Origin of the sequence: Kribbella sp. NPDC051587 (assembly GCF_044453945.1) — a bacterium.
In the GTDB taxonomy this organism is placed as follows: domain Bacteria; phylum Actinomycetota; class Actinomycetes; order Propionibacteriales; family Kribbellaceae; genus Kribbella.
Genome location: NZ_JBITDE010000020.1, coordinates 1 through 107754 on the forward strand (window position 1 = coordinate 1; position 107754 = coordinate 107754).

General features: G+C 67.9%; 87 protein-coding genes. 37 read left to right on the forward strand and 50 right to left on the reverse strand.

The window, feature by feature from the left end:
* Nucleotides 1-1262 precede the first annotated feature (1262 nt).
* A complete protein-coding gene (locus tag ACIA49_RS39770) occupies nucleotides 1263-2078 on the reverse strand; it encodes a helix-turn-helix transcriptional regulator (RefSeq protein WP_396383533.1) in 816 nt (271 codons plus the stop codon).
* A 98-nt stretch (nucleotides 2079-2176) separates the two neighbouring features.
* On the opposite strand from ACIA49_RS39770, the gene ACIA49_RS39775 reads away from it, so the two are divergent.
* Complete coding sequence (locus ACIA49_RS39775; RefSeq protein WP_396383534.1) at nucleotides 2177-2950, forward strand: SDR family NAD(P)-dependent oxidoreductase; 774 nt, start codon at nucleotides 2177-2179, stop codon at nucleotides 2948-2950.
* On the opposite strand, the gene ACIA49_RS39780 is transcribed toward ACIA49_RS39775, so the two are convergent.
* On the reverse strand, nucleotides 2941-3564 hold the full coding sequence (locus ACIA49_RS39780; protein ID WP_396383535.1) for a TetR/AcrR family transcriptional regulator: 624 nt from the start codon (nucleotides 3562-3564) through the stop codon (nucleotides 2941-2943). The two genes, ACIA49_RS39775 and ACIA49_RS39780, sit on opposite strands and share 10 nt — an antisense overlap.
* A gap of 107 nt (nucleotides 3565-3671) precedes the next feature.
* Here ACIA49_RS39780 and ACIA49_RS39785 point away from each other — a divergent pair, with 107 nt between their 5' ends.
* Nucleotides 3672-4994, forward strand: coding sequence for an MFS transporter (locus ACIA49_RS39785; RefSeq protein WP_396383536.1), 1323 nt, complete (start codon nucleotides 3672-3674; stop codon nucleotides 4992-4994).
* Between the two features lie 21 nt (nucleotides 4995-5015).
* On the opposite strand, the gene ACIA49_RS39790 is transcribed toward ACIA49_RS39785, so the two are convergent.
* The 4 genes from ACIA49_RS39790 to ACIA49_RS39805 form a co-directional block, all read right to left on the reverse strand.
* Entirely contained in the window at nucleotides 5016-6365 is a 1350-nt protein-coding gene (locus ACIA49_RS39790; RefSeq protein ID WP_396383537.1) for an acetyl-CoA carboxylase biotin carboxylase subunit family protein, read from the reverse strand.
* On the reverse strand, nucleotides 6362-7576 hold the full coding sequence (locus ACIA49_RS39795) for an MFS transporter (protein WP_396383538.1): 1215 nt from the start codon (nucleotides 7574-7576) through the stop codon (nucleotides 6362-6364). The genes ACIA49_RS39790 and ACIA49_RS39795 overlap by 4 nt, the downstream gene beginning before the upstream one ends.
* On the reverse strand, nucleotides 7573-9543 hold the full coding sequence (locus ACIA49_RS39800; protein ID WP_396383539.1) for a PEP/pyruvate-binding domain-containing protein: 1971 nt from the start codon (nucleotides 9541-9543) through the stop codon (nucleotides 7573-7575). Before ACIA49_RS39800 ends, ACIA49_RS39795 begins: the two co-directional genes overlap by 4 nt.
* Nucleotides 9544-9623: 80 nt before the next feature.
* Nucleotides 9624-10202: a TetR/AcrR family transcriptional regulator gene (locus ACIA49_RS39805; RefSeq protein ID WP_396383540.1), complete on the reverse strand. Its 579-nt coding sequence runs from the start codon at nucleotides 10200-10202 to the stop codon at nucleotides 9624-9626.
* 93 nt (nucleotides 10203-10295) lie between these two features.
* Between ACIA49_RS39805 and ACIA49_RS39810 the strand changes: the two genes are divergently transcribed.
* The gene (locus tag ACIA49_RS39810; protein WP_396383541.1) at nucleotides 10296-10736 is read left to right on the forward strand and encodes an OsmC family protein; all 441 of its coding nucleotides are present in this window, start codon (nucleotides 10296-10298) and stop codon (nucleotides 10734-10736) included.
* A 32-nt stretch (nucleotides 10737-10768) separates the two neighbouring features.
* Nucleotides 10769-11584 (forward strand): alpha/beta fold hydrolase, encoded by an 816-nt coding sequence (locus ACIA49_RS39815; RefSeq protein ID WP_396383542.1) that lies wholly within the window; start codon nucleotides 10769-10771, stop codon nucleotides 11582-11584.
* A 58-nt stretch (nucleotides 11585-11642) separates the two neighbouring features.
* On the opposite strand, the gene ACIA49_RS39820 is transcribed toward ACIA49_RS39815, so the two are convergent.
* Nucleotides 11643-12818, reverse strand: coding sequence for an acyltransferase family protein (locus tag ACIA49_RS39820; RefSeq protein ID WP_396383543.1), 1176 nt, complete (start codon nucleotides 12816-12818; stop codon nucleotides 11643-11645).
* A gap of 396 nt (nucleotides 12819-13214) precedes the next feature.
* Here ACIA49_RS39820 and ACIA49_RS39825 point away from each other — a divergent pair, with 396 nt between their 5' ends.
* A complete protein-coding gene (locus ACIA49_RS39825) occupies nucleotides 13215-14288 on the forward strand; it encodes an acyltransferase family protein (protein WP_396383544.1) in 1074 nt (357 codons plus the stop codon).
* Here ACIA49_RS39825 and ACIA49_RS39830 read toward each other — a convergent pair.
* From ACIA49_RS39830 to ACIA49_RS39845, 4 genes are all read right to left on the reverse strand, one after another.
* Nucleotides 14233-14838 carry a hypothetical protein gene (locus tag ACIA49_RS39830; RefSeq protein ID WP_396383545.1) on the reverse strand — a complete coding sequence of 202 codons (606 nt, stop codon included), beginning with the start codon at nucleotides 14836-14838 and terminating at the stop codon, nucleotides 14233-14235. The genes ACIA49_RS39825 and ACIA49_RS39830 overlap by 56 nt on opposite strands.
* Before the next feature lie 19 nt (nucleotides 14839-14857).
* Nucleotides 14858-15388: a hypothetical protein gene (locus ACIA49_RS39835; RefSeq protein ID WP_396383546.1), complete on the reverse strand. Its 531-nt coding sequence runs from the start codon at nucleotides 15386-15388 to the stop codon at nucleotides 14858-14860.
* 174 nt (nucleotides 15389-15562) lie between these two features.
* The gene (bla, locus tag ACIA49_RS39840; RefSeq protein WP_396383547.1) at nucleotides 15563-16453 is read right to left on the reverse strand and encodes a class A beta-lactamase; all 891 of its coding nucleotides are present in this window, start codon (nucleotides 16451-16453) and stop codon (nucleotides 15563-15565) included.
* A gap of 34 nt (nucleotides 16454-16487) precedes the next feature.
* The gene (locus ACIA49_RS39845) at nucleotides 16488-17774 is read right to left on the reverse strand and encodes an epoxide hydrolase family protein (RefSeq protein WP_396383548.1); all 1287 of its coding nucleotides are present in this window, start codon (nucleotides 17772-17774) and stop codon (nucleotides 16488-16490) included.
* Between the two features lie 279 nt (nucleotides 17775-18053).
* On the opposite strand from ACIA49_RS39845, the gene ACIA49_RS39850 reads away from it, so the two are divergent.
* Genes ACIA49_RS39850 through ACIA49_RS39860 form a run of 3 tightly spaced genes read left to right on the forward strand, consistent with a single transcriptional unit; the run spans nucleotide 18054 to nucleotide 22035 of the window.
* Complete coding sequence (locus ACIA49_RS39850) at nucleotides 18054-20231, forward strand: discoidin domain-containing protein (RefSeq protein ID WP_396383549.1); 2178 nt, start codon at nucleotides 18054-18056, stop codon at nucleotides 20229-20231.
* 45 nt (nucleotides 20232-20276) lie between these two features.
* Complete coding sequence (locus ACIA49_RS39855) at nucleotides 20277-20945, forward strand: response regulator transcription factor (protein ID WP_396383550.1); 669 nt, start codon at nucleotides 20277-20279, stop codon at nucleotides 20943-20945.
* Nucleotides 20938-22035, forward strand: coding sequence for a sensor histidine kinase (locus tag ACIA49_RS39860; protein WP_396383551.1), 1098 nt, complete (start codon nucleotides 20938-20940; stop codon nucleotides 22033-22035). Before ACIA49_RS39855 ends, ACIA49_RS39860 begins: the two co-directional genes overlap by 8 nt.
* Here the strand turns inward: ACIA49_RS39860 and ACIA49_RS39865 are convergent.
* The 6 genes from ACIA49_RS39865 to ACIA49_RS39890 form a co-directional block, all read right to left on the reverse strand.
* Complete coding sequence (locus ACIA49_RS39865) at nucleotides 21983-22417, reverse strand: GNAT family N-acetyltransferase (RefSeq protein WP_396383552.1); 435 nt, start codon at nucleotides 22415-22417, stop codon at nucleotides 21983-21985. The two genes, ACIA49_RS39860 and ACIA49_RS39865, sit on opposite strands and share 53 nt — an antisense overlap.
* On the reverse strand, nucleotides 22414-23022 hold the full coding sequence (gene vanX / locus ACIA49_RS39870; RefSeq protein WP_396383553.1) for a D-Ala-D-Ala dipeptidase VanX: 609 nt from the start codon (nucleotides 23020-23022) through the stop codon (nucleotides 22414-22416). Before vanX ends, ACIA49_RS39865 begins: the two co-directional genes overlap by 4 nt.
* Nucleotides 23019-24020 (reverse strand): D-alanine--D-alanine ligase family protein, encoded by a 1002-nt coding sequence (locus ACIA49_RS39875; RefSeq protein ID WP_396383554.1) that lies wholly within the window; start codon nucleotides 24018-24020, stop codon nucleotides 23019-23021. Before ACIA49_RS39875 ends, vanX begins: the two co-directional genes overlap by 4 nt.
* Complete coding sequence (locus ACIA49_RS39880) at nucleotides 24017-24997, reverse strand: D-isomer specific 2-hydroxyacid dehydrogenase family protein (protein ID WP_396383555.1); 981 nt, start codon at nucleotides 24995-24997, stop codon at nucleotides 24017-24019. The genes ACIA49_RS39875 and ACIA49_RS39880 overlap by 4 nt, the downstream gene beginning before the upstream one ends.
* A gap of 114 nt (nucleotides 24998-25111) precedes the next feature.
* Complete coding sequence (locus ACIA49_RS39885) at nucleotides 25112-25552, reverse strand: hypothetical protein (RefSeq protein ID WP_396383556.1); 441 nt, start codon at nucleotides 25550-25552, stop codon at nucleotides 25112-25114.
* A 113-nt stretch (nucleotides 25553-25665) separates the two neighbouring features.
* Nucleotides 25666-28161 carry an ATP-binding protein gene (locus tag ACIA49_RS39890; RefSeq protein ID WP_396383557.1) on the reverse strand — a complete coding sequence of 832 codons (2496 nt, stop codon included), beginning with the start codon at nucleotides 28159-28161 and terminating at the stop codon, nucleotides 25666-25668.
* Nucleotides 28162-28302: 141 nt separating this feature from the next.
* Here ACIA49_RS39890 and ACIA49_RS39895 point away from each other — a divergent pair, with 141 nt between their 5' ends.
* From ACIA49_RS39895 to ACIA49_RS39910, 4 genes are all read left to right on the forward strand, one after another.
* Entirely contained in the window at nucleotides 28303-28932 is a 630-nt protein-coding gene (locus tag ACIA49_RS39895; RefSeq protein ID WP_396383558.1) for an RNA polymerase sigma factor, read from the forward strand.
* Complete coding sequence (locus ACIA49_RS39900) at nucleotides 28929-29789, forward strand: hypothetical protein (RefSeq protein WP_396383559.1); 861 nt, start codon at nucleotides 28929-28931, stop codon at nucleotides 29787-29789. Before ACIA49_RS39895 ends, ACIA49_RS39900 begins: the two co-directional genes overlap by 4 nt.
* Complete coding sequence (locus tag ACIA49_RS39905; protein WP_396383560.1) at nucleotides 29786-33028, forward strand: S8 family serine peptidase; 3243 nt, start codon at nucleotides 29786-29788, stop codon at nucleotides 33026-33028. Before ACIA49_RS39900 ends, ACIA49_RS39905 begins: the two co-directional genes overlap by 4 nt.
* A gap of 110 nt (nucleotides 33029-33138) precedes the next feature.
* A complete protein-coding gene (locus tag ACIA49_RS39910) occupies nucleotides 33139-33672 on the forward strand; it encodes an EF-hand domain-containing protein (protein ID WP_396383561.1) in 534 nt (177 codons plus the stop codon).
* 7 nt (nucleotides 33673-33679) lie between these two features.
* Here the strand turns inward: ACIA49_RS39910 and ACIA49_RS39915 are convergent, their stop codons facing one another.
* Nucleotides 33680-34363: a hypothetical protein gene (locus ACIA49_RS39915; protein ID WP_396383562.1), complete on the reverse strand. Its 684-nt coding sequence runs from the start codon at nucleotides 34361-34363 to the stop codon at nucleotides 33680-33682.
* A 237-nt stretch (nucleotides 34364-34600) separates the two neighbouring features.
* On the opposite strand from ACIA49_RS39915, the gene ACIA49_RS39920 reads away from it, so the two are divergent.
* Nucleotides 34601-35440: a hypothetical protein gene (locus tag ACIA49_RS39920; RefSeq protein ID WP_396383563.1), complete on the forward strand. Its 840-nt coding sequence runs from the start codon at nucleotides 34601-34603 to the stop codon at nucleotides 35438-35440.
* On the opposite strand, the gene ACIA49_RS39925 is transcribed toward ACIA49_RS39920, so the two are convergent.
* Nucleotides 35437-36135 (reverse strand): ArsR/SmtB family transcription factor, encoded by a 699-nt coding sequence (locus ACIA49_RS39925; protein ID WP_396383564.1) that lies wholly within the window; start codon nucleotides 36133-36135, stop codon nucleotides 35437-35439. The genes ACIA49_RS39920 and ACIA49_RS39925 overlap by 4 nt on opposite strands.
* A 65-nt stretch (nucleotides 36136-36200) precedes the next feature.
* Between ACIA49_RS39925 and ACIA49_RS39930 the strand changes: the two genes are divergently transcribed.
* On the forward strand, nucleotides 36201-36806 hold the full coding sequence (locus tag ACIA49_RS39930) for a flavin reductase family protein (RefSeq protein WP_396383565.1): 606 nt from the start codon (nucleotides 36201-36203) through the stop codon (nucleotides 36804-36806).
* A gap of 6 nt (nucleotides 36807-36812) precedes the next feature.
* On the opposite strand, the gene ACIA49_RS39935 is transcribed toward ACIA49_RS39930, so the two are convergent.
* A complete protein-coding gene (locus ACIA49_RS39935; RefSeq protein ID WP_396383566.1) occupies nucleotides 36813-37823 on the reverse strand; it encodes a YihY/virulence factor BrkB family protein in 1011 nt (336 codons plus the stop codon).
* A 94-nt stretch (nucleotides 37824-37917) separates the two neighbouring features.
* Between ACIA49_RS39935 and ACIA49_RS39940 the strand changes: the two genes are divergently transcribed.
* From ACIA49_RS39940 to ACIA49_RS39955, 4 genes are all read left to right on the forward strand, one after another.
* Nucleotides 37918-39288: a sulfatase gene (locus tag ACIA49_RS39940; protein WP_396383567.1), complete on the forward strand. Its 1371-nt coding sequence runs from the start codon at nucleotides 37918-37920 to the stop codon at nucleotides 39286-39288.
* 95 nt (nucleotides 39289-39383) lie between these two features.
* Nucleotides 39384-40445, forward strand: coding sequence for a LacI family DNA-binding transcriptional regulator (locus tag ACIA49_RS39945; RefSeq protein WP_396383568.1), 1062 nt, complete (start codon nucleotides 39384-39386; stop codon nucleotides 40443-40445).
* Between the two features lie 8 nt (nucleotides 40446-40453).
* Nucleotides 40454-43816 (forward strand): sugar-binding protein, encoded by a 3363-nt coding sequence (locus ACIA49_RS39950; RefSeq protein ID WP_396383569.1) that lies wholly within the window; start codon nucleotides 40454-40456, stop codon nucleotides 43814-43816.
* A gap of 189 nt (nucleotides 43817-44005) precedes the next feature.
* Nucleotides 44006-45763 carry a GH32 C-terminal domain-containing protein gene (locus tag ACIA49_RS39955; RefSeq protein WP_396383570.1) on the forward strand — a complete coding sequence of 586 codons (1758 nt, stop codon included), beginning with the start codon at nucleotides 44006-44008 and terminating at the stop codon, nucleotides 45761-45763.
* A gap of 6 nt (nucleotides 45764-45769) precedes the next feature.
* Here the strand turns inward: ACIA49_RS39955 and ACIA49_RS39960 are convergent, their stop codons facing one another.
* Together ACIA49_RS39960 and ACIA49_RS39965 are read right to left on the reverse strand one after the other, a co-directional pair.
* Nucleotides 45770-46369: a hypothetical protein gene (locus tag ACIA49_RS39960; RefSeq protein WP_396383571.1), complete on the reverse strand. Its 600-nt coding sequence runs from the start codon at nucleotides 46367-46369 to the stop codon at nucleotides 45770-45772.
* A gap of 51 nt (nucleotides 46370-46420) precedes the next feature.
* Nucleotides 46421-47017 (reverse strand): RNA polymerase sigma factor, encoded by a 597-nt coding sequence (locus tag ACIA49_RS39965; RefSeq protein WP_396383572.1) that lies wholly within the window; start codon nucleotides 47015-47017, stop codon nucleotides 46421-46423.
* On the opposite strand from ACIA49_RS39965, the gene ACIA49_RS39970 reads away from it, so the two are divergent.
* Nucleotides 47016-48371 (forward strand): serine/threonine-protein kinase, encoded by a 1356-nt coding sequence (locus tag ACIA49_RS39970; protein ID WP_396383573.1) that lies wholly within the window; start codon nucleotides 47016-47018, stop codon nucleotides 48369-48371. The two genes, ACIA49_RS39965 and ACIA49_RS39970, sit on opposite strands and share 2 nt — an antisense overlap.
* Here the strand turns inward: ACIA49_RS39970 and ACIA49_RS39975 are convergent.
* Nucleotides 48353-49525 (reverse strand): hypothetical protein, encoded by a 1173-nt coding sequence (locus ACIA49_RS39975; protein WP_396383574.1) that lies wholly within the window; start codon nucleotides 49523-49525, stop codon nucleotides 48353-48355. The genes ACIA49_RS39970 and ACIA49_RS39975 overlap by 19 nt on opposite strands.
* Before the next feature lie 108 nt (nucleotides 49526-49633).
* Here ACIA49_RS39975 and ACIA49_RS39980 point away from each other — a divergent pair, with 108 nt between their 5' ends.
* From ACIA49_RS39980 to ACIA49_RS39990, 3 genes are all read left to right on the forward strand, one after another.
* Nucleotides 49634-51064 (forward strand): alpha-amylase family protein, encoded by a 1431-nt coding sequence (locus ACIA49_RS39980; protein WP_396383575.1) that lies wholly within the window; start codon nucleotides 49634-49636, stop codon nucleotides 51062-51064.
* A gap of 36 nt (nucleotides 51065-51100) precedes the next feature.
* Nucleotides 51101-52276 carry a protein kinase gene (locus ACIA49_RS39985; protein WP_396383576.1) on the forward strand — a complete coding sequence of 392 codons (1176 nt, stop codon included), beginning with the start codon at nucleotides 51101-51103 and terminating at the stop codon, nucleotides 52274-52276.
* A gap of 84 nt (nucleotides 52277-52360) precedes the next feature.
* On the forward strand, nucleotides 52361-55888 hold the full coding sequence (locus ACIA49_RS39990) for a TIM-barrel domain-containing protein (RefSeq protein ID WP_396383577.1): 3528 nt from the start codon (nucleotides 52361-52363) through the stop codon (nucleotides 55886-55888).
* Nucleotides 55889-55895: 7 nt separating this feature from the next.
* Here the strand turns inward: ACIA49_RS39990 and ACIA49_RS39995 are convergent, their stop codons facing one another.
* From ACIA49_RS39995 to ACIA49_RS40005, 3 genes are all read right to left on the reverse strand, one after another.
* Nucleotides 55896-57467, reverse strand: a complete 1572-nt coding sequence (locus ACIA49_RS39995) for a mucoidy inhibitor MuiA family protein (protein WP_396383578.1) — start codon at nucleotides 57465-57467, stop codon at nucleotides 55896-55898.
* 49 nt (nucleotides 57468-57516) lie between these two features.
* Nucleotides 57517-60855, reverse strand: a complete 3339-nt coding sequence (locus ACIA49_RS40000) for a S8 family serine peptidase (RefSeq protein ID WP_396383579.1) — start codon at nucleotides 60853-60855, stop codon at nucleotides 57517-57519.
* A gap of 212 nt (nucleotides 60856-61067) precedes the next feature.
* Nucleotides 61068-62249, reverse strand: a complete 1182-nt coding sequence (locus ACIA49_RS40005; RefSeq protein WP_396383580.1) for a hypothetical protein — start codon at nucleotides 62247-62249, stop codon at nucleotides 61068-61070.
* 339 nt (nucleotides 62250-62588) lie between these two features.
* On the opposite strand from ACIA49_RS40005, the gene ACIA49_RS40010 reads away from it, so the two are divergent.
* Both ACIA49_RS40010 and ACIA49_RS40015 read left to right on the forward strand, forming a co-directional pair.
* A complete protein-coding gene (locus ACIA49_RS40010) occupies nucleotides 62589-64265 on the forward strand; it encodes an L-lactate permease (RefSeq protein WP_396383581.1) in 1677 nt (558 codons plus the stop codon).
* A 339-nt stretch (nucleotides 64266-64604) separates the two neighbouring features.
* Complete coding sequence (locus ACIA49_RS40015) at nucleotides 64605-66695, forward strand: DUF222 domain-containing protein (protein ID WP_396383582.1); 2091 nt, start codon at nucleotides 64605-64607, stop codon at nucleotides 66693-66695.
* A 369-nt stretch (nucleotides 66696-67064) separates the two neighbouring features.
* Here ACIA49_RS40015 and ACIA49_RS40020 read toward each other — a convergent pair whose 3' ends face one another.
* Nucleotides 67065-67964, reverse strand: coding sequence for an IS3 family transposase (locus ACIA49_RS40020; RefSeq protein WP_396383583.1), 900 nt, complete (start codon nucleotides 67962-67964; stop codon nucleotides 67065-67067).
* Nucleotides 67961-68272: a transposase gene (locus ACIA49_RS40025; protein WP_396383584.1), complete on the reverse strand. Its 312-nt coding sequence runs from the start codon at nucleotides 68270-68272 to the stop codon at nucleotides 67961-67963. Before ACIA49_RS40025 ends, ACIA49_RS40020 begins: the two co-directional genes overlap by 4 nt.
* 784 nt (nucleotides 68273-69056) lie before the next feature.
* On the opposite strand from ACIA49_RS40025, the gene ACIA49_RS40030 reads away from it, so the two are divergent.
* Together ACIA49_RS40030 and ACIA49_RS40035 are read left to right on the forward strand one after the other, a co-directional pair.
* Nucleotides 69057-69566 carry a hypothetical protein gene (locus ACIA49_RS40030; protein ID WP_396383585.1) on the forward strand — a complete coding sequence of 170 codons (510 nt, stop codon included), beginning with the start codon at nucleotides 69057-69059 and terminating at the stop codon, nucleotides 69564-69566.
* Between the two features lie 7 nt (nucleotides 69567-69573).
* Complete coding sequence (locus ACIA49_RS40035) at nucleotides 69574-70116, forward strand: RDD family protein (protein ID WP_396383586.1); 543 nt, start codon at nucleotides 69574-69576, stop codon at nucleotides 70114-70116.
* On the opposite strand, the gene ACIA49_RS40040 is transcribed toward ACIA49_RS40035, so the two are convergent.
* From ACIA49_RS40040 to ACIA49_RS40050, 3 genes are read right to left on the reverse strand one after another with little or no spacing between them, the layout of a single operon-like run.
* The gene (locus ACIA49_RS40040; RefSeq protein ID WP_396383619.1) at nucleotides 70009-70650 is read right to left on the reverse strand and encodes a response regulator; all 642 of its coding nucleotides are present in this window, start codon (nucleotides 70648-70650) and stop codon (nucleotides 70009-70011) included. The genes ACIA49_RS40035 and ACIA49_RS40040 overlap by 108 nt on opposite strands.
* Nucleotides 70647-71804, reverse strand: coding sequence for a sensor histidine kinase (locus ACIA49_RS40045; RefSeq protein ID WP_396383587.1), 1158 nt, complete (start codon nucleotides 71802-71804; stop codon nucleotides 70647-70649). The genes ACIA49_RS40040 and ACIA49_RS40045 overlap by 4 nt, the downstream gene beginning before the upstream one ends.
* 59 nt (nucleotides 71805-71863) lie before the next feature.
* On the reverse strand, nucleotides 71864-72118 hold the full coding sequence (locus ACIA49_RS40050; RefSeq protein WP_396383588.1) for a hypothetical protein: 255 nt from the start codon (nucleotides 72116-72118) through the stop codon (nucleotides 71864-71866).
* A 237-nt stretch (nucleotides 72119-72355) separates the two neighbouring features.
* On the opposite strand from ACIA49_RS40050, the gene ACIA49_RS40055 reads away from it, so the two are divergent.
* Complete coding sequence (locus ACIA49_RS40055; protein WP_396383589.1) at nucleotides 72356-74368, forward strand: LuxR C-terminal-related transcriptional regulator; 2013 nt, start codon at nucleotides 72356-72358, stop codon at nucleotides 74366-74368.
* Between the two features lie 5 nt (nucleotides 74369-74373).
* Here the strand turns inward: ACIA49_RS40055 and ACIA49_RS40060 are convergent, their stop codons facing one another.
* From ACIA49_RS40060 to ACIA49_RS40075, 4 genes are all read right to left on the reverse strand, one after another.
* Nucleotides 74374-75624 carry a nitric oxide synthase oxygenase gene (locus ACIA49_RS40060; RefSeq protein ID WP_396383590.1) on the reverse strand — a complete coding sequence of 417 codons (1251 nt, stop codon included), beginning with the start codon at nucleotides 75622-75624 and terminating at the stop codon, nucleotides 74374-74376.
* A 3-nt stretch (nucleotides 75625-75627) separates the two neighbouring features.
* Complete coding sequence (locus tag ACIA49_RS40065; RefSeq protein ID WP_396383591.1) at nucleotides 75628-76086, reverse strand: hypothetical protein; 459 nt, start codon at nucleotides 76084-76086, stop codon at nucleotides 75628-75630.
* Nucleotides 76034-77326, reverse strand: a complete 1293-nt coding sequence (locus ACIA49_RS40070) for a globin domain-containing protein (RefSeq protein WP_396383592.1) — start codon at nucleotides 77324-77326, stop codon at nucleotides 76034-76036. The genes ACIA49_RS40065 and ACIA49_RS40070 overlap by 53 nt, the downstream gene beginning before the upstream one ends.
* Before the next feature lie 250 nt (nucleotides 77327-77576).
* The gene (locus ACIA49_RS40075; RefSeq protein ID WP_396383593.1) at nucleotides 77577-78437 is read right to left on the reverse strand and encodes a LysR family transcriptional regulator; all 861 of its coding nucleotides are present in this window, start codon (nucleotides 78435-78437) and stop codon (nucleotides 77577-77579) included.
* Nucleotides 78438-78508: 71 nt separating this feature from the next.
* On the opposite strand from ACIA49_RS40075, the gene ACIA49_RS40080 reads away from it, so the two are divergent.
* On the forward strand, nucleotides 78509-79171 hold the full coding sequence (locus ACIA49_RS40080; protein WP_396383594.1) for a type 1 glutamine amidotransferase domain-containing protein: 663 nt from the start codon (nucleotides 78509-78511) through the stop codon (nucleotides 79169-79171).
* Between the two features lie 9 nt (nucleotides 79172-79180).
* On the opposite strand, the gene ACIA49_RS40085 is transcribed toward ACIA49_RS40080, so the two are convergent.
* Complete coding sequence (locus ACIA49_RS40085) at nucleotides 79181-80107, reverse strand: LysR family transcriptional regulator (protein WP_396383595.1); 927 nt, start codon at nucleotides 80105-80107, stop codon at nucleotides 79181-79183.
* 104 nt (nucleotides 80108-80211) lie between these two features.
* Between ACIA49_RS40085 and ACIA49_RS40090 the strand changes: the two genes are divergently transcribed.
* Nucleotides 80212-81210, forward strand: a complete 999-nt coding sequence (locus tag ACIA49_RS40090; RefSeq protein WP_396383596.1) for an NmrA family NAD(P)-binding protein — start codon at nucleotides 80212-80214, stop codon at nucleotides 81208-81210.
* Here the strand turns inward: ACIA49_RS40090 and ACIA49_RS40095 are convergent.
* A complete protein-coding gene (locus tag ACIA49_RS40095; RefSeq protein ID WP_396383597.1) occupies nucleotides 81165-81743 on the reverse strand; it encodes a LuxR C-terminal-related transcriptional regulator in 579 nt (192 codons plus the stop codon). The two genes, ACIA49_RS40090 and ACIA49_RS40095, sit on opposite strands and share 46 nt — an antisense overlap.
* An 88-nt stretch (nucleotides 81744-81831) precedes the next feature.
* Between ACIA49_RS40095 and ACIA49_RS40100 the strand changes: the two genes are divergently transcribed.
* The 4 genes from ACIA49_RS40100 to ACIA49_RS40115 all read left to right on the forward strand — a co-directional run bounded on the left by ACIA49_RS40100 (nucleotide 81832) and on the right by ACIA49_RS40115 (nucleotide 86758).
* The gene (locus ACIA49_RS40100) at nucleotides 81832-84990 is read left to right on the forward strand and encodes a bifunctional cytochrome P450/NADPH--P450 reductase (protein WP_396383598.1); all 3159 of its coding nucleotides are present in this window, start codon (nucleotides 81832-81834) and stop codon (nucleotides 84988-84990) included.
* Nucleotides 84991-85052: 62 nt separating this feature from the next.
* Nucleotides 85053-85478, forward strand: coding sequence for a MarR family winged helix-turn-helix transcriptional regulator (locus tag ACIA49_RS40105; protein ID WP_396383599.1), 426 nt, complete (start codon nucleotides 85053-85055; stop codon nucleotides 85476-85478).
* A 73-nt stretch (nucleotides 85479-85551) separates the two neighbouring features.
* On the forward strand, nucleotides 85552-85986 hold the full coding sequence (locus tag ACIA49_RS40110; RefSeq protein WP_396383600.1) for a hypothetical protein: 435 nt from the start codon (nucleotides 85552-85554) through the stop codon (nucleotides 85984-85986).
* Between the two features lie 10 nt (nucleotides 85987-85996).
* The gene (locus tag ACIA49_RS40115; protein WP_396383601.1) at nucleotides 85997-86758 is read left to right on the forward strand and encodes an isocitrate lyase/phosphoenolpyruvate mutase family protein; all 762 of its coding nucleotides are present in this window, start codon (nucleotides 85997-85999) and stop codon (nucleotides 86756-86758) included.
* Here the strand turns inward: ACIA49_RS40115 and ACIA49_RS40120 are convergent.
* From ACIA49_RS40120 to ACIA49_RS40130, 3 genes are all read right to left on the reverse strand, one after another.
* Nucleotides 86742-87107: a 5-carboxymethyl-2-hydroxymuconate Delta-isomerase gene (locus ACIA49_RS40120; protein WP_396383602.1), complete on the reverse strand. Its 366-nt coding sequence runs from the start codon at nucleotides 87105-87107 to the stop codon at nucleotides 86742-86744. The two genes, ACIA49_RS40115 and ACIA49_RS40120, sit on opposite strands and share 17 nt — an antisense overlap.
* Nucleotides 87108-87176: 69 nt before the next feature.
* Nucleotides 87177-87626, reverse strand: a complete 450-nt coding sequence (locus ACIA49_RS40125; protein ID WP_396383603.1) for a MarR family winged helix-turn-helix transcriptional regulator — start codon at nucleotides 87624-87626, stop codon at nucleotides 87177-87179.
* Between the two features lie 12 nt (nucleotides 87627-87638).
* Nucleotides 87639-88469, reverse strand: a complete 831-nt coding sequence (locus tag ACIA49_RS40130) for an alpha/beta fold hydrolase (protein ID WP_396383604.1) — start codon at nucleotides 88467-88469, stop codon at nucleotides 87639-87641.
* Between the two features lie 57 nt (nucleotides 88470-88526).
* On the opposite strand from ACIA49_RS40130, the gene ACIA49_RS40135 reads away from it, so the two are divergent.
* Nucleotides 88527-89333 carry an NAD-dependent epimerase/dehydratase family protein gene (locus tag ACIA49_RS40135; protein WP_396383605.1) on the forward strand — a complete coding sequence of 269 codons (807 nt, stop codon included), beginning with the start codon at nucleotides 88527-88529 and terminating at the stop codon, nucleotides 89331-89333.
* On the opposite strand, the gene ACIA49_RS40140 is transcribed toward ACIA49_RS40135, so the two are convergent.
* The 4 genes from ACIA49_RS40140 to ACIA49_RS40155 all read right to left on the reverse strand — a co-directional run bounded on the left by ACIA49_RS40140 (nucleotide 89300) and on the right by ACIA49_RS40155 (nucleotide 92972).
* Nucleotides 89300-90175, reverse strand: coding sequence for an NAD(P)H-binding protein (locus ACIA49_RS40140; protein ID WP_396383606.1), 876 nt, complete (start codon nucleotides 90173-90175; stop codon nucleotides 89300-89302). The genes ACIA49_RS40135 and ACIA49_RS40140 overlap by 34 nt on opposite strands.
* A gap of 62 nt (nucleotides 90176-90237) precedes the next feature.
* Entirely contained in the window at nucleotides 90238-90903 is a 666-nt protein-coding gene (locus ACIA49_RS40145) for a class F sortase (protein ID WP_396383607.1), read from the reverse strand.
* A gap of 1 nt (nucleotide 90904) precedes the next feature.
* Entirely contained in the window at nucleotides 90905-91867 is a 963-nt protein-coding gene (locus tag ACIA49_RS40150; RefSeq protein WP_396383608.1) for a hypothetical protein, read from the reverse strand.
* A gap of 166 nt (nucleotides 91868-92033) precedes the next feature.
* Nucleotides 92034-92972, reverse strand: coding sequence for a zinc metalloprotease (locus ACIA49_RS40155; RefSeq protein WP_396383609.1), 939 nt, complete (start codon nucleotides 92970-92972; stop codon nucleotides 92034-92036).
* A 254-nt stretch (nucleotides 92973-93226) separates the two neighbouring features.
* Between ACIA49_RS40155 and ACIA49_RS40160 the strand changes: the two genes are divergently transcribed.
* Entirely contained in the window at nucleotides 93227-94906 is a 1680-nt protein-coding gene (locus ACIA49_RS40160; protein WP_396383610.1) for a DUF885 domain-containing protein, read from the forward strand.
* 1 nt (nucleotide 94907) lies between these two features.
* Here the strand turns inward: ACIA49_RS40160 and ACIA49_RS40165 are convergent, their stop codons facing one another.
* Nucleotides 94908-95240 (reverse strand): hypothetical protein, encoded by a 333-nt coding sequence (locus tag ACIA49_RS40165; RefSeq protein WP_396383611.1) that lies wholly within the window; start codon nucleotides 95238-95240, stop codon nucleotides 94908-94910.
* Between the two features lie 62 nt (nucleotides 95241-95302).
* On the opposite strand from ACIA49_RS40165, the gene ACIA49_RS40170 reads away from it, so the two are divergent.
* Both ACIA49_RS40170 and ACIA49_RS40175 read left to right on the forward strand, forming a co-directional pair.
* Nucleotides 95303-95761, forward strand: a complete 459-nt coding sequence (locus tag ACIA49_RS40170; RefSeq protein WP_396383612.1) for a MarR family winged helix-turn-helix transcriptional regulator — start codon at nucleotides 95303-95305, stop codon at nucleotides 95759-95761.
* Between the two features lie 136 nt (nucleotides 95762-95897).
* Nucleotides 95898-99458, forward strand: a complete 3561-nt coding sequence (locus ACIA49_RS40175) for a choice-of-anchor D domain-containing protein (RefSeq protein ID WP_396383613.1) — start codon at nucleotides 95898-95900, stop codon at nucleotides 99456-99458.
* Here the strand turns inward: ACIA49_RS40175 and ACIA49_RS40180 are convergent.
* From ACIA49_RS40180 to ACIA49_RS40200, 5 genes are all read right to left on the reverse strand, one after another.
* Nucleotides 99455-100432, reverse strand: a complete 978-nt coding sequence (locus ACIA49_RS40180) for a TolB family protein (protein WP_396383614.1) — start codon at nucleotides 100430-100432, stop codon at nucleotides 99455-99457. The two genes, ACIA49_RS40175 and ACIA49_RS40180, sit on opposite strands and share 4 nt — an antisense overlap.
* Nucleotides 100429-101673: an MFS transporter gene (locus ACIA49_RS40185; protein WP_396383615.1), complete on the reverse strand. Its 1245-nt coding sequence runs from the start codon at nucleotides 101671-101673 to the stop codon at nucleotides 100429-100431. The genes ACIA49_RS40180 and ACIA49_RS40185 overlap by 4 nt, the downstream gene beginning before the upstream one ends.
* A gap of 3 nt (nucleotides 101674-101676) precedes the next feature.
* Complete coding sequence (locus ACIA49_RS40190) at nucleotides 101677-102528, reverse strand: alkaline phosphatase family protein (RefSeq protein WP_396383616.1); 852 nt, start codon at nucleotides 102526-102528, stop codon at nucleotides 101677-101679.
* 128 nt (nucleotides 102529-102656) lie between these two features.
* On the reverse strand, nucleotides 102657-104543 hold the full coding sequence (locus ACIA49_RS40195) for a glycoside hydrolase family 76 protein (RefSeq protein WP_396383617.1): 1887 nt from the start codon (nucleotides 104541-104543) through the stop codon (nucleotides 102657-102659).
* Nucleotides 104544-104639: 96 nt separating this feature from the next.
* On the reverse strand, nucleotides 104640-105560 hold the full coding sequence (locus ACIA49_RS40200; protein WP_396383618.1) for a hypothetical protein: 921 nt from the start codon (nucleotides 105558-105560) through the stop codon (nucleotides 104640-104642).
* Nucleotides 105561-107754 lie beyond the last annotated feature (2194 nt).

A 107754-nucleotide genomic window follows, 5' to 3' on the forward strand; every position in this document is an offset into this window, starting at 1 on the left:
AGCGACCTCTCGATCACCTCACGCTCCCGCACGTCCAACCGTTTCCCCGGCATCACTACCTCCAGTCATCACACCAGATCATGTGCAACAACCGGCTGAGGCCAAGGGGCCGCGGATGGTTGGTGGGTGCTCAAGGTGCCTCATGGTCATCGGCGCGGGACACAGGCTGCTTCGGTAGTCACGTGTTGGCGGAGGTGGGCTTGCTGGGGGCGCTATCGGTGAGTTTTCGTCGCCTGGACGCGAAAACTCACCCATAGCTCTAAGACTCCCGGGCATTGCGTACCCAAGCCACAGCCCGTCAGCCCCAGGCAACGTGCACTTCGGTCGCCGACCGCACCATCCCCCTCAGCCATCTACCTGCCGCGCCCGATGGTTTCAGTCGACCGCCGGAGGTGGTCGAGTTCCCCGCCAAGCCAGGTAGGCGACTCGGCCGGAGACATCGGCCTGTTGCTGAGCATGTCTGCGGCCGATCAAAGACAGGGTGGCTGAGCCGGGCGGTGGTTGAGGGGGATGGCGAGGCCGCGACCGGGTTCGCCCTGGCCTGTGGCTGACGGGTTGTGGTTGCGGCTCAGGAAAGGGGCTCTCAGCAACTGTCTGGATCCTCAGGCCACGGGGTGTGACCGAGCGGGTCGGGACGTCTCGTGGCGTGTCACCTGGAGGTTTAGCGACCGTCGGTGGTGGTTGAGTTGCGGGACTGCCAGGTAGGCGACTCGGCCGGGAATGTGTCCTGTGGCTTGGCATGTCTGCGGCCGACTAAAGACGGGTGGCTGGGCGAGGCGGTGGCTGAGGGGGATGGCGAGGCCGCGGCCCGGGTTAAGCCCTTGCCTGTGGCTGACGGGCTGTGGTTGCGGTCCGAGAAGGATGTCGCGATCGGGTTTACGTTGTCTGAGGTTGACGGCGGTGGTTGTGGTTTAAGGGAAGGGGGCTCTCGGCAACTGTCCGGATCCTCACGCGTGTGTAGCCGAGCAGGTCGGGACGTCTCGTGTGTGGTGTCGGGAGGTTTAGTCGAGTGTCGGTGGTGGTTGAGTCCCACCAGGCTAGGTAGGCGACTCGGCCGGGCGCGTGTCGTTGTGGCTGAGCATGTCTGCGGCCTATTGAAGACGGGGTGGCTGGGTGAGGGGGATGGCGAGGCCGCGACCGGGGTTCGCGCTTGCCTGTGGTTGGCGGGTTGTGGTTCGGGGAGGGCGTGTGAGCGGGTTCGCGTTGTGGTGTTGGGCGGGCGTCGCTCGGTAACTAGATGTGCGGAGGGCGGGGGAGGCTGGTTAGGTGTGGACGGTGGTTAGGTGGGTTAGTTTGGTGGCGTCTTCGGAGTTTGGTTGGGCGGTGTAGACCATGATGCGGAGGTCGTCGCCGGCTACTTGGAGGACGTCGCAGTCGAGGGTGATGGCGCCGGCTCGGGGGTGGTCGATGGTTTTGCGGGTGGCTTGGTGTTCGGCTACTGCGCCGGATTCCCAGAGGTGGCCGAAGCGGGTGGAGCGGCGGCGGAGTTCGTCGATGAGGGCGTGCAGGTTGGGGTCGTGGGGGTAGCGGGCGGCGGTACGGCGGAGGTCGGCTACCTGGAGTTGTTGGAGGAGGCCGAGGGATTCGGGGGTTTGGCGGATGCGGCCGGCGGTGCCGAGGAAGTTGCGCCAGGCGGCGTTGCGTTCGTTGCCGGTGCGCTCGCCCATCAGTTCGACGTACAGGGCGTTGGCGTGGAGCTCGGTCAGCATGGCGTCGAAGACGGCGACCGGGGTGTCGTTGAGGCGGTCCAGCATTCGTTGTACGCCTGGGGAAATGGACCTTGGGATGCGATCGGGTGTGGGCGTGGCCAGGCCGGCTAGTTGGTAGAGGTGGCTGCGCTCGTCGGTTGTCAGCTGCAAGGTGCGGGCGAGGGCCTCGACCACCTGGGCGGAGGGGTTGGCGGCTCGGCCTTGTTCCAGGCGGGTGAGGTAGTCGGCCGAGATTCCGGCCAGTTGGGCTAGTTCCTCGCGACGGAGGCCCGGCGTACGGCGGGCTCCGTTGCCGGGCAGGCCGACGTCGCTGGGCGTGACTGCTGCCCGCCAGTTCATGAGCGCCTCGCCGAGGCCTGTTCGCGCCATCGGTTCCAGTATGCACAAGGGGCGGACTGCCTGGCCCTGACAGTCCTAGGACGGAGAGGCGACTACCTGTCCGAGGATCGCGAGCGCACTGTGAAGACATGAACAAACTTGCTCTCGTCACCGGCGCTACCTCGGGTATCGGCGCCGCCTTCGCCGAACGCCTCGCGGCCGACGGCTACAACCTGATCCTGGTCGGCCGTCGGAAGGAGCGCCTCGACGAGTTCGCCGCCGCTCATCCGGAGGTGTCGGTCGCCAGTGTCGTCGCCGACCTGGCGACCGACGACGGCATCGCGACCGTAGCTGATCTGGCCGCCAGTGAGCCGTTGGATCTGCTCGTCAACAATGCCGGTGTCGCGCACTACATGCCTATGGCGGACCTGCCCGCCGACAAGGCGCGCGAGCTGCTGAGCGTGAAGGTACTCGCGCCGACCCTGATCACCCGCGCTGCCGTCGGCCCGATGCAGTCGCGGGGTGCCGGTGCGATCATCAACGTCGCCGGGATGATCGCGTTCAGTGGCCCGGCCGACAAGTCCTTGATGCCACGACGAGCGACGTACGCCGGTTCGCTGGCTCATCTGGTCGCGATGTCGCAGGCGCTGAGCGCGGAACTCGACGGCACGGGCGTGCAGGTGCAGGTGCTGTGCCCGGGCGTGGTCGCGACCGAGTTCCACACCCGGCAGGGGATGGACCTCAGCGCCATCCCGCGGATGACCGCCGCGGATGTGGTCACGGCCGGCCTCCGCGGACTCGAGCTGGGCGAGGTCGTCGCCGCCCCGGGCGTCGAGGACATGAGCCTGCTCGAGGACGTCTTCCGCGCAGACCTGGCCGCGTTCGGCGGACAGAGCACTGAGCTGGCGACCCGCTACCGCTGAGCGAGACCGCCCACCAGCAGGTCGACGATCTGCGTGGCCAACTCGTGCAGCTCGTCGACGGTCTGACCCGGGCGTGGACGGAACCAAGTGTCGACCGAGTTCAGGCTGCTGAGCAGGGTGCGAGTGGCCAGCGCGGAATCAACCGGACGCAAGGTTCCGTCCGCGATGCCTTCCTCCAGTACGCCGCGGAACAGCTGCTCGTGGTCCGCGCGCAACTGGTTCGCGGCGATCAGGGCCTCGCGCTGGCGGGCCTTCAGTGAGAAGGACATCTCGCCGCGCACGACCTGATGCACGACCTGGTGGTACGCCAGGTGCTGCATCAGGTTGTGCTCGTGCGCGACCGCCATCGCGCTCAGCCGGGTGAACCCGTCGGCGTCCCCGGTCGCGAACGGCTCGACATGGTTGCGGGCCCGGCGCATCGCCTCTTCGTAGACCGCGAGCAGCAGGTCGAACTTCGACCGGAAGTGGTAGTAGACGAGCCCCTTCGTCGCACCGACCAGGCGGGCGACGTCGTCGATCGTGGCCGCCACGAAACCGTCCGCCATGAAGGCCTCCGCGGCGGCGTCGAGGATCCGTTCCCGTGCCTGGGGAGCCTCGCCCGGATTCGCGCTCACGCTCATCTCCTCTGCCTTTGAGCCGTTGACACTACCGGACCCGCGTCCTAGCGTAATACTCAGTAGTATGTAGTGACTCAGATCACACGATGCTAGTGAGGCCGCCCATGAACGACGCCCCTGATCTGTTGCACGCGCCGGCCACGAAGAAGGCGATGGCCCGGCTGCTGCCGGTGCTCGGGATCGCCTACTTCATGTCGTACATCGACCGCACGAACATCGCCCTGGCCAAGACCGCGCTGGCGGCCGACGTCGGGATCAGCGTCGCGGCGTACGGGCTCGGGGCCGGGTTGTTCTTCCTCAGCTACGCGTTCCTGGAGGTGCCGAGCAACCTGATCATGTACCGGGTCGGCGCCCGGCTGTGGATCACCCGGATCGCGATCACCTGGGGTGCGATCTCGGCCGCGATGATGTTCGTCAGCAACGAGTGGTCGTTCTACCTGCTGCGGGTTCTGCTCGGTGCCGCGGAGGCCGGGCTGTTCCCGGCGATGATGTACATGGTCACGCTGTGGTTCGCCCAGCAGCATCGGGTCAAGGTCGTCGGCTTCATCTACTTCGCCCCGGCCGTCGCGATGATCATCGGCAACCCGCTGGGCGGCGCGCTGATGGAGCTGCACGGAGTCGGTGGGCTGCGCGGCTGGCAGTGGATGTTCCTGATTGAGGGTCTCATCACGATCGTGGCCGGCGTCCTGGTCTGGTTCCTGTTGCCGGGCAAACCGAGTGAGGCGAAATGGCTCACGCCGGCCGAGGCCGACGTACTGACCGAACGAGCGACGGCCGGTGGTGCCGCGGCACCAGAGCGGATCCGAGGCAACCTGGGAAAGGCCTTCAGTAATCCGGCGATCGTCGTCCTGGCGTTGATCTACTTCATCAACCAGACCATCGGTGGCGGCGTCGGCTTCAACTTCCCGGCGTTCCTGAAGTCGCTCGGGCTCGAGAGCTCGTTCGCGATCGGGCTGGTCGCCGGTGGCGGCGGCTTCGGGGCGCTGGCCGGCATCCTGCTCTTCCCCTGGTTGAAGAACCGGTACGGCCGAGAGGTCCCGATGATCGGGCTCTGCGCCTTCGGCGGCCTGCTGACGCTGATCGGCTTCATCGCCTCGCGTGATCCGGTCTGGAGCGTGGCGCTGATCTACATCAGCACGTTCTTCCAGATCGGCACGCTGCCGCTGTTCTGGTCGATCGCGATGTCGCGCCTGTCCGGCCTGCTGGCCGCCGCCGGCCTGGCGTTCATCAACATGGTCGGCATCGCCGGTGGCTTCGCCGGCCCGTACGTCTACGGCCTGATCGAGAGCGCCACCGGCAGCCTGATCACCCCGTACTACGTCCTGGCCGGTGCCTCCTGCGTCGGCGTCGCCCTGGTCGGCGTACTGGCCGTCATCATCCGCCGCGAGCGCCCTGCCGAAGCCCCGCTCGCCGAGGCAGTCCCATGAGGTGGCTACGGATCGCGATGGCTACCGCGCTAGGGCGGACTCCATGCCGTCGAGGATGGCGCGGCAGTCGCGGAGCAGGGTGGGGGCGTCGTTCGCGGTGAGGAGGAAGACGCCCAGCCAGTTCCGCGATCCACCGGACGGATCGAATGCAGGGACCTGGGTGTCGTTCGGCATCATGAATGCCGGCACGGGCTCGACGGTGCTGCCGGGGGAGAGCAGTGTGGACCAATCCACCTGGTCGGGGTTCCACAGCGGCTGCGTCTTCCACGGCGTACCGTCGGCGGCCGCGGGTACGACGGCGACGGAGGCGGCGGCGCGACCGCCTTCGACGAGCATGGCCGGCGGGTAGTCGACAGCCTCGCCGAGCTGCTCGCGGATCAGCATGCCGATCGGGTCGAGGTCGAACGCGATCTCGACCTGGCGGGTGGTGAGCAGGCCGCCGAACCGGGCGCCGACCTCGATGACCACCAGCTCACCGTCCGCCCGCAGCTTGAGCTCGGTGTGCGTCCCGCAGGTGTCCAGGCCGAGCGCGTCGACCGCGCGCCGGGAGACGTCCTCGATCCGTCGCTGCAGCTCGTCGGGGAGGACACAGGGCGACGTACTGGCGACCTCGATGTACGGCGGAACGGTCGGCAGCTTGGCGGTGATCGCCAACGGGTGGTAGATGCCCTTGGCAACGATACCTTCGACGCTCAGGTAGTCGCCGTACCCGTCCTCGTCGTACCAGCCCTCCGTCGTACCGTCCATGATCTCTTCGACCAGCCGGTCGCCGTCGGTGTTCTGCTCGAACAGTTCGTTCATGCCGACCTGGCCACCGCGTTCCAGCGCCTGCTCGATCTCCGCCCACGCATCGGCGACCTGATCCTGCGAGGTCAGCACGAGCTGCGCCACCGAACCCGCACCCCAGGCGGGCTTGAGCAGCAGCGGGGGAGTGAGCGCGGCCAGCGCACCGCGGAGGTCGGCGGCCGAATCGACCCGGCGGAAGCGGGGGATCGGCACACCGGCGGCCTGCCAGGCCTGCCGCATCAGCCGCTTGTCGCGCGCCACGCGGATACCGGGCCCGGCGCCGGCCAGGCCGAGCCGATCCGCGGCGTTGGCAACAGCCAGTACGGCGAACTCGGACAAGGTGAACAACGCGTCCGCACCGATGGACTCGGCGTGCGCGATGATCGCCTCGACCACCGGCTCGCCCGGCGTCAGCCCACCGGGGTGCACGGTGATCGACGTACAGCAGGGTTCCCAGATCGCCTTGGCTGCCTCGGGCAGCGGCGACAGTGCGAGCACGTGGAGCTCACCGCAGGCCGCGAGCCGCGGGAACGCGGTCTCCAGCGGTGCGCCACCCTTGACGTAGACGTACAGGATCTTCTTCACGCGAGGCTCTCCTTGGTGGCCGCGCGATCGCGGCTGCGAGTGACGAGGACGGCGAGGGCGACCATCGCGACCGTGACCGCAGCGGCGAGCGCGATCAGGAAGCCGGACATCGCCCCGCGGGCGAGGAAGCCGCCCATGATGAACACGACGAGTGCGCAGACGGCCCGGTCGGCGAGGGACTCGACCGACAGCAGGGTCGCGCGGCGGGCCGGTTCGGTGATGGCCTGGTTGACCAGCTTGCGCTGCACCGGGAACGCGAGTCCGGACGCCAGTGAGAACACGGCGAGGCACGCCATTGTCCCGACCAACCCCAGCGGGATGACCGAGGCCAGCGCGACCGCCATCAAGACAGTCAGCACCAGTACGACGCGGATCTGCCCGAACCGTGCCAGTACGGCGGATCGTGCCGCCCCGGCGACCTCGAAGACAGTCGTGGCAGCCATCAGCACGCCGAACCAGTGCAGCGGAAGGTGCTTCGATTCCAGGATCGGTTGGAAGAGATTCGCCTGCCCGATCCGCACGAGTGTGAACACGGCGATGCCCTGAGCCATCAGCAGCATCAGGCGCTTCGACCTCGCCAGCGAACGCAGCGCACCGGCCAACGTCGGGAAGACAGGCTCGATCTTCGAGTGCTCACTCGCCCCAGGCAGCGCCGGGAAGCCCAACGCGATCACGGCGGCGATCCCACAGGTCACCGCCGACAACACATACGCGGACGGACCCCACCAGGCGGTCAGGAAGCCGGCCGCCGGTAGACACGCGATCCGCCCGATCAGCGTCCACGCCCGCGCCGATCCTTCCGCCCCCTGGTACGACGTCACATTGCCGGTCCGATGTAGATACTCGTACAGGTACGCACTCCCTGCCCCGGAGAACAGCGAGTGGGCCAACGCGATCAGCAGGAACTGCGCGAGGAACCCGGCGAACGTCGGCGCCCAGACCGGGATCAGGTTGGCAGCCACGAGAATGATCGCGCCACCTTGTAAGCAACGCCGGTAGTCGAAGCGGTCCGCGATCATGCCGGTCGGGATGTCGAACAGGCAGAACGCCAGATAGAAGATGCTCTGGATGGAGAAGATCTCGGTGTCCGACAGTCCGGCGGACCGCTGGAACACGTAGAAGACCGGCAGCCACCACAGCAGCCCGGCGAACAGCTGGAACGCGTTGTAGCGACGAATGACCCGCGCCGCGTCGGGAGTCGGCGCCGTCACGCGGCGAGCTGGTAGGGACGGCACTGCAGCAACACGATCCGGTCACCGTCGACCAGCCACTCGACATCCACCGGCGCATCAACCGGTCCGTCAGGCCCAGCGAAATGGGCCTGCAGCAACCGTCCGATCAGCGCGAGCCGGCCCAGGGTCACCTTCGCCTGGTTGTCTACGTCGACCCCATCGGTGCCCAGGGCAACGGTTCGGCTGCCGCCCTCCATCGTATTGTAGAGGTGCTGCAGCGGATCGCCGGCACCCGAGACCACGTCGTCGACGGAGTTGCGAGCCAGGTTGAGCAGGACCGAACGGAAGTCCCGCCGGTCGAGCGGGTTCGTGGTGACCATGACGCCACCGAGCGCACCGTCGAGCTGTTGCTGGATGACGACACCCATAAAGCAGTCGGACAGCCCGATGCCGGCCTCGTCGCGGAGCAGCACGCCGCGCGTGGTGACGAGCGATGCCCAGACCCGCTGGATCGCGTGCACCACGTCCTCGATCGACTCGACCTCGGGGATCGACTCGTAGATCCCCGCCGCGGAGAAGCCGATCAGGTCCTCGGCGTTCGACGAGCTGCGGACCACGACGCGCCCGGCGCCGGTGAGATGCCGCAGTACGGCGTCCTCGATCAGCGTGCGCAGATCGGCGGGCAGCGGGGTGTCGCGGATCAAGGCACCGAGTTCACCGCACAACTCGTCGACCTCGCCGCCGAGGGCGAGCGCCATCTTCAGCTTGCCGATGGTCTGCTGGATCGCCGGTGACGACTCGAGGAACTGCTGCTGCAACGCGAACGGCAGCGCAACCCCGCGCGGCACGACCACGTGCTCCTTCATCATCCGCAGCGCGGCCTGGGACAGCTCGCCCTGGTCGATGCCGGTGGTCTCCAGATGCCGGGCCAGGTACTCGAGCAGGTGCGGCCGCGGCGGGCGCGGCGCCGCGTAGAACCCAAGCCAGTACGGCGATCCATCCCGCAGGACGGCGGTCAGCTCGCCGAGGTTCGCCGCCTTCGTACCGAATCGATGCGCGTCCGTGGACCGCAGTTCGTCCAGCGGAAGGATCTGAGCCGCAGCCAGGTCGGGCTTGCCGATGTCGACCTGCGTGATCGCCCAGGACGGGCCGGCGTCGATCGAGTCCGGACGGTCGATCCCGCGCACCGCGACCGCCGGAGCCGCGGCGTCCACGGTCACCTCGACCCAGGCGCCGTCCAGGTCGGCGAGGGAGGCCAGTGCGCCGATCTGAATGGCGTTCGGGATTCCCCAACCCGCCGCGAGCACGTTCGTGTGCGACAGGGGAGTGGTGTGCCGGGAGTTGATCAGCCCCGACACCCGCGGGATGTCATCCGGCATCCGGTCCATCACCAGGACGTCGTACCAGCGCACGGGCTCGTTCGTGGTGCGGTACGCGTTCTCGGAGGTGAACACGCGCAGCCGGCCGACCGTCGTACCGGGGTTGAGCGGCACGTACGGCGCGGTCGAGTACAGCTCGTGGGCCAGGATCCGCGGCACGTCGTCAGCGGGGAAGCTCTCCTGCAGGTGGTTGGCAGGCTTCAGCAGCACCGGAAGGGAATCTTCCACGAGAACGCGGACCGTCCGGTAGAACGCGTGCAGCAGGTCGGCGTTCATCGTGTCGACCTCGACGGTCTCCAGGCTGAAGAACTGACCGCCGTACTCCGGCCGGTTGTGCAGCGCGAGCGTGCCGAGCAGGAACCGCCGGTCGGCGGCCCGGTAGACCGAGTCGTTGAAGGCGTCGAGATTGCGGGCCAGCTCGGCCCGGGTCATCCCGAGGATCCGCTCGGCGACGTACTGGACGTGCAGCAGCCGGTCGGCGCCGTCGATGAGGTGGACGGTCGAGGTCTCCTGGTCGAGCACGAGCTTCACGTACGGATAGCCGGCGACCGTGGTGGCGAGACCTTCGAAGTCGGTCAGCGTCAGGTGGGCATGGGGCAGCGCAGGAATTGTGGGGGCGGTAGACACGAGAGATCACAGTAAGGTAAACGCCCGGACTGACGGTAGTTTTCGTGACGCTGTGTGGCCAGTTTCACCCGATGAAACGTTCAGTGCGGACTGACGACCGCAGTGATCGCTTTGGTCAGGCTGACCTCTACCCGGGCCGCGTCGTCCAGGTATCCGGCGACCAGGGCGCCGTCGCGCAGCATCATGATCTGGTCGGCCGCACTGTCGGCCTCCGCGCCGGCGGCGACGCCGAGGCGCTCGGCCAACGTGCGGAACGAGTCCTTCCACCACCGCCGCTGCTCGTCGACGAACTGGCGGACCGGGTGCGTCGCGTCCGGGTACTCGGCGCCGGCGTTGATGAACGGGCAGCCACGGAAGCCTGGCCGGCAGCTCGACGTCGCGAGGACGGCGATCACGCCACGCAAGGCCTCCTGGGCGTCCGGGGTGGCGGTCGCCTGGGTGATTCCGGCCCGTTCACCCGCGGCCATGCCGTGCAGGTAGGCCAGGACGAGGTCGTCCTTGGTGGGGAAATGCCGGTAGAAGGTCGCCTTCGTGGTGCCGACCCCGGAAATGATCCGGTCGGCGCTGATCGCCCGGATGCCCTCGGCGTAGAAGAGCTCGCTGGCGCAGTCGATCAGGCGCTCGCGCACCGGGCGGGCGGTGGTCTGGGTCTCGTTCATCGCGTCCACTATCCCATCCGATGCGGTTGACAGCTGCCAGAGTAACTAGTTAGTCTACCTGACATCAACCCCGCAGAACCCGAGGAGACTTCGATGCCCACACGGACCGCACGCACCGCTTGGAACGGCACCCTGCAGGAGGGTTCCGGGCAGGTCGAGCTGACCAGCTCCAAGGTCGGCACCTACGAGGTCTCGTTCCCCAAGCGCGCGGCCGATGAGGCCGGCGGGACCACCAGCCCCGAGGAGCTGATCGCAGCGGCGCACTCGTCCTGCTACGCGATGCAGTTCTCCGCCCTGATCGGCGAGGCCGGCGGCGTACCGCAGGCGCTCGACGTCAAGGCCGACGTCACGCTCGGCCCGGACCCGGCCGGCGGCTTCCGGCTCACCGGGATCACGCTGACCGTCCGCGGTGAGGTCGACGGCATCGACGCCGGCACCTTCGCCCAGCTGGCCGCCGACGCCAAAGCCGGCTGTCCGGTCAGCAAGGCCCTCACCGGTGTCGAGATCACCCTCGACGCGGCCCTCGAACAGTAACTCCCACTTCATTCCTGAAAGGTGTTGCCGAGATGTCCGTGAAGTCCACCATCACCCGTGCACTGACCGCCGGTGCCGCGCTCGCCGTGACCGCGGCGACGCTCCTGATCCCGTCGTCGTCCGCGACCGCGACCCAGGAGAGCTACTCGAACGGCCCGAAGCCGACGATCGTGCTGGTGCACGGCGCCTTCGCGGACGCCTCCAGTTGGAACGGCGAGATCGCCGAGCTCGAGCGCCGCGGCTACCCGGTGATCGCCCCGCCGAACCCGCTGCGCAGCGTCGCCACCGACGCGGCCTCGGTCCGCGCCCTGGTCCGCAGCGTCAAGGGCCCGGTCGTCCTGGTCGGCCACTCGTACGGCGGCCAGGTCATCACCCAGGTGAACGAGCCGAACGTGAAGGCCCTCGTCTACATCGCAGGATTCCTCCCGGCCCAGGGTGAGAGCGCCTTCGACCTGTCGAACAAGTTCCCCGGCAGCACTCTCGGCCCGACCCTGCAGCCGGTCCCGCTGGCTGACGGCGGCACCGACCTGTACGTCGAACAAGACCTGTTCTGGAAGCAGTTCGCCGCCGACGTCCCCCGCTCCCAGGCCCGCCTGATGGCCGCCACCCAGCGCCCCATCACCGACGCAGCCCTGAAGGACCCGTCCGGCGCCCCCGCCTGGGCCAAGATCCCGTCGTACTCCCTGATCCCGACGGCAGACAAGAACATCCCCCCGGCCGCCCAGGAGTTCATGGCCAAGCGCGCCAAGGCCCACACCGTGATCGTCAAGGGCGCCTCCCACGCCGTCCTCGTCTCCCAGCCCCACAAGGTGACCCAACTGATCATCGCCGCTGCCAACGCGCGCTGATCCACCCCGAACAGCCGGGCAGCCGGGGTGCCCCCAGCGTCCCGGCTGTCAGGTCAGCTCAGGACAGTTTGCGAGCGATGAAGCGTTTGCCCACGTTGATCATCGGCTTCTCCACCCAGAGGTAACACAGGTGCGCCATCAGGATCGACATCAGAGCAACCGGCAGCCACGGAATCGGGGTCTTCCCCAAGTGCGCGCCGAAGAGCAGGTAGATCCCGAGCACCGCTTCGTGCGCGAGCAGCTGCACCAGGTAGATCGAGTACGACCGCTCACCCAGGAAGACGAAGGGCCGGGTCGACAGCAGCCGCTGCGGGAACGCGTTGGCGAGCAACGCCGGCAACAGCAGGAACCCGACCAGTACGACGTACGGCGGGGTGATCGCGATGAAACCGGGGACGTTCCCGGCCAGGTGGTGCTTCTCGATGAACGCGCCCCACAGGTGCACGGTGCCGTGGATCGCGACGAACGCCGCCGCCGCCGCACAGGCCACCCAGGGCCGGGTCAGCGGCCGGAACAGCTGGTAGGTCTTGGGGTTGTGCATCAGGATCGCGACCAGGCAGCCGAGCAGGATCGAGAAGTAGTGCGCCGTCCAGCCGCGCGGGTCGCCGCCCATCGAGAGCGGCACCATCGCGAGCAGAACCGCCATCAGCACGAGGGTCAGGCCGACCCGGCCGCCGAACTTGGCCTTGCGCTGCACCAGGATCGCCGAGAATGCGAGCAGCGGCCAGAACAGGTAGAACTTCTGCTCGATCCCCAGTGACCAGGACTGCCCGTACGAGCCGCCGTGGCCGAACTCGTTGAAGAAGAACAGGTACAGCGGCAGTTCGGAGCCGGGCGGCCGGCTGGTCACGGTGCCGCTGAAGATCTGAGCGATCAGCGTGACGGCGAGCAGCACGAAGTACACCGGCAGGATGCGGAAGATCCGCCGGGCGTAGAACTTCTTGAACGAGATCCGCCCGTTGCGGTCCTCCTCGCGCAGCATCAGCGTGGTGATCAGGTAGCCCGAGATCACGAAGAAGATCTGGACGCCGATCCAGCCCTGGACCCAGTCCGGCCCCTGGTTGTGGAAGACCACGACCATCAGTGCGGCGATCGCGCGCAGCCCGTCGAGGGCCGGGAACCGCTTCAGGCTCAGGTACTCGGAGTGGCTCATCGGCTGCCTCGAGGTACCGGTGCGCTGCCCGGATCCGTCCAGCTCGCTTGCCGCGACGGCGGCCGTCGGCGTGGAAGACATTCTGGGCGTGCTCCTCTGCGTCGCAGTGATCGGTCGGACGCCGGCGCCGAGCGAAGTGTTCAGTCCGTTACACCCAGATACCGGCCGTCACTCTACCCGCCGAGGCGGTCAGGTGCCCAAACGTCCCTGGGTGAACGCATCGGTGATGCGGCCGTGAAACGACTCTGAAACGGCGGCGGCGGAGGCTCTGTGACGAGGGCCACGGGACTCAACCTTTCCGGCTGCTCACAGTCTCTTCTTCCTTGTCGTCCCTCGTCGTCGCCCGGACGGACCACGCCGCGGTCCGCCGGGTCGCACTTTCGAGGTACGTCGATCGCCCGGGTCAGACCACGGGATGACGTCGGCTGCCGTCCCGGGGCTGATGGCGTGAGGCCACGATCTTTCTACTTTGAGGACATGATGACGGAGCGGAGCCGCGTCGCCTGGGCGGATGTTGCCAAGGGCGTCTGTATCTTGCTGGTCGTGCTGTGGCACGTCCTGATGAAGCACTACCTACAGATCCACTGGCACATCGGCGGGCAGGTGAAAGGGGCCTGGGGCACCTTTGGGGAGCAGTTGCTGCCCTTGCGGATGCCCTTGTTCTTCGCGGTCTCCGGATACTTCGCCGTCCGCGCGGTGCGGCGGACCTGGCCCGAGGTGCTGCGCACCAAGGTCGCGAAGTTCTACTACCTCTATGTGCTGTGGCTGATCATCCACACCGCGATCCTTGCCTTCGTCCCCGACTTCGGCACCGAGAGCGCCGACGGCCCGTTGAAGTTCGTCGCGCAGTTGTTCATCACGCCGTCCAACCTCTGGTACCTCTACGCGCTCGCGCTCTACTTCGTCATCGCCCGGGCCACCCGCCGGGTGCCGCCGTGGGTGATGCTCGGACTGGCGTTCCTGCTGTCGGCCACCGCATCGGCCGGACTGGTCGCCGTACCGGGGGACCGGGCCGGCGTCTATCAGAACCTGGTCTTCTTCCTGGCCGGCCTCTACGGCAAGACAGTCATCGACAAGCTCGCTGCCGAGGCGAGCTGGCTGCGGCTGGCGATCATCGCCGTCCCGTACGCCGTTCTGCTGGGTGTGGTCGCCTTCTTCGACGCCAAGACCTGGTTCGGGCTGTGGCCGGTCGTCAGCGGTGTCGCGATCATCCTGGGGGTGACCGCGGCCGGTCTGGTGACGCGCTGGAGCGGACTGACCAACGCGCTGACGAGTGTCGGTCGCCGGACGCTGCCGATCTACGTGCTGCACATGCCGTTGCTGGCCTTGCTGCACGCGGCGTTGGTGAAGCCCTTGTCGACCGCGGGCTCGACGATCCAGGTGGTCGCTCAGATCGTCGAGCCCGTCGTGCTGACCGCGTTCCTGGCCTGGCTGTGCCTGTTCCTCTACAAGTACTTGCCCAAGGCCCTCTTCGAGCTGCCGTTCGGTCTCGGCATCAGCCGCAGTGCTGCGCCTTCTCATCGGCGGACATCCCCGCTGTCTTCGCGGTGATCTGACCGGCCGCGTCCTTCACGGGCGCGGTCGCGTCGAAGTCCTGGTACCAGATGTAGTGGTCGTAGTACTTGTCCGGGAAGTGCATCTCGTACTGCCCGTGCACCTTCTCCATCTCGGTACTGCGCTCGATCCAGCCCTTCTCGCCGGCCGGTACGTCGACGTTGCTGTCCTGGCCGAACGTGCTCGACGTCTCCCAGGTGTGCGAGTACGACGTCTCGATCGACACCTTGAACACCTCGGAGAAGCCGTACTCGGCCGACAGCGAGACACCGAAGCTGTTCGACTCACCGGTCGTCTCGGACCACTTGATGGTGCTGCGTTGCGGCGTACCGGTGCAGTTGTAGTAGGTGTCGCCGACCTGGTGGACGTCACCGCGGAACTTCTCCGGTGCGCCGGACGGGTGGAAGACACACGAGTCGGTGCCGTTGTTGCACTTGTCGAGCAGTTCGCGCCCGGTCGGTCCCTCGGCGAAGGCCGGGGCGGCGGTGAAGCTGGTGGCCGCGAGGACCGCGACTCCGGCCAGGGCGGTAAGGCGGTATTTCGGCATGACAGTTCTCCTCACGTGATCAGCTGAACCCGACCGACTTGGTCCGGTCGTCCATCATCGACCCCACCCACGCGGTGTTCTGGGTGAAGGGGCCGTCCCGGTCGCCGTTGAGATCGGGCTCGGGATAGAGCCAGATCTTGCAGTTGGCCCAGGGCTGGACGGAGCTGATCCGGTCGGCCCAGCCGTCGATGGTGTTGGTCTGGTAGTTGATGACGCCGTCCGAGCCGTCACACAGCCCGGCGCCGACCACCGTCCAGCTGGCACCGCCGTAATCGCGGTTGTCGAAGAATGTGCCTTGAATTACTTCACCGGATGCCTGAATTGATTTGTTCAGCGCTGCCCGGCCGGTGCGGTCCGGAACGGTGGCGGGTGCGGTGGTGACTTTTCCGTGGGTGGCGTCACTGATCGCCGCGGTAAATGTGCCGAAGCACTGGGTCTGCCCGGTCTGCAGGTTCTGCACACAGTGCTCGCCCGGCGGGGCCGCTGCCTGAGCGGGCGGAGCGACCACTCCGGCCAAGGCCAGAGTGGCGACTCCTGCAATTGCCCTCACGGTCATTTCCCTCATCTCCCGAAAGTTCGTTTGAATCGCTCGATGACGATTCAGGACACTAGCGAGAGCGTTCTCATGGCACAACAGCTGGCCGCGCTTATTGCAATTGCTTGATCACGCCTTGATGTCACTGAGATGTTGCGCAAAGGCGCATGAATTGCGCTGCGCCGGGAATTACCCGAGCGTTTTGACCGCCGCGGCGGCGGCTGCGGCGATCAGCGCGTCGTCGGTCGGGGCGTCCTTGACGTCCTTGGTGGACATGATCGCGAGCATGATCGGCGCGCGGTTCGGCGGCCAGATGACGGCGACGTCGTTACGGCCGCCGTAGTTCGCCGTACCGGTCTTGTCGCCGACCTTCCAGTCCTTCGGGACCCCGGCGCGGATCGTCTTGTCGCCGGTGGTGTTGCCCACGAGCCAGGCGTTCAGGATCGCCTGCTTGGCCGGCGGCAAGGCGCGGCCCAGCGTGAACTTCTGCAGGCTCGTCGCGAGCTGCCGCGGGGTGGTGGTGTCGCGGGTGTCGCCGGGCGTGTTCTCGTTGAGCGTCGGCTCGTTGCGGTTGACGCGAGAGACCCCGTCGCCGAGCTTGCGCAATGCGGTCTGCAGAGCGGCGGGACCGCCGAGCTCGGCGAGGATGAGGTTGGCTGCGGTGTTGTCGCTGAAGCGGATAGCCGCGTCGCACAGTTCGCGCAGCGTCATCCCGGTGTCGACGTGCTTCTCGGTGATCGGCGAGTAGGAGACGAGGTCGGCGGCCGTGTAGTGGATCAGCTTGTCGAGATCCTTGGCCTGCCTCAGTAATACGCCGCAGGCCAGCGACTTGAAGGTCGAGGCGAACGCGAACCGCTCGTTCGCCCGGTAGCTGACCGTACGGCGGCTGCCGGTGTCCAGCGCGTACACCCCGAGCCGCGCGGAGTACTGCTGTTCCAGTGCGCGGAACGTCTTCGCCTGGGTCACCGAGGCGGTGGTTGCCGTCGGCATCGAGACCTCGGGGGCGGCCACCGCCCCCGAGGAGCAAGCGGAACTGATCAGCAGGACAGCGGACACACCGGCAGTCAGAAGTCGTCGCATGCCACCAACCTAATCAATGGTTGGAAAGACCCCCTCAGCGGTAGGCGCGGAAGGCGGCGCGGACCTCGTTGGTGAACAGGGCCGGCTCTTCCCAGGCGGCGAAGTGACCGCCGCGGGCGGGCTGGTTGTAGTAGTTGAGCGTGGGGTAGGTCTTCTCGACCCAGCTGCGTGGGGCTTGCATGATCTCGCCGGGGAAGGCGCTGAAGCCGACCGGTACGCCGACCGGGGGCGGGACCGGGCCGGTGGCACGGGCTCGGGCGCTCTCCCAGTAGACCCGGGCCGCGGAGGCACCGGTACCGGTCAGCCAGTAGAGCGTGATGTTGTCGAGGATGTGGTCGCGGGTCAGGTTGCCCACGGGCCGGCCCTCGACGAAGGCCTGGGAGATCTTGTAGTAGCTGTCGGTGTCGTGATCGAGCATCCACGCGGCGAGCGCGACCGGTGAGTCGAGGAGCGCGTAGCCGATCGTCTGCGGGCGGGTGGTCTGCTCGATCCGGTAACCGTTGCCGGTGGCATTGAACTCGGCGACAGCGGCGGCAGCAGCACGCTCCTCGTCGGTGGTGGTCGGCCAGCCGACTCCGCTCAGCGCTGCACCGAGCAGGTTGACGTGGATGCCGAGCAGCCCAGTCGGCGCCTGCCGACCCAGGTTGTCGGTCACCGCCGAGCCGACGTCACCACCCTGAGCGACGTACTTGGTGTAGCCGAGCCGGTGCATGAGTTCGTTCCAGGCCTTCGCGGTGTGGCCCGGGTCCCAGCCGATCTCGGTCGGCTGGCTGGAGAATCCGTACCCAGGGATCGACGGCAGCACCAGGTGGAACGCGTCGGAGGCGCGACCGCCGTGCGCGGTCGGGTTCGTCAGTGGGCCGACGGTCTCCAGCAGCTCCACGAACGAGCCCGGCCAGCCGTGCGTCATGATCAACGGCAGCGCGTCCTTGTGCGGCGACCGCACGTGGACGAAGTGCACGTCCACGCCGTCGATCTCGGTCGTGAACTGCGGCAGCTTGTTGACCTTCGCCTCGAACCGCCGCCAGTCGTAGCGGCTCACCCAGTACTTCGCCAGCGCCTTCGTCGTGGCCAGTTGCACACCCTGAGAGCGGTCCGTGACCAGCTCTGCCGTCGGCCAGCTCACCGCAGCGACGCGTCGTCGCAGATCCAGCAGCTTCTGCTGCGGAACAGAGACCCGAAATGGACGGATCGCCGCGGACGTGGCTGGTGGTGCGGCGCTGGCCACCCCGTTGCTCAGCGCGGCCAAGCCGACTCCGGCCGCCAGCCCGCCCTGCAACGCACTCCGCCGCGAAGGCCCGACCCCATCCGTGAACTGCATCCGCTTCTCCCATCCGGCACATATCTGCTGTCACCAGCCACTCTCGCCGGACCGTGCACTGGTCGCCCCAGTGAAACCCACTGGTCTGAGCTAGCTGCGGAAGGTTCGGCGGTAGGCGATGGGGGAGACGCCGTTGGGTCTCACGGACCTGCTGGCGGAGGACAGCGGCAAGATCGTCCTTCGGATGTAGAGAATTTGCAGTACTGCGTCGAGCTATTGCGTTGAGTAGGTGCCTTCCTTAAGGTGTGCGAACCCCCGCCCAGAGGAAGGCATCGCCCCATGCCACTACGGATACACGCACGCCCGAAAACAGCCGGCTGGGCCGCGCTGGTCACGATCGCCGCCGGCCTCGTCGTACCTGCAGCGGCACACGCCCTACAGGCTGTCGGCGCCACGCTGCCGTTCACGATCGTGGAGGCCGAGAGTGCGGCCACGAACGGGAGCAAGATCGGCCCGAGCTACGCCCAGGGAACGCTGCCAGCCGAGGCTTCGGGCCGCCAGGCCGTGACGCTGAACGGCGGCCAGTACGTCGAGTTCACCGCCCCCGGTACGACGAACGCGATCAATGTCGCCTACTCGATTCCGGACGGCCGGACCGGGACCTTGGCTGTGTACGTCAACGGGCAGAAGCTGTCGCAGTCCCTCGCGGTGACGTCGAAGTACAGCTATGTGGACACCGGCTGGATCGTCGGCTCGCGGACGCACAAGCTCTACGACCACGCCCGGCTGCAGCTCGGGCAGACCGTCAACGCCGGCGCGAAGATCAAGCTGCAGGTGGACGGCGAGAACACCGCCGGTCCGTACACGATCGACGTCGTCGAGTTCGAGAATGTCGCCGGCGCCGCCGGCCAGCCTGGTGGCTCGATCTCGATCGTCGATCGCGGTGCGGACCCGAACGGGAACAACGACTCGACCGGTGCGATCCAGAGTGCGATCGACAGCGCCCGCGGTTCTGGTGGCACCGTGTGGATCCCGGCCGGCCGGTTCAAGGTCGGCGGCACGATCAACCCTGACGGCGTCACGCTGCGCGGCGCGGGCCGCTGGTACTCGACGCTGCTCAGCAGCCACCTGATCGACCGGCCGAACGGCGGCGGCAACGTCAAGCTGTACGACTTCGCCGTGATCGGCGAGGTGACCGAGCGCAACGACAACTCGCCGGACAACTTCGTCAACGGCAGCCTCGGCCCGAACTCGGTCGTCTCCGGGCTCTGGCTGCAGCACCTGAAGTGCGGGCTCTGGCTGACCGGCAACAACGACAACCTGATCGTCGAGAACACCCGCTTCTACGACATGACCGCCGACGGCCTGAACCTGAACGGTACGGCGTACAACGTGCAGGTACGGAACAACTTCCTGCGCAACCAGGGTGACGACGCGCTGGCGATGTGGTCGCTGCACGCGGCGAACCGGAACAGCACCTTCGCGAACAACACGATCGTCCAGCCCAACCTGGCCAACGGGATCGCGATCTACGGCGGGACCGATATCACCGTCCGGGACAACCTCGTCTCCGACACGAACGCCCTCGGCGGTGGGATCGCGATCTCGAACCAGAACTTCGCCTCGCCGTTCTTCCCGCTGGCCGGGACGATCACGGTCTCCGGCAACACGCTGATCCGCACCGGCGCGATGAACCCGAACTGGGGACAGAACCACCCGCACGGCGCGATCCGGGTGGACGCCTACGACAACCCGATCAACGCGTCGGTGCGACTGCTGAACAACCGGCTGGTGGCCAGCCCGTGGTCGGCGTACCAGTTCGTCGACGGCGGCGGCGCCGGGCGTGCGGTGCAGAACGTGACCGTGGACGGCGGCTCGATCGAAGGCGCCGGGACGTTCGCCTTCCAGGCCGAGACCACCGGATCGGCGACCGTCAGCAATGTCGTTGCCAGCGGCATCGGTCGGGCCGGCGTGTACAACTGCGCCTACCCGAGCGGCACGTTCGGTCTCAACCGTGGTTCCGGCAACAGTGGCTGGGACTCGACCTGGAGCGGTTGCACCTGGGTAGAGCCGGGCAGCGGCGGCAATCCGACCCCGCCGACCGGCAATCTCGCGGCCGGGCGCCCGGTCACGGCGACCACCGTCAACCAGACGTACGTCGCGACCAACAGCGTCGACGGGAACTCGGGTAGCTACTGGGAGAGCTCGAACAACGCTTGGCCGCAGTCGTTAACCGTCGATCTTGGCAGCAACCAGAACGTGAAGCGGCTGGCACTCAAGCTTCCGCCGACCTGGGGTTCGCGCAACCAGGCCATCGAGGTCCTCGGCAGCACCAACAACACGTCGTACAGCCAGCTCGCCGGTGCTGCCGGCCGCACCTTCGACCCCGGCTCCGGCAACACCGCGACGATCACGCTGCCGAACGTCGTCAACACCCGCTGGGTCCGGCTGACCTTCACCGGCAACACCGGCTGGCCGGCCGCCCAGCTCTCCGAGTACGAGGTGTACGCCTCCTGACAGATGGATACGTCCGCGATACCCCTCGCCTCGTAGCATCGGGGTATGCGGGTGCTGATCGTGGAGGACGAGCCGGACATGGCCGAGGCCATTCGGGACGGGCTGCGGCTGGAGGCGATCGCGGCCGACATCGCCGGTGACGGTGACACCGCGCTCGAACTCCTCAGTCTGCACACGTACGACATCGCCGTACTGGATCGGGACATCCCGGGGCCTTCGGGTGACGAGGTCGCGGCCAGCATTGTTGCTTCGGGCACCGGGATGCCGATTCTGATGCTGACTGCGGCCGACCGGCTGACGGACAAGGCGTCCGGGTTCGAGCTCGGCGCGGACGACTACCTGACCAAGCCGTTCGCCTTACAGGAGCTCGTCCTCCGGCTCCGGGCGCTCGACCGGCGGCGGGTACACAACCGGCCGCCGGTCTGGGAGATCGCCGGGCTGAAGCTGGATCCGTTCCGCCGCGAGGTTTACCGGGACGGCCGGTACGTCGCTCTCACGCGCAAGCAGTTCGCCGTACTGGAGGTGCTGGTCGCGGCCGGCGGTGGTGTGATCAGCGCCGAGGAGCTGCTGGCCAAGGCGTGGGACCAGAACGCCGACCCGTTCACGAATGCCGTCCGGATCACGGTCTCCACGCTGCGCAAGCGGCTCGGTGAGCCATGGATCATCGCGACGGTGCCCGGCGTCGGTTATCGCATCGGCACCGAGGATGAGTAGGCCGCCAGGGCTGAGCGTCCGCTGGAAACTCACCCTCAGCTACGCGGGCCTGGTCATGGTCGCCGGCCTGCTGCTGATTGCGGCCATCGCGCTGGCGTTCCGGCTGACCGCACCGGACGGTGTCGTGATCACCGTGCGGTACCCCTACTACGAGGGGATCGTACGACGGTTCCTGCCAGCAGCCTGCGTGACGCTGGTGCTCCTGCTGGTCTTCGGGCTCGTCGGCGGCTGGATCCTGGCCGGGCGGATGCTGGCGCCGGTGGCACAGATCACGCAGGCCACTCGGCTCGCCACGACCGGGTCGTTGTCCCACCGGATCGAGATGCCCGGCCGTCAGGACGAGTTCCGCGAGCTGGCCGACAGTTTCGACGCCATGCTCGCGCAGCTCGAGGCGCACGTCGCCGAGCAGCGCAGGTTCGCCGCGAACGCTTCCCACGAACTGCGCACCCCGCTGGCGATTACCCAGGCGATGCTGGATGTGGCGCGCAAGGATCCGGATCGCCCGACCGACGAGCTCGTCGACCGTCTGCACGCCGTCAACGCTCGCGCGATCGACCTCACCGAAGCGCTCCTGCTCCTCAGCCGCACCGAGCAGGGATCCTTCACACCGGAGGTCGTCGACCTGTCGCTGGTCGCCGAGGAATCCGCCGAGACCCTGCTGCCGCTCGCCGAGGAGCACGACGTCCTTCTGGAGACGTCCGGTGACCTGGCCTGCACCAGCGGATCTCGTGCGCTCCTGCTGCAGCTGACCACGAACCTGGTGCACAACGCGATCGTGCACAACCTCTCCGAGGGCGGCATCGTGCAGCTCGAGGTCGCCGACTGGCCGCAGGCCGTCCTCCTGACGGTCGAGAACACCGGCGAACCGATCAGCCCGGAGCTGCTCGCGACGCTCACCGAACCGTTCCAGCGGGGGAACGAACGCATCCGCAGCGATCACGGCGGCGTCGGCCTCGGCCTGGCGATCGTCAAGCGGATCACTCAGGTCCACGGTGGAACCCTCAGCCTGATGCCCCGCCCCGACGGCGGCCTCCGTGTCACTGTCGAGCTGCCTCGCGCCGAAACCACGACGACCGCCCGCTCTGGTTGACGTAGCCGCGGCGCTCGTAGAAGACGTGAGCCTCGGTACGGCGATCCGCGCTGCTCAGCTCGATCCGCAGACAACCGTGCTCCGCCGCGAACTCCTCGGCCGCGGCCATCAGCTGGCCTCCGATGCCCTGCCCCCGAGCCCGCGCGGAAACGACGAGCGCAACGACCCGTGCCCAGTTGCCCGTCCGTTCGAAGTACGGGCCGACGTGGATCGCGACCACACCGAGAACGTCGCCATCGGCGTCGGCTACGTAGGCAGCGCTCATCGGATCGACCTGCCAGGACCGGATGCGAGCCGCAACGCCGTCCTGATCCGAGTAGCCGAGCTGGCGGAGCAGCTCGCTGACGGCTGCGGCGTCGGCGGGCTCGGCGCTGCGGATCATGCGATCGGGAAGTCGAAGTAGCTGTCCGGGTAGGGCTCGTTCTTCAACGTGTAGTGCCACCATTCGTAGTCGTAGCGCTGGAAGCCGCTCGCGTCCATGATGCGTTCGAGCTGCTGCCGGTTGTGTGCCTCGGTCGTGGTGATGCCGACGGCTCCGTGATGGGAGATCGAGTCCATCAGGTCATGATCGCCGCCCATCGGGGCCAGTTCGCCGGTGTCCAGGTGGAAGAGCGTCAGGTCGACCGTGCTGCCACGGCTGTGTCCCGAGCGGGCAGATACGTAGCCCTGGTCGAACATCTCGGTGCGGTCGATGTTCGGGTAGTGACGCGACTTCGTGCGGTGGTCTTCCGGCTCGTTTGCCCAGCGCTGGAAGCGATTCACCGCACTCTGCGGTCGGTAGGCGTCCCAGATCAGCAGCCCGTAGCCGAGGGAGGCGGCCACCTCGCGCCCGTCCGTCAACGCCTCGGCCAGAGCCTTGGTGCCGACGATCCGGTTGGTGAGGTAGCCGTCGACCGGGCGGCCGGTGAAGTTGTCCCAGGTCGCGTACTTGGCGTCCCACCGGATCCCGGAGACGAACTCGTCCAGGTACACGAAGTCCGCCTTCATCGTCCCTCCAGCGCGAGCGCCACCGCCCGGTCGATCACGTCGCCGAGCGTCAGCCCCGCCGCCGCCATCATCCGCGGATACCGGCTGTACGACGTGAGGCCGGGCAACGTGTTGACCTCGTTCAGCACGACCGTGCCGTCCTCGGTGAGGAACATGTCCACCCGCGCCAGCCCACGGCAGCCCAGCGCCCGGTAGATCGCCATCGCGGTCTCCTGGACGAGCTTGCGCGCGTCGTCCGGGATCTGAGCGGGTACTACGGGCGTCGAGTTCTCGGAACCGTCCTCGGGCGAGTCCTCCTGGTGGATCCGGAAGAATCCGTGCGTCAGCGAGATGTGGTCGAGCTCGCCGGTGGTCAGTTCGCCCGCGTTCCCCAGGACGGCACAGCCGATCTCGCTGCCCACGACGCCGGCCTCGATCAGCACCTTGGCGTCGTACTGGCGGGCGGTGGCCAGTGCGGCGGGCAGTTCGTCGGGGCTGGTGACCTTGCTGACGCCGAAGGACGATCCCGAGCGAGCAGGCTTCACGAAGACCGGACTGGGGAGACGCTCGGGAAGCGTGTCCTCGGTCCAGAACGTCGGTACGGCGATCCCGGCGGCGCGCGCGACGGTGTAGGCGAGGGACTTGTCCATGCAGACGGCCGAGCTCTGGATGTCGCAGCCGACGTAGGGGAGTCCGGAGAGTTCGAGCAGTCCCTGGATCGCGCCGTCCTCGCCGTACTTCCCATGCAGGACAGGCAGGACGACGTCCACCCGGATGGTCTCGTGGCGGTCCTCATCCAGGATCAGCAACCCCGGCTTGCTGCGGTCCGGCGAAAGGATCGCCGGCCGGCCCGCGCCGAAGTACGGGCCGTCGCAGAGCTGCCAGGCGCCGCTCTCGGTGATACCGATCCAGATCGGGTCGTACTTGGCCGGATCGAGGTGCTTGGCGACCTCTTGTGCCGACTTGACCGAGACAGGGTGCTCCTCGCCGGCGCCCCCGAACAGAATGCCTAGCTTCATATCCACTCCCGCTTCCTCGACTCGTGCTTCAGACAGTTGATGATGGAGTTCTCGACCGTGTCGCTCAGGGCGTGGTCGGTGTAGTAAGCGGTGTGCGGGCTGACGATCACGTTCGGCAGCTTCTGCAACCGCAGCAAGAGATGACTCTCGATCGGCTTGTCCCGCCGATCGGCGTAGAAGATGCCTTCTTCGCCTTCCAGTACGTCGAGGGCCGCGCCGCCCAGCCGCCCGCTCTCCAGCGCCGGTACCAGCGCCTCGGTGTCGAGCAGTGCACCGCGTCCGGTGTTCACGACGACCGCGCCGTACCGGAGCTGCTCGATCCGCTCGCGATCGAGGAGATGGTGTGTCTCCGCGGTGAGCGGTGTGTGCAGGGTGATGACGTCGCTCACGCGGAACAGCTCGTCGAGCGGCACGTAGTCGGCCGACGTCTTCGGGCAGTTGTCGTAGGCAACGACCTGGCAACCGAAACCGCGCAGCCGGTCCAGCACCGCGGCGCCGATCCGGCCGGTACCGATCACGCCGACAACGAGGTCCCGCAGCTCGCGACCCCGGGCGGAGGTCAGCCGGTAGTCGTGCAGATCCGTACGGCGGATGGTGGCCTTCGCGTTGCGCAGGGCCATCAGCATCAGCATCACTGTGTAGTCGGCGACGCTGTCGGGGGAGTAGGCAACGTTCTGGACCGAGATGCCGATCGTGTCCGCGTACTCCACGTCGACGTGGTTGTAGCCGATGCTGCGGGTCGAGATATAGCTGACGCCGGCCCGGCCGAGCGCCAGCAGGGTCGGATTCGTGATCCGGGCCTTGTGGCCGACGCTGATGCACCGGCCGGAGACCAGGTCGATGGTGGCCTCGGTGACGGCAGCCGGGGTGGTTGTCACCACCACCCCGAAGCGGGCCGCCAGCTCCCGGAACAGGACAGCCTCGTCCGGTTCGCAGCCGTAGACCGTGATCGCCGGTCCTGGTTCGCTGTAGGTCATGCCCCACAGTCAAGAGATTCAGCGGTTGTCGCTGCGTATCCGGTTTTTCATATGCTCAGGAAAGGAGAACGGCCGGGACCCGAGGTGCGGGGCCCGGCCGGTGGTTCGGTCCGTTCAGCGGGGGAGGTAGACGGCCTCACACTTGAGCGTGGCGCCGAGGTCGACACAGACCTGGATACCGGCCTTGACGATGCTTGCGCTGGTGTTCAGCTCCTTGTTGGAGTACGGGCCCCACGCGTCGCTCTCGCAGGTGCCGTCGTCCTCGTGCCAGGCGCCGTTGGCCCAGTTTCCGTTGCTGAGCAGGGCCCGGGCGCGGGCGATCACCCGGTAGCCATCACCGGGGCAGGTGTCGTTGATGACCCAGTTGTTGTAGACGACCTGCGTCGAGGACGTGAAGTTGAGGTCGGCGTACGACGAACCGCCGGCGTCGCCGCCCTGCGGGCTGACGACGTGCACGTAGACGTGGCCGTCGGCGGCCATGGCCGGGCTGACGCCCGCGGCCACCATCGCGGCCGAGGCCACGGCGATACCGAGCGTTCGGGTGGAAAGGCGCATAGCAGAACTCCTTGTCACTGGGCGGCAGGTGTCCGGTAAAGGACAGCGGCCTCATGCTCACCGTGACCGGAGCGGGATGTCTCGGTTTCCGGTCGAATCCGGTCAGGGCCCGATCACGCGGAGAGAGCGGCCAGTTGGGTCGCCACGGTGTTCGCTTCGGGAGTCTTGAGACGGTCGAAGATCTCCAGCGCCTGGTGAAGTTCGGACTGGGCGGTCCTCGGGTCGCCGAGCAGCACGAGGGCGCGGGCGCAGCCTTGGTGACTGCGCGCCTGCTCGTATGGGTCGCCGACCTCGGTCGAGATCGCCAACGCGGCCCGATGCCGGTCCAGCGCGAGCGCGGGCGATCCCGCCGTACCGGCGACGGTGCCGGACTCGTTGAGCGCCAGGGCCTCGGCGTCGCGGTTGCCCAGCTCGCCGGCGATCCGCAACGCGAGTTCCAAGCGTGCTTGTGCCGGTTCGAGAGCGCCGAGGGCGGACAGTGCGCGGCCGAGGGTGATCAGGGCGTAGGCCTCGCCGGTGCGGTTCGCGGTCTCGCGGGCGATGGTGATCGCCTGTTCGGCGTCGGCACGCGCCTGGTCGTGGCGGCCGAGGCTCAGGTTCACGCCGGCCCGGCTGTTCAGGGCGCGGCCCTCGGTCACCCGGTCACCGGTCGCCCGCAGCATCGAGAGACATTCCTGCACGCGTTCGTACGCCTCGTCGTACCGGCCCAGTCGTTCGGCGAGGTGGACGACGTTGTGCAGGGCGTGCGCGGTCGCCACGTCGGAGTCAATCGCGGACGCGATGTCGATCGACTGCAGGTAGTTCGTGTACGCCTCCTCGTAGGCGCCGACGCGCTCGAGCACCAGGCCGAGGTTGATCAGGGCCCGGATGTGCTCGCGGTGGTCACCACCAGTGGAGGCGATCGAGAGTGACTCGGCGTAGACCTCGCGGGCCTCGCCGAAGCGTCCGAGCCGCCAATAGACGACGCCGAGGCTGCTCAACGAACGTCCGCGCCGCGCCCGTGGCGCCGAACGCGCGGCGGCTGCGTGCAGCACCTCGCCGTCGGCGTAGTGGCCGGCGTCGTCGAGGTAGCGATAGAGGATCGACGACAGATCGGCAGCGTGCTCGGAGAGGTTCTGCTCGGCGGCGCTCAGCCCGCAGGCGACCAGATTGACCCGCTCGGCGTCGAGCCAGGCCAACGCTGCCTCACGATCCTTCGGCGCAACCGTGCCCGACTCCACATGCGGCCGCCAATCCGCTTCGTACGGCGCGTAGACGGACATCGCGGTCGCAGCCATCGCCCGGTAGTGATCGGCCAGCCGGGTGAAGGCGGCCCGGCGAGCACTCGCCGGATCCTCGTCGCTTCCCCGTCGGGCGGCGTACACCCGGACCAGATCGTGCATCTCGAACCGGCCGGGGGAGCGCTGCTGCAAGAGACTCCCGGCCAGCAGGTCCCCCAGCAGAGCTGAGGTCTCGGCCTCATCGGCGCCGGCCAGCACAGCCGCGGCCGAGGTGTCGAAGTCGGCGCCCGGATGCAGCGCCAGCATCCTGAGCAGGGTGCGGTGGGCAGCCGGAAGACTGCCGTCCGACTGCGCAAGAGCGATCTCGACGGCATCGTCCAGACACAACGTGCGTTCGCGCTCGACCAGCCGCTCCAAGTGGTCGGACAGACTCCAGGACGGCGTGGCGTCGATCCGGCCGGCGACCAGAGCGAGCGCGAGCGGCAACTGCCCGACCTGTACGGCGATGCGCTCGGCCGTCGCCGGATCCGCACTCACCCGCTCGGACCCGATCGCCTTCCGCAGTAACTCGTCGGACTCGGCCGGGGTGAAGGCGCGGAGCTGCAAACGCACCGCACCAGGAAGTTCGAGTCGGCGTCGACTCGTCACCAGTACGACGCTGCCGGGTACGCCGGGCAGCAGCGGCAAGACCTGCTCAGCCGACGCGGCGTTGTCGAGCAGAATCACCGACCGCTTACCCGCAAGCGCCTCGCCGAGCCTCGCCGTACGGGAGCTGGGTGGGGCACCGCGGACTGCGAGCACGCGGAGAAAGGCCTCGAGGACGGCGCTGGGGTCGGCGGGCTGACGCGGATCGAAGCCGCGCAGGTTGACCGCGAGCACCTGGTCGACGCCGTCCATCAGGTGCGCCAGGTGCACGATCAGCCGCGTCTTGCCGACGCCTGGCATCCCGTCGACCGCGATCAGCACCGGCTCCGGCTGACCGTTCACCCAGGGCCGCAGCCGCGCCAACGCGTCCGCACGCCCGGTGAAGGCCTCCAGGTCATCCGGAAGCCGATCGGTCACGTTCACCACGGCCGCATCCGACGCGGCTCCGCACACCAGCTGATATGCCTGCCGCCACGCGAGCACGACCCGCTCATCTCCGGCCAACGCCCGGACGACATCGACGACCAACTCGACGTCCAGCCGGCTCCGACCAGGCTGCAGGCATCGATAGACGGTGTCGTACGCCGGTATCTCGCACACGCCGCGCGCGGTCCGGCTCCGGACGATCCGCCGATGCAGTTCGCGGTAGGACACCCCGGACCAGACCCGCAACTCCCGCAGCCGCGCCCCGAACTCGGTCAGCCCGGCGACGCCGTCCGGTCCCGGCCTTGCGCTTCCCGCCATCCTGCGTGCCTCCCCATGGTCCCCCCGACCCTGCTCGCCGAGCGAGGTTAACGCCCCAGGTGCCCAGAACGCGACCGGTTGACCGCCAGGCGGAGGCAGAATCCGGGGAACCGGCCGCGCGCTGCCGGACACAGGCGGGGTATGAGGACAAAGCTGGGGGTGGCGGTGAGCGACAGCCCGGGCCCGGAGTCGTCGCCGGACCGCGAACTGTGGGCGCGACTCAGAGTCAACGACGAGGGGGCACTGAGCGAGCTGTTCCATCGGCACCGTGACTCCGTGTACAACTTCGCGTTCCGGCGGACGAGTTCGTGGTCGAGCGCGGAGGACGTCGTCCAGGCGACCTTCACCGCGCTGTGGCGGCGGGCCGCCGAGGATCGGCTCGACGAACTGACTCTGGACAGCGCCCGGCCGGTGATTCTGCGGATCGCCACCTACGAGTGCACGAACCTGATCCGGTCGATGCGCCGGTTGCGCGCGTTGCGGGACCGGCTCCGGACCGCGGTCCGCGGCGACGTCGTACCGGATCATTCCGCGGCCGCCGCGGCGAACGTCGACTCCGAACGCGCGATGCGTGAACTCCGCGCGGTCCTGGCCACCATCCCGGCCGCGCAGCGCGACGTGATCGAACTCGTCGCCTGGTCCGGCTGCTCGATGGCCGAAGCCGGCGTGGTCCTCGGTATCCCCGAAGGCACGGTCAAGTCCCGGCTCGCCCGCGCGCGCCGCCGCTTGGCCGGCCAACTCGATCTTCAGACCTTGGAGGGCCTGTCATGACCAGGCAACCACCAGCCGAACGCACCCTGCCCGACCCCGAGCGGGTCCTGCGGCGGATCCTGTCCGAACACCAGCCGGTACGGCGACGTACGGGCTGGCTGGTTCCCGCTATCGCGGCCGGCGCGGTCGCGGCGATCGTGGCCGCAGCCCTGCTCGTCCCGCCCGCACTGCGGTCCGGTGACCAGGACGTGAAACCAGCCGCCACCCCGTCACAGCCGGCCGAGATCAATCTCGATCTGCGCCCGCTGAGCCAGGCCGAAATCAACACCTTCCTGCAGCACTGCTGGTTCTGGAACGGGACCGAGGAGAAGGTCGTGCACGCCGTGAAGATCAAGAGCGGCTGGGGCGACGGCGAGGACTGGACCCTGGCGATGATCGGCCACGGTACCGGCGGCAACGGCGTCGCGCCGGGGGACAACCGGGTCACCGGCTGCTCCGGCCGACCGCACGGAAGCACCGACCAGCCCCTGAACAAGCAGGGCGTCCGGATGGAGAACTTCATCACCGCGACGAGCCCGATGCGCTACGACGACAGGTTCCGCCCGGCCGAAGGCACGGTGTTCGAACTGGTCGACGCCAAGGTCACCTCGTCGTCCTGGATCAGGGTGCCCGCGACCGTGCAGCGCACGCGGCAGCGCATCGTCTACGACGATCAGCAGACCTCTGCGTGGTTCTCGAGCAAAGCCGTCGACGGGTTGACCTACGTGCAGACGTGGCTGGACTGGGCGAAGGTCAAGCAGCCCGCGAAGCTCCAGTTGGAGACCCAGTTCCTCGACTCGTCCGGGAAGCCGATCCGCATTCCCGGTTCCAACGGCCTGACCAGTGTTTCGCCTGTCTGGGGAGTGGGTGGACGATGATGAGGACTGCTGGCCTGACAGTGCTGGTGACTGCGCTGACCGTTCCGTGGAGCCTCGGTACGGCGGAGGCCGCGGACCGCAAGCCCTTGCCTGGCACCGAGACACAGGTGGTCACGCTGATCACTGGTGATCAGGTGGTGCTCGCGGATGGACACAACCCAGGGATCAAGGCCGGTCCGGGGCGGCGCAACGTCGCGTTCAGCACGAAGCGCGTGCACAGACGGCTGAGCGTCGTACCGGCTGATGCGCAGCCGCTGGTGGACGCCGGGCGGTTGGATCCACGGCTGTTCGACATCACCGGACTGATCGCGGCCGGGTACGACGATGCGCACAGCGCGTCGATCCCGGTCTTACTCACGCGACCGGCTCAGCAGTCCCGCACGGTTGCGGGGCTGGCCGGGGCGCGGCAACTCCCGGCGGGGATCACGGCCGGGACGGTCAGCAAGGCTTCGGCGGGCACATTCCTGGCCGGCCTTCGGTCGTCCGGCGCGCGGTTGGCCGGCGGGGTGGACAAGGTCTGGCTGGACGGGAAGCGGGCGGTGACTCTGGATCAGTCGGTGCCGCAGATCGGTGCGCCGAAGGCGTGGGCGGCCGGGTTCAACGGGGCCGGGGTGAAGGTCGCCGTACTGGACACTGGGATCGACGCAACGCACCCGGACTTGGCTGGTCAGGTCGTGGGCTCGCAGAACTTCGTCGACGACAGCGTCGGTGACCCGGTTGGGCATGGCACGCACGTCGCGTCGATCATCGCGGGGACCGCAGCAGCCTCCGACGGCAAGTACCACGGCGTCGCCTCCGGCGCCCGGTTGTACGACGGGAAGGTCTGTGCGGTCTGGGGCTGCCAGGAGTCCTCGATCCTCGCGGGTATGCAGTGGGCGGCGACCGAGGTCAAGGCACAGGTCATCAACCTGAGCCTCGGCGGTCCCGACACTCCTGACGTCGATCCCTTGGAGGAGGCTGTCAATGCCCTCACCGCGTCGACCGGTGCGCTCTTTGTGGTTGCCGCTGGCAACAGTGGGTCGAAGGCCGGAACGATCGAGTCACCCGGTAGCGCGGACGCGGCGCTGACGGTCGGATCGGTGGACAAACAGGACGGCATCGCGGGGGACAGCAGCCGCGGCCCGCGGATCGGTGACGGCGCACTCAAGCCGGACCTCACCGCACCTGGTGTCGACATCGTCGCGGCCCGGTCGAAGGACGCCGTCATCGGTGAGCCGGTCGGCGACGACTACCTGCGTTTGTCCGGTACGTCGATGGCCACGCCGCATGTGGCCGGTTCGGCCGCGATCCTCGCCCAGCAGCACCCGGACTGGAAGGCGTCCGAACTGAAGTCCGCCCTGATGGCGTCTGCCCATTCGGTCGCGGGCCAGAGTGTCTTCGACCAGGGAGCGGGGCGGGTCGACGTTGGCCGGGCGATCGGACAGACCGTCGTACCGGAGCCGAGCAGTCTGTCGTTCGGGCTTGCGCAGTGGCCGCATGCCGATGACAAGGCGGTAACCAAGGACGTTGCCTTCCGCAACTACGGGACGGCGGCGGTGACGCTCACTCTGCAGACGGAACTCACTGGTCCGGACGGTACGGCAGCTCCGGCTGGTGCCCTTGAGGTCACACCGCGCAGCCTCACGATCCCGGCCGGTGGTACTGCGACGGCGTCGGTGACGTCGGCGACGAATCACTCCGGGCCGGACGGTCGGTACAGCGGCCGGTTGACCGCGTCGGCGACCGGCGTCTCGGTGGTGCTGCCGATCGGGCTGGAGAAGGAGGCGGAGTCCTATGACCTCACCATCAAGAACCTCGGGCCCGACGGTCAACCGTTTGCTGCGGGCAACGATATCTGGGCGGCCGGGCGGGACCTGGCCACGTCGGTGACCGATGAGAGCGGGACCGTCAAGCTGCGGTTGCCCAAGGACGACTACACGATCAGCGGCGACCAGTTCCACGGCGACAGCGCGCCGTACTCGTACTACGCGCTGATGCGGCCGATCGTGCGGCTGACGCAGGACACCACCGTCGTACTGGATGCGCGCACGGCCCGCCCGCTGCGGGCCACGGTCCCGCAACCGGATGCTGCCTCGATCATGACGGTGGCGCAGTACAACTGGGCTTCGCCGGACGGGCAGCGGCAGATGCAGGGTGAGTTCGGAGCGCTCGGGCCGAATGTCACTGTCTACACGGCAGGTGGTGGACCTGCGCTGCCGGCCAAGGAGTTCACGACGGTGGTCAGCTCGCACGTGGGCCGGCCGGGCGCAGACGGTTCCGGCACTGACACTCCGTACCTGTACGGGCTGATCGATCTGGTGCCGGGGACGTTCCCCACCGGTTTCCACCGGACGGTCAAGGACCGGGACCTGGCCGAGATCTCGCAGACCTACGCGAACGCCGCCGACACCAGCTTCGCCGTGCACACCATGGGGACACGCGGCGGGTTCACGCCGTCGTACCCGCTGGTGACGCTGACCACGCCGCGCGTGCTTGTCGAGCACCTCGAGGCAGGCCCGGCGACGTGGAATCAACCTGTGTGGGAGATGGTGGGACACGACACCGTCGCCGACCTGCAGGCCGACGAGCCTGGTCTCGGTGCGACGTACAAGGCGGGCCAGAAGTACTGTCAGCGCTGGAACGCAGCGGTGGCCGGGCCGGCTCGAGCGTCGGTCAACCGGTCTCCGGAGTTGATGGCCGTCGGGTTCCTGACCCACTCCGACGCGGACGGGCACTTCGGCGGTACGACGGTCGATACCGGCGCGAGCAAGCTCTATCGGGACGGCACGCTGGTCGCGAGTTCGGAGGCCTACGGCTCGATCGAGGTCCCCGGTCAGCCGGCCGAGCGCGCGTCGTACCGGTTCGAGTCGTCGATGACGCGGTCGTCGATCTGGCCGCTGTCCGATCGCATCGACTACACCGCGACCTTCACCTCGGCCGGTTCCGAGGAGCAACGTCCACTACCGACGGTGCGCTACGCGCCGGACGTCGACCTGCACAACGCGATGACGTGGAAGCCGGTGACAGTCCTGCCGGTCACTCCCTCGGGTGCGGTCAGCACGATCCGGGTCGAGTTCTCCACCGACGCCGGTACGACGTGGCGCGCCGCGACGCTCGGCCGTCCCGACCGCAACGGCACCTACCGCGCCACGTTCGCCACGCCGAGCACCGCCAAGACAGTGTCGTTGCGCACGGCCCTCACCGCCACCGACGGAACGGCCGTCACCCAGACCACAGCCAACGCCTACCGCCAGCAGTGAGGACGGGCATTCAGTCGGGGTAGCACCGGCTTCCCTGGTTACTGAGGGTTGGCGCCGGGTACGAGCCGCCGTACCGAAGTAGACGTTTGAAACGGTGAAGGGGTGGGCGGATGGCGACTGACTTCCAGCGGCGCAAGGTGGCCGGGGTGTTCGGGGCGATGGATGCTGACAGCAACGGGTATCTCGAGGAGGCCGACTTCGAGGCGCTGACCGAGCGCTGGGTCGGCCTCCGCGGGTGGGAGCCGGGGACGGCCGAGTACGAGCGGATGCGGACGATCATGATGGGCTGGTGGTCGGCGATCTCGGCGCTGTCCGGTGCCGAGGACCCCAGCAAGGTGTCGCTCGACGAGCTGATGAACGTCGTCGACCAGCTCCCGGCGATGGACGACGCGGTGTACGCGACCGCGGACGCGATGTTCGACGCGATCGACGAGAACGGCGACGACCGGATCGCGCTCACCGAGCACAGGCAGGTCGTCTATGCCTGGAAGGGTTCCGACGAAGGCATCGAGGACGTCTTCGGCAAGCTCGACCTGAACGGCGACGGCCACCTGTCCCGCAAGGAGTTCCGCGAGCTGTGGTCCGGCTTCTGGCGCGACGACGACCAGGAGTCGCCGTCGCAATGGATCTTCGGGCCGTACTGAGGCCGGGTCAGCAGTCGCCGAGGCGCTTGCGGGCCAGGTCGCGGATCTTGGTGATGAACAGGTCCGGCAGCGTGGTGGCCGGGCCCGTGCAGAGGATGGTGCCTTCCTCGGGCGAGGTGAAGAAGTTGAAGTTGAGGGTGCGCACCTTCCAGCCGATCGGCACGCTCGGGTACGGGTAGCGGATGCACTCGGTGTACTGGTCGTAGCCGCTGACCTGCTGGACGCCGCGGTACAGGCCGTAGTAGCCGGGCTGGTTGAAGCTCCACGTCACCGCGGTGGTCTTCGACGTCGAGGTCGAGCCGCTGGTGACGACGGTGTAGTTGTACGTCGCCTTGACCGAGGTGGACACCTTGGCGATGATCACGCCGGCCTCGGCCGAGGCGGAGACCTCGACCCCGACCGAGTTCGTTACCGAGCGGGTCACCGTCTCCACCTCGGTCAGGGTGTCGGTCCGGGTGCCGGTGGTGCCGGGAGCGATGTTGATCGCGACCTGGTCGGTGATGACCGGCTTGATGTTCATCCAGGGACCGGAGTAGCTCCAGACCTTCTGGCCGAGCTGGCTCGCGCTGCATGACGAGCCGTCGATCGGCGGCGGGTCGGCCTGCGCGCCGGCGACCAGGGTGGTGGCGATCAGCAGGCCTCCGGTCAGCGCGGCGGCCGCCGTCCGGAGTCGGGTGGTGAGTCGAGACATGGGGCGGTCTCCTCGTGAGGTGGGCCAGGGCATGCCGAAGCGCGCCGGCCGGCAGGTGGGGTGGGCGCAGAGTGACGCCGTCTGGATTGAAGCAAGCGCCGCGCGAAGGCGGCAACCCAGGCGGAGAAGTTGATCCGGAAGGTAAGGGTTTTCCTCTCATCCTGCGCACCGCCGGACCGCGTTCTGGCCTTCGATCGGCCAGTATGGAGACAAGGACGCCGATCAAGGAGGATCGCCATGGCAGACCTGGTGAAGCAGTGGCAGAGGCTCGCCGTCGCTGGAGCCGTGGTGATCCTCCTGGCCGGTTGCTCCGGCGAGAAGCCTGACGCCGTACCGACCCCGAGCGGGCCGGCGACCCAGAGCACGCCGACGCCCATGCCCACGGCCAGCAGCACAGAGCCCACAACGGCGCCTACGCTGACCCCGCCACCCAAGCCTCCGCTGTCACCGACCCCCTCAGCGCCGGTACGGCGGACCTTCCGTTACCAACCGGCCTGGCCCTTCACCTCCGAGGTCCGCGCTGCGGAGTGGCAACGGTCGTACCGCAGCGGCGGCCATCAGCCGTGGCACCTGGATGCGGGGCAGACGGCGTTGTCGTTCACCCAGGGCTTCCTCGGGTTCAAGGACATCAAGCTTGTCACCTCCCGCAGCGTCCGCGGCGACGAGGCGTACGTCGGCGTCGGCTACCAGATCGACACCGGCCGCAAGTTCACCGCGGCCGTCCTCCACCTGGTCAAACTGGGCCAAGGAACCGACGCCCCCTGGGAGGTCGTCGGCACCCGCGACTCCGACCTGTCCCTGACGACGCCCCGCTACGGCATCAAGGCCGGATCGCCGTTGACCGTGGGCGGTCGCATCACCGGCGTCGACGAGGCCATCCGCCTCGAGGTCCGCCAAGCGTCCTCCACCGCTGTCCTCGGCACGCTCTGCTGTGTAGCCGCCGGCGGTGAACGCAGCCCCTGGACCGGCCGAGTCACCTTCCGCGGCGCCTCCGACCCGGCCCTCGTCGTCATCGCCTCAGCCGGCGGTCACAACCAACGCACCGAACGCTTCGCCATCACCGCACTCCGCCGCTAGAGAAGCTCCCGTACGACGCCGGCCGGAAGACCGAGCTCACGCACCGACCCGGTCACCTTCAGTGCGCGCCCACCTGGGATGTGACGCACCCAGCCACGGTCCAACGCGTGGGCGCAGAGCGCGGCGCCCACGGCACCGGCGAGGTGCGGACGGCGCTCGGTGACGTCCAGACAGGACCGTACGGCGCGCCGGCCGCGCGGCGGGTCGAGGGTGATGCCGAGATCTGCGAGCCAGGCGGACCCTGGGCCGGTCAAGGTGACGCCGGCCGTCCAGTCGAGCAGGCCGCGCTCGGTCATCGCGTCCGTCAGCGCCACGCCGAGCTTGCCGGCCAGGTGGTCGTAGCAGGTCCGGGCGCGCGCGAACGCATCCCGCTTGCTGACCGCGGCCAGGCTGTGGGCGGTCGTCGTACGGCGAGGGGTGAGCGCGGCGAGTCCTTCGATCAGTTCGGCCGTCTCGGCGCCCGCGAGTTTCACGTACCGATGCCGTCCCTGGCGGACCTCGGCCAGCAGGCCGCCGTCGACAAGGAGGTTGAGGTGCTCACTGATCGTCGGCCGCGAAACCTGAGTCAGCCGGGCCAGTTCGGTCGCCGTCCAGGCACGTCCGTCGAGCAGCGCGAGGCAGACGGTCGCCCGGGTCCCGTCGGCCAGCATCCGGGCCCACGCGGCCAGCTCCTGTCCTTCGGCCTGCATGCTCATGATCCCATCATGCCGCCCCGACAGTTCGGTCCCCGCCGAAGTGTCCGCCGCCTAGCGTCGACCGTATGACGCACCTGACGATCGAACCGTCCATCCTGTACGTCGGCACTCCGGTCGCCCTGCTGTCCACCGTGAACGACGACGGCACGTTCAACCTGGCCCCGATGTCATCCGCGTGGGCCCTCGACGACACCGTCGTACTGGGTGTCGGTGGTGCGGGGCAGACCGCCCACAACCTGCGCCTGCGGCCGGAGCTCGTGATCAACTACCCGGGACCGCAGCAGTGGAAGGCGGTTGAGCGGCTGGCTCCGCTCACCGGGCGCAACCCGGTACCGGCGTCCAAGCGGGCCCGGTTCCGCTTCGAGCAGGAGAAGTTCAAGGCGGCCGGTCTGACACCGGCAGCCTCGGTGAAGGTCACTCCGCCGCGCGTCGCCGAGTGCCCACTGCAGTTCGAGGCCACCGCGGTCGCGGTCGATCTCGATGCCGGAGGCAACTTCCTGATCATCCAGGCGAAGGTGCTCCAGGTGCACGCGGACGAGCGGATCGTCGTACCGGGAACGTCGTACGTCGATCCACGCACCTGGTCGCCGCTGATCTACAACTTCCGGCACTACTTCGGTCTCGCGCAGGAGCTCGGCGAGTCGTTCCGCACCGAAACCCCGCGCTCCTGAGGCCTCCTAGCGCTTGCGCATCGGGCGGCGGGAACGCTTGGTGCGTGGATTTTCGAAGGTGACCTCGATGGTCTCGGCGGCCTTGTGGCGCTGGGCCTTGGCATACATGGCGTAGGCGCGATGGTCGGCCGGGGTCAGGTCGGCGACCGAGTCGTTGAACAGAGCCAGCAGCGACCGCGGGTAGAGCTGGTGGGCGATCACCGAGTTGAGTTCGGCGCCGATGACGGCGATCACGGCTGCGGCGTAGATGAGCCCGATCAGCCCGAGGGTCAGCGCGAAGACGCTGTTCACCGCGCTGGCCTTGGCCAGGACGTCGTTGACGTAGAGGCCACCCAGCCGCTCGAGCAGGTGCCAGCCGACGGCGGTAAAGAAGGCGCCCGGGACGATCTGCCTAAAGGCGGGGCGGGGCCTGGTCGCCGGGCGCAGACAGAGGGTCAGCATTGCGGTGAGCACCAGGATCGAGCCGATCGAGACCAGCCAGGCTAGCTTGTCGGCGACGATTCCGGCCAGCGAGGCCTGGCTGCCGGCGAGGACGGTCAAGGTGGCGAAGCTGAGCACGGTGAGACCGGCCAGCGACAGCAGCGCCCCGGACCGCAGCCGCCCCCGGAACGGGTTGGGCCGACCGTTGCGCGGCGTGCCCCAGGTGACGTTGACCGCGTTCTGCACCGCCTGGCCGAGGCCGATGATGCCGTACAGGGCGGTGAGCGTGCCGACGATCACGGCCGGCGTACTGCCTTGCAGCCCCTGCGGGGTCGCCAGCTGGGTGCCGACGATCGGGAACTCCTTGAGCGCCGACTGCAGGACCGCCTTCTGCAGCTCTTCGTTGCCCTGGAGAACGAACCCGAGCACCGACGAGGAGATCAGCAACAGCGGGAAGATCGCGGCGAACGCGTAGTAGGTGATGATGACGGCCAGGTAGCTGCCCTGGTCGTCGAAGAACTTGTACACCACGGCGAGCGGAAACCCGAGCCGCCGATGCCGCCGCTGCGCAGCGTCCAGCCGCCCCAATGTGCTCACACCCCTACGGTACGTTCCCGGCCCGGTCCCTCCGAACGCGCCCACGCTTCGAGGGGACGCCGAATAGGTAGGGTCGTGGGTGGAGGTGGGTGCCTTGCCGAAACCCAACATTCTGCTCATCGTCTCCGACGATCACGGTTATGCGGACCGCTCGACGCTGGGCCTGCATCCCGACGTCAAGACTCCGGCCCTCGATCGGCTCGCGGCTGAGGGGGTGAGTTGCACCGACGCCTATGTGACGGCGCCGATCTGCAGTCCCTCCCGCGCCGCGATCATCTCGGGCCGGTACCAGCAGCGCTGGGGAGCCCAGTGGTTCGAGTCGTCGTCGTTCCCGCCGGACGACGTACCGTCCCTGGCCGAGCGGCTCCAGGGCGAGGGGTACCGGACCGGCTACTTCGGCAAGGTTCACTACGGCAAGGAGGACGTCGGGGATCGGGCCTGTCCGCCGCATCACGGGTTCGAGACCACGATGTACGGACTCGCCGGGCAGTCCTTCGGCCGGTTGAACTACCTGCATCACTCGCAGGAGGCACAGGCCGAGTACGGCGATCCGGCGGCGTTCCACATGGCGGTCCAGCCGCTGTTGTCGGGTGATGAGCCGGTCGAGCACGAGGGCTTCCTCACCGCCGAGATCGGTCGGCGGGCTTCCGCCTTCATCGACGACGAGAGTGAGCAGCCGTACTTCTGCATGGTGGCGTTCAACGCCGTGCACAACTTCTGCTGGCAGTTGCCGGACGAGGAGCTCGAGGCCAGGAACCTGCCGAAGTTCACCGACTGGACGCCCGACACCGGACAGACCTTCGGTGACTGGTACGACGACGCCATCGTCCCCAACCTTCCACACGGCCGCGAGTACTACCTGGCGCAACTGGAGCTCATGGATGCGGAGATCGGGAAGCTGCTGGACACCATCGACAACGGCGCGGACGCCGGGAACACGATCGTCGTCTATGTGACCGACAACGGCGGCTCGACCTGCAACTTCGGTGACAACACGCCCTTGCGGGGCACGAAGTACACGCTGTGGGAGGGTGGGATCCGGATCCCCATGCTGTGGCGGTGGCCCGACGTACTGCCGGTTGGGCAGACCTGCGCCGACCTGCTCAGCACGCTGGATCTGGTACCGACACTCACGGCCGCAGCAGGTGTCGTACCGGGCGTCACGGACGGCATCGATGCCCTGCCCACCTTGCGCGGTGACGACGCCGGACATTCGGCGCTGCATTGGGACTGCGGGTTCCAATGGGCTGTCCGCGACGCCGAGTGGAAGCTCAGTTGGGTCGGTGACACCGAGGACAGCCGGCACCTGCAGGCCTACGAGCATGCGCCGATGGGCAACGGCCTGTTCCTCGCGAACCTCGCTGACGATGTCGGCGAGCAGCGCAACCTGATCGACGCCGAACCGGAGATCGCTGCCCGCCTGTCGAGGCTGCATGCGGAGTGGCGCGCGGAGATCGACGCTTAGCGTTAAAACCTGACGACCTCTTGACGGCCTGGGTCCCGCTCAGTAGCGTCCGGCTCACAGTTTTTAACGTTAACAAAGCGACGTGAGGCGGCAGCATGGAGAGCGGTCGTGGGCCGGTACCGCACGGGCACGTGACGCTGATGCAGGTCGCACGGCGGGCGGGCGTCTCCGCGCAGACCGTCTCGAACGCGGTCAACAATCCCGAGCGGGTGGCCCCGGCGACGCGCGAGCGGATCCTGGCCGCCGTCGACGAGTTGGGCTACGAGCCGAACCTGTCCGCGCGGGCGCTGCGGAACCGGAGTTCGTCGCTGATCGCGTTCAAGACCCGGCCGCCGCGGACCGACAAAGCCTCGCTGCTGATGGACGAGTTCCTGTACACGCTGAACGCCGCCGCGGCCGAGGCCGGCTACCACCTGATCCTGTGCCACGCCGAGGACGGCTCGGCGAACGAGATCAAGGCGTACCGGGACCTGCTGAAGAAGACTTCCGTCGATGCCTTCGTGCTGTCCGAGACGCACCGCAACGACGACCGCGTCGCCGCGCTGCGGTCGTGGGGTGTGCCGTTCGCAGCGTTCGGCCGATCGTGGGACGGCGACGAGGCGACCTCCTGGGTCGATGTCGACGGCCGGGCGGGTACGCGGGCGGCGACCGAGCATGTCGCGGCCCAAGGACACGAGCGGATCGGTCACCTCGGCTGGACGGCCGAGTCCGAGATCGGCGCCGAGCGTCGGGAGGGATGGCTCGAGGGCTGCCGGGAGCGTGGGCTGCAGACAGACCTCGAGGTTGAGGTCGCTGACACCCTTGAGGCCGGCCGACAAGCCGCACACCGGCTGCTGGATGCCGTCCAGCCTGCCACCGCTCTCGTGTGTGCCTCGGACACGCTCGCCCTCGGCGCACTCCGCGCCCTGTACGAACGCGGGCTGCGTCCCGGTGCGGACGTCGCGGTCACCGGCTTCGACGATTCACCGACCGCCGCGCTCGTGAGCCCCGGGCTGACCACCCTGCATCAACCGATCGACCTCGTCGGACGGCAACTGATCCAGACGATCGACAACCTGCTCGCGGGCACCACCCGGGAGCCGCAGCACGTCCTGCTGGAGCCGGACCTGATCATCCGCGGATCCAGCCTCCCAGGCCCAGTGAGGGGACAGCAATGAGGACCGGAATGAAGTTGCTGGCGGCAATCAGTGCAGGCGCACTCCTGTTACCCGCGATCACGTCGTTGCCGGCAGCATCGGTCACCGAACCCGATCCGTTCGTCGTGAACGTCCAGAACCTCGCGAGTGCTGCCGGTGCGATGGACCTGACGTCGTACGGCGATCTCGACTGGGTGCACGTGACTGGCTCGGGAACCGAACGCAAGGCGGCAGTGACGCCGTCGATCAACGTGGAGAACCTACATCCCGCAGCCGGTCAGGACACACTGACCGACAGCCCGCTGACCTTCGGGTGGACCGACGGGGCGACCACGACCACCGCCTCCGGGATCACCACCGGTGGCGTCTTCAAGTACGACGACAGCACGGTCGGCCCGACGACGGCGTACGAGGCTGGTTACCGGATCACGGTGGGTGCCGCGGACTCGGCCCGACGGCTGGAGTTCGTCGGTGGTGTCTGGCAGGCGCGTGGCACGGTCACGGTCGCCCCGGCGGATGGGATCGGTGCGGCGTACACGACGGCGATCAGTGCCACCGGCAACGCCGCCGTCAAGCGCTACACGGTGTCGATCCGGCCGGGGGAGAGCGTGGTCGTCACGGCCAAGTTCACCGAGAAGCTCCAGGCGAACGGCAACCTCTCCCTATCAGCTGTGGCCCTCTCGCAGCTCAATCGAGGCTTCACGGCGAGCGCACCACCAGTCGCGATGGATCTGACGGCCGAGGGACAGAGCGACTGGCTGCACCTCGACGGAGGAACGATCAACCGTCGAAGCGATGTCGCGGCCGGTACGCCCCGGCTCGCCGTCGCCCACCGGGATCCCGGCGCAACCATCGGCGCCCAGAACGACAACCCGGTGACCTACTCGTGGTCGAACGGCACGCCAGCTCAGACTCAGCAGGGGAGTAGGCAGGGCGGCATCTTCTTCACCAACGGCTACGACCTCACCGTCCCCGCGGCGCCGACCGGCCGGACGATCCGCTTCGTCTCCGGCGCCTGGCGTGCTGCCGCGACAGTCTCCGTCTATCTGAACGGTTCCAGTACGCCGTCCGCCGTGAGTACCGACCTCGTCAGCACCGGTGACGCCGTCACCCGGCTGTTCGAACTCACCGTCGGTGCCGGCGACTCGGCCCGGATCACCGCGCAGCTCGACCGTAAAACCAACGACTCCGGCAACGTCACGCTCGCCGGCGTCGCCCAGGCCGAAACCTCCGCAGGCGCCTACCGTGCACTGACACGATCGGTCCTCGACCAAGCCAAGGTGGCCGACCTCAACGCCGCCTCTGAGGCCGCGCGGCAGCAGCTCGACAGCGAGGTCACGTCCGCGACGGCGGTCCTCGCGGACAGTACGGCGAACGTCGACCGGCTGCGGTTGACCCACCTCCTCCTCAAGGCGGCGTACGACGAGGCGCTGTCCTCGGCAGCCGGTGCGGAGTACGCGAACGTCACCAGCCCCGGGCTGACCTCGTCGTTCGGCTGGGAAGGTGATCTGAACGCGCCGATCGCCTTCATCGACGGGAGCTACCGGCTCCGCAGCCGGGGGAACGCGCTGATCACCTTCGGCGTCCCGAACGTGCCGGGCAAGATCAAGTGGAGCAACGCCGAGGGCTACCTGCCGGCGTTCGTCAGCGAGTACGCGAAAGACGGTCTCCAGCTGAAGGTGGAGAACTTCGCGGACCTCGTCGTCATCGGCGGGAAGCGGTTCGAGGTCGCCTACTCGCGGATGACCGTCACCAACACGACCTCGACCGAGGCGCGGCTGCCGCGAGTCTCCAGCCTGCTGACGCCCTTGAACGGCACGACCGCCACGACGATCGGTGCCGGAAAGACCATCGTCCGCGATTACGCGATCGCCGCCGACCGGTTCGGCGCAACCTACGACTGGCCGTCGGCCGCGCAGCTGCAGCAGGCCGGTGCCTTCAGCAAGCATTACCAGAACATGCGCGGCTACTGGAACCAGCGGCTGGCCGCGATCGCCCAGATCACCGAGCTGCCGGACCAGCGCCTCGTCAACGCCTACAAGGCGGGCTTCATCTACACGTTGATCATCCGGGACGACATCGACGGCGCGAAGCAGCTGCACGTCGGCGAGAACGGCTACGACGAGATGTTCGACCACGACACGATCGGGATCGTGTCGACGCTGCTCACCATCGGCGACTTCAGCTACGCCAAGGACTATCTGTCCACCCTGCCGGCCCAGCTCCAGTACGACGACGCCAAGTGGAAGTACAGCTGGCCCTACGCCCTCTACCTGCAGCGGACCGGTGACAAGGCGTTCGTCCGCAGCCGGTTCGAGACGATCAAGAAGAACACCCATACGGTCGAGACCGACCGCATCGACGGCGGCAAGGGCATCATCAAGCAGACCGTCGCGATCGACTCGCTCGGCTACTGGACGATCGACAACTGGTCCGCGCTCGCCGGACTGACGACGTACCGGTATCTGGCCACGGCACTCGGCGAGACGGCGGAGGCGGCCTGGGCCAAGGCCGAGTACGACGATCTGTTGCGGGTGGCAACCGACCGGATCGGCAAGACGATGCGGGACTTCGATCTCGACTACCTCCCGATCTCGATGGTCGAGCCGAACGAGACCGGACCCCGGAAGGATCCCCGGGACGCGAACTGGGCCTCGATGTTCCTGTTCGGCCGCTGGGCATGGGACGGCTATCTGTTCGGCGCCGAGCAGAGTGGCGTGATGCTCGACACGATCGACGCGACCTACACCCATGGGTTCGATCGCCGGAAGGACATCTCGGACACCATCTACAACTTCGGCGGTTACCCGCACGGCTACTTCTCGAGTGCCTACAACGCCGGCTACGGCAGCTCGGCCTTGCGTGGTGAGCAGTACCGCGACCTGGGGATCAAGGCGTACCAGTTCATGATCGACAAGTCCATGAGCGGACCGTTCGGCTGGTGGGAAGGCGTCGACTACCCGAGTACGGCGTCGCCGTGGGACATCGATCATGCCGCCGGCGGCGGTGGTTCGAACCAGCACATGTGGGGTCAGTCGACCGCGACCAAGGTGCTGTTCGACTCCCTGCTGGCGCTGAAGTCCGACGGCACCCTGATCATCGGCCGCGGTGTCCCGGACGAGTGGCTGCGCAACCGGGAGAAGATTGCCGTCGACAACTATCCGGTCGCCGACGGGCGGCGTACCGGCTTCCAGCTGTCGACCGCGGGCAAGACCGTGTCGATCACCCTGACCGGGGACCGGGTCGGCGGCTACAGCATCGAGCTGCCCGCCCTCCGGAACAACATTGCCACCGTCTCGGTGCGGGGAGCCAAGGTCGATCAGGCCGCAGGCACCATCCGGCTGCCCGCGCAGACCCGCCACGTCACGATCACCCTGCGGCACGCCCTGTGAGCCACTGACGCAAGGGGTTGCGCAAAGGCTGTCCAGCAAGGCCTCCGGTCGTAATCTTGCCGCCGACGGGGTCGCGCTGGACAGTCTGGAGGAGCCGTGAGACGACGAGGATTTCTGGGATCCGGCCTGGGGCTGGGCGCCGCGGCGATGCTGCCGGCGGTCGATGCGCAGGCCGCGGAAGGAGGCCGGGTGCGACCTGTTCGAGGCGATGTCGTGGTCACCGACTTCGAGACCGGCGGCTGGCAGGGCTGGCGGCTCGAGGGCGACGCCTTCGGCGCCGGACCGGTCCGCGGGGCTGAGCAGCTGGTCCGGATGGACATCCGCGGCTACCGCGGCGACTCGGTCGCCTCGAGCGAGCTGAACGGCGACGGCCCGACTGGTACGGCGACCTCACCCGGCTTCGTGATCGAGCGCGACTACCTCGCCTACTCGGTCGGTGGCGGGGACTACGAGTACTCGACCTGCCTCAACCTGCTGGTCGACGGCGAGATCGTTCGCAGCGCGTCCGGCCGGCGCTCCGACGTACTGACTCCTGGCAGTTGGGATGTGCGGGAGTTCGCCGGACGGACGGCGCGGTTGCAGCTGGTCGATGTGGCCACCGGTGACTGGGGCCACGTGAACGCGGACTACGTCGTACAGACCGATCGGCCGTTGGTGCGTCCCGCGTACGAAGGGCAGCTGTATCGCGAGGCGTGGCGGCCGCAGCAGCACTTCACCGCGCGGCAGTTCGCGATGAACCGGTTGCATCCGGGGATGCGCGAGGAGGGCTGGCTGAACGACCTCAACGGGCTCGTGTACTACGAGGGTGAGTACCACCTGTTCGCGCAGCGCTGGAACAAGTGCTGGATCCATGCCGTGAGCAACGATCTGGTGCACTGGGAGGAGCTGGCGCCGGCGTTCTGGGAGGAGGCGCTGGACACCGGGGTGCAGTCGGGGTCGGTGGTGATCGACTACGGGAACACCTCCGGTCTGTCGGACGATCCGGCCAACCCCGCGATGGTGGCGTTCTGGTCGCGCAACGACAACCGCAGTCAGTGTGTGTCCTTCAGCCTGGACAAGGGCCGGACCTGGCAGCACTATCCGGGCAATCCGATCCTCGACCTGCCCGAGCGGGATCCGAAGATCTTCCGGTACCACCCCGGCGACCATTGGGTGATGATGCTGTACGGCGACCAGCAGTACCACCTGCTGACGTCGACCGACCTGCTGCACTGGACCGACACCGGCAACGTCGTACCGAACAGTTTCGAGTGCCCGGACTTCTTCGAGCTGGGCGGCAAGTGGGTCCTGGTCCGTGGCGACGGCCGGTACTCCGTCGGCGACTTCGACGGGCGCAGGTTCACCGAGCAGACCGAGCAGCTGCTGTCGGACGCCGGGCCGAACTTCTACGCCACCCAGACCTGGAACAACACCGAGACCGGGGACAACCGTCGCATCCAGGCGGCCTGGATGCGGGACGGTGTCTACCCCGGCATGCCGTTCAACCAGCAGGTGACTTTCCCCTGTGAACTCACCCTGCGCACGATCAACGGCAGGCCACACCTGTTCCGGACCCCGATCCGCGAGCTGGCCACCTTGCATGCCAGGACGACGACCTGGTCCGGCCGGGTCGAATCCAGTCACGTGCTGACGGATTCACCGGGCGAGATCGACCTACGGATCGACCTCGACATCCCGAGCGGTGCCACGCTGACGATCACGGTGTCCGGAGCTCCCGTCGTACTGACTCGGGACACCGTCGCGTCGGGCACTGCGGCGCAGCGGCTCTCGGGTCCGCTGCGCAGTCTTCAACTGCTGATCGACAGAACCTCGATCGAGGTCTTCGCCAACGACGGCGAGCTGTCGATCTCGCGGTGCTTCCTGCCGACCGGCACCGGCGTCGTTCTCACGAGTACGGCGCCGGTCGCGGTCAGCACGGTTCTGCACACCTTGAAGCCGGTGTGGTGAGGAACCTCAGTCGCAGGTGTCGCAGATGCCGCTGGCGGGCGTCTGCAGGTTGCACTTCGGGCAAGCCTTGATCGGGCGCTCGGCGATCGCTGCCTTGCGGGCGCGGGCCTTGGCGGCACCGAGCTTGGCCGGGATCATCGCGCTGCCACCGTCGGCGGGCAGGTTGGTGGCCTCGAAGTGGCGGTAGGCGGCGAGCCGCTCGTGGGAGGCGTGGGCGTCGGGGTCGGCCGGGGTCTCACCGGTGGCGGCGCCGACGATCGCGGCGTAGCCGTCGAAGACACTTTCGTCGGGGTTGACGGCGAGCGCCGGCAGCATCGGCTCACCGCGGCGCAGGTTCTCGGCGTACACCTCGGCGAGGGTTCCGCCGATCCAGAGCTTGGGCAGCTGCTTGGTCCGGATCCCGCTGATCTCCTGCACGCCGACGGCGAGGTCCTTGAGCTGCACCACGGACTGGTACTTCTTCGCGGCGACCAGCAGCAACTCACGCGCTGCGACGGCCCACTCGACCCGGGCGGCGGCGACTCCGACATCGGAAACCTCACGCCAAGCGCGCTCTTCTACATCCGGCAGTTCACGGTCTGATGTGGCGACATCGAAGATAGACACCTTCGAACCCTACGGGCCCGCGGCCGATAGGCGAAACCGCGGCGTGTGAGATCAGTCCTGCCGAGGCAGCAATCGTGCCTTGAGCGAGACCCGCGCGCGGCTGATCCGTGACTTCACGGTGCCGACCGGTACGCCGACCTGGTCGGCGATCTCGTCGTAACTGAGCTCGTAGATGTCGCGAAGCACGACCGAAGTGACAGTCTCGGGCAGATCGGTCTCCAGATGTTCCAGCGCGTCGAGCAGATCGAGCCGGGTACCGGCCACGACGCTCGTCGTGCGGGGATCGGGGCGGTCGTACTGCGCCGGGCGGTCGTCGTCGTGCCAGGTCGCCGGGTTCTCGATCGCGCGACGCCTGAGCCGTCGATAGGTCTCGCGGGCGGCGTTCGACGCGACGACGTGGACCCAGGTGCTGAACCGGCTGCGGCCGGAGAAGGTGCCGATCTTGGTGGCGATCGCCAGCAGCGCGTCCTGACACGCGTCCTCGGCGTCAGCGCGATGCGGCAGTACCCGCTGGCAGATCCGCATCACCTGCGGCTGCACCTGCCGGATCAACTCGTCCAGCACGGTGGAGTCCTGGGCAGCGCGCCGAGCCAGGTCGTCGAGCGCGTCCGCATCGTTCGGCATGCCGTCGACGATAATGGTCGCCATGGTTCAGCCCTCTCATTTCGGTCGCTACGCCGTGATCCGGCGGTTGGGCCGTGGTGGTTTCGCCGCGGTCTGGCTGGTCCGGGACGAGGAGCTCGACGCTCAGGTCGCGGTCAAGGTGCTGGCCGAGCACTGGGTCGACGACCTCGACGTACGGCGTCGCTTCGTCGAGGAAGGGCGGTTCCTGCGGAAGGTGGAATCGCCGTACGTGGTGGGTGTTCACGACATCGGGACCACCGATGACGACCGGCCTTACCTGGTGCTCACCTACGCCGACCGCGGCACGCTGGCCGACCGGATCAAGGCCGGACCCCTGCCACTGGCCGACACCGTGAGCGTGATCGAGGACGTCAGCGCGGGATTGCAGGAGCTGCACGACCGCGGCGTACTGCATCGGGACGTGAAGCCGGAGAACGTGCTCTTCCGCAGTACGCCGACCGGTGAACGGGCGATGCTCGGTGATCTCGGTCTGGGTAAGTCGCTTGAGGCGGTTTCGCGAGTGACCATGCCAGGCGGTACGCCGGCCTATGTCGCCCCCGAGCAGGTGCGCGGCGACGTACTCGACCCACGAGCCGATCTGTACGCGCTGGCCGCGGTCACCTACGCCGCGCTGGCCGGGAAGCCGCCGTACGGGGCGACGACTCTTGCTGCGGTCCTGGCTGTCGACGGGCCGCCCGAGCCGCTGGTGGACGTCCCTGCTGCGGTGAACGAGGTCATTCGGCGTGGGCTGAGCAAGGACCGCGATCAGCGGTGGTCCGACGTACAGGCCTTCGCTGAGGCGCTGCGGTCGGCTGCTGCTTCGGAGGCTGAGGCGCCGGCTCGTCGCTTCACGCTCAACCCGTGGGTGGCGGCTACGGTCGCGGCCGCGCTGTTGGGTGGTGCCGGTGGCTACCTGGGTTGGCAGTACGGCGTACAGCGTCAGTGGGTGCAAGTGGTGGATCAACAACAGGGCCTCTCGGTGAAGCTTCCGCGGGACTGGTCGGCCAGTCGGACCGGAGGCGGTTGGCGGCCCGCTGGCGCGACCAGTGATCTGCCGGCGCTGCTGGTGAGTTCGGACAACACTGCCTGGAGTGACGCCGCTCAGAAGATCCCGGGCGTCTTCGTCGGGGTGCTGCCGGAGGGGGCGCGCCCCGCGGCCAGCACGCTCCCCGCACCGGCGGAATGTGCGACGCCTCCCGTGCGCGTCGAGGATGCCGACACCGCCACCGCTACGTACGCCGGCTGCCCGGCCGGGATGACGACGTACGAGCGGGTGCGGCAGGTCAGCGGCTCACTCGTGCGGATCCAGGTGCGAGCCGAGGACGCTGCCCAGGCTGAGCAGGTCCTCGACTCGGTGAACTACCTGCCGAGGAAGTAGGGCCGGGTGTCGTCGGTGCCCTGCTTGAGCGGAGTGGCCAGCTCGCAGGTGCCGTCCTTCGGCGCGCAGCGGGCGATCGCGGTCTTGCCGCCCTGCTCGGCCAGCACCAGGATGTGGTCGGCGTCCTCGATCACGGTGGAGATGATCGCGACCTTGGAACCGCCCGACCACTCACGGATCGGCTTGCCGGTCCGCACGTCGAGGCCGGCGAACAGGCCGTCGCCGTACCCGTCCCGGTACGCCGGTCCGCCGAGCGCGAAGCTGCTCCCGCCGAGGATGTCGTCCACGCCGTAGTCACACGTGCCCCAGCGCTTGGCCGCGGTCGCGAGGTCGACGAGCGTGGTGCAGCTGCCGTCGTTGGTGGTCGAGTCGATCGAGGCCGCGAGCTCAAGGTTCGAGGAGACCGCGGAGGGCGCCGAGACGCCGCTGATCGGCTTGGGCGCGCCGTCGCCGGCGATCCACTTGTACAGGGTCTGCTTGTCGTTCTTGTTCACTGCGCTGAAGTAGATCTCGCTGCCCTGGACGGCGTGCACGATCGGTCCGTGTTCGCCGGTGCGCGGGAGCGAGTACGTCTCGCCACTGGAGTTCTCACGCCAGACCAGCGTGAAGCGCGGCAGTTCGGTGCCATCCGCTGCGGTGGGCTGGACGGCGTACGCGCTGGTGGTGCGGTCGGTGCCGGAGCGGACTGACGCAACGTTCTTGACGGTCGCGCCGCGGGTGCCCTTGCTCCAGGTGGTGAGCGAGCCGATGCCGCTGTCGTTCGGGCTGTGCAGAACGAGCGCGTCGGCGGTGCTGGCTCGAGCGATGGTCCAGACCGGGCCGTCCGCGGCCGGCAGAGTGAACTTGGTCGAGCCGAAGTGCACGGTCCGGCCGTCGAGGTACGACGTCTTCGGGGCTGCACCTTGCTTGAGCTTGGTCAGGTCGAGGGTGAGCTTGACCGCGCTGGTGCTGGTGGGCGTGGTACCCGGAGGCTTGCTCGGTGTCGTGGACGGTTTCGACGCCGTGCTGGTGGCGCTGTTGATCGGCTTGATGTTGCCGTCGCCCGAGGCCGCTGCGAGCGTGGGCGTCTGCTGCGCGGCGACGATCGCTCCCGCCACGACAGCGGCGACCGAAACGCTCGCCACCAGGCCGGCCAGCTTGATACTCCGATTCATCATGTCCTCCGGAAATTCGTGCTCAGTGTGTCGTACTGGAGGGCTTAGATGGGCGGCCGACACGTTCGGTTCACGACGCCGGGAAGTTTCCGCTGCGAGACTGGACGAATGATGCGTAGATCACTCGCCCTGGTGCTCATCGCTGCTGGTCTCTCGGCTGGTCAGCCGACCGCGTCCGCGGTGCCGGACGGACCGCGGGACGTGATCGTCCAGCTGTTCGAATGGAACTGGAAGTCGGTCGGCCGCGAGTGCGGTGCCTTCCTCGGGCCGCACGGGTACGGCGCCGTACAGGTCTCGCCTCCGCAGGAACACGTCGTACTGCCGGGGCAGGGGTATCCGTGGTGGCAGGACTATCAGCCGGTCAGCTACAAGATCGACAACACCCGGCGGGGGACGCGTGCCGAGTTCGTGGCGATGGTGAACAGCTGTCATGCGGCCGGTGTGAAGGTGTACGTCGACGCGGTCATCAACCATATGACCGGTGGCTCGTCAGGTGGTGCGGGGAGCGCGGGGTCGTCGTACACGCATTACAACTACCCGGGGCTGTACCAGACGCAGGACTTCCACCACTGCGGTCGCAACGGGAACGACGACATCGTCAACTACGGCGACCGTTACGAGGTGCAGAACTGTGAGCTTGTCGATCTCGCGGACCTGGCCACCGACACGGACTACGTGCGCGGCCGGATCGCGGCGTACCTGAACGATCTGCAGTCGATCGGGGTCGACGGCTTCCGGCTGGACGCGTCGAAGCACATGCCGGCCGCGGATATCGCCGCGATCAAGGCGCGGCTGTCGCGACCGGCGTACCTGTATCAAGAGGTCATCTACGGTGCGGGGGAGCCGGTCACGCCGGACGAGTACGTCGGGAACGGTGACGTGCACGAGTTCCGGTACGGGCAGGATCTGGCCAAGATCTTCAACAACGAGCGGCTCGCGTATCTGAAGACCTTCGGGTCACCATTGCCGTCGGACAAGGCGGTGGTCTTCACCGACAACCACGACACCCAACGCGGCACCGGCGTCCTCACCTTCCGCGACAACGGCCGGTACGCGCTCGCGAATGCCTTCATGCTCGCTTGGACCTACGGGACGCCGACGGTCATGTCGAGCTACGAGTACACCTCGAACGACCAGGGTCCGCCGGCCGCCGCTGACGGGCGCACCACCGACACCACCTGCTTCACCAACCGCTGGCGCTGCGAGCACGAGTGGCGCGTCATCGCCAACATGGTTGCCTTCCGCAACGTTGCCCGCGGCACCGCCGTCACCGAATGGTGGGACAACGGCAACGATGCCATCGCCTTCGGCCGCGGTACCAAGGGTTACCTGATCCTGAACGACGGAGGCACCGCGCTGAGCGGCCGGAGCTTCCACACCAACTTGCCGGCCGGCGTCTACTGCGACGTCTTCCACGGCGACTACACCGCCGGTAGCTGCAGTGGTCCGACGTACACGGTCGACGCGAACGGCTGGTTCCGTGCCGACGTGGCGGCAGGCGATGGTCTGGCCTTGCACGCGGGTGCCAAAATCAGCTGAATACATGACGAACTCGTTAGTGGGTACTGTGCCGCGGTGAGGCGCGCAGGCGAGGTCATAGGTGGGCGTTACCGGATTGTCGCGGCGATCGGCCGCGGCGGGATGGGTGACGTCTACCGTGCTATGGACGTCGTGCTGCAGCGTGAGGTGGCGCTGAAGCTGGTGCGCCCGGTGCCGATGACACTGATGGCGGTTGAGCGCTTCCGGCGCGAGGCGCGAGCGATCGCGCAGATCCGCGACCCACATGTGGTCGCGGCGTACGACTTCGGGGACGACGGTGAGTCGTCGTACCTGGCCATGGAGCTCAGCTGCGGTTGCTCAGTGGGGGAGGAGCTTCGCGAGAGCGGTCCCTTCGAACCGGCCCGGGCCCTGTACGTCGTACGGCAGGCTGCGTCCGGCCTGGCCGCGGCGCATCGCGAGGGTGTCGTCCACCGCGACATCAAGCCCGACAACCTCCTCCTGGCCGACAACGGCTCGGTCAAGGTCGCCGACTTCGGTATCGCTCGCTTCCTCACCGACGCGACCACCACCATGACGTCAGCCGGCCAGATCGTCGGCACCAGCCACTACCTCTCACCCGAAGCAGCCCTCGGCCGCCCAGTAGGCCCGCCTTCCGACATCTACGCTCTCGGCTGCGTCCTGTACCAGTTGGTCACCGGCCGCCCACCCTTCATGGCCGACGAACCCGCCGCCGTGATGTACCAACACGTAGAGCGCGACCCGGTACCACCCAGCGAACTCCGCCCCGAGCTGGCCGGCCCCGTCGAAGCCCTGATCCTCTGGATGCTCGCCAAGGACCCCGCCGACCGCCCAACCGCCGTACAGGTCGCTTCCGGAGCCCAGCCCACCAGCAACCACACGACAACAGTCCTCCCCGTGCGCAAGCGCACCCGCAAGGTGCTGCTCCCAGCAGCCCTCGCGGTACTAGCCGCCTCAGTCGGCATCGGCTTCGCCCTGCACGCTCAAGACGTAGAGGCCCCCGCCACCAACAACCTCGTCCCCTCCCAAGCCCCGTCCACCCCCGCACCCACCCACCCCAGAACGACGCAGCCCCCGACCGCGATCGTCGCGCGGACGACCGTCCCGACCAAGACCAGCGTCAAGCCGACCGCGACCAAGTCCACGAAGCAGTCGGCGCCCAGCAGCCACAAGGCGAAGAAGCCGAAGAAGCCCAAGGAGCCGAAGAAGGCCAAGCCGTCGACGCGGCGTTGACTACCAACGTTGTAGATGTCTTAATTCAAGGGCTGAACTCAGGTCACCCGCCCCGGCGCAAGCCGATGACCGTGTGAGGTTCTCATGAGACTTCTGCCTGCCCGGACGCCGTGGCTACTCGCCCTCGGCGCCTGCTTGTCGCTAGTGGCCGGTACGGCGCTCGCCGCGCCGGCTCGTGGTGCCCCAGCGACCGCGGACACCGCGAATGCCGTGGTGACCGACGGCAATGCGCGCTTCCAGGTCCTCACGCCGACACTGATCCGGCTGGAGTACGCCGGCGACAGGTCGTTCCAGGATGCGACCACGTTCAATGCCGTCAACCGCGCCTTCCCGGAGACGCCGTTCACGACTACGGTCACGGCGGACGGGTTCCGGGAGATCCGCACCGCCGCTCTGACCCTGCGCTACCGGCAGGGGAGCGGCCCGTTCACCCGGGCGAACCTCACGGTCACCGGCGCCGGAATCACGGCCGCCCCGGCCTTCCCGTCGTACTGCGTCGTCTCGACCGCCTGCGAGGCGGAGAACTCCCTCCTGGTGGGGAAGGCCTCCACGGCCTACGACCACACCGGGAGTACCGGTTCAGGGTTCGTGGCCGGGTTCGAGAAGGTCGGCTCGGGCATCACCACGAGCGTTTCCGGCGTACCGGCGGCTGGTTCTTATCGCCTCGCCATCCGGTATGCCAACGCGACCGGTGGGGACGGGCAGAACACCACGCGCACGGTGAGCACCCGGATCAACGGGACAGCGGGGCCGCGACTGACGCTGGCTCCGACGGGTTCGTGGGACACCTGGGCGACGGTTGGCGCCACGGCCAACCTGACGGCCGGCACCAACAAGGTCGAGATCCTCTACCGCGACGGCGACAGCGGCAGAATCAATGTGGACAGCCTGGCGGTGACGCCGACCTCCACGACGAGTTACCCCGCTCCCGAGACCGGGCTGATGTCGACCGGCTACGGTGCCGGGCCGGCCAGCACCTTGGGCGGCTGGAGCCGCTCACTCGACAATCCCGCCCAAGTACCCGCCTATCAGCATCCGGGGGTGCTCAACCGCGATGGCTGGTACCTGCTCGACGACACGCGGAGCGCCCTGCTGAGCGCGGACCACAAGGTCGGCGCGCGGCCCGATCACGGCACGAATCCTTACCAGGACGGCTATTTCTTCGGGTACGGCCGCGACTACAAGCGGGCGCTCGGTGATCTCAACGCGTTGACCGGCGGGACCAACCTGCTGCCCCAATCGGCGTACGGCGTCTGGTACTCGCGCTATCACGCGTACACCACGGCCGACTACCAGAACACGCTGCTGCCCAAGTTCCGCTCGACGTTCGTCCCGCTGGACTGGCTGGTCGTCGACACCGACTACAAGTCACCGAACACCTGGAACGGCTGGAACTGGAACCCGGCCCTCTTCCCGAATCCCCAGGCGTTCATGGACTGGACCCGGCAGCAGGGGCTTTCGGTGTCCTTGAACGTCCACCCCACCATCGCCGAGGGCGATCCGAAGTACGCCGAGACCAACGCCACGGCCGGCGGTCTCGAGGCGGACACGAGCGCTTGGACCCAAGTCGGCCCGCACCTGTTCGACTGGTCGAAGCCGGCCCAGCTGACGGCGTACCTCAACCTGCACAAGCCTTTCGAGCAGCAGGGAGTGCGCGCCTGGTGGCTGGACTATTGCAGCTTCTGCGGCGCGTCGACCGCGTCCGACCCACAAGTTGCCCCTGACAACTTGATCAACCAGGCGTACGCCGACAACGCGGCCGGCCGAGGGCTGCGTGGCTTCTCCTTCGCCCGGATCGGGGGCGCCGAGTACGGCGGTATCACGAGCTCGTACCCGATCGGGCCGTGGTCCGAGCGGCGCAACACACTCCAGTTCACCGGGGACACCCCGGGGACGTGGGACTTCCTGCGGTACGCCGTGCGGTACACCGCGGACGAGAGCGCCGCCGGTCTGTCGAACGTGAGCCACGACATCGGCAGCTTCCACGGTGACCACCTGCCCGACGACCAGTACGCCCGGTGGGTCCAGTTCGGCACGTTCCAGCCGATCGACCGGCTGCACTCCGACCACGCGGACCGGCTGCCCTGGGAGTACGGCGCCGAGGCAGGTGACAGCGCGGCCAGGTTCCTGCGGTTGCGGGAAGCGCTGGTTCCCTACACCTACACGATGGCCAAGCAGGCGAACACGACCGGCGTACCGATCGTTCGGCCGATGTATCTGGAGTACCCGGCCACCGACGCGGCGTACAACGTTCCTGGGCAATACCTGTACGGCGACAACCTGCTGGTCGCTCCGATCACGACACCGAACTCCGGTGGCGTCGGTTCCGCCTCGGTCTGGGTGCCGCCGGGCAGTTGGACCGACTACTTCACCGGGCAGACCTACACCGGTCCGGCCACCGTCACGATCAGCGCTCCGCTCTCGCGGATGCCGGTGCTGATGAAGGCCGGCGGCATCGTCGCCACCAGGACCGACTACGTCGACAACCAGGTCGAGCGCGTGCTGACCAGGCTCACCGCCAACGTCGCCGCCGGAGCGAACGGCGCCTTCACGCTCTACCAGGACGCCGGTGAAGGGACCGGCTCGTCCGCAACGACTCCACTGTCGTGGAACGACGGAGCCCGGACGCTCACCGTCGGCGCAACGGCCGGCAGTTACCCGGGCGCCGTAACAGCCCGTGCCTATACGCTCCGCCTGTCGAACAGTTCCGCGCCGACCGCCGTACAGGTCGATGGGCGGCAGGTACCGGAGACCGCGTGGTCGTACAACCGGGACAACCGCACCGTCACCGTCACCACCGACAGCCTGCCTGTTGCCTCCGCGCACACGATCACCCTGACCGGCAGCGCGAACGCCAACCCGACGACCGGAGTGACAGTCGGGCCCGGCGGGCTCTGCCTCGACGTACGCGATGGCGTCGCCGCCGAAGGGCAGCCGGTGCAGCTCTACACCTGCAACTTCTCCGCGGCACAACAGGTCGCCTACCAGAGTGACAACACCGTCAGGGTCCTCGGCCGATGCCTCACACCCAGCGGCAGCGGCAACGGTTCCACGATCGCCACCGCCACCTGCACCGGCGCTTCCGCACAGACCTGGACGCGGCACATCAATGGAACCCTGGTCAACGGTTCGGGTCGCTGTTTGGACGTGCCGTCCGGCAACACCACACCTGGCGCCGTTCAGTTGCAGTTGTCCGACTGCGGTACGGCGGCCGCCCAGGTGTGGCGGCTGCCCCCGGGCCCGATGACCGTGTCCGGCGGACTCTGTGCCGATGTGGCCGGCGCTGATCCCGCCTCCGCAACCGCGGTCCAGTTGTTCGCCTGCAACGCCAGCGACGCTCAACGCTGGTACACCCCCGGCGACCAGACCGTGCGGGTCTTCGGCAAGTGCCTGGACGTCTCCCGCGCCGGCACCGGCAACGGGACACCGGTCCAGCTCTACGACTGCAACGGCACTCCTGCCCAAAGCTGGATCAGCCGGGCCGACGGCAGTCTCCTGAACCCCAACTCAGGTCGCTGTCTGGACGACCGCGACGGCCTCCTACGCTCCGGCGACCGCCTCCAGCTCTACGACTGCAACGGCACTCCCGCCCAACACTTCCGCCTCGGCTGACCGCAGGCTATTCGCGCCAGCCGGTGAGGTCGACAGCCTTCGCGGTCTCGACGCGGAAGCCCAAGCGGATGGTGGTTTGGGCGCCGGGCTCGAGGTCCAGCTGCCAGGTAAGGATGCCTAGGTCGGTGGTTTCGGTGGGGTCGGGGGTCGCGGTGACGGGTTTGACGGTGATGTCGTGGTCGCGAGGGACGGGGAGCTGGTCGAGGACGGTGATGTGGGCGGGGCGGGGGGTGTGGTTCTCGATCTTGGTTTCGTACTCGACTTCGCGGCGGCGGGTGGAGCCGAGGGTTGCTTTGGTGGCGGTGCGGCGGGTTAGTTCGCGTTCCACGCGGATGCGGTCGTCGAGGCCGAGGGCGAGTTCTACTTCTTCGCCAGGAGCCCAGAGGGGGAGGGCAGCGGAGCCTACAAAGTCCGCGTCGTGGAAGACGGCTGCTTTGCCGGCGGGGAGGGTGTGGGTGCCGGAGTTCACGACGGTGGCGCGGAGGTGGACGTCGGTGGAGCGGACCGGAGCGGTGATGTAGTCGAGCTTGGTCTCGAGCTCGATGGCGGCGATGGTCGCGCGGTGGGCGGCGCCGTCGGCGGGTACGGCGACTGGGCGGGGCGGCGTGTAGGTCGCGGCGGTGAGGCCTTGCTCGACCGTTGCGGCGACCTCCCGGAAGGAGGCGCCGGGCGCCGGCATGCCACCGTAGGCGGCGTCGGCGCGTCCACCTGCCATCGCGAAGGCGGCCGGAGCGGCTGGAGCGGCGGGGACGGGCGGGTGGTAGCGGTCGAGGTACCACGGGTCGAGCTCGGGCACCTTAGCGTTGACGGCGGGGCGGGCGGTCGAGAGCGTGAGCTCGCACTCGGGCCAGTCCTCGCCGGTGTGCTGCGTGATCACGCCGAACCAGTTGAGCGTCAGCCGGTCTTCCGCGACGCGGACGTCGTACGTGCTCGACCAGCCGGCACCGGGGACGACGTACGAGAGCTCGATCTCCACCTCGGCCTCGCCGTCGACAGCGAGGTCGACACCCACTGACCGGCGATCCGGCACCCGCTGCTGGGAGACCTCGGCAAGCCGCCGCTCAACTGCCGCAAGTCGCTCCGAGGCATCCTCCTGCTGAGCTGCGAGCTCACGTCGCTTCGCCCGTACGGCGGTCAGCCGCACCGCCAGCGAATCCGTGAACTCGCCCAAGTCGGCGCTCTCCGAACCGGACGCCAGTGAACGGGCGAACGTCCCACCGGCCCGCTGTCCCAACCGGCTGAGGAACGCATCGAGCTGCGCCTGGACCTCATCGGCATCAGCCAGCTCCGCGACCTCGTTCTCGGCCGCGCGGCGCTCGCGTTCCAGCTCAGCCACTGCCGCGTCCGGTGCCTGCGCGTGATGCCGCATCGCGACATCGACGCCCAGCACCGTGGCCGGTCCACGACCGGACACCCGGACGGAGTCCTCCTGCAACCCCAGCGGCAGCGAGTCGACGTACACGGTCTGATCGCCCGCAGGCAGCGTGAGCCGACCGCGGCGGGTGACCCGCGCGCGGTCGGGGTAGACGGCGACGGCGACGATCGGAGCATCTAGGACCTGCACAGGGAGTTCGGTCATGCCCCGACAGTAGTCCGGGCCGGATCCACGCGGACCCGGCCCGGACGCACTAGTTGACGGTGATCTTGTCGACCTCGATGGTGAGGCCCTTGACGAGTGGCGTGGAGGTCCCGGTCGTCACAGAGCCGGTTCCCTTCTGCACACCCTTGACGTTCATCGAGTACGTCATCGAACCGCCCGGGGCTCCTGGCGTACTGGCGACGCGGTAGTCCTCGACCGGCGGACCGGTGATCTGGCTACCGGCCGTACCCTCCGCGTTCTCCGCGCCCACAGTCAGCCCGTACGACGGACCTGGGTCGCCCGGCAGATTCGCCGGATCGTAGGCGTAGGTGATGTCCTCGGTACCGTCGACGCCGATCCATTGCTGGAACACCTTCTGGCTGGTCGTGCCGAACAGGTTCACCCGCCACTCGAGGACGAGCCACGTGCTCACCCCGTCGGTCAGGCTCCCCGCGTAGATACCGGGAGCTCCGTTGCCGTCCAGGTCGGTCCAGTACGGCGCGAGCACGTTGTTCGGCCGGGCCGGGTCGGGCAGGGTCTGCGGCGCGAACTGGACGTCGTCGTTGCTCGACGTTCCACCGGCGACCGAGTACCCGTTGGAGACCACGCCGATCCGGTTGTAGGTCTGCCCGGCGAACACGTACGGCGCAACGTTGAAGTTCAGCGCCTGCTCGTCGCCGATCGGGATCGGTGTGATGCCGAAGAGGTCCAGCGGAAGGTAACCCGCCAGTGACCCCGGCCCGATCACCGGCTTGTCGGGCTGGCGCGCGGCCAGCGTCGCTGTCTTGGTGGCGATCTGGGTACCGACCTGGGTCGCACCCGTCACGCTGTTGAGCCGCAGCTGCGAGCTCAGCGTGCTGAGCGCGGTCACGTCCGTGGCCTGCAGGCTGTTGTTCTGCACGGTCACGGTGCAGGTCGACTGACCGGTGTTCCGGGCGATCGTGCTCGGCGTACAGGTCTGGTCGATCGGCACGATGCCTTCCTGGCGGAAGAACGCGACCGGCAGGTGCAGGGCGCGGTTGCCGCCGACCTGCTTCAGGTTGACCTGACCGAAGTACTGGCCGTCGGGCAGGTCGGGCGCGGTGATCGCGATGGTCAGCTTCTGCGTCTTGCCGGCCTTCAGCGAGAAGACCGGGGGCAGCACGGTGATGTTCGCCCCGTTGACCGTCGTACCGGTGGCGGTGAAGGTCAGCGTCTGGTTGGTGACGTTCTTGACCGTCCGCGTGGCCGTGATCAGGCCCGGCATGGTGGTCGCGTTCACCGACGGCAGGTTGAGATCGATCCGGTTCAGCGAATCCGTTGCCGCGGCGGCGTAGTTCGCCGCGGTCTCGTCCATCGTCAGACCGGGATCGCCGGCCTTGGTCAGGTCGATGCGGCCGCCACCGTAGTCGAACGGGTCGGCCTGGGTGGTCCGGTCGGGCTTCTTGACCGTCGTCTTGCCGGTGGTCTCCAGCGCGGACTTGACCTGGCCGGGTGTCCACGACGGGTGCAGCGCGAACAGGAGTGCGGCCGCGCCGGCTACGTGTGGCGACGACATCGACGTACCGGCGATTGCTTGGTAGAGGTTCCCGGGCGGTCCTTCGGCCGGGGACTCAGGTGTCGGCGTCTGACCGGCGAGGATGTGCAGGCCGGGTGCGGTGACGTCGGGTTTGAGGAAGTCACCACCGGGACCGCGCGACGAGAACGACGTCATCACGTCGCCCTGCCAGGTGGTCTTCGTGCCCTGGGTGAACTTCGCCGTGGTCCCCGGGTGCGCCGCGAGGAACGCAAGCAGCGCGTCCGCGTCGGGCTTCTCGAGCTGCGCGGCCGGCAGCCAGTGGTTGTCGGTGAAGGTGTCCGACGGGAACGTCGAGTTGTACATCAGCATGCCGACCGCGCCGCCCTGCTTGATGTTGAAGCCCTTCATCACGCGGCCCGGTGTGAACTGACAGGCCACGATCTTCCCGGCGAAGACGCCCGCAGGCGCCGGGGTGTTACACGTCGCGTCGCTGTAACCAGGCGAAGACCCAGCCAGTACGACGGAAGTCGGCGTACTGATTCCCGGCGTGATCGAGATGCCGGAGATCGTGGCGGTCGCACCACCACCGGCCAAGGTGATCGTCGAGCGGAAGGTCCGGCTCTGGGTGGAGGCCGCGACCGTGGTGACCCACGGACTGCGGTGGTCGGTGGTGTTCGCGCCCGGACCGGAGTTACCGGCCGAGGCGGCGACGAACACGCCCGCGGCGTACGCGTCGAGGAACGCGAGTTCGACCGGGTCGCTGTACGGATCGCTGCCGCCGGAGATCGAGAAGTTGATCACCCGGACGCCGTCCAGGATGGCGCGCGCGACCGCCGCCGCCGAGTCGGACGGGAAGCAGCCGGTCGCGCCACAGACCTTGTAGACCGAGATCGCCGCGGCCGGAGCGATACCGCGGATCGCGCCGCGGTCGATGCCCAGCGGGTTGGCGTGGGCGACCGGTCCGCCGGCCGACGTCGTCGAGGTGTGCGTGCCGTGACCGTTGGAGTCGCGGGCCGAGTTGGGGTAGACGTCGCCGCCGACGACCGCGTTGTAGGTGTCGAGGAACGGCCGGCCGCCGATCAGCTTCCGGTTGCACACGAACGGATCGCTCGCCGGGGTCAGCGGGTTGTCGCCGAAGTTGCACACGCGCGGCGTCCCGTCGGCGGTCGCCGGAGGCGCGGGCAGGGTGCCGGGATCGGCGTACGACGGATGCTCCGGCCAGGAGCCGCTGTCGAGGATGCCGACGATCACGCCCTTGCCCGACGACGCCGAACCGCCGAGCTGGTTGTAGATCGTCGGAGCGCCGATGAACTCGCCGCTCGAGTCCGTCAGCAGCTGCTGGGGATTGTCCTGCTGGACCGCGGCCACGCCGGGAAGCTTCAGCAGATCACGGGCCTGGTTCGCCGGCACGCTGAGCGCGAGACCGCCGTACACGGTGCGCAGTTTCTGCCCGGCCCGAGCGCTCGGAACCTTGCTCTGCAAGGCGTTCAGGAAGTTGTTCTCGATCGTGGTGACGTGCTGGAGGTACTTGGTGGCGTTCGCGCCCCTGGGGTCCAGGCGTTTGCCGGTGACCGCCGGGCTGGTGCCGGGCAGGCCCTTCAGGCCACCGCGGTACGCGGCCAGTGAGTCGTAGTCGAGTTTGACGACCACGCGAACCTGCTTGGCCGACGTGCTGTTGATCAGCGCGGGATCGCTCTTGGCGAGCTGACCGCTCGGCGACTTGGCCCCGTTGACCGTGCTGGCGACCTGCAGCGGCGTCGCGGTCCAGGTCCGGCCGCCAGGTGGTGGGTCGGCCGCTACGGCTCCGGATGGCGTCAAGGTGGCGGCGAACAACAGACCGGCGGACAACCCGGCCGTGACGGTGCGTCTTCTGTGAACTGGTGACCTCATGCGGTGGCCTCCCGTGAAGGCAGATGACGCCGACACCGCGGGCAAGCGCTGCGAACCCCCCAGGTCGCCGTGCCCCCGAGTCCCCCTCGGTACGGCGTACCGGCCGGCACCCCCACGGTGCCTGCCTGAGCCGAATCTAAGCCCAAAGCCTCGCGGCGGCCAGACCTCACGAGCCCGTGCTCACCGGTGGGTGAGCACGGGCCCGCGGCGGATCAGGGGATGCTCACGCCGAAGTCGCGGTTGGCGGTGGCGAAGTCCTGGAAGCCGATGCGGGCACCGGCGGTGCGGGTGGTGGTGCCGTTGGCGATCAGGCCGGCGTCACCGTAGGAGTACATCGGGCCGCCGGAGTCGCCGCCGCGGGCAGCGGGCTGACCGTCCATCTGCTCGCCCTCGACGAGGTCTTCGCGGTCGTTGTAGAAGAACAGGACCTTGATGTTGCAGACCGGTCCGCCGATCTCGCCGGCGCTGGTCTGGCCGCCCTGGCAGAGGAACTGGCCGACGTACACGTGACCCCAGTACGGCGCGTTCTGGACAAGGTTGTCAGTGCTGTTGCCGACGTACAGCTGGAAGTCGACGGCGTTGGTCGGGATCAGCGCGATGTCGTGGTCGGCGTTCTTGGCGCCCATGGTTCCGATGAACTCACCCTGCCGGTCGGCGAACACCTGACCCGGCGAACCACAGTGGCCGGCGGTGAGGATGTACGGGCGGCCCTGGGCATCCTTCACGCCGAAGCCCGTCGTACAGATGGCGCCCGCGGACTGGTTCCACAACCCGGCACCACCGATCCACGGCGACCAGTCGTCATCGCGCGACGTCGGCTTCAGCGGTGCCTCCGCCACAACCCGCACCGGTACGCCGGTGCGCTGCTGCAGCGTCTGCCCAAGCGCGCCGGCCGCCTTCTGGTACGACGGGCTGACGCCCAGCACCAGGCCGCTGCCGTCGCCCGGGTTCTTGATCGCATCGATGCCATTGTTGGGGTTCTGCTGCTGCCACGCCTCGATCGACTTGGCAGCCTGATCGAGTTCGGCTTGGGAATGGACGGCATTGGCGATCCGCACGGGCGCGGTCCGTCCGGCGGACACGACCGCCTGCTGGATTTGGGCCGGCGGCGTCCCTTTCCACCAGAGCACCACGGAGTTCTCGGTCAGCACGAGACCGGCGAACCCGGGCAGACCGGCCTTCTCGGCAACGGCTGCCACTTGGTCAGCGGCCTCGACCAGCGGCCGTTGCGCCAGCATCTGGCGCTCGGCCGGGGTCATCGTCTTGGTGACGGTCCGCGTCGGCGACGGGGTGTACTCGGCGGCTTGGGACGGCCCGGTGGTCAAGGCGGTCAGGAGGGCGACAGCGGTGATGGCGATACCCGCTGCACGAACACGATCAGGTGATCTGCGCATGGCAAGTCCTCACACTTGGGGCGGTGTGCGGCCCACTGTGAGCAGTCCACTACGGACTGTCAATACATCGTTGTCATCCTGCCCTGGCCGGTACCGGCCGCTGCCCTCTTTGCCCAGATCCTGACTACCGGTGTCGCGGTGGAACTCATCGGGTGTTTGTGCCAGAAATCCCTGTCAGGGCTGGGTGAACTCCGCCTGGCGATGGACCTTCAGAGGTCGGAGTTCCATCCCCGGGATCGCCCCAGTAAGCGTTTGCCGGAAACTCTTCCCAGCCAGAGATCGGAGGTGTTAGCGTCCCCTCGCTGTGCGTGAGGACGCGCTCTGACTGGGGAGGACGCCATGGGCTGGATTCAGGATTATCAGCCGGCCGGACCGTTGTGGCTGTCGGCGTTGCTCGCCGCATTGCCGGTGTTCGTCCTGCTGATCGCCCTCGGCCTCGTGCGGCTCTCGGCGCCCGTCTCGGCCGCCTTGTCGTTGCTCACGGCACTGATCGTCGCGTTGCTCGTCTACGGGATGCCGGCCAAGCTGGCCTTCGACTCGGCCGCGATGGGTGTCGTGTTCGGGGTGTGGTCAGTGGCCTGGATCGCCTTCCATGCCGTGTACTTCCACAACGTCACCGTGGCGACCGGCCGGTTCGAACAGATCAAGGCCGAGCTGGCCGGGTTCAGCGAGGACCGCAGACTCCAGGCGTTGCTGATCGCCTTCGGCTTCGGTGCGTTGCTCGAGGGCGTGGCCGGCGGCGGATCGCCGATCGCGATCACCGCCGCGATGATGGCGGCGCTCGGGTTCCCGCCGATTCGCGCAGTGGTGCTGGCGTTGCTGGCCAACACAGCACCGGTCGCCTTCGGCGGTCTCGGCAACCCGCTCATCGTGCTCGGCCGACTGACCGCGCCGATCCTCGGCATGGAGCAGGGGCAGGCCACCGACCTGTACTCCGCCATGGTGGGTCGGCAGGTTCCCTTCCTCGCCCTGATCGTCCCGGCCTTCCTGGTGATCGTCATGGCCGGCTGGAAGCGGATGCTCGAGGTGTGGCCCGCCGTACTGACCACTGGCTTCACATTCGCCCTCATGCAATACGTGACGTCGAACTTCATCAGCCCGAGCCTCGTCGACGTGATCGCGGCGCTCGCGGCGATGGGTGCGCTCTGGGCCCTCACGCGCTTCTGGCAGCCTGCCACCGTCTGGCGCTTCGACAACGAGCCCGAGCCCACCCAGGAAACAGTCACCCCGCAGACCGGCGCGCTGCACGCCTGGACGCCGTACGTGATCCTGATCGTCGCGATCTTCCTGTCCCGCATCGGCTCGATCATCAAGGGCCTGCCGGCCTGGCTCGACCTGAGCGCCCTGCTGCACAAGGCCGACTGGAAGTTCAACTGGCCGGGCCTGCACAACCACGTCATCCAGCACGCGCCGATCACCCCGAAAGACACCCCGTACGCCGCGACCCTGACCATCGACTGGCTGTTCTCACCAGGCACGGTCGCCCTGATCGCCGCGATCATTGCCGGCCTCGCGATGAGCGCCGGTCCCGGACTCCTCGTCGCCACCTACCGCAAGACGCTGCACCAGATGCGCTGGGCCCTGCTGACCATCTTCATGATCCTCGGCATCGCCTTCGTCATGAACTACTCCGGCGCCACCCAGACCCTCGGCCTGGCCCTGGCCATCACCGGCGTCCTGTTCCCGCTCTTCTCCGCCTACATCGGCTGGCTCGGCGTCTTCCTGACCGGCTCCGACGCCTCGGCCAACAGCCTCTTCGGCCCCATGCAGGTCATCTCCGCCCAGCAACTGCACATCAGCCCGATCCTCGCCGGCGCCACCAACACCGCCGGCGGCGTGATGGCCAAAATGATCTCCCCCCAGAACCTGGCCATCGGCGCCACCGCCATCGGCCAAAGCGGCCAAGAAGGCCAGCTCCTCCGCAAAACCTTCTGGTGGTCCGTCATCCTCGCCTTCGTAGTAGGCCTGATAGCCCTCCTCCAAGCCACCCTCCTAACCTGGATGATCCCCGGCTAACCACCCGCCGGGTGAGTTCTCGGGTCCAGGTGACGACAACCCACCCACCAGCCGTCGTCTGGTCCGGTGGATGGCGTAGCTCCGGCCACCTGCGGCGGTCGACTGAAACCTTCGGGCGCGGCAAGCGAATGGCTGAGGGGGATGGTGCGGTCGGCGACCAGGCTTGGCGTTGCCTGGGCTTCCGGGCTGTGGCTGAGGTACCTGATGTTCCGGGTCTGGCTGGTGGAGGTGTGGGCAAGTTGAACGGGCAATCAGCCCACACGAATTGCCCACACATCCGTTGTAAATAAGGGGTTCTCGGCTCGAAAACTGTCCGTAGGCGTGGCTATGCTTTTCGGTATGGAGAACTTGGCGATGGCGCCGGTGTGGTCACAGAGTGGCAGCGAACTGCTGACCACTCTCGACAACCTGTACGCCGCCAAGTCCCTCATCGAGACCTACATCCTGCAAGCCACCGGGCGACTGGACGAGATGGGCACCGCCCAAGAGTTCGGTGCCCGCGATACCGTCGAACTCGTCGCGCAGCGGTACCGGCTCGACCCTGCTGTTGTCCGTAAGGATCTGAAGTTTTCTGGTGCTCTCGGCAAGTATTCCGCGGTGACCGAAGCGCTGCCCGACCCCACCGACCCCGCACACCCGGCGGTCCTGGACCCGGCGCTGGCCAAGGTGATCGTCACCACCCTGGAGAAGGCGCCTGCCTCGGTTCCGGTCGACGTACTGGAGGTCGCCGAGGAGCAGATGGTCGACGTGGCCCGGATCTCCAACCCGCGCGAACTGGCCAAGTTCGGCCAAGAGGTCCTGGCGCGGTTGGACACCGACGGTGCTGAGCCGGCTGAGGACGCAGCGCTCGCGAAGGAAACATTCCGGTTGCGGCAGGTCGACGGCGGGGTGAAGTTCTCGGGGTTCGTGGCCGGTGCCAGCGGCGAACTGTTGCTGACCCAGATCCACACCGGAGCCAAGCCACACAAGACGATCGACGGTGAACGCGACCCCCGGCCACTCGACGTCCGCCAGGCCGACTCGTTCAAAGGGGTCTTGGATGCCGCCGCGGGCAACCCGGATCATCCGGGCGTACCGCACATCACCGTCACCATCGACTTCAACGACCTCAAGTCCGATCTCGGCGTTGTCACCGAAGCCGCCACCACCAACACCCCCGCCCCCGCCCCAACAGGCGGGACGAGTTCGACTGGTACACCCAGCACAACCGACAGCGCAAAGGCAGCCGGTACGTCGGCTAAGCGCAGCACGCCAAGCACGACAGCTGAGGCGGGCACGCGGAATGCGACCGGCGCGACCGATACGACGAACGCGATCGGCACGGCCGATATGGCGAGTCCAGTCGGCATGGCCGACACAACAGATGCGGTCGGTAAGGCCGGTACGTCGGGTCCGGTCGGTTCACCGCATGGTGTGGATGCCGTCGGCTCGTTGGGCGCGATCGGTTCGTTGGGTGCGGTCGGTGAAATGGTGTTCGGGGGCAACTTGTCGGCCTCGGCGGTGCGGTTGCTGGCTTGTGATGCTGCGATCCTGCCGATCGTTCTCGGCGGCGATTCGCAGCCGCTGGATGTGGGGACCGAGCAACGGTTCGTGAACAGATACATTCGCCGGGCGTTGAACCAACGCGACAAGGGTTGTGTCGTGTGCAAGGCACCACCGTGGATGTGTCACGCCCACCACCTGATCCACTGGGCCGACGGCGGCCCCACCAGCCTCCACAACCTGGCACTGCTGTGTGCCGTCCACCACCGCGCCGTCCACAACGACCAATGGGCTGTCTCGATCACCAGCACGGGGCTTGTTGAGGTGACGCGCCCGGCCTGGGCCGATCCACCTTTATCCGATCCTGCTGACCTGGCCGCGGTCTTTGCCTGGGCCACCCCTGCCCAAAATGACGACGCCCCCAACCCGAGCAGCGCCAGTACCGATGCCAGTGCCGATGTCTGTGTCGGCGCGAATGCCAGCACGATGAGCGCTGGCGTCAGGTCCACCACGGGCAGCGCCGGAGTAAGCCGTGCCGATGCGGTCGAAGTCAGTGACTGCGAGGAAAGCTCTGTCGCCAGTACTAGCGACGGCCGAGCATGGGTCGATGCCGGTGTGGGCGCGAATATCAGCACGGCCAGCGCCGGCGCCAGGTTCAGCATGGCCGGCAGCGGAGTCAGCCGTGCCGATGCGGGCCAGATCAGTGACTGTGAGGGACGGTCTGGCGTCAGTACTAGCGACGGCCGAGCAGGGGTCGATGCCGGTGTGGGCAGGGCCAGTGTCAGCAGCAACCCGGTACACGGACAGCCCGACCGGCTCCCCACCGCCAGCACCGTACCCAACCCAGAACTCGCCGCTGCCCGCGAAGCCTTCCGCGCCCATCTAATCTCGATGACGCCCAACTACCGCGACCCCTGGGGCCCTGACACCCCCGAAGCCGGACCGTAAACCCCGCACCCCGTCCCGGGCACCGCCAACCCCCACCCCCTCGCGGAACGCTCAGCCACGCCGCATAACTGACCCGCGCCACACCACGACCCGGAGCCCACGTGCGGCCACTGCACGCGACTATGACAAGCGACGTGCCACGACCCGGAGCCCCATGTGGGGCCGGGGCCCGCGACTGTGACAGGCGACGTGCCACGACCGGGAGCCCCATGTGGGGCCGGGGCCCGCGACTGTGACAGGCGACGGCGACTGCGGCAGGTGTGACTGGCGGGTGAGGTGACCCCACGCTCAGTTGTGTAGGTGGGAGTGACGATTGGCGCCGCCCTGGGGTTGACCCGGTTCGACGGACAGGGTTGATGTGAGGTTGGTTCACGCTACCTGTTCGTGGGTGGTGGCGTGGGTCGCTTCGAAGGCGGCGGGGCTGAGATAGCCGAGGGTGGAGTGGCGGCGGCGGGTGTTGTACCAGCCCTCGATGTAGCCGAAGATCGCGCTGGTGACGGCTTTGTGGGTCGGCCAGGTGTGGCGGTGGATCAGCTCGGCCTTCACGGTCGCGAAGAAGGACTCGGCGACCGCGTTGTCCCAGCATTGGCCTGTGCGGCCGACCGACAGCATGACGCCCAGATCTCTTGCCAGGTTGGCGTATTGAGCAGAGGTGTATTGGCAGCCTCGGTCGGAGTGGAATATCACTCCGGGCGCGGGCCGGCGCCGATTCACCGCGTCGGTGAGGGCCTCGGCGACCAGGTCGGTGCGCAGATGGTCCGCGGTCGCCCAGCCGACCACCCGACGCGACGCGAGGTCGATCACGGTGGCCAGGTAGAGCCAGCCTTGCCAGGTCTGGATATAGGTGATGTCGCCGCACCAGCGGCGGTCCAGCTGCCCGGGGTGGTCGGGGTCGATGGCGAAGTCACGACTGATCAGATCTGGGCGTTGCGCGGCGCTCGGGTCTGGAATCGTGGTCTTCTTCCACCGTTTCGGGAGCCGGCCGTGCCGGTCCGCGGCCTGCATCAGCCGCACAACCCGCTTACGGGAGCACCGCTGCCCTTGTTCGAGTAGCTCTCGGTGGACCCGCGGGGAGCCGTAGGTCAGCTGCGATTCGTCGTGGATCGCGACGATCTTCGCGGTCAATTCGATGTCGCGCTGCTCGTGCGCCGAGGGCCGGTTGACGCGGTCGGCGTAGTAGGCGGAACGGGAGACCGTCAGCAGCTCACACGCACGCTTCACGCTGTGGCTGCCGTGCTTTTCCGCCTCGATGAACGGGAAACAGTTCATCGGGTCTCCTTCGCGAAGAAAGCCGTTGCCCGCTTGAGGATCTCGACGTCCTCACGCAGGCGGCGGTTCTCCCGCCGCAACTGAGCGAGCTCGTCCTTCTCAGCTGTGGTCAACCCGCCATCGCCGGTGCCTGCATCGCGTTCGGCCTGCTTCAGCCATTCACGCACCGCGGTCTCGGTCAGATCGAAATCCTTCGCGATCTGACCGATCGGCCGGTCGCCGCGCTGGCACAACTCGACGATCTCGGCCTTGAACTCAGCAGTGAACGAACGACGAGGCCTTGGCTTCTTCTTGCCCATGGACTCCATGATGAACATCCTTCCGGAGCACAAGCTCCTGATCTCGGATGTCCGTCAAAACGGGTCAGTCCCAGCCCCGAGAGCTGTTGCGCTAGCGTCCGAGGACTCGCGGGGTGTGGTCGGCGGTTCCTCGGACGTTAGTCGGCCAGCGCAGGGTGGAGGCGAGCTCAGGTGCGTGGCGGGCGTCTTCTTGAAGCGCAACCACAGCCCGGCAACCCCAAGCAACCGAAAGTCGGTCGCCGACCGCACCATCCACCTCAGCCACCGCATTGCCCAGCCACCCGTTCTTAATCGGCCGCAGCCAACCTCAGCCATAAGTAGACGTCCCCGGCCGAGTCGCTTACCCCAGCGGCCCTGCCACCCGACCACCGAACGGCAATCGGCTGAACCTCCGAGCCAAGCCCGTGAGTGATCCGCTGGAGGCATTCGGGCGGTTGTCGCTCTAGCGTCCGAGGAGGCGCAGTGTGTGGTCGGCGAGTCTTCGGACGTTGACGGGCAGCATGAGGTTGTCGACGGGCGCAGTTGCAAGGCGGTGTCTTTGCGAGGCGCAACCACAGCCCGTTAGCCCTAGGCAACGGGCAAGATGGTCGCTGGCCGCACCATCTACCTCAGCCACCGGTTCGCCGAGCCACCCGGCTTCGATCGGCCGCAGCAATCCCCAGCCATAGCCAGCGGTTCCGGCCGAGTCGCATGTGTGGCAATGGGGGGCGTGGGGACGACGCTGCGACTTGCAGGTTCTTGGACTGGCGACTGGGGTACCGACCTGGGAAGCTGCACTGTTGGAGGGGGAGAGATGCAGAAGTTTCTGTTGCGGGCACCGAGCTGGGTGATCGCGCTGCTGTTCGGTGCGCTGTTCGCGTTGATGAGCGTCGTGGTTGGCGTGATCGACGACGCGTCCTGGCGTTTTGTGGCGATCATGGCGGTGGTCGGCGGTGTGATCATGGGGCCACTGCTGGCGTTGGTGACCCGGAACCAGCGCCGCGAGCAGTTGCGGGCTCTTGAGGAGGTGCCCGAGCAGGAGTGGAAGCTGGTACGGCGGGCGGCGTGGAAGGGGCCGGTGCCGAGCGATCCGGGGATCCGGGCCGCCGCACTCGAGCTCGCGACGAGGTTCTACGGCCGGGCCTACCGCTTCCGTAAGCCGTTCTACATCGTCTTCGGGCTGAACCTCGTGGTGCAGATCGTGTCGCTGGCGACCGGGGGCAGTCGCTGGGCGATCGTCACGATGATCTGCTTCGCGATCGTGATCGTCCTGCAGTGGTACAACCTTCGGCGTTTGAAGCGGCGGATCGAGCTGCTGCGATGATGGGGGCATGGTGGCCGAGAAGCAGGCAGGGACGGCGTCCGTCGGGCGGCGGGTGGCGCAGGGGCTGATCGACCGGTTGTTGTCGGTGGCAACGGGATTCGTGCTGGCCATCCCGGTGGTGATCGTGTTGCAGAAGCTGGGCGTCGGGGCGGATCCGGTGGCTCAGGCGGCTGCGGGCACGTGGGTCGGCGGCATTGTGCTGGGGGCGGTGCTGAACGAGGTGTTGCTGCCGCTGCGCCGAGGTGCCTCGGTCGGTATGCGGCTCTTGCGGCTGCGCGTGACCATGGTCGACGGCACTGCGCCGGGCCTGACGCAGTACCTGATCCGGTATCTGCTGTGGGTCGTGGACGGTCTGTTCTGGGCCGTGGTCGGCCTGGTCGTCATTCTGTGCACGCCGCATCGGCAGCGGGTCGGGGATCTGGCGGCGAAGACGATCGTGGTGTCAGCCGACGAGGTGGTTCTCCCAGGCCCAGATGGCGAGCTCGGTGCGGTTGCGCAGAGCGAGCTTGCGCTGGGCGCTCGCGAGGTGCGACTTGACGGTCGAGAGTGAGACGACCAGTTCGTCGCTGATCTCGTTGTTGGTGCGTCCGCGGGCTACAGCCCGTACGACGTCGGCCTCCCGCTCGGTGAGCGGATGGGCGGCCGGTTCGATCGGTGCCGAGCGGGTGAAGTGTTCGAGCAGCCGGGTCGTGACCGACGGCGAGACCAGAGACTCTCCGTGAGCCGCCGCCTCGACCGCCTCGATCAGCAGGCCGGGGCCGGCGTCCTTGACCAGGAATCCACAGGCGCCGGCGCGCAGGGCGGCGTACACGTTCTCGTCGATGTCGTAGGTGGTGACGACCACCACGCGCAGCGGCTCGACGACCTCGGGACCGGCGAGCAGCCGGGTCGCCTGGAGGCCGTCGATGAGCGGCATCCGGATGTCCATCAGTACGACGTCCGGCCGCAGCTCCCGGGCGACCCGGACGGCCTCCTCGCCATCGGCTGCCTCGCCCACGACCTCGTTGCCCGCCGACTCGAGGATCAGCCGGAACCCCCGCCGTACCATCGCCTGGTCGTCGGCCAAGACCACCCGCACCATCAGCTCTCCTCTCCGACCGGCAGAGAAGCGACGACGTGCCACTGATCGCCGTCGGCCGGACCGGCTGTCAACGTACCGCCGATCCGCTCCGCGCGTTCGGCCATCCCGGTCAAGCCGTACCCGTTTCCGCGCACAGCATCCGCGATCAGCTGGTTGACGACCCGAACCACCAGCACGCGAAGCACCCCACGAGTCTCGACGGACGCCTCGATGACGATCGCCGACTCCGGTACGGCGTACCGGCGGGCGTTGGTGACCGCCTCGACCACGATCCGGTGTGCGGCGTCGACGACCTCCTTCGGCAGCCGGAGGTCCGCGGCGTGGATGCGGATCCGCGGGTCGACCCCACGCGCGTCGACCAGTCGGGGGACGAGTGCGACGCCGTCCTCGGCGTGGGCTTCCGGGTCGGTGCGCAGCATGCCGACGACCCGGCGCATCTCGGTCAGCGCCTCGAGACCCGCCTGCTCGATCTCGGCGTACACCTCGGTGTCGACATCCTTGCCCGCGGCAACTCGTGCACCTTGGGCGAGGACCGTCATACCGGTCACGTGATGAGCGACGAAGTCGTGGAGTTCGCGCGCGAGCGCGAGCCGCTCGGAACTGCGCGCGGTCTCGGCGGCAGCCTCGGCCCGGCCGGTCGCGTCGCGCAACACGAGCCCAGTGCCGACACTGCCACCCCACAGAAGGGCAGCCGGTACGGCGAGCAGCGCCCACGAGGTGGTCGGTCCGAACCGCAGCAGGGGAGCCGTGGTCATCGCGACCCCGCTGAGCAGGACCAGCGGAACGATCGTGCGTGCCGCCGCGCGATGGCAAGCCGCACCGCAAAGGATCGCGAGCGCGAGTACCTCGGTCACCGGCGGCTGGGCCCGAATCGATTCGCCGAGCTGATCCGCCAGCACAGTGAGGGCGGTGACGAGCAACGACGCCCCGGCAACGATTGCCGTCAGCAACTTCACCCGATCGAAGCGACGACGCAGTACGGCGAGCGCTGCCGCACCGAGGCCGATCGCCGGCGTGAGCGCGGTGAACAACCCTGCCAGCAGGCCGGGCTGCGCCGGCGGCGTCACCAGGACGATCACCGTGTCCGTCGCGATGGCCAGCGCCAAGGCGACGATCTCCAGGATCATCGGAGTCCGCGGGTTCACGAACACCAGCATGCCTGGTCCCCCCGGGCCCCGGCGAACGCCACCACGCACCGCCGGGGCCGTTCCGGACATCAGCCCTGCTGGTTGCGCCGGCGGAGCAACTTCTTCAGCCCGAAGGCCGACTGGAACAACATCACCAGCCCGCAGACGGCGATGACGGCGAACAGCACCGTCTGTCCGGTGCCGAGCCCGCCCCGCGTCAGCTCCACCCCGCTCCAGATGAGCAGCACTCCGGCCGCCACCAGCGTCAGATACCCGGTACCGAGGTTCCTCGGCGTGAACTGGTACCACGGCTCGTCGGCGGGCCAGGTCGGTTTCTCGTTCATGGTTCCTCCTTGTCGTTACTCCCGACGCTAGGCGTGCTCAGCGCCGCACGACTCGACCGCCAGAACGAACCACCCCCACCCGCCTAGTACTTCTGGCCAGGTATTGATGGCGTCAATGACCCTCCTGGGCGGATCGCGGGTTCCGGTCGCGGTCCGTGCCGGATACGTTGCAGACCGTTGCCTACCGGCGATCTCGGAATCCCTGCACTCCGCCGCCCCGTCCGTTGCGAGGTTCCTATGCTTGATCTGTCCGTCAGTCGTTCCCGGTCCGCTCCACGGATCGCCGATCCCGGCGACAGCGGCGAGGCGATCCTGCGCGCCATCTGGGTGCTCGGCGAGGACGCCGTGATCTGGGCGGTCGCCGACCTGATCCGGTCGCCCGTCGCCGAGTTGCTGGTCGAGCTGGACGTCCTGGTCGCGGCGGGGAAGGTGACCGGAAGCTCTCCGCTGGGCCTGACCGCTCGCGGCGCGAGCGAGGTGGCGGCGATGCGGATCCCGCCGGGCCGCCGGATCCAGGCGCACCTCGAGGCGGCCGGCATCCTGCGGAACTCGGGCGCCGGCGCCGAGGCAGTAGCCGGACAACTCCTGCACGCCGGCCCGGCCGGCCTGCCCTGGGCAGTCGAGACCCTTCGCGCCGCCGCGCTCGAGGCCCGCGAACGATCCGACGTCCGGCGCGCCGAGAGCTACCTGCGGCTGGCTCTGTCCGAGCGCCTCGACGGATCCCAGCGAGCCTCGGTCATGGTCGATCTCGCGGCCCTGGGCGGCGCCGGCGAGGCGATCGACGTACTGGTCAAAGAGCTTCGCCGTACGACGGATCCGGCCGGGGTGCTCGTCATCGTCGACGCGGTCCGGCGGTTGATGGTCGAGCAAGGCCGGCATGCGGAGGTGCCGGCCCTGATCGAACTTGCCGCCGACCGGGTGGACAGTGTGAACGAGACAGCGGTGCAGCTCCGGCTGCAGCATGCGGCGCTTCGCGCCCGCTCGTTGACCGGTGTAAAGGCGCTGTCGACGACGGCGGATTGGTTCGCGCAGCGGGCCACCATGGATCCGTCGCTGACGCTGCCGTTACGCGCCGTGCGGGCATCGCAGGCCACGCTGATCGGTCGCGATGCGGGACCAGCGCTGGCCGACGCCCGCGCCGTACTGGCTGATCCGGAGGCGCGGTTCGAGAACTGCTGGCACGCGCTGTTCGCGCTGTCGACGGCGGCCGGGCCGGCCGAGTTGCACGCGACGACCGTCGTACTGCGCAATCGGCTGGTGGGGAAGGCCGATCCGTGGGCGCTGGCCGAGCTGGACCTGTTCCGGGCCGGAGCCTTGTACCGCAAGGGCGAGCTGCAGGCAGCGATCCGGCTGCTGAAGAATCTGCTGACCCGGCCGGAGATCCGCCGCAACGATTCGTTGCTCACCGGCGTGGTGCCGCTGCTGGCAGAGGTCATGGTGGCAACCGGCGCCGGGAGCGGGGCGGCCGAGCTACTGGCGACCCGGCTGTTGCCCGACCCGAAAGCCGACCTGCAGGTCTGGCCGCTGGTCACCCATGCACACGGCCTGATCCAGCTCGCGGCGGAGCAGTTCGACCTCGGACTGCGGTCGTTCCTGGACTGCGGAAGTCTGTTGACCAGCTCGGGCATCGAGAACCCGGAGCTGATCCGCTGGCGACCCGGTGCCGTCCGCGCGCTGCTCCGACTCGGCCGCCGTACCGAGGCCGTGCAACTCGCTGAGGAGAACCTCGAACGAGCAACCTCGTACGGCGCCCCGGGTGCACTCGCCTTCGCCCAGTTCACCCTGGCCATGACCCGGCCGACCGAGGATCGGGGCGAGCTGTTGGCGCAAGCGGTCGAGGGCCTGGGCGGCGCGGGCCAGTTGCTGGACGAGGCGCAGGCCCGCTACCAGTACGCGAAGACGCTGCGCGCGACCGGACACGATCGGAAGGCGGACCAGCAGTTCCTCCGGGTGGTGTCCTTGGCCGACCACTGCGGAGTGCGGCCGCTGGCCGAGCGGGCGCGTTCGCAGGCGCGGTCGTCGGCGCCGGCGAGTGGGGTGCCCGGGCTGACCCCGCAGGAGTCGAAGATCGCGCGGCTCGCGGCCGACGGTTTGTCGAACGCGCAGATCGCGAAAGAACTGTTCCTGGTACGCCGGACAGTGGAGTTCCATCTGTCCGGCGTCTACCGCAAACTCCAGATCGCCGGCCGACGCCAACTCTGCGAGCTCCTCGGAGTCGGTGTCCGCCCGCACGTCTGGGACGAGGTCTGACGGGTTCAGCGGAAGGCGGGCGGCCCGCCGTGCAAGCCTCGGCGCGAGGCATCGGGGTCGGCAAAGAAGTTCGGGACCTGATCCTCCAGGTCGTAATGGCGGTGGAAGACCGGTGTCTGTGAGCCGGACACCGGCGGCACGATCCAGGTCCAGTCGGCCGGACATTTCCGGCCTGCTCGCTCCTCGCGCTCCAGGTGGATCAGGAACCGGCGGGACTCGGTGTGGTGATCGGTGATGCTGACACCGTTCGCCTGGAAGGAATGCAGCACCGCGCGGTTGAGTTCGATCAAGGCCCGGTCCCGCCACAGCGTTGCCTCGTTCGAGGTGTCGAGACCCATCCGTGCCGCGACTTCAGGGACCAAGGCATAGCGATCGCTGTCGCCGAGGTTGCGGGCGCCGATCTCGGTCCCCATGTACCAACCGTTGAAGGGCGCAGCCGGGTAGGAGACGCCGCCGATGACGAGGCGATTGTTGCTGATCACCGGCACCGCGTGCCACCGCAGTCCGAGGTCGGCGAACCACGCAAGCTCGGGATGCTCGAGCGCGACCTCGTGCACCGCGGACCCGGGAAGCTGGAACAGCTGTGGTCCCTCCTCGACCGTCTCCACCACGAGCGGGAGTACGTCGAACGATCCCGGCCGGTCGGGTGGTTGCCAGCCGCGCTGGATGAGCTCGCTGGTGAAGCCCCGATAGCGTGGGTCGCCGACGACGAGACCGTCCGGAAGGTCATAACCGGCGTACCGGATCAGTTGCTCGTTCCAGATCCGCGGCGCCGGCCGCGTCGGCGTCTCAGGAGCGAAGATGCTGATCATGGGCCGGATCTTCCCGCCGTTGTGGGCGGTGCGCAGATGGTCGAAGCAGTGCGTGGCGACGGCTCCGGCATCGGAGACCGCCCGCAGGTCGCGGACCTGCAGGCTGTGCCAGTAGAGCCTGCCGATACAGCGCGCGTTGTTGCGCCAGGCGACCCGGGCACCGAAGGTCAACTCTTCCGGCGTGTGCCAGTAGGTACCGGTTCGCTCGATCTCACGCAGCACTGCGGCGATCCGCGGTTCGATCGACCCGGCCGGGTGGGTCTCGGTCTGGAAGAGCAGCAGGAACTCCTCGGCCGCGGCCTGAACCCTCGCGATGTCGGCACTGGAAAGACGTGGTCCGGGAGCGGGCCGGGAGACCGTGTGATCACGCCTCGCCCGAACCCGTCCCGGACCTGCTGAGGCCAGTCGGCCGGTGCGCGGGGCCTTCCGCCAAGCCAGGCTCATGGCTCAGACCGAACCGGGGGAGGGCGGCGTACTGCCGAGCTGTTCGACCTCACTGGCGAACGAGGCGACGATCGACTGCATCTGTGCCTGGGCGTGCTGTGCGTACGTCCGGACCTCTTCACCGGCCGTGTCCATGGCCGCCGCGACAATCTTGCGCTCGTGTTCGCGGGCATGGCCGATCCGTTCGCGGGCGTCCCGGCTGACGTCCTGCACCATCTCCTCGACCACGAGCTGGGCCTGGCTGAACATCTGCACGACCTGCTCGTTCACCCGGCTGCCGGCCTGCTCGTGGTGCTCGATCTCCGCCCGCAGCCGCTGTGCCTCCGCGCGCCCGCGCTGAAGCTCGGCCAGCAGCCGTTCGTTGCGGGCCTGCGCTTCCTTGAGGTCGTGCTCGGCGGTCTGCACCTGATCAGCCAGCAGATCGAGGTATCCGTAGACTTTGGCGGCGTCGAGCCCGCGCATCTTCCGCTGAAAGGCTTCGGAGCGGATCGACTGCGGGGTCTGGTACGGCGAGCCGTGGTGGCGGTGCTTGATCGTCACTGGATGTCTCCTGACCTGGCCCGTCGGCGTCCTCGCCCGCGGCCGCGTAGTAGAAGTGCTCGTACTTGATGTGCTCGGGCTGCATGCCGGCCGCGGCCAGCTGCTCGAGCGTGTGCGCGACCATCTGCGGGCCGCCGCACACCATCGCCGTCCGCCCGAACAGGTGCTGCCGGGCCGCGATCGCGCCGACCTTCCCGCGGGTGCCGGGATAGGACATGTCGTCGGAGACGACCTCGGTGTAGTCGAACCACGGTCGCGTCCGAGCCACCTCACGCAACCGCGGGCGATCGTAGAGATGCCACGGCATCCGGACCCCGTGCAGCAGGTGGACCATCGGCCCGATTCCCTCCCGCTGCCACTCCAGATCGATCTCCTCCAGTACGGCGAGCAGTGGCGCGAGACCGGTCCCTCCTGCGACCAGCAGGAGATCCTTCGGGTCCCCGTCTCGCCGCGTGAGCCGCTCGCCGACCGGCGCGCCCAGCTTCACGACGTCACCGGCCTTCAGCGACCGCACCACCGCCGGACTCACCTGTCCGCCGTCGATCTGCTGGACGTGCAGATCGATCGAGCCGTCCGGTCGCGGAGCGTTGGCCGGGCTGAAGTACCGCCATTGCCGTGGTCGTTGCGGGATCTCCATCGAGATCGACTGGCCCGGCCGGTACCGGAACGGGCTCCGGGGCCGCAGGGTGAGCAGCGTGAGGTCCATCGTGCGCCGCTCGGCCACGACCACCTCGGCGTCCCACCAGTCCGGGCTGGTCTCCGACGACGTCTCCGCGGCCTCGACCATCAACCGCGCGACGACCTGGTACGCCGCCGTCCAGTCCGCCGCCAGGTCCGCGTCCCAGGCATCTCCGAGGAAATGCATCAACGTCGCGCACAGGGATGCCCCCACGGCGTCGTAGTGCGCGGCCTGTACGGCGTACTTGCGGTGGTCGCGGCCGAGGTGACGCAGGAACGGCGCGTCCTTGTCGAGCTGGTCGGCGTGACTGACGATCCGGCCGAGCGCACCGACGAACTTGTCGCGCTGGTGCGACATCGAGAGCGGAAACATCGCCCGCACCTCAGGATGCGAGACGAACAGATGCGAGTAGAAGTAGAGCGGTACCTGCTCTCCGTGCTTGGTGACCTGGTCCCAACTGTCTTGCAGGGCGTGCGCATCCATCGGGTGCAGGTTCCCTCCCGATCCAATCCCCGAGTCTTGCGGTGGTTCGATCCCTCCGAGATACCCCCGGCCCAGGAGGCCGAAACCGGTGAATCGGACTCAATAGTCTCGAAAATCACAACGGAGCGAAACCCTTTGCACACAATAAAAACGCTTGTTCGAACGCCGCTGCCCCAGCTGTGGCGGCCCCGATCGTAGACCTGTCCGTGCTGTACTGGCTACCCTTCGTGCCCGTCGTTGCTAGCGGCAACTAAATCCACCGCTGCCTGCTGCCACGTAGGAGGTGGTCGCGCACAGCCATCGTGGTGGGGGAGGGATCGGGGCCGGTGGTGAGGAAGAGGGTGTTCAGTGGCGGGAGTTCCGGGTCGGCTAGTCGTATGAGCTCGCCGGTTCGCAGGGGGTCGGCGCAGAGGTAGGTGGGCAGGACGGTGGCTCCGGCACCCGCTAGGGCGGTGGCCAGCGCGCCACGGAGATCGGGAACCACGACGTCCGGCGTACGGGTGAGTCGGGTGTTGAAGACCGTGCGCCAGTAGCGGCGGATGATGGGCGCCTCGTCTGCGTACGCGATGAGCGGGATGGTGTTCAGGCGGTCGGCGGAGCCGGCCCAGCGGGGTGCGGCGACCAGGGTGAAGGTCTCGTCGTAGAACGGCACCGCGCGCAGGCCGGGTAGGCGTGGCCGGGTCGAGCTGATGACCAGGTCGAGGCTGCGGGACCGGAGGCGGTCGAGTAGGCCGTCGGGCAGTCCGAAGGTCGTCCGCACCTGGAGACCGGCGGCGATCTGCTCGGCGAGTGCTGGGAGCACCTGGTGGCAGAGGAAATCCGATGGGCCGCCGAGGTGGACGGTCGTCTCGGCGGAGTCGTCGAGCTCGGCGCGCAGCAAGCCTTGCAGGGTGTCGACCGGGTCGGCGATCCGGCGGGCGAGCTCGTTGCCGGCGCTGGTCGGGCGGACGCCGCGCGGCAGCCGGTCGAAGAGCGGGTGACCGAGTTGGTGTTCGAGATTCTTGAGCTGCGCAGTCACCGTCGGCTGGGACAGGCCGAGGGACTGCGCGCCGCCGGTGATCGAGCCGGCCCGGTGGACGGCGAGGAAGGTACGGAGCAGGTCGAGCGACACATCAGCAATCTTATGCCTTCCTCCAGGCACGCCTATTGGTCTTTGATGGCTGGCGGCGGCAGGATCGAGACATGACACGCGTACTGATTGCTCTCACCAGCCACTCCGAGCTGGGTGATACCGGCCGGGCCACCGGCTTCTATGTCTCCGAGGCGGCCGAGCCCTGGGAGGTCTTCACGGAGGCAGGCTTCGACGTCGACCTCGTCTCGGTGAAGGGCGGCCGGCCGCCGGTCGACGGCCTGGATGACACCGACCCGACCCAGCAGAAGTTCCTGGCGAACGTCGACCTCGACCACACCCCGGTCGCGGCCGACCTGGACGCCTCGGCGTACGACGCCGTCCTCTTCGCGGGTGGACACGGGACGATGTGGGACTTCCCGCAGGCCGACGATCTCCTGAAGCTCGCCGCCGACATCTACGAGCGCGGAGGTGTCGTCGCGGCCGTTTGCCACGGCCCGTCCGCACTGGTCAACCTCAAGCTGTCCGACGGCACCTACCTCGTCGACGGCAAGAACGTGGCCGGCTTCACCAACGCCGAAGAGGAAGCCGTTGGCCTCACCGACGTCGTGCCGTTCCTGCTGGCGGACAAGCTCACCTCGCGTGGCGCCATTCACCACCCGGCCGAGAACTGGTCCGCTCAGTCTGTCGTCGACGGTCGCCTGGTCACCGGTCAGAACCCGCAGTCGGCTCAGCTCACCGGGCAGAACGTCGCCGCACTGCTGGCCGCCAAGTAGGCAGCTGGCTCAGAGCTTGTCCGCGATCCGGATGAGGTGCTCGCGCAAGAACTGATGAGCGGGCCACTGCACGTGGCGTGGATGCCAGAACATCGCCAGAGACAGGATCGGGAGCTGGGCGGTCGTGGGAACCTCACGCAGCCCCAGTCCCGGTCCCATCTGCTCGAACAGCCGGCGCTGGGTGACCGTGACCAGGTTGGTTCCGGCCACCGTCCGCAACGCCAGCCCGAATGAATCCACCGTGATCGCCGCGGTCTGGCGAAGACCGTGGTTGCCGAGGCGAAGGTCGGGCATCGGTGCGTTGCTGATCTGCCCGGCGACGACTACCGCCGGGTGGTCGGCGAGATCCTCCGGTGACAACGGCTCCGGGTCCGGCGGCCTGCTGTTGTCCGCGACGACGATGAACTCGTCGGTGACGATCTGCTGGTACGGGAAGTTGAGCAGCTCCTGAGGAGCTATCGAGAGCGGCCAGAACGCGAGATCGCACCGCCGCGACCGCAGCGAATCGACGACGTCCGAGCGCAGCGACTCGATGGTGAGCCGGACCTGCGGCGCCGCCTTGGCCAGCTCGGTCATGAGCGGATGCAGGAGGATGCTGGTCACGTAGTCGCTGGCGATCACCAGGAAAGTCCGGTCGGTCGTCTCGGCGTCGAACGTCCGCGCGGCCGTCAACACCTTCCTGGCGGCGAGCAATGCCTCCTGGACCGGCTCCCGCAGTGACTCTCCGAACGGCGTCAGGACCAGGTCGCGCCCGTTGCGCACCAGCAGCGGGTCATCGAAATGCCGACGCAGCTTGGCCAGCGCGACGCTCATCGTGGGCTGTCCAACGGCCAGCCGCTGGGCAGCCTTGGTCACGTTGCTTTCCATCAGCAGCGCATTGAGTGGCAGCAGGAGATTGAGATCGAGCCGCGCCCACTCGTTCGGCTTCTCTTCCACCCATGACTCCATGTCCCCAGACGTGTCGGGCAATCGTATCCCGGCGGCCGGATCTCCTGAGCGGACTTGCCCTTGACGTTGACGTCAGGTTTTAGCGTGCGGCTATGACTGATCTGGTACTGGTGACCGGCGCGACCGGTCAGCAAGGTGGCATTGTCGCGCGACGGCTGTTGGCGGAGGGAGTTCCGGTCCGTGCGCTGGTACGGCGGCCGGAGTCGGAGGCGGCGCGGGCGATCGAGGCCGCGGGGGCTGAGCTGGTCGTCGGGGACCTGACCGACCGTCCGTCACTGGATGCGGCGCGGGCGATCGAGGCCGCGGGGGCTGAGCTGGTCGTCGGGGACCTGACCGACCGTCCGTCACTGGATGCGGCGCTGACCGGCGTCCGGGCGGTGTTCTCGGTGCAGACTCCCGACCTGAACGATCTGACCTCGGATGTGGAGCGGATCGGCGGGTTGAACCTTGTCGACGCGGCGCGGGCGGCCGGCGTCGAGCAGTTCGTGCATTCGTCGGTGTCGGGCATCGCGGAGTTCCTGGAAGCAGCGGCGACGGGGCGGGCCGAGGCGTGGGGTGCGCCGCATTACTGGCACAGCAAGGCCGCGGTCGGGCTGGCACTGCCGGACGCAGGGTTCCGGTCGTGGACCGAGCTTCGGCCAGCGTTCTTCACGACGAACCTGGTCCGCCCATCGATCTGGTTCGAGGACCTGACTGGCGAGACGATCGTGACCGCGATCGACGCGGACAAGCCCTTGGCTGTCGTCGTTCCGGAAGACATCGGAGCTGCCGTGACGGCCGCCTTTGCCGACCCGGCGCGGTTCCACGAGCAGGTCATCGACCTGGCGAGTGAGCTGCTGTCGCTGCGCGAGATGGCTGCGGCGCTGACGGCGGCGGGCGAGCCCGCGCGGGTGGAGACCGTGACGCCGGAGGAGGGCAAGGCGCGCGGAATGCTGGCACAGCTGATCGACAACCAGCTCGGCATGAACAACCGCGAGATCACCGCCGACCCCGCAGTCGCTACCGCCTTCGGCATCCCGCTGACGTCGTTCGCGAGCTGGGCTCGTCAGCGCGGCGGCCAGGCGGTGGGATCGAAGATGCCGAGCGAGTAGGCGCGGGCGACCAGCGCGACCCGGTTCGGCACCCGGAAGCGATCGAGCAACCGGTTGAGGTGGTAGTTGACGCCGTCGGCGGTGAGGCCGAGTTGGTGCGCTGCTTGCGCCGAGGTGGCGCCGCCGGCGGTGAGGCGGAGGACGGCGAGTTCGCGTTCGGTCAGCTCCGGTACGTCGGCACTCTCGCTCGGCGTGGTCACCAGAGTCAGCAGCAATACCGTCGGGCTCTGGTTGGTCAGCACCTGGATCGTCAGGATGCCGGTGCCGCCCGACCAGCGGACCGCGAGATCACCGCGCCGGCGGCGACGGGTGCGCAGGCTGCCGAGGACGCGTTCGTACTCCTGCACGTCCTTCGGCTCCAGCAGGTCGTCGACCAGACGTGAGCGGAGCTTCATCGGCGTCGTACCGAGTAGTCGGGCAAAGGCTGGGTTCACATCAACCAGTACGCCGTCGCCCAGGCAGAGGCCGGTCGGCGTCGGGAGCCGGTCCAGCAGGGTCATGAATCTGTTGCGCCACGCGGCTGCATCGTCCATTTGCTACCAAATCTAGTAGTTCGATCCGCTCACTGTGCGTCCGGGTGGGTCGAACCTGGAGGTAGCACATCGAGCGAAGGAGCCTGTGATGACGAACACCGCCGACACGATCGATACGACCGGGATGCCGCACCCACCCGGCCGGATCCCGGTCGTCGGTGATCTCGTCGCGGCGACCAGCCAGACCCCGATCCAGGACAACACCCGGCTCGCGCGCGAGCTCGGGCCGATCTTCGGCAAGCGGTTCTTCGGTCGCGACGTGGTGATCGTCTCCGGCGCCGACCTGGTCGCCGAGCTGTCGGACGACACCCGCTTCGCCAAGCACGTCGCGCCCGCCCTGGACCGGATCCGCGGCGTCGCGGGCGACGGTCTGTTCACGGCGTACAACGACGAGCCGAACTGGCAGCTCGCGCACGACATCCTGCTGCCGGCCTTCGCGTTGCAGTCGATCCGCAGCTACCACCCCGCGATGCTGGAGGTGGCGAACCGCCTGATCGCGGCCTGGGACGGCGCTGCGGCGGACAGCCGATCGGTTGCCGTCACCGACGACATGACCCGGCTGACGCTGGACACGATCGGCCTGACCGGCTTCAACTACGACTTCGGGTCGTTCGAGACCGCGGAGCCGCACCCGTTCGTGGAGGCGATGGTCCGGGCGCTCGCGCACGCACAGGCCAAGAGCCGCGAGGTGCCGTGGATCGGACCGGTACTGAATCGCGGCGCCGACGCGCAGTTCGCCAAGGACTCCGAGTTCATGGCGAGCGTGGTCGATGAGGTGGTGCGCGCGCGGAAGGACAGCGGCGACACCTCGACCGGCGACCTGCTCGGGCTGATGCTCAACGCGCCGCACCCGGAGTCGGGGGAGCGCCTCGACGAGATCAACATCCGCAACCAGGTCATCACGTTCCTGATCGCCGGCCATGAGACGACGTCCGGCGCCTTGTCCTTCGCGCTGTACTACCTGGCGAAGAACCCGGCCGTCCTGCAGCTGGCCCAGGCGGAGGTCGACGCGCTCTGGGGTGCGGACACGGACCCGCAGCCGATGTTCGAGGACATCGGCAAGCTTCGTTACGTCCGGCAGATCCTGAACGAGGCCCTGCGGTTGTGGCCGACTGCCGGTGCCTTCGTGCGGGAGGCCACCGTGGACACGACGCTCGGTGGGAAGTACCCGGTGCGGAAGGGGCAGTGGCTCGTCGTACTGGCTCCGGCTCTGCATCGCGACGCGGTGTGGGGTGACAACGTCGAGGCGTTCGACCCGTCGCGCTTCAGCCCGGAGCAGGTCAAGGCCCGGCCGGTGCACGCGTTCAAGCCGTTCGGCACGGGGGAGCGCGCTTGCATCGGTCGTCAGTTCGCGTTGCACGAGGCAACCTTGTTGCTCGGGCTGCTCATCCACCGCTACCGGCTGCGCGACGACGCCGACTACCAGCTCAAGGTCAAAGAGACGCTGACCCTCAAGCCGGAAGGCTTCGAGCTCAAGCTGGTACGACGTACTGCCGCGGAGCGCGTGGTTGTCGAGGCACCCGCCGTGGACGAGGCCGCCAGGGGTCGCGTGGCCGGTCGGGCGAAGGCCGGGACCGGGCTGACGGTGTTGCACGGTTCCAACCTCGGAACCTGCCGGGCGCTCGCACGGCAACTCGGTGACGAGAGCGAGGACCGAGGCTTCACCGCCAGCACGGGATCGCTGGACACCGCGGTCGACGCGTTGCCGACCGACCGGCCCGTGCTGATCGTGGCGGCGTCGTACAACGGCAGGCCCACCGATGACGCCGCGGCCTTTGTCGACTGGCTCGAGACCGGTCCGGACCTGACCGGCGTCCGGTACGGCGTTCTCGGGATCGGCGACCGCAACTGGGCGGCGACGTACCAGGTGGTCCCGACCCTGATCGACGACCGGATGGCTGAGCTTGGCGCGGTCCGCTTCGTCGATCGCGGCGAGGCCGACGCCTCCGGCGATCTCGATGGCGACATCGAGACCTGGACGACTTCTTGGTGGAACGAGGTGCTGACCGAGTACGGCGATGGCGAAGCGCGTTCCGAGGAGCCGACCGATCGCCTGTACGACGTGCGCGTGCTGACCGGTCCGATCACGGCGGCCCTGGACGCGCGGTACGAGGTGGAGCCGATGACTGTGCTCGCCAACTCCGAATTGGTTGCCGTCGACAACCCGTTGGGCCGCTCGAAGCGGTACCTGCGGATCCGGCTGCCGGAGGGGACGACGTACCGGACCGGCGACCACCTGACCGTCGTACCGGACAACCCGGCCGATCTTGTCGACCGGGTCGCGGCCCGGTTCGGGCTCGACCTGGACCTCGTGGTGGCGGTCAGTTCGCGACACAAGACCCGCCGTGCGCTCCCGGTCGATCGGCCGGTGACGATCCGGCAGTTGCTCACGCATTTCACCGAGCTGCAGAACCCTGCCACTGCGGCCCAGGTCGCGATCCTTGCCGAGAGCAACCCTTGCCCACCCGAACGGCACGCCCTCGAAGCGCTGTCTCCGGAGGACGTCGCCGGTCGCAGCGTGCTTGATCTGCTGGAGGAGTACCGGGCGTGCGGTCTGTCGGCGGCCGACTTCCTCGAGCTGCTGCTCCCGATCCAGCCCCGGCACTACTCGATCTCCTCGTCGTCGATCAGCAGCCCGGGCGAGGTCGAGCTGATCGTCGGCGTGCTGTCCGGACCGGCGACCAGCGGGCGCGGAACCTTCCGCGGCATCTCGTCGTACTACCTGGCTGAGATCGAGCCGGGGGATCAGATCCGTGCTCGGGTCGAGCCGGCCCGCGAGGCGTTCCGGGCGCCGGCGGCCGACGTACCGGTGATCATGGTCGGAGCCGGGACGGGGATCGCGCCCTTCCGCGGCTTCATCGGCGACCGGTTGGCACGCGGTGGTGAGCAGGCCGAGGCGCTGTGCTTCTTCGGTGCTCGGCACCCTGAGGTGGACTACGTGCACCGAGACGAGTTCGAAGCGGCCGAACGCGCCGGAGCAGTCTCGATGCGGCCCGCCTTCTCCCGGGCCGACGGCCAGTATGTCCAGGACCGGATCCGTGCCGATGGCAACGATGTGTGGCGGCTGCTCGACCAGGGCGCCCGCGTCTACGTCTGCGGCGACGGCCGAGGCATGGCTCCGGCGGTCCGCGCAGCCTTCACCGCGATCTACCAGGAGCAGACCGGCGCCGACCTGGCCGCCGCCGAGTCCTGGCTGCAGGACCTGCTCAGCAACGATCGCTACCTCGAAGACGTGTGGGCGGGCTGAGATGACCTGGCGGATGGACCTATTGTGGTGGCCTGATCCGGCACGAACCTCGGAGGAGGGCCATGGCCAAGCCGAAGCCGCTGGCGGTCGGTCCCGCTCTGATCAGGGCCTCGACCGCGGTGACCGAACACTACGAGCGGATCAGCTCTGACCTCGGGCTGACCATGCAACAGGCGCGGCTGCTGTTCGTGCTGCACCGGGCGCCGACGAACATGCTCGGCCTCGGTGCCGCGGTCGGCCTGGGCAAGTCGACGATGACCGGCGTGGTCGCCCGGATGGAGTCGGCCGGGCTGGTGGCGCGGGTGCCCGACCCCGGCGACCGGCGCAACCTGGTGGTCGAACCGACCGCACGCGGTGTCGAGGTCGCGGAGGATTTCGAGCGCCGGCTCCGGACCGAGGTGCTGCGGATGGTGCGGGTGCTCGACCCGCCGGAACGCGAGCTGCTCGCCGAGCTGCTGACCAAGGTGATCGTGGCCGCCGAGGAATAGTACGAGTTTCGGACCGTTCTGTGCTACCTTCTCATTAGTACGAGCTGCGTACTAATGAGACGAGGTGGTGGCGATGAGTTCGATCGACGTACGGCGTCCCGTCGTGGTGCCGGCTGCCCGGCTGGCGATCCTGGCCGCCGCAGGTGTGGTGGCGAGTGCGCTCAACTTCGCGGTCGCTCGCGGTGCGGTGGCGCTCGGCGCGGACTCGGCCTTCGCGCCGTTGACGCTGCCGGTCTTCACAGCCTTCACCCTGATCGGTGTCGCGGCCGGGTTCGAGGGCTGGCGCCGGGTCGTCCGCGGCGCGGAACGCCCGGCAGCGGTGCTCAAGGTGCTTGTCCCGGCGGTCGTGCTGGTGTCCTTCGTCCCGGATGTCGTGCTGATGGCGACCGGGTTCATCCCGCACTCGTCCACGCTCGGCGCGTCCGCGCTGGCGGCGATGCACGTGGTGGTCGCGGCGGTCGCCGTACCGGTGTATCGAATCATCTGCCCGGTGACCGGCCTTAGGTAGTCTGCAAGACATGACTGATCTTGCTGCTAAGGCTAGTGAGTTACTCCGTCTCCACCACACCGGCGAAACCTTGGTGCTGCCGACCGTCTGGGATGCGTGGTCGGCCCAGACGGTCGCCGAGGCGGGCTTCCCGGCGCTGAGCGTAGGGAGCCACCCGCTGGCCAACTCCCGCGGGCAGAAGGACAACGAGGGGATGACCCTCGACGACGCGCTCGACGGGATCCGGCGGATCACGGGTGCGGTCGACGTACCTGTGACCGCCGATGTGGAGTCGGGCTACAACACCCCGGCGGCCGAGCTGGTGGAGCGGGTGCTGGAGGCCGGTGCCGTCGGCATCAATGTCGAGGACACGGTGCACAGTGAGGGCCGGCTGCGGGCGGTTCAGGAGCACGCCGACTACATCGGCGCGATCCGCGCGGCCGCCGACGCGGCAGGTGTCGAGCTGGTCATCAACGCTCGGACCGACGCACTGATCGGCAAGGTGGAGAAGTTCGACGACCCGCTGGGCGAGGCCATCCGCCGCGCCCAGGCCTGCGAGGCAGCGGGCGCGCGCTGCGTCTACCCGGTGCTGATCCCGGACGCCGAGGCACTCCGTACCGTCTTGTCGGCGCTGTCCGGCCCGGTCAACGTCACCGCCCACCCGGTGAACGGCGCGGCCTCAGGCTCCTTCGACGAGCTCAAGGCGGCCGGTGTCCAGCGCATCACCTTCGGACCGCTATTGCAGGTGGCGCTGGCCGACAAGGTCGCCGAGCTCGTCAAGCCCTGGCGATGACCGTCTTGGAGTAGGCGTCCGCCAGGTCGCGGATCTCGACAGTGAGCTGGGTGTTGAGGTCCGCGGCCGGCTTCAGGTGAGCCGCCAGCAGCGTCTGAGTCAGCTCACCCAGCTTGGTCTTGGTCTCGGCATCACGGCCCGGCAGGATCGCCAGCCCCACGTGCACCATCGCCTCACTGGGGTCGCCATCCCCGATCACCGTCTCACCAGTAGTCCGGAACCGCGTCTTGAACGCCGTCGGCGCGCTCCCCAGCAGCTCCTGCGCCGCCGCATGCAACGCCAGCGCGAACCCCCGCCGATCGAACGCGTCAGTCAAAGACTCCGAGTACTCAACACTGATCTGAGGCATGCCCACCATTATCCCCCGTCGTGGCGGGCGCCGAGTGCCGGCGGCGGTCGGGCTGGTGAGTCACCGTCGTCAGCTGAGCTTCTCGGCGGAGGTGAGGCCGGCCTCGGTGCAGCGGTTGAGGAAGCCGGCGACGAGTTCGAGCTGCTCGTCGGTGTAGTCGGCGCAGATGGTGTCGATGGCGCCGTTCATGCCGCGGTAGAGGCGGTAGACCTCGGCGGTGCGTTCCTTGACGATGCGGATCGTGATGCTGCGGCGGTCGCGCTGGTCGCGGTCGCGGATGATCCAGCCGCCGCGCTCGAGCCGGTCGAGGATGCCGGTGAGGGTGGCCGGGTGGATACCGGAGAGGCGGGCGAGCGCGCTGGGTGTCAGTGCACCCTCCTTGGCGAGGACGTCGAGGAGGTCGAGCTCGACGTCCTTGAGCGCGAGCCGCGCGGCGACCTGGTTGTTGAGGAGCACGAGCTGGACCCGCAGGTCGCGCAACGCGTTCCTGACGGCGGCCTTGCGTGTCGTGGCTCCCATAGCTCCCGGACTTTAGCCTAGGAACTCGCGGATCAACCGCGCCAACTCGGCAGGCTGGTCCAGGGGGATGAGCGTGTAGCTGTCGTCGACGGTCTCGAACCGAGCCTTCGGCAGTACGGCGGCCAACCGGCGGCCGTGGTCGAGCGGCATCACCCGGTCGTCGGTCGCCCAGACCACCAGCGCGGGCCGGTCGAAGTCCTTCAAGCTCTGCGCGGCGTCCTCCAGCACGTGCGGATCAGCGAAGACGGCGCGCAGCATGCGCACGGTCTCGCGGCGGATCTCGGATTGCTCGAGCAGGGGCCGGATCCAGCGCGCCGTGATGGCGTCACCGCGCCTGGTCAGCGATCCGAAGGCGAGCGGCGTACGTCGGACCGCGCGGAGCCGTAGCTGCTGGACGAACGCACCGAAGAGCGCGGGGGAGAGCTTGCTCGACAGCGCGAGCGTCCGCCCGGTCAGCCCGGGCGGGAGGTTGTCGAACGCCTCGCACGACGCGAGGACGACACGACCGACGCGCTTGCCGCCGTCCCGCAGGACGAGCTGCGCCAGCGCACCACCGGTGTCGTTGCCGACGAGAACCACCTCCTCCAGACCCAGCCTGCCCAGGAACTCGGTGATGAGTGCGGCGATGCCCGGCAGCGACAGATCGGCATCGGCGGTCAGCGCGCGCCGGTGCGCACCCAGCGGCAGGACCGGGACGATGCAGCGGTGGTCGACGCTGAGGTCGGCGATCACGGCATCCCACAAGGACTCGTCCATGAGGAGCCCGTGCAGGAACACGATCGTCGGTCCGTGGCCGGTGTCGACGTACTGGACGGTGCCGGCGGAGAGCTCGATCTCGTTCATGACTCCGACTGTACTATGGTTCTCAGATAATACGAATCTCAAAGTATTGGAGCCGTGATGAGAGCCTTGGTGACCGGTGCGACCGGCCTGATCGGCAGTCAGCTGACCGCGGTACTGAGGGCGACTGGGGTGAAGGTGCGCGCGGCCGGACGATCGGTGTCCGCGGACGACCTGGCGGGCGTCGACGTGCTGTTCGTGCATCCGCGGGCGGTCGGCCTCGGCGCGGCCGAGCTGGTGAAGCGAGCCGCGGAGTCCGGCGTACGGCGAGTTGTGGTGCTGTCGGCGGTGAACGTCGACGACGACCCGGAGCTGCAGCCGTCGCGCTGGAACGGTGATCGCAACAAGGAGGTCGAGGATGCCGTCACCACCGGTGAGCTGCCGTGGGTCGCGGTGCGGTCGGCCTCGTTCGCGACCAACACGATCGGCATGTACGGCGCGCAGCTCCGCGCCGGCGACATCGTCCGCGGTCCCTACGGCGACTTCGCCGAGGCGTTGATCGACGACGCGGACCTGGCCGCCGTCCTGGCGCACACCGTCATCACCGACGCCTACGACGGCCAGCGGCTGTCCGTGACCGGACCGCAGTCACTCAGTCAGAAGGAGCTCGTGACGATCATCGGCGAGGTGATCGGCCGCCCGTTGCGTTTCGAGGAGGTTCCGCCTGAGGTCGCCGTCCGTGGCATGATCGCCAACGGCCTGCCGGAAGCCTTCGCCATGGCGTTGATGCGCCGCTACGCGCGAGGCGCCGGCCCGGCGGAGGCAGTCACCGGCACCGTTCAGCACTTGCTGTGCAAACCAGCCCGGACCTTCGCCGACTGGGTCGCGGCCCATCAGGGAGTCATGAGTGGGCGTAGCTCCGCATAGCACCAAGCGGCCAGGGCGGAGGGGGTCGTGCTCGCGGGAGTGCGGGGTTGTTCAGGGGTGAAGTCGTCGCGGAGGCCGGTGGACATGCCGAGCACCGCATCGGCGAGGTTCTCGGACATACCGGCGGCGAGAAGTTGCTTGCGTTGCTGGTCGTCCGAGATGCGCTCGACGGTGATCGGGCGATCGATGGCGGCCGAGACGATCTCGGCGACCTCGGTCCAGGTCAGGTCCGCAGGTCCGTGGACAGCCTGGACGCGCTTGCCGTGCCAGGCGTCGGACAACAGCAGCCCGGCCGCGACCTCGGCGATGTCGGCCGGCGCGACCCACGCCAGCGGCTGATCCAGCGGCAGGACGACTTGCAGCCCACCGGACTTGAGTGCGGCCAGTTCGAACAGCAGGTTCGTGAAGAAGTACCCGCAGCGCAGGTGGGTGACGTCGGCGGCCGTGGCATTCAAAGCCACCTCAGTCCGCGCGAGGCTGTCGATCTCACCCGCACCATGCCGCTTCTCCGCACCGATGCTGCTCTGGAACACGACCCGGCGGATCTGATTCGCCTCGACCGCCGCGACGACACTGGCCGTCGCGGCGGCGTAGTCGGCCAGTGGATCCTCGCCACCGGCGGTGGGATCCACCCAGAAGAGCGCATCGACCCCACGCGTCGCTTCGACCGTGAGCGCCGCATCGAACTGATCGATCCGCCGCGTCTCGATCAGGTCAGCCAAGGCGGGGTCGAGCTTGCCCGGGTCACGGGCAAGCACGATCGGCACCTGACCAGCGCGGATCAGACTGCGCACGACGTACCGGCCGACGTTCCCGCTCGGGGTGGTCACCGCAATTCGCATGCCGTTCCGGTACCCGGCGCGTCAGATCCCGAACACCTCCCCGAAGGTGAAGGTGGCTCTGATCAGGTGGTTCGCTCGGCGATGACTACCGCGTTGCTGAGATAGACCTTGCCGTTCCAGTCCTCGCAGGTGATGAGGACCAGGCGGCCTGGGACGGTCTGATCGAAGATGTGCGCCGCGTTCTTTGCCAAGGCCTGCTTGCGGTACGTCGTGACAGCCGCGACGCGATAACTCAGATCGCCGCGACTCGTGGCCACGCCGACGGTGTCACCCGGCTGGAGCCGTTCGAGGTTGTCGAATGCGCCGCCGCCGGTGTGCACCGTGTGGCCCGTGATGACGGCAGAGCCGAGGCGCGCTCCCGGCTGAGCTCCACCGGACCACCAGCCCAGCTTCCTTGGGTTCGAGGGCGGGATCAGCGCTCCTTGTTCAGTGGCGATTCCCAGTACGGCGGCCGAGACCTGCAAACGTGGAATGGTCAGCCGGATGGGCCTACCCGGGCGAGCAGCCGGCTTGCGGGAGGGAGCGACCGGCGTTGGGTGGCTGGGCCGGGCGGCGTGCTGGGGGAGCGGTGCAGGCGTCGTCGTCGTGGGGAGGTCGGGTGCGGCGGCGCCGGCCCGGTCGCCGAACTGGAGGTACCCGCCGACGATGGCGAGGGCGATTCCGGCCAACGCGATCGACCCACTCCACCGAAGTGGGGCGGGTCGACCGCGGCGCCGGGCTTTCGTCACCTCAGCTACTGTGCCGTCCCCGGCGCCTGAGGACGAGTGCGGCCCCTGCTGTGAGGAGCAGACCGCCGATCAGCAGCAGGCCACCGCCGAGGAGTGAGAACGGGCTGGTATCTGCAGCACTACTCGTTGGATCGCCGCCGATCCCTGCGTCGACCGCGGTAGGTACTCCCGGAGACGGGGAGTCCGAGTCCGTCACTACCGGCGTACTGGCGGTACTGGTGGTTGCGGTAGTCGTCGGAACCGACGTGGTGGGAGCCGTCGTGGCGGGCGTGCTGACCGGAGTTGTCGCCGGCGTACTCGGTGCGGTGCTCGGAGGCGTGCTTGGTGGAGTGCTCGGCGGAGTGCTTGGTGGGGTGCTGGGAGGTGTCGACGGTGGCGTGCTCGGTGGCGTCGAGGGCGGCGTGGTGGGAGGTGTCGTCGGCGGGGTGGTGGGCGGCGTGCAGCCCTCGACCCAGAACACCTTGTGCTTGGTGTCCGCGCCGATCGAACCCTCGGCGTGCACGGTGATCTTCACGTGGTAGCCCTGCTGCGGATGCGGCTGCCCGGTGAACGACAGGGTGTAGGTCACCTTGGCGTCCAGGTCGTTCCCGCCGCCGGCCGGATCGCCGCCGATGAAGGGAGTCAGGTCACCGGACTCCACGTGGAGTCCGCCGTTCGCGGTCGGTGCCTGGTCCGCGAACTGCACGGTCGCGTGCAGGCCGCCCTGGTCGTAGTTGTAGAACTCGACCACGAACGTGCAGCCCTGGTGCGGGTTGTTGTCCGGCGGCCCGCTCTGGATGTCGGCGCCCTCGATCTTGATCGTGCCGTTGTTGCCGGGGGCTTGGGGGCCCGCGGCAATCATCGGCGGATCGGCCGACGCGAACGCCGGCACGGCCAGCGCGGCCGCGCCGGACAACAACGACAACGCCCCGGCGGCAGCGGTGAGACCGCCCAGCCGGGACCGGCGACCTGCCAAAGCGACCATGCTGCGCCTCGATTCGGAAGAAGTCTCAGCAGCAGTATGCGCGCTTTGTTGCCATAGACAACAACTCGGAGTAACGATTCGGGGAGCGAATGACCTGGGGTGCTCACTGTATGTGAACGACGACAGCCGCTCCGTGACTGCCGGAGCGGCTGCCGTGATCAGGCCATCAGGCCCGGTAGGCCGTCCACATGTTGCTGATCCGGGTGCTCTGCCCCGGGGTGAACTGGGTGTAGCAGGAGTCGTAGGAGTAATCCATGTAGTTGTGGATCGGGTCCAGACCCGGCAGCGAGCAGGAGTCCCGGCCTTCGGGGCAGCCGTTGGTCGAGCTGCTCTGGGCGGGAGTGTCCGCGACCTCGTCGTTCGTGCTCGTGCAGCCGCCCTGGAACGTGTGGTAGAGCCCGAACCAGTGGCCCGCCTCGTGGGTGGCGGTCTCACCGAGGTTGTAGTTGGTCGCCGTACCGCCGGGCAGGGACGTGTACTGGACCCGGATCCCGTCGATGCCGGGGTTGCGAGCGTAGTCCCACGGGAAGGTCGCGATCCCGAGGTAGGCGAAGTCGACCAGCCAGATGTTCAGGGCGTTCTTGCCGCCCTTGCGGGTCTGCTTGCGGTAGGTGCTGCTCTGCTTGTCCTTGTGCCAGTTGTTGTTGTTGTAGCGGAACGTGCCGGCCAGCGTGAAGGTGAAGCCGGTGTTCGCCGCTGACGACGACTCCTGACCGCCGAACGTCTTGTTCAGTACGGCGATCTGCTGCGTGATCTGAGCGTCGGTGACGTCACCGTTGCCGGCGGCGTCGCGCATCACGTTGATGTAGACCGGGACGGTCGCCGCGGCCAGCGCGCCCTTCGGCACAGCCAGACCACGAGCCGCCTTCGCCTTCAGCAACTGGGCGGTCTGCGCCTCGATGGACTTCTGCTCGGCCACGCTGATGTCGCGGGTGTCGGGACCGTGGCCACCCTTGGCGGACGCGCCGGCCGGCGGGACGAAGCAGTCGCTCGCGGGCCCTGCGGGCGCCTTGGCAGTCGCCTGGACGCCCACCGGGCTGAAGGCCAGCGCCGCGCCGGTCAGGACGACGGCCAGCGCACGGGGACGGGGGATGAGAGATCGCATGGGGGTGCGCTCCTCCGGATCGGGCCGCGTCGGGCGGGCGGCCGGTTGACCGGAATACTCCGAGGCAAATGCTTGATGGGGAAGCGATTGTGCGGGAAAACCGGCAAGCCGAGGGAAAACCTTCGGTGGCGGTAGCTGGGGTTCCGGCCACTTTCACCCCAACGCTGGCTTGATTTCTACTACCCCCGAAAAGGCCGGGAAATCCTTCACAGCAAGGCATTCCGGTCTTTTCGGGGCGGCGGTAGGGTCGCCCGATGACGGATGCGCCGGCACCACACAGCCCGATCGACGAGCTCTCCGAACGCTTCCTCGCGAGCCATGCGGAGCTGTCGCCCGCCGCCGCGACGCTGATGGGGATGCAGGGGTACGACGAGAAGCTGCCGGACCGGTCGCCGGCCGGCTTCGAGGCGCTGATCGACCTGCACCGGAGCACGATCGCCGCGGCTCGCGCCGTCGAGGTCTCCTCGTTTCGGGAGGAGACGGCCAAGGATGCCTTGCTGGAGCGGATCGAGCTCGGGCTGGAACGCTACGAGGCCGGCGTACCGCAGTACGAACTGAACGGGATCTCGTGTGTTCCGGTCGAGCTGCGCGCGGTCTTCGACCTGATGCCGACCGCGACGCCTGAGGACTGGGAGCGGCTCGGAGCCCGACTCAGCCAGGTCGGTACGACGCTCGACGGGTACCGCGAGACGCTTTTGCAGCAGGCCGCGGCGGGTCGGGTCTCGGCGGCCCGGCAGGTGAAGGTCCTGGCGGATCGGATCGCCAGCTGGACCGGTGCCGAGGGCAACGACTACTTCGTCGGGTTGACGGCGAAGGCTCCCGGCTCGGCGGTCGAGGCGGCGGCAGTCGAGGCCAGTAAGGCGTTCGGGCAGTTCGGTGACTGGCTGACCGCCGAATTGTTGCCGAAGGCGCCGAATCGGGACGCGGTCGGTCGCGAGGTGTATCAGCTCGCCTCGCGCGATCACATCGGTGCGGCCCTCGACCTTGAGGAGGCCTACGCCTGGGGCTGGCAGGAGCTGGCCCGGATCGAGCGCGAGATGCAGACCATCGCGGCTGCGCTGAACGACGGCGACCGCAGTATCCCGGCGCTGGCCGCCGTACTGGATCAGGATCCGGCCCGCAAGATCCATGGCAAGGAGGCGTTCCGCGACTGGATGCAGGAGCTCGCGGACAGCGCCGTCCAGGAACTGGGCGGCAAGCACTTCGACATCCCGGCCGAGATCGGGCGCATCGAATGCATGATTGCGCCGACGTCGGAGGGCGTCATCTACTACACGCCGCCGAGTGAGGACCTGACCACGCGGCCCGGCCAGATGTGGTGGGCCGTGCCGGCCGGGATCGAGGACTTCGCCACCTGGCGCGAGGTCACGACCGTCTACCACGAAGGCGTTCCCGGTCATCACCTTCAGGTCGGGCAGACGATGCTGCGCTCGGACCTGCTGAACCGCTGGCAGCGCGTCGGCTGCTGGGTCTCCGGCCACGGCGAAGGCTGGGGCCTGTACGCCGAACGTTTGATGGAGGAGCTCGGTTATCTCGACGAGCCGGGTGCGCGGTTCGGCATGCTGGACGCGCAGGGCTTCCGCTCGGCCCGGGTGATCGTCGACATCGGCATGCACCTGGAGCTGGAGATTCCGCGCGACAACCCGTTCGGGTTCCACCCCGGCGAGACCTGGAATGCTGAGCTGGGCTTCGAGTTCTTGCGGGCGCACTCGCGGATGGAGACCGAGTTCCTGCAGGCCGAGCTGAATCGCTACCTCGGCTGGCCTGGCCAGGCGCCGTCGTACAAGCTCGGCGAGCGCATCTGGCTGCAGGCGCGCGACGAGGCCAAGCAGCGCCACGGCGCCGACTTCGACCTCCGCACCTTCCACCGCGACGCCCTCAACCTCGGATCGCTGGGACTCGATCCGCTGCGTCGCGCCCTCGCACGGCTCTGAGTCAGAAGATGTAGAAGCCTGTGACGGCGGTGGGGAGCAGGCCGACCAGGAGCCAGGCGGCGTAGGACTGCCGGAAGCGGCGGAAGATGGCGAGGATGCCGGCGGCGGTGAGCAGGCCGATCACGCCGGACATGATCCAGAGGCCGACGCCGCGGCCGAAGTCATCGGCGGCGACGCCGATGCTGTAGACGGCCAAGGTGATCGCGGGGACGCTGCCGACGTGGAAGAGGATGGCGGAGGCGACCCAGCGCTGGACCGTCTCGATGTTCATCGGCTTCGGCGTACGCCGGCGCCGGATCGGGCGTCGCTCGGTCCGCGCAGTCTCTTCGAACATCATTGCTCCCAGTTGCTTAGTGTACTAATCATTAGTCTACATAAAGTTGCTACACTCAGCACATGGAAGCGACGGAGATCACGCCGGGGGAGAACCCGCTGGCGCTCGAGCATCAGGTCTGTTTCGCGCTCGCGGTCGCGGCCCGGACGGTCATCGCGCTGTATCGCCCGGTGCTGGAGCCGATGGGACTCACGCACCCGCAGTACCTGGTGATGCTGGCCCTGTGGGAGCACGAGCCCGTCTCGGTGAAGGATCTGTCCGGCATGCTCCAGTTGGAACCCGCGACCCTCTCGCCGCTGCTTAAGCGCCTCGAGTCGGCCGGCCTCCTGCACCGGAATCGCTCCACGACCGACGAGCGGTCGTTGGCTGTGTCGCTGACGCCGGCGGGCCGAGAGCTCCGCAAGCAAGCCCTCGAGGTGCCTCCTGCGATCGTCGAGCGCCTGGGCATGGATGTCGACGAGCTGATGGATCTCCATGCTCGCCTCACCACGGTGATCGCCGCGGCGACCAGCACGCGCTGATTGAGAGTCTATTTCTTGCAGTAATCGATCTCGATATTGCGTAGATGTGTCGACGGCGTTACGGTCTCGCCAGCGCTGCAGTCCCTTCGGGGCTGCGACATCGACTATCCCGCCCTTTGTCGAGAGAGAGCTGCGCATGTTCCGGTCAAACACATCGTGGAGTGGACGCGCCCGCCTCGGCGTGCTCGCCGCTTGCGGCGCGCTGGTCGCCGCCAGTCTGTCCGTCCTGGCCACCGCACCCGCGTGGGCCGCCGCCTCCGGCGGGGTCGGTGCAACCCTGCCGTACGTCGAAGTGCAGGCGGAGAACGCGTCGACCAACGGCACCGTCATCGGGCCGAGCGCCGCGTACAACACGCTCGCCGCGGAGGCGTCGTACCGCAAAGCAGTGACGTTGCAGGGGAGCGGCAAGTACGTCGAGTTCACGACGCCGGTGGCGACGAACTCGATCGTGTTCCGCTACAGCATCCCGGACACCGGCGGTGGCTCGGTCTACACGCCGCAACTGTCCCTGTATGTGAACGGGACCAAGCAGCCGAACTTCACCCTGACGAACGCATACAGCTGGTACTACGGCGGTTATCCGTTCACGAACACGCCGGGCAGCAACCCGCATCACTTCTACGACGAGGCACACCGGCTGTTCCCGACGACCTATCCGGCCGGCACGAAGTTCCGGGTCCAGGTCGACGCCGAGGACACGGCATCGTCGTACACGATCGACTTCGCCGACTTCGAGAACGTCGCGGGTGCGCTGAGTCAGCCTGCAGGTTCGGTCTCGGTGACCAGTACGGGCGCCGACCCGACGGGTGCCGCGGACGCGACCTCCGCGTTCAACGCGGCGATGAGCCAGGCCGGAGCCGGCGGGACCGTGTGGATTCCGCCGGGCACATTCCGGATTCCGGGGCACCTGATCCTGAACAACATCACCTTCAAGGGTGCGGGCATGTGGCACTCGACCGTGGTCGGTGCGGCGCCGGGCTTCTACGGGAACTACGCGCCCAACGCGAGCAGCGGCGTACATCTGTCGGACTTCGCCATCTTCGGTGACGTCCAGGAGCGCAACGACGGCGCGCAGGTGAACGGCATCGGCGGCGCGCTGAACAACTCCACCGTCGACCGGATCTGGATCGAGCACGAGAAGGTCGGCGCCTGGATGGACGGCCCGTTCACCAACCTGGTCTTCAGCGGCATGCGGATCCGCAACGTGACGGCCGACGGCGTGAACTTCCACAACGGCGTCACGAACTCCAAGGTCACCAACAGCGACCTGCGCAACCTCGGCGACGACGGCCTCGCGACCTGGGCGGAGCAGAACGCCGACGCGAACGACTCGTTCGACCACAACACGGTGCAGTACCCGATCCTGGCCAACGGCATCGCCATCTACGGCGGCCACGACAACTTCGTCACCGACAACCGGGTGATCGATGCCGGCCTCACCCAGGGCGGCGCGATCCACGTCGCGCAACGGTTCGGCTCGACGACGCTCGGGCGCACTGACGTGCTGCGCAACACGATCATCCGGTCCGGGGGACTGGACCCGAACTGGAACTTCGGGGTCGGCGCGCTGTGGTTCGACGCGCGTGACGGTGCGATGACCGGCCTGACGAACGTCGACAACATCCTGATCCAGCAGAGCCCGTTCGAGGCGATCCAGTTCGTCTCGGGCTCGAACATCACCAACGTCAAGATCAACAACGCGACCATCCAGAACACCGGGACCTGGGTGGTCCAGGAGCAGGTCGGCGGCTCGGCGACCATCACCAACAGCACCGCCACCGGGACCCAGGCACCCGGCCCGATCTACAACTGCGGCGTCGGCTTCACACTCACCGACGGCGGCGGCAACTCGGGCATCTTCGCCCCGGCGCAGTGCTCGAACATCACGTCGCCCACGTTCCCGCCGTACCTGCCGGACAACGGTTCGGCCATCTCCGTCAGTCCGTCCGCTGTCGGCTTCGGCTCGGTCGCGACCGGTACGACGAGTGCGCCGCAGGCGGTCACCGTCACGAACAGCGGTACGGCGGCAGCGCCGGTCGGTTCGATCGCGGTGACCGGTGACTACGGTCAGACCAACAACTGCGGCACGAGCATCGCGGCCGGTGGCTCCTGCACTGTCAACGTCACCTTCAGCCCGACAGCGGCAGGCACTCGAGCGGGCAACCTGACGGTCACCTCGGCCGGGGTCACCAGCACAGTTCCGCTGTCAGGCACGGGCGTTGCGCCCGGACCGATCCTCAACGCGAACCCGAGCAGCCTGTCCTTCGCGGACACACTGGTGGGCAGCTCCTCGGCAACTCAAGCGGTCACCGTGACCAACTCCGGTACGGCGTCCGCCACCGTCTCCGGGGTATCGACCACGGGCGACTACAGCCAGACGAACAACTGCACGACTCTCGCTGTCGGCGCGTCGTGCACGGTCACCGTCACCTTCCGGCCGACCGCGTCCGGGGCGCGTGCCGGCGGGGTGAGCATCGCCAGCAACGCCAACAACAGCCCGACGTCGATCTCCCTGTCTGGTAACGGCATTGGGGCCGACACGAACCTTGCCCGTGGCAAGCAAGCGACGGCGTCCAGCCAGGTCAACGGCACGCAGGCGGCCAGTACGGCGACCGACGGCGATGCGAACACCTACTGGGAGAGCGTCAACAACGCCTTCCCGCAGTGGCTGCAGGTCGACCTCGGGGCAGCGCGCAGCATCGGCAAGGTGACGTTGAAGCTTCCGCCGTCGTCGGCGTGGGGTACGCGCACCCAGACCTTGTCGGTCCAGGCAAGCACCGACGGATCCTCCTTCAGTACGCCGGCAGCGTCCGCGACGTACACGTTCACCTCGCCCACCAACGTCGTGAACATCACGGTGCCGACGACCAACGCCCGCTACGTGCGGGTCAACATCACCGGCAACAGCGGTTGGCCGGCCGGGCAGGTCTCGGAGTTCGAGGTGTACCCGAGTGGCGGGTCGCCGATCAACACCCCGATCCTGAGCGCGAGTCCGTCCTCGCTCGCCTTCGCGTCACAGGCGCTCAACACGACCAGCCCCGCCCAAGCAGTCACGGTCACCAATACCGGCAGCCTGGCCGCCGCGGTCTCGAGCGTCACGGCCACCGGCGACTACTCGCAGACCAACAACTGCAGCAGCATCGCGGTCAACGCCTCGTGCACCGTCAACGTCAGCTTCCGGCCGACTGCTTCCGGTTCACGGGCTGGGACCGTGACGATCAACAGCAACGCGACCAACAGCCCGACCACCGTCGCCCTGTCCGGTACGGGCGCTGGTGGGACGAGCACCAACCTCGCCGCGGGTAAGCCGACGAGCGAGTCCAGCCACAACGACGTATACCAGTCGTCCAACGCGACGGACGGCAACCAAGCGACGTACTGGGAGAGTTCCAACAACGCCTTCCCGCAGTGGGTGCAGGTCGACCTCGGTGCTGCCGCCAGCGCGAGCCGGATCGTCTTGCAACTGCCGGCCGGTTGGGGAGCGCGGACCGAAACCCTGTCCGTCCTCGGCAGCACCGACGGATCGAGCTTCAGCACTCTGGTCGGATCCGCGGGCTACTCCTTCGCCCCGGGCAGCAACAACACGGTGACCATCACCTTCCCGGCCACGACTCAGCGCTACTTCCGGCTGAACATCACCGCGAACACGGGCTGGATCGCCGGCCAGATCTCCGAGTTCCAGGTCTGGAACACCTAACCCAGCGGCGCCGGGGACTCGGCGTGAGGGATGAGGAGGGTAGGGCGGCCGGAGCCGTCGGCGCGGACGGACCAGATGTCCGCGTCGGCGGGGCCGTGCGGGATGGCGTAGGCGATGGTGCCGGCGTCGAGCCAGGTGGGCTGGTCGTCGACGGTGCGGGTCTCGGCCAGGGGAGTCCTGGTGCCGGTGGCCAGGTCGAGGACGGTTAGCCGCCAGCCCTTGGTGGGGTTGTTGTCGATCGCTGACTTGAAGGCGATCCGGCGGCCGTCGGGGGAGAGCGACGGGCACTCGACGTTCTCGGTGATGGTGTGCACAGTCTTCGCGGCGATGTCGCCTTCGACCAGGTAGCGATGGCCGGCGGTCGACATCGTGGCGTAGAAGCGGTTGTCGTCGGCGGTGAAGGTGATGCCCCAGAAGTTGAGGTCGGCGGCCTGATAGGGATGACCGTCCAGCGTCACCGACAGGAACTCCAGCGAGTCGACCATGTCCTGCGTCTGCAGGTCGATCAGCCCGGACCGGGTGGAGAACCGGCCGTTGTTGTAGGAGTCGCCCGCGACGAACACGGTCCACGCCGCCATCCGCCCGTCCGCGGAGACCCGGGTCCGGTTCGGGATGCCGACGAGCGGAATCGCCTTCTGTACTTGGAGATTCCGGTCCAGGAAGGCGATCTGGTACGTCGTCAGTGCGCCGTCCGGTCGTAGACACGTGCCGGTGCCGCCGGCGGCGTAGACCCGCAGGCAGCTCAGCGGTGAGACCTCACGGGGTCCGCCTGGATCGTCTTTCGCGACCAAGGCGAGACGACCTTTGCTGCCTGGCGCCGTACTGCGGAACATGATGCGTGGGCCGGTCAGGCTCAGTCCGCTCGCCGCTGCGACCGGCGTACGGTCGGCTGTTGTGGTGTAGACGCCGTAGGTGACCGCGACCGCGGCCAGGAGGACCGCGCCTAGGACCGCTGCGAGGACCCGGCGAGTCATGCGGGCTGCTCCGCGCTCTTTGGGATGCCACGGAGCAGCAGGGCGACTACGAAGACGGCTGCCACGACCAGTACGGCGGCGATGCGGCTCGCGCTTGCTGGTCCCCACACCGTCCAGGCCAGCCCGAACAGGACGGACGAGCCGACGTAGGCCAGCGCCTGTCCGGTCTGGATGAGTGCGATGCCCGTCGTACGGGTGGCTTCAGGAAGGAGCGGGCCGGCCAGTGCCATCAGTACGCCGTCTGTGGAGGCGTAGAAGAAGCCGTAGAGACCCAGTACGACGACCAGCAACGGCCAGCCGCGGACCGGACCGAACAGCAGCAGGTAGACGAGCACCAGTGCGGTGTAGCCGCCGAGGACCACCTTCAGCCGGCCGATCTTGTCCGCCAGGATGCCCAGCGGCGTGGCGAGCAGGAGGTAGGACAGGTTGGTACCCACGGCCAGCAGCGGGAACCAGGCGATGCTCAGGTCCTCTCGTCGCTGGAGGAGCAGGTACACGAAGCCGTCGCCGATGGTGACCGTTCCGGCAACACATGCGGCCAGGACCAGGCGTCGTACAGGCGCTCTGCGGAGTAGGTCGCGGAGGGCTGAGGGAGCGACGATGCTCTTCGGCGGTTGCTTGTCGCGGTGGTCGCGGACGAACAGCACCAGCAACAGAACGCCGAACGCGGCGATGCAGAAGCTGGTGACGAACACCGCGTCGTAGGCCTGCGCGGTTGCGGCCAGCACGCCGACCGCGACCAGCGGACCGGCGAAGGCGCCGATCGTGTCCATCATCCGGTGCACGCCGAACGCGCGGCCGTACTGCTGCGGTGGCGTGGAGAGGGTGATCAGCGCGTCGCGGGGAGCTGTCCGGAGACCCTTGCCGGTGCGGTCGATCGCGATCACCGCGCCGATCGCGCCGACGGAGCTGCCCGCCGCGAGCATGCCGAGCTTCGCCACCGCCGATAGGGCGTAGCCGAACCCTGCAACGGCCTTGCGGCGCTGCGACCGGTCCGCGACGTACCCGCCGACCAGGCGCAACAGCGCGGTCGCCCCGGTGTACGTGCCGTCGACCACGCCGTAGAGGGCTGGGCTCAGGTGCAGGCCGATCATCAGGTACACCGGCAGGATCGCGGTCACCATCTCCGACGAGATGTCGGTGACTAGGCTGACCGCGCCGAGCGCGAGGACGTTGCCGCTGACGAGGAAGAGGCCCCGTCCGCGCGCGGTGCGTGGTCGATCGACTGTGGACAGGTACACCGGTCAGTTCCAGATGTTGGTGATCTCCGCCGCCGAGTTGAGGTGGGGCAGACCGTAGGAGCTCTCGAGGGTGCTGAGCACGTTGTAGTGGTTGATCTGGGTGGAGAAGGTACCGACCTGGGTGTGGGCGCCGACGAACGCGGTGAAGATGTGGTTCGACGATCCGCCGTTGTCCTCGTCGAAGGTGATGACGAGCAGGCTGTTGTGCGTCTTGGCCCAGGTCGCGTACGCCGTCAGGTTGTTCTTCAGCCAGGTATCACCGGTGCCGACCGAGCAGTCGTGCATGTCGCTGCACATGTTCGGCGTCACGAACGCGACGGTCGGCAGGCTCGCGTAGTTCGCCGAGCTCGGGAAGTCGGTGTACCGCAGGTTGCTCGCCGTCGGCACGTTGCTGAAGTTCACCCAGCTGTTGTGCTTGCGCTGGTACTGGCCGCTCGAGCAGCCCGTGTACGCGGTGGACGGCATGCTCTCGGAGTACCCCTTGAAGGTCTTGCCGGCCGCGATCAACTGCTTGCCGAGGTTGTCGGTGCTGAACGTGTGCGGGCAGCTGTCGCTGGTCATGCCCTGCGTCGAGCCGGAGAAGATCGCCGCGTAGTTCGGCTGGCTCGGGTGCGTGACGCCGTACGCCTGGGTGAACTTCGCCCCCTGGCCGGCCAGGCTGTTGAAGGTCGGCGCGCTGGAGCTGCCGTTGATCTGTGAGTAGGCGTGGTTCTCGAACATCACCACGACGATGTGATCGAAGGTGGGCACTGCTGCCACCGCTTGCGCACTCGGCGACCTGTCGACGACCGCTACCACCGACGCGGCGACAACCGCCGCCCCCAACACGATCCCCGCAACGCGTTTCCGGCTCACGATGTGTCCTCCCAGGACTGGCTGTGCTCGGGCCGTCACCCATTGTGGGAGCGACGGCCGGGCACCACCAGGCCTGGCAGGTGTGGGGTAGGTGAACAGCGGGGCATTGCTCAGTTGCCTAGGTTTGCCTAGTTGTAGGTAGCGGTCACGTGGTAGACCCTGCCTCCCCAACCGTCGTCCGGGAACGAGTCGGCGACCCGGATGTAGCCCGCCTTGCCCGGTCCGAGGTACGGCGTGAGGTCGAACGTGCGGGCCGCCTCGTTCTCCCCGTCGTGGAACGGCTGCGTCTCGGTGGCGACCGTGGTCCACGTCTGCCCGTCACCGCTCGCCTGCACCACGAACTCGTTGTCGATCGTCAGCGTCGCGGACGCCGTGGTCGCATCGGACGGGAACGGGAAGCGGTAGATGAAGTACGAGTGACCGTCCGCGAACCGGTTCTGGACCCCGTTGCTCTGTGAACCGTCTGCATCCCACAACCACGGTGTCTCCGCCGCCGTACCGGTGTCGAAGTCGGCCCTATGCGCGACCACGATGTCGGACCGGGTGCTGAAGGACAGTCGTGATCCCGACGTCGCCGTCGCAGTCACCGAGTACCGGCCATCCGGCGTACCGGCTGGGACGGTCACGTCGAGCTCCACCGACGCTTGCACCGGTACGGCGTTGCCTCGCGGCCGAAGGGTCAGGTTCAATCGTGCCGGGGTGACCGTCCAGCCTGTCGGGCCGGCTGTCCGAATCGCTACGGGAAGCCGCTCGCCGGCCGGCCCGGTGGCCTGGAGACCTACCCGCACCTTCACGTGGGTCCCGCTGACGGTCGCGGGCATGATCACTGGCAGCGCCGGGTCGGTGGTCGCTGACAGGGAGCGGACCGGGGGCTGTGACGGTACAGCCGCGATCAGAGCGCTGAGCGCACTGGCCTGGGTACGCCAGTCGTAGGCGTTGGGGTGGTCTGCATTGGTGAGGCCGGACCACCGCTCGCCGAGCCGATCGGAGGCGTCCCGGTCGTTGTTCCAGATGGTGGCCGCCTGCCGAGTGACGAAGTCGACGTACCGGCGGTCGTGCGTGGTGTCGGCGAGGTCCATCCAGTACCGCTGGAAGATGCCCTTGAACTGCTTGCCGTTGTCGTCACAGGTGCGATCCGGCGCATCGCAGTACTCGGTCAGGATCCCGCCGGGGGCGAGCCCCGTCGGAGACATCGCTGCGTCGGCCAATCGCCGTACCGTGGTCAGGAGCTTCGGATCGCGAGTCGCCCTCCAGAGCTCGAGTCCGGCGCCGATCGCGAGGCCCTGGTTGTAGGTCCAGACCGTGTCGCCGTTGCTCTTGCAGTCGCTCGTCAAGCCGTCGTTCACCAGGCCGGCGCTGTTGATCATGCCGCTGGCGGTGAACCAGCTCCAGCCCTCCTTCGCGCGGCCGAGCCAATGCTTGTCGCGCGGCAGCCGGTTGTGCAGCTCGGCAGTGAGCCGGATCCAGAGTCCGTTGGTGACGGCGTTCTTGTAGGTGCGTTCGCCGTTCCACCAGACCCCTCCTCCGCAGGAACTCGGGTCCCAATAGCCCTCGACGTACTCCGCGATCGTGACCGCCATGTCGAGGTACTTGCGGTTCTTGGTCAGGTCGTACGCCTGGATCCACGTCAGCCCCCACCACTCGGAGTCGTCGATGGCGCGGCTGGTGAAGTTGCCGAGCAGCGGATCTCCCGAGAGATATCCGGCCGGGAACACGCCCTTGTCCTTCTCGAAGGTGTTGTCCAGCTGAGGCAGATAGCGCCGGTCGCCGGTGTGCTCCATGTAGTCGCCGATCGTCTGCAGGGCAACCGCCGAGTTCCACCAGCTCGACGGAAACCATGCCTTGACCGGCTCGTACGAACCCATCAATTCGTCAGCGGCAACCCTGGCCTTTGCAACGGCCGTCGCACCGTCATCAGGGCCCGGATGAGCACCGGCCAACGGTGGCGGGGCCAGCGCCGCGGCCACCAGGACCGCGCCGGCAATCAGTACCTGCAGTGTGCGGGTGGAACGCATCACGACCATGATCTCCTCGACTGCTGGAAACGTTTCGGTTGTATCGTCGGTAGGCCCGACAACGATGTCAATGCCTCGGGGCAACCGGAGTCGCCGTCAGGCCGGTGCTTCGGACTCGATGCGCTGCATGGCTTGCGAGAAGGCAGGAACGGACCGCAGGTCGAACTCGCCAGAGCTGTAGTCGGTCATCTGGTGCCACTCCTGGTCCGCCACGTAGTAGACGTGTGGGCTGACAGGCCCCGCCGATTCGGAGTAGAAGCAGGTCGCCAGCCTCACCATCGCCATGAAGGCATGGACCACTGTGCGATCCCGCATCACGTGCACGAACAGCATGTCGCGCGCGGGCATGGCCACCAGACACCCGAACGGAGGATTCTCGACGTGCAGTGATTCGCGCAGCACGGTATCGAGAACCAGGGCCCGCGACGCCGTGAACATGCCACCGGAGAGCATCGCGATCTCAGTGCCCGGAACCTGCACATACTCAACGGTGTCCCGGAGCCGCCGAAGGTTCGCCAGGCCGATCCGGTTGATCTCCGACCAAGAGAGCTCCAGGCTGCCGACGTCGAAATGCATAGCCACCGCTCGTCCGGTGTAAGTAGCCGGCGCGGTGAGCAGACCCGGCATGAACGTCGGCACCCGCTCCGCCCAGTCAGGATCGACGGACGACGCATCGACCAGCCGAAGGTACAGCTCGTTCTCCAGATCCTCCGGAATCCCCGGCCGCTCCCCACCAGGACCCATCTGATCGAAATGCGCCGCCACCGCGGCCCGCCACTGCTGGCGCGGCAACCCACCCACCGTCCGCGCCAGATTCGCCAGCCCGGCAACCATCCCGTCACCCTCGACCGGCAGCAGCGCCCCCACACCGTCGTACCGCATCGGAAACCCACGCTCCGAAGCCGCCCGCTCCGCCAACCTCACCAACCGACCAACCTGCCGCACCGTCAGCGGCCGCAACACCGGATGCAACCGCCGCCCGCTCGAGCAGCCCTTATCCTTCCCGCCAGCACTCATAGAGCACCTCCTTTGCCCAAGAACATATGGACTTCAACCCGCCCAAAACCGACAACTTCGCACCTGTGGATAACCCCTCGGCCCACCCACACCCACCCTGCAGACCCGCACCCACAGCCCGTCACACCGTCCCCGAACCGCAAACAACCGTGTGCGAACCCTCTCGCCCGTCCCGTAGCGTGAGGAACAGAGCAGTTGCCGAGAGCCCCCTTCCCCAACCCACAACCACACCCCCTCAACCTCCGACAACCTGAACCCGGCCGAGACACCTTTCCCGGACCGCAACCACAGCCCGTCAGCCTCCGGCAGCGTGGACCCGGTCGAGGCGCCCTTTCCCGGACCGCAACCACAGCCCGTCTGCCACCGGCAGCGTGGACCCGGTCGAGGCGCCCTTTCCCGGACCGCAACCACAGCCCGTCTGCCACAGGTGTCGACGAGGTTGGTCGCGGCCTCGCCATCCCCCTCGGCCACCGCCTCGCTCAGCCACCCGTCTTTAATCGGCCGCAGACACGCTCAGCCACAGCGAGACGTGGGCGGCCGAGTCGCCCTCCCTGCTGCCCCACAACTCGACCACCATCGACGGTCGACTAAACCTCCAAGCGACACACACGAAACGCACCACCTGCTCGGTCACAGCCCGGTTTATGAGCCTCCGAGCAGTTGCCGAGAGCCCCTTTCCGACCCACAACCGCAGCACCTCAACCTCAGGCAACGTGAACCGGGTGGAGGCGTCTTTCGTGGACCGCAACCACAGCCCGTCAACCTCGGCACCATGAACCCGGTCGAGGCGATTTCCTGGACCGCAATCACAGCCCGTATGCCACCGGCAGCGTGAACCCGATCGCGGCGTCCTCCCGGGACCGCAACCACAGCCCGTCAGCCCCAGGCAAGGTGGACCCCCGGTCGCGGCCTCGCCATCCTCCTCAGTCACGGCGTCGCTCAGCCACCCGTCTTTAATCGGCCGCAGACACGCTCAGCCACAGCGAGACGTGGGCGGCCGAGTCGCCTGCCTGCTGCCCTACAACTCGACCTCCATCGACGGTCGACTAGACCTCCAAGCAACACACCCACGAAACGCAGCACCTGCTCGGTCACACCCGGGTTGTGAGCCTCCGAGCGGTTGCTGAGAGCCCCTTTCCCGACCCACAACCGCAGCCCCTCAACCTCAGGCAACGTGAACCGGGTGGATGCGTCTTTCGTGGACCGCAACCACAGCCCGTCAACCTCGGCACCATGAACCCGGTCGAGGCGATTTCCTGGACCGCAATCACACCCCGTCTGCCACCGGCAGCGTGAACCCGATAGCGGCGTCTCCCCGGAGCACAATCACAGCCCGTCAGTCATAGGCAGCGTGAACCCGATCGCGGCGTCCCTCCCGGGACCGCAACCACAGCCCGTCAGCCACAGGCGAAGGCGAAACCCGGTCGCGGCCTAGCCATCCCCCTCAGCCACAGCGTCGCTCAGCCACCCTGTCTTTAATCGGCCGCAGACATGCTCAGCCACAGTCCGAGGTCTCCGGCCGAGTCGCCTGCCTGGCTTGGCGGGGACTCGACCACCTGCGGCGGTCGGCTGAAACCTTCGGGGGCGGCAGGCGGATGGCTGAGGTGGATGGCTGAGGTGGATGGCGAGGTCGGCGACCGGGGTCCACGTTGCCTGGGCTTCCGGGCTGTGGCTGGGGTACGTGATGCCCGGGGAGCCCCTGCGCTATGGCTGAGTCCCGGGTTCAGGCGACGACAACGCACCCACTAACGCACCCGCCGGCCGTCGTTCGGTGCGGTGGATGGCGATCGCGTGTCGGGGGTGTGCACCTGCTGCGGTGGGCGTGAACAAGCTATGACCTGTGCATATCCCCGGGATCTTGTTCAAACCCCCGGTGGTTGGCGTGGCTCCGGCCGCCTGCGGCGGTCGACTGAAACCTTCGGGTGCGGCGGGTAGATGGTTGAGGGGAATGGCGCGGTCGGCGACCAGGCTTGGCGTTGTCTGAGCTTCCGGGCTGTGGCTGGGGTGCGTGATGCTCGAGAGCCTTGCGCTATGGGTGAGTTTCGGGTTCTGGTGACGACAACTCACCGACTTCCGAACCTGCCGGCCATCGTCTGGTGTGAACCGTCCCGGGTTTGATGCACCCTCGGTTATGTGTGGACGACTGGTCGGTCGTCGCGGGTTTGTGAATAGTAGTCAGCTTCGGCTTCGGCCG

What these genes read in the sequence shown, in the direction of transcription:
- ACIA49_RS39770 (WP_396383533.1), bottom strand. Translation starts at nt 2,078, where the DNA reads ATGGCGCGAACAGGCCTCGGCGAGGCGCTCATGAACTGGCGGGCAGCA.
- ACIA49_RS39775 (WP_396383534.1), top strand. Translation starts at nt 2,177, where the DNA reads ATGAACAAACTTGCTCTCGTCACCGGCGCTACCTCGGGTATCGGCGCC.
- ACIA49_RS39785 (WP_396383536.1), top strand. Translation starts at nt 3,672, where the DNA reads ATGAACGACGCCCCTGATCTGTTGCACGCGCCGGCCACGAAGAAGGCG.
- ACIA49_RS39805 (WP_396383540.1), bottom strand. Translation starts at nt 10,202, where the DNA reads ATGAACGAGACCCAGACCACCGCCCGCCCGGTGCGCGAGCGCCTGATC.
- ACIA49_RS39810 (WP_396383541.1), top strand. Translation starts at nt 10,296, where the DNA reads ATGCCCACACGGACCGCACGCACCGCTTGGAACGGCACCCTGCAGGAG.
- ACIA49_RS39815 (WP_396383542.1), top strand. Translation starts at nt 10,769, where the DNA reads ATGTCCGTGAAGTCCACCATCACCCGTGCACTGACCGCCGGTGCCGCG.
- ACIA49_RS39820 (WP_396383543.1), bottom strand. Translation starts at nt 12,818, where the DNA reads ATGTCTTCCACGCCGACGGCCGCCGTCGCGGCAAGCGAGCTGGACGGA.
- ACIA49_RS39825 (WP_396383544.1), top strand. Translation starts at nt 13,215, where the DNA reads ATGATGACGGAGCGGAGCCGCGTCGCCTGGGCGGATGTTGCCAAGGGC.
- ACIA49_RS39830 (WP_396383545.1), bottom strand. Translation starts at nt 14,838, where the DNA reads ATGCCGAAATACCGCCTTACCGCCCTGGCCGGAGTCGCGGTCCTCGCG.
- bla (WP_396383547.1), bottom strand. Translation starts at nt 16,453, where the DNA reads ATGCGACGACTTCTGACTGCCGGTGTGTCCGCTGTCCTGCTGATCAGT.
- ACIA49_RS39845 (WP_396383548.1), bottom strand. Translation starts at nt 17,774, where the DNA reads ATGCAGTTCACGGATGGGGTCGGGCCTTCGCGGCGGAGTGCGTTGCAG.
- ACIA49_RS39850 (WP_396383549.1), top strand. Translation starts at nt 18,054, where the DNA reads ATGCCACTACGGATACACGCACGCCCGAAAACAGCCGGCTGGGCCGCG.
- ACIA49_RS39855 (WP_396383550.1), top strand. Translation starts at nt 20,277, where the DNA reads ATGCGGGTGCTGATCGTGGAGGACGAGCCGGACATGGCCGAGGCCATT.
- ACIA49_RS39860 (WP_396383551.1), top strand. Translation starts at nt 20,938, where the DNA reads ATGAGTAGGCCGCCAGGGCTGAGCGTCCGCTGGAAACTCACCCTCAGC.
- ACIA49_RS39865 (WP_396383552.1), bottom strand. Translation starts at nt 22,417, where the DNA reads ATGATCCGCAGCGCCGAGCCCGCCGACGCCGCAGCCGTCAGCGAGCTG.
- vanX (WP_396383553.1), bottom strand. Translation starts at nt 23,022, where the DNA reads ATGAAGGCGGACTTCGTGTACCTGGACGAGTTCGTCTCCGGGATCCGG.
- ACIA49_RS39875 (WP_396383554.1), bottom strand. Translation starts at nt 24,020, where the DNA reads ATGAAGCTAGGCATTCTGTTCGGGGGCGCCGGCGAGGAGCACCCTGTC.
- ACIA49_RS39880 (WP_396383555.1), bottom strand. Translation starts at nt 24,997, where the DNA reads ATGACCTACAGCGAACCAGGACCGGCGATCACGGTCTACGGCTGCGAA.
- ACIA49_RS39885 (WP_396383556.1), bottom strand. Translation starts at nt 25,552, where the DNA reads ATGCGCCTTTCCACCCGAACGCTCGGTATCGCCGTGGCCTCGGCCGCG.
- ACIA49_RS39890 (WP_396383557.1), bottom strand. Translation starts at nt 28,161, where the DNA reads ATGGCGGGAAGCGCAAGGCCGGGACCGGACGGCGTCGCCGGGCTGACC.
- ACIA49_RS39895 (WP_396383558.1), top strand. Translation starts at nt 28,303, where the DNA reads ATGAGGACAAAGCTGGGGGTGGCGGTGAGCGACAGCCCGGGCCCGGAG.
- ACIA49_RS39900 (WP_396383559.1), top strand. Translation starts at nt 28,929, where the DNA reads ATGACCAGGCAACCACCAGCCGAACGCACCCTGCCCGACCCCGAGCGG.
- ACIA49_RS39905 (WP_396383560.1), top strand. Translation starts at nt 29,786, where the DNA reads ATGATGAGGACTGCTGGCCTGACAGTGCTGGTGACTGCGCTGACCGTT.
- ACIA49_RS39910 (WP_396383561.1), top strand. Translation starts at nt 33,139, where the DNA reads ATGGCGACTGACTTCCAGCGGCGCAAGGTGGCCGGGGTGTTCGGGGCG.
- ACIA49_RS39915 (WP_396383562.1), bottom strand. Translation starts at nt 34,363, where the DNA reads ATGTCTCGACTCACCACCCGACTCCGGACGGCGGCCGCCGCGCTGACC.
- ACIA49_RS39920 (WP_396383563.1), top strand. Translation starts at nt 34,601, where the DNA reads ATGGCAGACCTGGTGAAGCAGTGGCAGAGGCTCGCCGTCGCTGGAGCC.
- ACIA49_RS39925 (WP_396383564.1), bottom strand. Translation starts at nt 36,135, where the DNA reads ATGAGCATGCAGGCCGAAGGACAGGAGCTGGCCGCGTGGGCCCGGATG.
- ACIA49_RS39930 (WP_396383565.1), top strand. Translation starts at nt 36,201, where the DNA reads ATGACGCACCTGACGATCGAACCGTCCATCCTGTACGTCGGCACTCCG.
- ACIA49_RS39945 (WP_396383568.1), top strand. Translation starts at nt 39,384, where the DNA reads ATGGAGAGCGGTCGTGGGCCGGTACCGCACGGGCACGTGACGCTGATG.
- ACIA49_RS39950 (WP_396383569.1), top strand. Translation starts at nt 40,454, where the DNA reads ATGAAGTTGCTGGCGGCAATCAGTGCAGGCGCACTCCTGTTACCCGCG.
- ACIA49_RS39970 (WP_396383573.1), top strand. Translation starts at nt 47,016, where the DNA reads ATGGTTCAGCCCTCTCATTTCGGTCGCTACGCCGTGATCCGGCGGTTG.
- ACIA49_RS39965 (WP_396383572.1), bottom strand. Translation starts at nt 47,017, where the DNA reads ATGGCGACCATTATCGTCGACGGCATGCCGAACGATGCGGACGCGCTC.
- ACIA49_RS39975 (WP_396383574.1), bottom strand. Translation starts at nt 49,525, where the DNA reads ATGAATCGGAGTATCAAGCTGGCCGGCCTGGTGGCGAGCGTTTCGGTC.
- ACIA49_RS39980 (WP_396383575.1), top strand. Translation starts at nt 49,634, where the DNA reads ATGATGCGTAGATCACTCGCCCTGGTGCTCATCGCTGCTGGTCTCTCG.
- ACIA49_RS39990 (WP_396383577.1), top strand. Translation starts at nt 52,361, where the DNA reads ATGAGACTTCTGCCTGCCCGGACGCCGTGGCTACTCGCCCTCGGCGCC.
- ACIA49_RS39995 (WP_396383578.1), bottom strand. Translation starts at nt 57,467, where the DNA reads ATGACCGAACTCCCTGTGCAGGTCCTAGATGCTCCGATCGTCGCCGTC.
- ACIA49_RS40000 (WP_396383579.1), bottom strand. Translation starts at nt 60,855, where the DNA reads ATGAGGTCACCAGTTCACAGAAGACGCACCGTCACGGCCGGGTTGTCC.
- ACIA49_RS40005 (WP_396383580.1), bottom strand. Translation starts at nt 62,249, where the DNA reads ATGCGCAGATCACCTGATCGTGTTCGTGCAGCGGGTATCGCCATCACC.
- ACIA49_RS40010 (WP_396383581.1), top strand. Translation starts at nt 62,589, where the DNA reads ATGGGCTGGATTCAGGATTATCAGCCGGCCGGACCGTTGTGGCTGTCG.
- ACIA49_RS40015 (WP_396383582.1), top strand. Translation starts at nt 64,605, where the DNA reads ATGGAGAACTTGGCGATGGCGCCGGTGTGGTCACAGAGTGGCAGCGAA.
- ACIA49_RS40020 (WP_396383583.1), bottom strand. Translation starts at nt 67,964, where the DNA reads ATGAACTGTTTCCCGTTCATCGAGGCGGAAAAGCACGGCAGCCACAGC.
- ACIA49_RS40025 (WP_396383584.1), bottom strand. Translation starts at nt 68,272, where the DNA reads ATGGAGTCCATGGGCAAGAAGAAGCCAAGGCCTCGTCGTTCGTTCACT.
- ACIA49_RS40030 (WP_396383585.1), top strand. Translation starts at nt 69,057, where the DNA reads ATGCAGAAGTTTCTGTTGCGGGCACCGAGCTGGGTGATCGCGCTGCTG.
- ACIA49_RS40035 (WP_396383586.1), top strand. Translation starts at nt 69,574, where the DNA reads ATGGTGGCCGAGAAGCAGGCAGGGACGGCGTCCGTCGGGCGGCGGGTG.
- ACIA49_RS40045 (WP_396383587.1), bottom strand. Translation starts at nt 71,804, where the DNA reads ATGCTGGTGTTCGTGAACCCGCGGACTCCGATGATCCTGGAGATCGTC.
- ACIA49_RS40050 (WP_396383588.1), bottom strand. Translation starts at nt 72,118, where the DNA reads ATGAACGAGAAACCGACCTGGCCCGCCGACGAGCCGTGGTACCAGTTC.
- ACIA49_RS40055 (WP_396383589.1), top strand. Translation starts at nt 72,356, where the DNA reads ATGCTTGATCTGTCCGTCAGTCGTTCCCGGTCCGCTCCACGGATCGCC.
- ACIA49_RS40060 (WP_396383590.1), bottom strand. Translation starts at nt 75,624, where the DNA reads ATGAGCCTGGCTTGGCGGAAGGCCCCGCGCACCGGCCGACTGGCCTCA.
- ACIA49_RS40065 (WP_396383591.1), bottom strand. Translation starts at nt 76,086, where the DNA reads ATGCGCGGGCTCGACGCCGCCAAAGTCTACGGATACCTCGATCTGCTG.
- ACIA49_RS40070 (WP_396383592.1), bottom strand. Translation starts at nt 77,326, where the DNA reads ATGGATGCGCACGCCCTGCAAGACAGTTGGGACCAGGTCACCAAGCAC.
- ACIA49_RS40080 (WP_396383594.1), top strand. Translation starts at nt 78,509, where the DNA reads ATGACACGCGTACTGATTGCTCTCACCAGCCACTCCGAGCTGGGTGAT.
- ACIA49_RS40090 (WP_396383596.1), top strand. Translation starts at nt 80,212, where the DNA reads ATGACTGATCTGGTACTGGTGACCGGCGCGACCGGTCAGCAAGGTGGC.
- ACIA49_RS40095 (WP_396383597.1), bottom strand. Translation starts at nt 81,743, where the DNA reads ATGGACGATGCAGCCGCGTGGCGCAACAGATTCATGACCCTGCTGGAC.
- ACIA49_RS40100 (WP_396383598.1), top strand. Translation starts at nt 81,832, where the DNA reads ATGACGAACACCGCCGACACGATCGATACGACCGGGATGCCGCACCCA.
- ACIA49_RS40105 (WP_396383599.1), top strand. Translation starts at nt 85,053, where the DNA reads ATGGCCAAGCCGAAGCCGCTGGCGGTCGGTCCCGCTCTGATCAGGGCC.
- ACIA49_RS40110 (WP_396383600.1), top strand. Translation starts at nt 85,552, where the DNA reads ATGAGTTCGATCGACGTACGGCGTCCCGTCGTGGTGCCGGCTGCCCGG.
- ACIA49_RS40115 (WP_396383601.1), top strand. Translation starts at nt 85,997, where the DNA reads ATGACTGATCTTGCTGCTAAGGCTAGTGAGTTACTCCGTCTCCACCAC.
- ACIA49_RS40120 (WP_396383602.1), bottom strand. Translation starts at nt 87,107, where the DNA reads ATGCCTCAGATCAGTGTTGAGTACTCGGAGTCTTTGACTGACGCGTTC.
- ACIA49_RS40125 (WP_396383603.1), bottom strand. Translation starts at nt 87,626, where the DNA reads ATGGGAGCCACGACACGCAAGGCCGCCGTCAGGAACGCGTTGCGCGAC.
- ACIA49_RS40130 (WP_396383604.1), bottom strand. Translation starts at nt 88,469, where the DNA reads ATGAACGAGATCGAGCTCTCCGCCGGCACCGTCCAGTACGTCGACACC.
- ACIA49_RS40135 (WP_396383605.1), top strand. Translation starts at nt 88,527, where the DNA reads ATGAGAGCCTTGGTGACCGGTGCGACCGGCCTGATCGGCAGTCAGCTG.
- ACIA49_RS40140 (WP_396383606.1), bottom strand. Translation starts at nt 90,175, where the DNA reads ATGCGAATTGCGGTGACCACCCCGAGCGGGAACGTCGGCCGGTACGTC.
- ACIA49_RS40150 (WP_396383608.1), bottom strand. Translation starts at nt 91,867, where the DNA reads ATGGTCGCTTTGGCAGGTCGCCGGTCCCGGCTGGGCGGTCTCACCGCT.
- ACIA49_RS40155 (WP_396383609.1), bottom strand. Translation starts at nt 92,972, where the DNA reads ATGCGATCTCTCATCCCCCGTCCCCGTGCGCTGGCCGTCGTCCTGACC.
- ACIA49_RS40160 (WP_396383610.1), top strand. Translation starts at nt 93,227, where the DNA reads ATGACGGATGCGCCGGCACCACACAGCCCGATCGACGAGCTCTCCGAA.
- ACIA49_RS40165 (WP_396383611.1), bottom strand. Translation starts at nt 95,240, where the DNA reads ATGTTCGAAGAGACTGCGCGGACCGAGCGACGCCCGATCCGGCGCCGG.
- ACIA49_RS40170 (WP_396383612.1), top strand. Translation starts at nt 95,303, where the DNA reads ATGGAAGCGACGGAGATCACGCCGGGGGAGAACCCGCTGGCGCTCGAG.
- ACIA49_RS40175 (WP_396383613.1), top strand. Translation starts at nt 95,898, where the DNA reads ATGTTCCGGTCAAACACATCGTGGAGTGGACGCGCCCGCCTCGGCGTG.
- ACIA49_RS40180 (WP_396383614.1), bottom strand. Translation starts at nt 100,432, where the DNA reads ATGACTCGCCGGGTCCTCGCAGCGGTCCTAGGCGCGGTCCTCCTGGCC.
- ACIA49_RS40195 (WP_396383617.1), bottom strand. Translation starts at nt 104,543, where the DNA reads ATGCGTTCCACCCGCACACTGCAGGTACTGATTGCCGGCGCGGTCCTG.
- ACIA49_RS40200 (WP_396383618.1), bottom strand. Translation starts at nt 105,560, where the DNA reads ATGAGTGCTGGCGGGAAGGATAAGGGCTGCTCGAGCGGGCGGCGGTTG.